The sequence below is a fragment of the Parasulfitobacter algicola genome, assembly GCF_013315265.1.
GTDB classification, from domain to species: Bacteria; Pseudomonadota; Alphaproteobacteria; order Rhodobacterales; family Rhodobacteraceae; genus Parasulfitobacter; species Parasulfitobacter algicola.
In genome coordinates this window covers 114345-203462 of record NZ_JABUFE010000007.1, presented here as the reverse complement: position 1 = coordinate 203462, position 89118 = coordinate 114345, and the positions used below count along the sequence as shown (strand labels likewise).

The 89118-nt window shown below is 52.3% G+C and carries 80 protein-coding genes, 1 tRNA gene, 1 other RNA gene and 1 other annotated feature (1 of these 83 cut by a window edge); of the genes, 30 read left to right on the top strand and 52 right to left on the bottom strand.

What is annotated here, in order from left to right:
• Positions 1–203 precede the first annotated feature (203 nt).
• The 7 genes from HRQ87_RS13065 to HRQ87_RS13035 all read left to right on the top strand — a co-directional run bounded on the left by HRQ87_RS13065 (position 204) and on the right by HRQ87_RS13035 (position 6916).
• A complete protein-coding gene (locus HRQ87_RS13065; protein ID WP_174138877.1) occupies positions 204–1247 on the top strand; it encodes a DUF4123 domain-containing protein in 1044 nt (347 codons plus the stop codon).
• Positions 1248–3293: an AHH domain-containing protein gene (locus HRQ87_RS13060; RefSeq protein ID WP_174138876.1), complete on the top strand. Its 2046-nt coding sequence runs from the start codon at positions 1248–1250 to the stop codon at positions 3291–3293.
• On the top strand, positions 3290–3946 hold the full coding sequence (locus tag HRQ87_RS13055; RefSeq protein ID WP_174138875.1) for a hypothetical protein: 657 nt from the start codon (positions 3290–3292) through the stop codon (positions 3944–3946). The genes HRQ87_RS13060 and HRQ87_RS13055 overlap by 4 nt, the downstream gene beginning before the upstream one ends.
• Before the next feature lie 79 nt (positions 3947–4025).
• Positions 4026–4283 (top strand): hypothetical protein, encoded by a 258-nt coding sequence (locus HRQ87_RS13050; RefSeq protein WP_174138874.1) that lies wholly within the window; start codon positions 4026–4028, stop codon positions 4281–4283.
• Between the two features lie 9 nt (positions 4284–4292).
• Positions 4293–4673 (top strand): hypothetical protein, encoded by a 381-nt coding sequence (locus HRQ87_RS13045; protein WP_174138873.1) that lies wholly within the window; start codon positions 4293–4295, stop codon positions 4671–4673.
• A gap of 729 nt (positions 4674–5402) precedes the next feature.
• Positions 5403–6044 carry a PAQR family membrane homeostasis protein TrhA gene (gene trhA, locus HRQ87_RS13040; RefSeq protein ID WP_174138872.1) on the top strand — a complete coding sequence of 214 codons (642 nt, stop codon included), beginning with the start codon at positions 5403–5405 and terminating at the stop codon, positions 6042–6044.
• A gap of 284 nt (positions 6045–6328) precedes the next feature.
• On the top strand, positions 6329–6916 hold the full coding sequence (locus HRQ87_RS13035; RefSeq protein WP_174138871.1) for an HNH endonuclease: 588 nt from the start codon (positions 6329–6331) through the stop codon (positions 6914–6916).
• A 4-nt stretch (positions 6917–6920) separates the two neighbouring features.
• Here HRQ87_RS13035 and rsmA read toward each other — a convergent pair whose 3' ends face one another.
• Genes rsmA through lptF form a run of 6 tightly spaced genes read right to left on the bottom strand, consistent with a single transcriptional unit; the run spans position 6921 to position 14274 of the window.
• The gene (gene rsmA / locus HRQ87_RS13030; protein ID WP_174138870.1) at positions 6921–7757 is read right to left on the bottom strand and encodes a 16S rRNA (adenine(1518)-N(6)/adenine(1519)-N(6))-dimethyltransferase RsmA; all 837 of its coding nucleotides are present in this window, start codon (positions 7755–7757) and stop codon (positions 6921–6923) included.
• The gene (gene pdxA / locus HRQ87_RS13025; RefSeq protein WP_174138869.1) at positions 7745–8716 is read right to left on the bottom strand and encodes a 4-hydroxythreonine-4-phosphate dehydrogenase PdxA; all 972 of its coding nucleotides are present in this window, start codon (positions 8714–8716) and stop codon (positions 7745–7747) included. The genes rsmA and pdxA overlap by 13 nt, the downstream gene beginning before the upstream one ends.
• Positions 8713–9918: a peptidylprolyl isomerase gene (locus HRQ87_RS13020; RefSeq protein ID WP_174138868.1), complete on the bottom strand. Its 1206-nt coding sequence runs from the start codon at positions 9916–9918 to the stop codon at positions 8713–8715. The genes pdxA and HRQ87_RS13020 overlap by 4 nt, the downstream gene beginning before the upstream one ends.
• Positions 9919–9944: 26 nt before the next feature.
• Positions 9945–12062, bottom strand: a complete 2118-nt coding sequence (locus HRQ87_RS13015; RefSeq protein ID WP_174138867.1) for an LPS-assembly protein LptD — start codon at positions 12060–12062, stop codon at positions 9945–9947.
• Positions 12062–13159, bottom strand: a complete 1098-nt coding sequence (gene lptG, locus HRQ87_RS13010; RefSeq protein ID WP_174138866.1) for an LPS export ABC transporter permease LptG — start codon at positions 13157–13159, stop codon at positions 12062–12064. The genes HRQ87_RS13015 and lptG overlap by 1 nt, the downstream gene beginning before the upstream one ends.
• Complete coding sequence (gene lptF / locus HRQ87_RS13005; protein ID WP_246252231.1) at positions 13156–14274, bottom strand: LPS export ABC transporter permease LptF; 1119 nt, start codon at positions 14272–14274, stop codon at positions 13156–13158. The genes lptG and lptF overlap by 4 nt, the downstream gene beginning before the upstream one ends.
• Before the next feature lie 129 nt (positions 14275–14403).
• Between lptF and HRQ87_RS13000 the strand changes: the two genes are divergently transcribed.
• Both HRQ87_RS13000 and HRQ87_RS12995 read left to right on the top strand, forming a co-directional pair.
• Positions 14404–15873, top strand: coding sequence for a leucyl aminopeptidase (locus tag HRQ87_RS13000; RefSeq protein ID WP_174138865.1), 1470 nt, complete (start codon positions 14404–14406; stop codon positions 15871–15873).
• On the top strand, positions 15873–16334 hold the full coding sequence (locus HRQ87_RS12995; RefSeq protein WP_174138864.1) for a DNA polymerase III subunit chi: 462 nt from the start codon (positions 15873–15875) through the stop codon (positions 16332–16334). Before HRQ87_RS13000 ends, HRQ87_RS12995 begins: the two co-directional genes overlap by 1 nt.
• A gap of 41 nt (positions 16335–16375) precedes the next feature.
• Here the strand turns inward: HRQ87_RS12995 and eda are convergent, their stop codons facing one another.
• Together eda and edd are read right to left on the bottom strand one after the other, a co-directional pair.
• A complete protein-coding gene (eda, locus tag HRQ87_RS12990; RefSeq protein ID WP_174138863.1) occupies positions 16376–17011 on the bottom strand; it encodes a bifunctional 4-hydroxy-2-oxoglutarate aldolase/2-dehydro-3-deoxy-phosphogluconate aldolase in 636 nt (211 codons plus the stop codon).
• Between the two features lie 12 nt (positions 17012–17023).
• Complete coding sequence (gene edd / locus HRQ87_RS12985; protein ID WP_174138862.1) at positions 17024–18829, bottom strand: phosphogluconate dehydratase; 1806 nt, start codon at positions 18827–18829, stop codon at positions 17024–17026.
• Positions 18830–19039: 210 nt separating this feature from the next.
• Here edd and HRQ87_RS12980 point away from each other — a divergent pair, with 210 nt between their 5' ends.
• Together HRQ87_RS12980 and HRQ87_RS12975 are read left to right on the top strand one after the other, a co-directional pair.
• Complete coding sequence (locus HRQ87_RS12980) at positions 19040–20242, top strand: RSP_2647 family RNA methyltransferase (protein ID WP_174138861.1); 1203 nt, start codon at positions 19040–19042, stop codon at positions 20240–20242.
• Positions 20239–20784, top strand: coding sequence for an RSP_2648 family PIN domain-containing protein (locus HRQ87_RS12975; protein ID WP_174138860.1), 546 nt, complete (start codon positions 20239–20241; stop codon positions 20782–20784). Before HRQ87_RS12980 ends, HRQ87_RS12975 begins: the two co-directional genes overlap by 4 nt.
• 2 nt (positions 20785–20786) lie before the next feature.
• Here the strand turns inward: HRQ87_RS12975 and HRQ87_RS12970 are convergent, their stop codons facing one another.
• The 10 genes from HRQ87_RS12970 to HRQ87_RS12925 form a co-directional block, all read right to left on the bottom strand.
• On the bottom strand, positions 20787–21488 hold the full coding sequence (locus tag HRQ87_RS12970; RefSeq protein ID WP_174138859.1) for a M48 family metalloprotease: 702 nt from the start codon (positions 21486–21488) through the stop codon (positions 20787–20789).
• A 62-nt stretch (positions 21489–21550) separates the two neighbouring features.
• Positions 21551–21901, bottom strand: a transfer-messenger RNA (tmRNA) gene (gene ssrA / locus HRQ87_RS12965).
• A complete protein-coding gene (locus HRQ87_RS12960) occupies positions 21868–22737 on the bottom strand; it encodes a DUF817 family protein (protein ID WP_174138858.1) in 870 nt (289 codons plus the stop codon). The genes ssrA and HRQ87_RS12960 overlap by 34 nt, the downstream gene beginning before the upstream one ends.
• 22 nt (positions 22738–22759) lie before the next feature.
• Positions 22760–23368, bottom strand: coding sequence for an SH3 domain-containing protein (locus tag HRQ87_RS12955; protein ID WP_174138857.1), 609 nt, complete (start codon positions 23366–23368; stop codon positions 22760–22762).
• 63 nt (positions 23369–23431) lie between these two features.
• Positions 23432–23779 (bottom strand): DUF4345 family protein, encoded by a 348-nt coding sequence (locus HRQ87_RS12950; RefSeq protein WP_174138856.1) that lies wholly within the window; start codon positions 23777–23779, stop codon positions 23432–23434.
• A 140-nt stretch (positions 23780–23919) separates the two neighbouring features.
• Positions 23920–24948 carry an extracellular solute-binding protein gene (locus HRQ87_RS12945; RefSeq protein ID WP_174138855.1) on the bottom strand — a complete coding sequence of 343 codons (1029 nt, stop codon included), beginning with the start codon at positions 24946–24948 and terminating at the stop codon, positions 23920–23922.
• A gap of 184 nt (positions 24949–25132) precedes the next feature.
• Positions 25133–26323, bottom strand: a complete 1191-nt coding sequence (locus tag HRQ87_RS12940) for a CaiB/BaiF CoA transferase family protein (protein ID WP_174138854.1) — start codon at positions 26321–26323, stop codon at positions 25133–25135.
• Entirely contained in the window at positions 26323–27828 is a 1506-nt protein-coding gene (locus tag HRQ87_RS12935) for a tripartite tricarboxylate transporter permease (RefSeq protein ID WP_174138853.1), read from the bottom strand. The genes HRQ87_RS12940 and HRQ87_RS12935 overlap by 1 nt, the downstream gene beginning before the upstream one ends.
• 2 nt (positions 27829–27830) lie before the next feature.
• Positions 27831–28268, bottom strand: a complete 438-nt coding sequence (locus HRQ87_RS12930) for a tripartite tricarboxylate transporter TctB family protein (RefSeq protein ID WP_343035274.1) — start codon at positions 28266–28268, stop codon at positions 27831–27833.
• A gap of 41 nt (positions 28269–28309) precedes the next feature.
• Complete coding sequence (locus tag HRQ87_RS12925; RefSeq protein ID WP_174138851.1) at positions 28310–29272, bottom strand: tripartite tricarboxylate transporter substrate binding protein; 963 nt, start codon at positions 29270–29272, stop codon at positions 28310–28312.
• Positions 29273–29395: 123 nt separating this feature from the next.
• Between HRQ87_RS12925 and HRQ87_RS12920 the strand changes: the two genes are divergently transcribed.
• The 4 genes from HRQ87_RS12920 (at position 29396) to HRQ87_RS12905 (ending at position 36313) form a co-directional block, all read left to right on the top strand.
• Positions 29396–30310 (top strand): LysR family transcriptional regulator, encoded by a 915-nt coding sequence (locus HRQ87_RS12920; protein WP_174138850.1) that lies wholly within the window; start codon positions 29396–29398, stop codon positions 30308–30310.
• 316 nt (positions 30311–30626) lie between these two features.
• Positions 30627–31855 (top strand): IS3 family transposase gene (locus tag HRQ87_RS12915; RefSeq protein ID WP_425501579.1). Its coding sequence is split into 2 segments (ribosomal slippage): positions 30627–30921 and positions 30921–31855, totalling 1230 coding nucleotides; the frame shifts between segments, so codons are not numbered across the junction.
• Positions 30914–31030: a sequence feature (AL1L pseudoknot), on the top strand. It overlaps the preceding gene by 117 nt.
• Positions 31856–32027: 172 nt before the next feature.
• Positions 32028–34163, top strand: a complete 2136-nt coding sequence (locus HRQ87_RS12910; RefSeq protein ID WP_174138848.1) for a hypothetical protein — start codon at positions 32028–32030, stop codon at positions 34161–34163.
• A gap of 5 nt (positions 34164–34168) precedes the next feature.
• Positions 34169–36313: a sulfatase-like hydrolase/transferase gene (locus tag HRQ87_RS12905; RefSeq protein ID WP_174138847.1), complete on the top strand. Its 2145-nt coding sequence runs from the start codon at positions 34169–34171 to the stop codon at positions 36311–36313.
• 114 nt (positions 36314–36427) lie between these two features.
• Here HRQ87_RS12905 and HRQ87_RS12900 read toward each other — a convergent pair whose 3' ends face one another.
• The 11 genes from HRQ87_RS12900 to leuD all read right to left on the bottom strand — a co-directional run bounded on the left by HRQ87_RS12900 (position 36428) and on the right by leuD (position 49155).
• The gene (locus tag HRQ87_RS12900; RefSeq protein WP_174135947.1) at positions 36428–36739 is read right to left on the bottom strand and encodes a hypothetical protein; all 312 of its coding nucleotides are present in this window, start codon (positions 36737–36739) and stop codon (positions 36428–36430) included.
• Positions 36740–37117: 378 nt separating this feature from the next.
• Complete coding sequence (locus HRQ87_RS12895; RefSeq protein WP_174138846.1) at positions 37118–39640, bottom strand: DEAD/DEAH box helicase family protein; 2523 nt, start codon at positions 39638–39640, stop codon at positions 37118–37120.
• A 5-nt stretch (positions 39641–39645) separates the two neighbouring features.
• Positions 39646–40134: a hypothetical protein gene (locus tag HRQ87_RS12890; protein WP_174138845.1), complete on the bottom strand. Its 489-nt coding sequence runs from the start codon at positions 40132–40134 to the stop codon at positions 39646–39648.
• Between the two features lie 73 nt (positions 40135–40207).
• Positions 40208–40660 (bottom strand): universal stress protein, encoded by a 453-nt coding sequence (locus tag HRQ87_RS12885; RefSeq protein WP_174138844.1) that lies wholly within the window; start codon positions 40658–40660, stop codon positions 40208–40210.
• 3 nt (positions 40661–40663) lie between these two features.
• Positions 40664–42460, bottom strand: a complete 1797-nt coding sequence (locus HRQ87_RS12880) for a glycine betaine ABC transporter substrate-binding protein (RefSeq protein WP_174138843.1) — start codon at positions 42458–42460, stop codon at positions 40664–40666.
• A gap of 5 nt (positions 42461–42465) precedes the next feature.
• Positions 42466–44007 (bottom strand): BCCT family transporter, encoded by a 1542-nt coding sequence (locus tag HRQ87_RS12875; RefSeq protein ID WP_174138842.1) that lies wholly within the window; start codon positions 44005–44007, stop codon positions 42466–42468.
• A 176-nt stretch (positions 44008–44183) separates the two neighbouring features.
• Entirely contained in the window at positions 44184–45185 is a 1002-nt protein-coding gene (locus tag HRQ87_RS12870) for a DMT family transporter (RefSeq protein ID WP_246252228.1), read from the bottom strand.
• A 64-nt stretch (positions 45186–45249) separates the two neighbouring features.
• Positions 45250–46356 (bottom strand): 3-isopropylmalate dehydrogenase, encoded by a 1107-nt coding sequence (gene leuB / locus HRQ87_RS12865; protein ID WP_174138841.1) that lies wholly within the window; start codon positions 46354–46356, stop codon positions 45250–45252.
• 71 nt (positions 46357–46427) lie between these two features.
• The gene (locus HRQ87_RS12860) at positions 46428–47393 is read right to left on the bottom strand and encodes an endonuclease/exonuclease/phosphatase family protein (RefSeq protein ID WP_174138677.1); all 966 of its coding nucleotides are present in this window, start codon (positions 47391–47393) and stop codon (positions 46428–46430) included.
• 89 nt (positions 47394–47482) lie between these two features.
• A complete protein-coding gene (locus HRQ87_RS12855) occupies positions 47483–48319 on the bottom strand; it encodes a hypothetical protein (protein WP_343035273.1) in 837 nt (278 codons plus the stop codon).
• A 230-nt stretch (positions 48320–48549) separates the two neighbouring features.
• On the bottom strand, positions 48550–49155 hold the full coding sequence (gene leuD, locus HRQ87_RS12850) for a 3-isopropylmalate dehydratase small subunit (protein WP_174138840.1): 606 nt from the start codon (positions 49153–49155) through the stop codon (positions 48550–48552).
• Positions 49156–49750: 595 nt separating this feature from the next.
• Here leuD and HRQ87_RS12845 point away from each other — a divergent pair.
• Complete coding sequence (locus HRQ87_RS12845) at positions 49751–50632, top strand: pPIWI-associating nuclease domain-containing protein (protein WP_174138839.1); 882 nt, start codon at positions 49751–49753, stop codon at positions 50630–50632.
• Between the two features lie 271 nt (positions 50633–50903).
• Here HRQ87_RS12845 and gltA read toward each other — a convergent pair whose 3' ends face one another.
• Together gltA and gltX are read right to left on the bottom strand one after the other, a co-directional pair.
• Positions 50904–52199: a citrate synthase gene (gene gltA, locus HRQ87_RS12840; RefSeq protein ID WP_174138838.1), complete on the bottom strand. Its 1296-nt coding sequence runs from the start codon at positions 52197–52199 to the stop codon at positions 50904–50906.
• Positions 52200–52291: 92 nt separating this feature from the next.
• Positions 52292–53686 carry a glutamate--tRNA ligase gene (gene gltX, locus HRQ87_RS12835; RefSeq protein WP_174138837.1) on the bottom strand — a complete coding sequence of 465 codons (1395 nt, stop codon included), beginning with the start codon at positions 53684–53686 and terminating at the stop codon, positions 52292–52294.
• Between the two features lie 72 nt (positions 53687–53758).
• Here gltX and HRQ87_RS12830 point away from each other — a divergent pair, with 72 nt between their 5' ends.
• Positions 53759–55813 carry a ComEC/Rec2 family competence protein gene (locus HRQ87_RS12830; RefSeq protein ID WP_343035271.1) on the top strand — a complete coding sequence of 685 codons (2055 nt, stop codon included), beginning with the start codon at positions 53759–53761 and terminating at the stop codon, positions 55811–55813.
• 9 nt (positions 55814–55822) lie between these two features.
• Here HRQ87_RS12830 and lexA read toward each other — a convergent pair whose 3' ends face one another.
• The 6 genes from lexA to HRQ87_RS12800 form a co-directional block, all read right to left on the bottom strand.
• Positions 55823–56518 carry a transcriptional repressor LexA gene (gene lexA / locus HRQ87_RS12825; protein ID WP_174138836.1) on the bottom strand — a complete coding sequence of 232 codons (696 nt, stop codon included), beginning with the start codon at positions 56516–56518 and terminating at the stop codon, positions 55823–55825.
• Between the two features lie 63 nt (positions 56519–56581).
• Entirely contained in the window at positions 56582–57757 is a 1176-nt protein-coding gene (locus tag HRQ87_RS12820) for a molybdopterin molybdotransferase MoeA (protein ID WP_174138835.1), read from the bottom strand.
• Positions 57754–58227, bottom strand: a complete 474-nt coding sequence (moaC, locus tag HRQ87_RS12815; protein ID WP_174138834.1) for a cyclic pyranopterin monophosphate synthase MoaC — start codon at positions 58225–58227, stop codon at positions 57754–57756. The genes HRQ87_RS12820 and moaC overlap by 4 nt, the downstream gene beginning before the upstream one ends.
• Positions 58224–59042, bottom strand: coding sequence for an indole-3-glycerol phosphate synthase TrpC (gene trpC, locus HRQ87_RS12810; RefSeq protein ID WP_174138833.1), 819 nt, complete (start codon positions 59040–59042; stop codon positions 58224–58226). The genes moaC and trpC overlap by 4 nt, the downstream gene beginning before the upstream one ends.
• Positions 59039–60058 carry an anthranilate phosphoribosyltransferase gene (gene trpD / locus HRQ87_RS12805; protein ID WP_174138832.1) on the bottom strand — a complete coding sequence of 340 codons (1020 nt, stop codon included), beginning with the start codon at positions 60056–60058 and terminating at the stop codon, positions 59039–59041. The genes trpC and trpD overlap by 4 nt, the downstream gene beginning before the upstream one ends.
• Positions 60055–60636 (bottom strand): anthranilate synthase component II, encoded by a 582-nt coding sequence (locus tag HRQ87_RS12800; RefSeq protein WP_174138831.1) that lies wholly within the window; start codon positions 60634–60636, stop codon positions 60055–60057. Before HRQ87_RS12800 ends, trpD begins: the two co-directional genes overlap by 4 nt.
• Before the next feature lie 135 nt (positions 60637–60771).
• Here HRQ87_RS12800 and HRQ87_RS20595 point away from each other — a divergent pair, with 135 nt between their 5' ends.
• Complete coding sequence (locus tag HRQ87_RS20595) at positions 60772–62391, top strand: divergent polysaccharide deacetylase family protein (RefSeq protein ID WP_174138830.1); 1620 nt, start codon at positions 60772–60774, stop codon at positions 62389–62391.
• 76 nt (positions 62392–62467) lie between these two features.
• Here the strand turns inward: HRQ87_RS20595 and trpE are convergent, their stop codons facing one another.
• The 6 genes from trpE to fabI are packed head-to-tail and all read right to left on the bottom strand — an operon-like array spanning position 62468 to position 68987.
• Positions 62468–63979, bottom strand: coding sequence for an anthranilate synthase component I (gene trpE, locus HRQ87_RS12790; RefSeq protein WP_174138829.1), 1512 nt, complete (start codon positions 63977–63979; stop codon positions 62468–62470).
• 9 nt (positions 63980–63988) lie between these two features.
• Positions 63989–65836 carry a peptidylprolyl isomerase gene (locus tag HRQ87_RS12785; protein WP_174138828.1) on the bottom strand — a complete coding sequence of 616 codons (1848 nt, stop codon included), beginning with the start codon at positions 65834–65836 and terminating at the stop codon, positions 63989–63991.
• Between the two features lie 27 nt (positions 65837–65863).
• Positions 65864–67048: an aminotransferase gene (locus tag HRQ87_RS12780; protein WP_174138827.1), complete on the bottom strand. Its 1185-nt coding sequence runs from the start codon at positions 67046–67048 to the stop codon at positions 65864–65866.
• A 3-nt stretch (positions 67049–67051) separates the two neighbouring features.
• Positions 67052–67555 carry a xanthine phosphoribosyltransferase gene (gene gpt, locus HRQ87_RS12775; protein ID WP_174138826.1) on the bottom strand — a complete coding sequence of 168 codons (504 nt, stop codon included), beginning with the start codon at positions 67553–67555 and terminating at the stop codon, positions 67052–67054.
• A 14-nt stretch (positions 67556–67569) separates the two neighbouring features.
• On the bottom strand, positions 67570–68184 hold the full coding sequence (locus HRQ87_RS12770; RefSeq protein ID WP_174138825.1) for a LysE family translocator: 615 nt from the start codon (positions 68182–68184) through the stop codon (positions 67570–67572).
• The gene (fabI, locus tag HRQ87_RS12765) at positions 68181–68987 is read right to left on the bottom strand and encodes an enoyl-ACP reductase FabI (RefSeq protein ID WP_174138824.1); all 807 of its coding nucleotides are present in this window, start codon (positions 68985–68987) and stop codon (positions 68181–68183) included. Before fabI ends, HRQ87_RS12770 begins: the two co-directional genes overlap by 4 nt.
• 147 nt (positions 68988–69134) lie before the next feature.
• On the opposite strand from fabI, the gene pdxH reads away from it, so the two are divergent.
• The 4 genes from pdxH to HRQ87_RS12745 all read left to right on the top strand — a co-directional run bounded on the left by pdxH (position 69135) and on the right by HRQ87_RS12745 (position 70969).
• Positions 69135–69737: a pyridoxamine 5'-phosphate oxidase gene (gene pdxH / locus HRQ87_RS12760; protein WP_174138823.1), complete on the top strand. Its 603-nt coding sequence runs from the start codon at positions 69135–69137 to the stop codon at positions 69735–69737.
• Positions 69738–69857: 120 nt separating this feature from the next.
• Positions 69858–70394, top strand: a complete 537-nt coding sequence (locus HRQ87_RS12755) for a cold-shock protein (protein WP_174138822.1) — start codon at positions 69858–69860, stop codon at positions 70392–70394.
• Positions 70391–70849, top strand: a complete 459-nt coding sequence (locus HRQ87_RS12750; protein WP_343035268.1) for a DUF192 domain-containing protein — start codon at positions 70391–70393, stop codon at positions 70847–70849. Before HRQ87_RS12755 ends, HRQ87_RS12750 begins: the two co-directional genes overlap by 4 nt.
• Before the next feature lie 43 nt (positions 70850–70892).
• A tRNA-Pro gene (locus HRQ87_RS12745) sits at positions 70893–70969 on the top strand.
• Positions 70970–71080: 111 nt separating this feature from the next.
• Here the strand turns inward: HRQ87_RS12745 and HRQ87_RS12740 are convergent.
• Both HRQ87_RS12740 and HRQ87_RS12735 read right to left on the bottom strand, forming a co-directional pair.
• The gene (locus tag HRQ87_RS12740) at positions 71081–71425 is read right to left on the bottom strand and encodes a 5-carboxymethyl-2-hydroxymuconate Delta-isomerase (RefSeq protein WP_174138821.1); all 345 of its coding nucleotides are present in this window, start codon (positions 71423–71425) and stop codon (positions 71081–71083) included.
• 123 nt (positions 71426–71548) lie between these two features.
• The gene (locus HRQ87_RS12735; RefSeq protein ID WP_174138820.1) at positions 71549–72001 is read right to left on the bottom strand and encodes a hypothetical protein; all 453 of its coding nucleotides are present in this window, start codon (positions 71999–72001) and stop codon (positions 71549–71551) included.
• Between the two features lie 534 nt (positions 72002–72535).
• On the opposite strand from HRQ87_RS12735, the gene HRQ87_RS12730 reads away from it, so the two are divergent.
• The gene (locus tag HRQ87_RS12730) at positions 72536–76225 is read left to right on the top strand and encodes a vitamin B12-dependent ribonucleotide reductase (protein WP_174138819.1); all 3690 of its coding nucleotides are present in this window, start codon (positions 72536–72538) and stop codon (positions 76223–76225) included.
• Positions 76216–76782, top strand: coding sequence for an ImmA/IrrE family metallo-endopeptidase (locus tag HRQ87_RS12725; RefSeq protein WP_174138818.1), 567 nt, complete (start codon positions 76216–76218; stop codon positions 76780–76782). The genes HRQ87_RS12730 and HRQ87_RS12725 overlap by 10 nt, the downstream gene beginning before the upstream one ends.
• Before the next feature lie 285 nt (positions 76783–77067).
• On the opposite strand, the gene HRQ87_RS12720 is transcribed toward HRQ87_RS12725, so the two are convergent.
• Positions 77068–77577, bottom strand: a complete 510-nt coding sequence (locus tag HRQ87_RS12720) for an RNA polymerase sigma factor (protein WP_174138817.1) — start codon at positions 77575–77577, stop codon at positions 77068–77070.
• Between the two features lie 260 nt (positions 77578–77837).
• Between HRQ87_RS12720 and HRQ87_RS12715 the strand changes: the two genes are divergently transcribed.
• The gene (locus HRQ87_RS12715; RefSeq protein ID WP_174138816.1) at positions 77838–78080 is read left to right on the top strand and encodes an EF-hand domain-containing protein; all 243 of its coding nucleotides are present in this window, start codon (positions 77838–77840) and stop codon (positions 78078–78080) included.
• Positions 78081–78204: 124 nt separating this feature from the next.
• On the opposite strand, the gene ilvN is transcribed toward HRQ87_RS12715, so the two are convergent.
• The gene (gene ilvN, locus HRQ87_RS12710) at positions 78205–78768 is read right to left on the bottom strand and encodes an acetolactate synthase small subunit (RefSeq protein WP_174138815.1); all 564 of its coding nucleotides are present in this window, start codon (positions 78766–78768) and stop codon (positions 78205–78207) included.
• A 220-nt stretch (positions 78769–78988) separates the two neighbouring features.
• Here ilvN and HRQ87_RS12705 point away from each other — a divergent pair, with 220 nt between their 5' ends.
• Entirely contained in the window at positions 78989–79606 is a 618-nt protein-coding gene (locus tag HRQ87_RS12705; RefSeq protein WP_174138814.1) for a YceI family protein, read from the top strand.
• 72 nt (positions 79607–79678) lie between these two features.
• Here HRQ87_RS12705 and HRQ87_RS12700 read toward each other — a convergent pair whose 3' ends face one another.
• Positions 79679–80104: a hypothetical protein gene (locus HRQ87_RS12700; protein ID WP_174138813.1), complete on the bottom strand. Its 426-nt coding sequence runs from the start codon at positions 80102–80104 to the stop codon at positions 79679–79681.
• On the bottom strand, positions 80104–81855 hold the full coding sequence (locus tag HRQ87_RS12695; RefSeq protein WP_174138812.1) for an acetolactate synthase 3 large subunit: 1752 nt from the start codon (positions 81853–81855) through the stop codon (positions 80104–80106). Before HRQ87_RS12695 ends, HRQ87_RS12700 begins: the two co-directional genes overlap by 1 nt.
• A gap of 563 nt (positions 81856–82418) precedes the next feature.
• Between HRQ87_RS12695 and HRQ87_RS12690 the strand changes: the two genes are divergently transcribed.
• Positions 82419–83960 carry a sensor histidine kinase gene (locus HRQ87_RS12690; RefSeq protein WP_174138811.1) on the top strand — a complete coding sequence of 514 codons (1542 nt, stop codon included), beginning with the start codon at positions 82419–82421 and terminating at the stop codon, positions 83958–83960.
• 76 nt (positions 83961–84036) lie between these two features.
• Positions 84037–84741 (top strand): response regulator transcription factor, encoded by a 705-nt coding sequence (locus HRQ87_RS12685; RefSeq protein ID WP_174138810.1) that lies wholly within the window; start codon positions 84037–84039, stop codon positions 84739–84741.
• Between the two features lie 90 nt (positions 84742–84831).
• Here HRQ87_RS12685 and pyrG read toward each other — a convergent pair whose 3' ends face one another.
• Positions 84832–86475, bottom strand: coding sequence for a CTP synthase (gene pyrG / locus HRQ87_RS12680; RefSeq protein WP_174138809.1), 1644 nt, complete (start codon positions 86473–86475; stop codon positions 84832–84834).
• 183 nt (positions 86476–86658) lie between these two features.
• Entirely contained in the window at positions 86659–87021 is a 363-nt protein-coding gene (secG, locus tag HRQ87_RS12675; protein ID WP_174138808.1) for a preprotein translocase subunit SecG, read from the bottom strand.
• Positions 87022–87163: 142 nt separating this feature from the next.
• Between secG and HRQ87_RS12670 the strand changes: the two genes are divergently transcribed.
• Entirely contained in the window at positions 87164–88456 is a 1293-nt protein-coding gene (locus tag HRQ87_RS12670; RefSeq protein WP_174138807.1) for an adenylosuccinate synthase, read from the top strand.
• Positions 88456–88695, top strand: coding sequence for a DUF2842 domain-containing protein (locus HRQ87_RS12665; RefSeq protein WP_174138806.1), 240 nt, complete (start codon positions 88456–88458; stop codon positions 88693–88695). The genes HRQ87_RS12670 and HRQ87_RS12665 overlap by 1 nt, the downstream gene beginning before the upstream one ends.
• Before the next feature lie 15 nt (positions 88696–88710).
• On the opposite strand, the gene HRQ87_RS20590 is transcribed toward HRQ87_RS12665, so the two are convergent.
• Positions 88711–89118, bottom strand: partial view of a helix-turn-helix domain-containing protein gene (locus HRQ87_RS20590; RefSeq protein ID WP_174138805.1) — the final stretch only. 591 nt of this gene lie beyond the right edge of the window; only the last 408 of its 999 coding nucleotides appear in the window; its start codon lies beyond the right edge, outside the window; the stop codon is at positions 88711–88713.

The following is an 89118-nucleotide window of genomic DNA, read 5'->3' as shown; positions in this document are numbered from 1 at the left end:
ACAGCGGCGCGGTCACATTGCGCGATCTGGCCCGGCAGCTGAATGTCTCAGAACAGACCCTGCATCGCGCGATCCATCGGTATAAGGCGTAAGCGGGGTTTTGTCGCGTGCTGCATCTTGCAGTTGCATTTTATCTGCGGCTCTGCCACGTATCCACTATTGATGTGCCGAATTTGGTTTTAAGACAACACGGATTTTGAACAGTGCGCACAGGAACATATGACGACCCATGGGCGAAAGGGGAAAGTACGCAAGCGCGCTCTGGGGCGGATGCTCACAAGAGTTATCTGACAGTCGCGCACTTTAACGATATCCAACCGCTTGATGACCAGTTCGGCGTTGACCCTAAGAAAACCGTGCCGGATGCGCTGTATGAGCCGCTGTTTGGGCAGATCAAGGGCGAAGACCCGCGCCAGACCTATGCCATTCTGGATGCCTCGAAGATGATGGGCATGGCCGAGGTGCTGGGCAACTCTGGCCTGCAGCATAAGTGCCTGTTCAAGGGGCAGGCCTATGACGATCTGCGCGATGTCGCCCCCTGGATCGTCAGGCTGGCAGAGGACAACAGCTTTACCCGCCATTTGTTCACCCATGACCCTGATGATGATGTGCCCTGGTATCTGTGGGCCAAACGCCCCGGCCTCTATATCCGCTCGACCGCCAGCCTGGATCAGCTGTGGCAGCATTTCCGCAAGTTCACCCGGTTGCAGAACGAAGCGGGCAAGTGGTTCTATTTCCGCTTTTGGGAACCGGGTCCGATGGTGGACTATTTCACTGATATGGCAGCGGATAAAGGCCGGGTTGCACGCTGGTTCAACGCCTATGGTCACCCTGTTGAGGTTATCACCCCGTCTACCCATATCCGTCCGGTTCCGGAGTTGACGCCTAACAGCACCCCCTTGCGCCTTGGCACCATCGAACAACGCGCCTTCCAACGCCGCGCACAGTGGGAGGTAACAGACCAGATGGCGTTGGATTTACGGCGCCAATACCCGCAAGAAACCGCACAGATAACAGAGGCAGAACTGGCGGCCCGCACCGCGCGCATTGTCGCGCGTCTGCAAGGCTATGGGCTGCGTAACGGCGCGCATCTCTATATGATGGCTGTCTGGGATATCATGTACGGAGACGCCTATGAGACAAAAGAACCAAGCGGGCAGTTGCAGGCTATTTTAACCAAAACCACATCTGAAGATATTAAATTTGAAACATACAAGCGCACTCTATTAAGCGCCGAGGTTGCATAAATGAACACCAAAACCCCCGCCGAAACCCTGGCCATCAGCGAAAACTTCGCCGCAGAACGCTATCAGGGCAATATCGATGAAGCCCACATCAAACAATGCGGCCGTGACGTGATGTTGAATGGCTATTACGACGATATGCTGCAAACGCCCATGGCAGGGGCAAAGTTTCAATTCCGCGTCAATGGCGAGTTGATCAAAGAGGCACGCCTGAAAACAACACGTGATACCGGAGGTACGCCGGGTTTGCCCCTGAACGATCAACAGCTTGGTGAAGTCGGCACTTTTGTGGTCAAGGACGCACCAGAAGGGCAAATGGAATTTGAAATCGTGCCCGAAGCCACACAAGCGGACGTGGACAAATCTGTCAAAGACCTGCGCGAGCAGATCAACAAAACAGTGCAAAAAGTTGCAGATGACTATGCTCGTGATTGGCAGGTATGGAACAATGCCAGCCCCCTTGAACGCTGGCAATTGATGGGAACAACAGCCCAATCCGCCTATAGCGCGGGGCGCAGCAAATGGATCGATTCAGAAAAGGACTTCTTTGCCTCGCTCTATGATGCGGCAGGCGATGCATATGTTCACCTAAGTAATATGACGTGGGAAGAATTTGCTGAAAGCGCTATGAATGTCGCAGACGGCATACCGACGCCTCAAAAAGTCGCAAAAGACGCCGCACTCTATGTTTATAGCGGTGAAGCCGTTGAGGATGCGACCGCCCTTTACGAGGGCGGCAAGCTGATCATTGAAAATGCCCCGGCCATTGCGACGTTCATGAAAGACTTTGTGGAAGGCAACGATGACGGCGTCGAACGATTTATCATCGATACCTTACCCAAGCTGACCGATGATGCAGAGGGCACGAAATGGTCAGAATATATCCAAAACAGTTATGATGATATGCAGCTTTTGCTGGAAGTGGTCAGATCACCAGAGGTACGCGGCATGATCATCGCGGCGGTGCCCCTGTTGGCATCCGCCATCCCGCCACAGATCTGGCTGCAAAACGGCGTCGGCACCATCACATTCCTAAGCTATGAACTGGTTGTTGGCTTGCTGTTGGGGATGATGCTTGCGGCTGGTACAGTGGCGTCTGGCGGCGCGGGCGCGGCCCCCTCTGTGGGCGTGATAACGCTGCGGGCGGCGAAGCTGGCACGCTATGGCAAGCAAGCCAAGCAGTTCATTGAACGCATGTATCAACGCCTTGAGGGCATCTGGAACAAGATCATCGCCTTTGCCCTGAAAAAACGCGCGCAGGGGCGTGCAATGTCTGGAATTGTTCTCACTGCGGCTCGCACTGCAGCCAAGCGCGCTGCAGTGGTCAGCGCCCGCAAGCGTAGTAAAAACGGTCGCCGCTGCACCGTCTGCGGTGAGAAACTGAAACGTCCGCATCCCAAGCGATCACCCAGTTTGAAGGGTGTTGTCGACCGAAAAACCGGGGATACCGGCCCCATCCGCGCCAGAGCTGCCGCTGATCCAAGCCACCCCATGAGCCAGGGCATTATAATGCAGGCACACCACGTGGTCTCTGTGCAGGGTGTGAAAGAAGCCAAGATGAGTGCCAAACTGAAACGATTGGGCTATAACATCCATGTGCTTGAAAATCTGTCTCTGATCCCATCAACCATGCAAGGAGCCTGTCATTTGGGATGTCAGGTGCATAAGAGCGGGCATAAATTTGGTGATTACGATTATCATGAAGAGGTAGCAAAAAGATTAGAACCTCTTCGACAGCAAATTAGAAAAAGCAAATTCTGCGATAACAAAACGCCTCAGGAAATACAGGCAAAGGTTGATACAGAAAGTAGATATATAATCAAGTATATATCAGTTTTCAGAAGATTTTTACTGTCACGATATTATGCTTCCTTCCGTCCGGGTAACCCTGTCGGATGTGGCGGTGTGGATGCCGGCCCGAAACATAATCCGGCGGTGCCATGTCCCTCTGGGCGCAGTCATAAAAATAATCGAAACGGCCCAGGTCAGGCGCGCGAAGATATCAAAATAGCCGCCAGCAACAGTTATCAATTGGAGGTGGGACGATGAACTTTGGGCCCTATGATGATGAGTACTATTACGTTAAAAAAGACAGGCGCCTTTCACCGGATGATCCTGATCAAAAACCAGTTTATATTGGTGCTGTTCCGAAAGATGAATGGACGGATAATAATCGAACTGGATATACAAATAATCCAAATCAAATTATGAAATTTGAGCCTAATATTTTAGAGACACGGATTGAACAGGATCATCCCGGTCAGATCGGTGATCTGAATGATGCAATTAGTGGCTTCCTTGTCCTTCCTTGGGTGTACGACATGCTGCGTTTTTTCCCGATACGGGGAGTGCAGTGGATGCACGCAGTCTATTACGACATCTATGATCAAATCCACGAACCGATGCACTTCATGAAGTTCTACGAAATGATGGATTATTGGAGCCGAGAACGATCAACTCTTCTTTTTCCATATGACGAAGATAATCCCGACGAAAGAGCTGAAATTGATCAATTGTCCTTAGATGAAAACAAATTCAGTGTCATCCCAGAAGATGAAAGATTGGCGTTTATGCTAGGAGGTACTGGCTTTCCTGATATCTTATTTCACGCGCGTATTGCCGAACCCTTGATCGAAAAAGAAGCCAAAGGTGTTCGGTTTTTCAAGATCACCAAATATGAAGATGGGATGGAATATCAATAGGTTGAAGGATTACAACCGCAGGTCGGCCTTAGTCCTAGCTGGCTGCAGCCTTTGCAGTCCTTCAATTGGAGGTGGGGCGATGAATTTTGGACCTTATGATGATCAATATTATCACGTGTTTGCTGATTACCGAGCAGACGAAAATGGACGCCCTACATTCATAGGACCCGTCGAAAAGGACAATTGGTCGATCAGTGACGCTACTAACTATACTGAAAATCCGTCTCAGATTATGAAATTTGAAGCTGATTTTTTAGAACAACGTATTGCTGATAATCATCCCGGGCAAATAGGCGATATGCACAAACACATGAGTGGGTTTGTGGTTCTGCCTTGAGTCTATGACATGCTGCGTTTTTATCCAACTCGCGGCGTGCAATGGATGCACGCGGTGTATTACGACATTTATGACGAAATTCACGAACCGATGCACTTCATGAAGTTCTATGAGATGATGGATTATTGGAGCCAGGAACGGTCTGAGCTTGGTTTCGAATTTGATGAAGACGATCCAGATGACGATGCTGATATTGATCGTCTATCTTTAAATGAACATAAGTTTAACATTATCCCAGAAGACGAACGGTTAGCTTTTATGTTGGGTCGTGTTGTTTCCCCTAAAATCCTTTTTCACGCGCGTATTGCCGAACCTTTAATAGAAAAAGAAGCCAAAGGTGTGCGGTTCTTCAAGATTACAGAATATGAATTTGGCATGGAACTCCAATAATATTTTACAAATGCCTGATCAAAGTGATTACACAAAACATTCCCGCAGATCGGCCTTGGCCCTTATCGGTTACGCCACTCCTATTTAGGCGCTACGTGCTTATTCCAGTAAGTATCTATGTATGTAGTGACATCTTTAAGTATCCTCCAGCCCATTGTGATCATTTACTACAATCACTGATTGATTTCTTGGGATGCCATTAATTGTTACATGTCATTGAGCGTGAGAACCCTTATCAGGTGTATTGATGCATAGTCGATGTTCGTGAATTTATGTTCTGTCATATTGAACACTGAGTAAGGTAAAAGCTTTGGCCATGCTATTGGAAATGCCAACATTTGATACGTCCAGGCCAATGAAAAATAGCTTTTCAGCACATTACTTGCACAAGCCTCAACTTCGAATTACTCATCCAGCGCATTAATCGGGCCCGAGATTTCAACGATCATCGGGTGCATATTTTTTGGCGCACTGGCTTAGAGATTATGCCATTAACGCGCATTTTTGAGTGCCCTCACATCTTAAATTTTTATGTAATAACTAATATTTCTACGCTACAAAACCGCATCTGAATTACAATCAAAAGATGAGACCCGTAATCATTATTTTAGGTATCGATGGCATCGATCAACATCAGACTGAAGCAAGATCGATGTTAACGTCGCTCAATATTCGTGGACTTGATACATCTTGCATCTAACGCTGAATAAATATTTACAAGAGATAATCATGACCAAGATGAACTATCCCAGCCAAGTTTTAGTTCATCGTCATTTAGATATGGCGGTACATGCTGTTGGCTTGATTTTGATTGTGATTGCGGGAAGTGTATTGATCTTCAAGGCCATTGGCGAAGTTGAAAACAGTCTTGTGTTCGCAGTTGTGGTTTACGTGATTTGCGCGCTGACATCCAATTTAGCGTCTTGGGCATACCATTTTCTATCATCGCATGATCACCGTAAATTATTAAGACGCATTGATCATGCAGCTATTTATCCAAGTATTTCAGGTACATTCACGCCCTTTTTCGTTCAGGCTGGTACGACTTTGACAATGACTCTGCTCTGGGTTTGTTGGGGACTTACGGCATTGGCTGTTCAAAATAAAATCACCAACGGACAAGTTAAATCGCGCTGGTCTACGGCATCTTATCTTGCGTTAGGCGGAATTGGCTTGTTCGCTTTGATAGACTTAAAAGATGCCCCAACAGCAACCTTGTGGTGCGTCGCAGCAGGTGCATTCTGCTATGTTATCGGAATAACGTTCTACGTTCGGAAGTCCATGCCATTCAGATATGCTATCTGGCATAGCTGGGTTAATTTTGGCGGAATGTTGATGTTTGCCGCGATTTGGGTGGCATTGTTTCAATAAACCAAATATTTCTAGTGCCCCGGTATTGGTTTGCGCTTAAAAGAAACGATTTGTCTTGAAATGTGATGTCGCAATGTAGCTTTTTCCATAGGATATAAATCACGCGATATGGGTCAAAATTGTCGTTCTAGCGTTACGAATTAGTTTTATATCATATGCGACAAACACTGCATATTGCGGGGGTTGTCAGGGCGAAAACGCCATATATAGTTCAAACAGGTATCAGGACGGTTTTTTGTTCTGGTGTATACGGGCAAGCAAATGAAAAAATGGAGTCAGCCCCCATGGACGGAGATTTCAGGACAGAGTTTGTCCGGGAACCAAGCAAACTGAAACACCACCCTGCGCTGGTCCTGAATGCTGACTATCGCCCGCTTAGCTATTACCCTTTGTCGCTTTGGCCATGGCAAGAAGCTGTTAAGGCGGCATGGTTGGAACGTGTTGATATTGTTGCAGAATATGACGAAGTGGTGCGAAGTCCGTCGACGCAAATTCGAATACCATCAGTTGTAGTTCTGAAAGATTATGTGAAACCACAAAAGCGCGTCGCCTTCACGCGCTTTAATCTTTTCTTGCGCGACGAATTTTCCTGTCAGTATTGCAGTGCCTCGGGTGATCTGACGTTTGATCACGTTATACCACGCGCGCGTGGGGGAATCACAAGTTGGGAAAATGTTGTTGCGGCCTGTTCAAAGTGTAACTTGCGCAAGGGATCCAAAAGTCTGCGGCAATCCGGTTTAAGTCTGCGAAAACCGCCGCGACAGCCGGGTGCAGAAGAATTGCGCAATATGGGGCGTAAATTCCCACCCAATTATCTGCATGGCAGTTGGGTCGATTTTCTGTACTGGGACGCAGAGTTGCAGGCAGAATAGCAGACTAATTCAGCTGTCTGGCCAAGGTGCAGAACTGCTCAATCGTTAGTGTCTCGGCACGGTCTGTTGGTGTGATATCAGCCGCAACAAGGCGATCCTCTATATCAAGTGCCAAGCCTTTCAGGGAAGACCGCAGCATTTTTCGCCGCTGATTAAAAGCCATCGCAACAACCCGCGACAAAACTGCGGGATCGGCTGCATAACGGGGTTGGGGCAGGGCGGTTAGATGCACAACGGCCGAGCTAATTTTTGGTGGTGGCGTAAATGCTTCGGGTGGCAACGTCATCACGATGCGGGCGTCGGCGCGCCATTGCGCAAGGATCGCCAGTCGGCCATATGCTTTTGATCCCGGCTTTGCGACGATCCGGTCCGCGACTTCACGCTGAAACATGAGTGTCAGACTGTCCCAAAATGGGGGCCATGTAGGCGGCGTTAACCAGCGCACCAGCAGCTCAGTCCCGATATTATAGGGCAGATTGGCGGCTATACGAATTGGGGGCGTCAGATGATCCAGCGGATTGATGTCCAGCGCATCGCCATTGATCACATGCAGTCGGTCGGGATAGGTTGCAGCAATTTCAGCCAATGCAGGCAGGCAACGGCTATCTTTTTCAATGGCAAGCACACGACGCGCACCTTCAGCCAAAAGACCTCGGGTCAATCCGCCCGGGCCAGGACCAATTTCAAGCACATCACAATGGGTCAGATCACCTGCCTGACGTGCAATTTTTGCAGTCAAATTTAGATCAAGTAAGAAATTCTGACCAAGGGATTTTTTGGCAGATAATCCATGTGTTGTAATCACATCGCGCAGGGGTGGCAGGGTGTCTATTGTCGGCATCTGGACATATGATCTGCAAGTTTCAGCGCTTCAATCAAGCTGGTTGCATCGGCGATACCTTGGCCTGCGATATCAAAAGCTGTTCCATGATCGGGCGATGTGCGAATGAAGGGCAGGCCAAGTGTCACGTTCACACCGCCTGAAAAATCCAATGTTTTTATCGGGATAAGGGCTTGATCGTGATACATGGCAATTGCAACATCATAGGTATCGCGCGCGGCTGCATGAAACAGTGTATCTGCCGACAACGGCCCACGGATATCGAAACCTTCTGTCTTTAAGGTCGCGATAACAGGTGTAATCAACTGTATGTCTTCGTACCCCATCGTCCCGCCTTCGCCTGCATGCGGGTTCAGTCCTGCGACGGCAATGCGTGGCGCGTCGATCCCGAAATCTTGGCGTAGTGCAGCATGGGTGATCATCAAAGTATTACGCAAAAGATCCTGGGTCAGCGTGGTTGGAACCTGGGCCAACGGAATGTGGATTGTCGTAGGCACGACCTTCAACGCATTGCAGGCCAGCATCATCACAACACGTTCAACGCCAGCTAATGCGGCCAGATATTCGGTATGACCTGGATACGCAAAGTGTGCGCCATCTTTCAGTGCCTTTTTATGAATAGGCGCCGTACACAGTGCGGATGCAGCGCCCGATTGAACCAGTTCAACACCGCGCGCAATGACGTTTATAACATCCTGCGCATTTTCGGCAGACGGATGGCCAGCTTGCGCCTGAACCGGAAAAGAATGTGCTAGAACCGGCAAGGCCGATGCGCTTACGAACATTGCCTCGGCAGGATCAGAGATTTCGCGAACGGGTGTATCTGCGGGCAAGTGTGACGCATCACCAATATAGAAAAACGGAAGCTGCGCCCCAAGAGTACGCCATGCTTTTGCGGCGATCTCGGGTCCGATCCCCGAAGGTTCACCGCAACTCAGCGCAATCGGGGCCTGCGTCATGGGGTTACAATCACCGCATCTGCGCGAAGCTCGGCCAGAAATCCTTCGGATAGGGATGCAATGCGTTCGTTAACCAATGCGTTTCGGATGGCCTCGCGGTTGATTTCCTGACCTAATTCAGGCGTTCGACCACACAGCATCAACAACATCAGCGCGTCTCCACGAGTGAGCGTTGCTGATACTTCACCCGGATCCAGCTTTGCCAGTTCCATCCCAACGTCTTGCGGGATTTCTGATGGCGGCAGCACCTCGCGTTCCAGACGTTCTGGTGGCAAGTCTTTGGCGATACTAAAAAGATCATCACACGTATCGATCTGGGCACGAATACGGGCCGCTTCGGATCGAGCCGCATCGCTGTCACCACCAGCAATATAGAATGTCGCAAAATCAAGTGCGGCGATTTCAGGCTGCTCTGCGTCTGTTTCTTCAATTGCGCGCAACTGGAAAATCAAGATAGCATTGGGGCCAACAACGGGTGCGCTGATTTCACCGGGTTGCAATGACAAAACGACCTGGCGCAGCTGTGGTGGCAGGTTAGACAACGGTAACCAATCCAGACGCCCGCCACGGGTCCGCGTCGGTGATACGGAAAAATCGCGTGCGGCTGCGGAAAAGGCGGCTTCGGTTGTGATCCGTTCAATCTGCTGGACACGTCTTTGGGTTTGATTTGCAAATTGGGGCGTATTGGGCAGCACGATTTCGGTCAGCAAGACCCGCAATCCCCCCCGGTTTGAGGCAAGCGCGATCCGGCGATCAATTTCATCTTCGCCCACTTGTGCACGCGGCCCAAAGCGCAGTCGTGCATAATTTCGCCATCCCAGACCAACTTCGACAAAATCGCGGAAGGTTTCGCGATCAACGCCAGCCTGTCCAAGCGCACGGGTAAATTGTTGTAGATCCATATTGGCCCGGCTTGAAAATTCTTCCATGCCGGTTTCAATTTCTTCGTCAGTCAAGGTGATCCCGGCCGCAGCCAGTGCATCTTGCTTTAACCGGTCTTCGATCAAAATGTTCCGCGCCAATTCTTCGTTGGCCCCGGGGGTACGCAGAACGGTCATAAAACGCAGTCGCTGGCTTAATTCGTATTGTGTAATTACGCGATCATTGACACGAACGGCCGGCGAAAAAGGGTTTTGTGCAAAGGATGGCAGTGCAAAAACAAAAGCCACAATAACAATAAGAGTGGATGTAATAGGGCGCATGAAAACGGGTTTCCTTGCTTTCTTTTTTATCTACAGCTTCGCGCTTTTGAGCGCTTTGATGATCCGCCTGTGCTGAAGCCTGTCAGGGCAACAGTCAAGTCAAAATCAGTTGTCGGGCGCACACTATCTGATGATGTGAACCTGCGCGAGAGGGAAAGACCAACAGCAACACATTCATTTTCATAAGTCAGGCCAAGGGCTGCGCGTGCGGCACGATCGGCAACAAAATCATAGCGCCAATCGGTTGTTCCGGACCAGTTTCTGTTTATCAGAAATCCTGCGTCCACGTTCCATTCTGATATGGAATCTGGTCGATCTTCGGCGATTTCTTCGTCCAACCAGATATAGCTTGTGCCAACATTTAATTGTTCACTGATCCAGTCAAGCCTGGTTTCATTTTTGCCAAGACCCAAGTCATCATCCAGTATGGTACGGTTTGTGAACGTCAGGTTGTCACCTATGGCAAACTGCGCCACAGCCAGCCAGTCAGATGCGCTGCCAGACAAGCCCGAGGCGTCTGTAAATTGCCCTAAATCTTCGGTGCGATAACTGCGCGCCAAGGTCAGGGCTATCGACCAGTTGGCTGGGTCATAGCGCGTATAGGTACCCCCAAATGTTGTCCGCATCCCGCGTTCATAGGCGTCTGTACCGGGAAAGCGGCTAAGGGAATACAGATTGCCTTCGTCCAATTCGGCACGTGTGCTGTCTTCGTTCGGGACATCTTCTGTGTCATCGTCTGTCCAGACGATCTGTGCAACCGGTTCAACGACATGGCGCACGCCATTATGTGTGGTTTGCGCCAATGGCCAACGTAACTCAGCGGCCAGATATGGGGTCAGACGTGTGACCATCTCGTCCTCGAAATTGGCCTGATCGTCACCGATGATATAATAATCCGCAAACATTGCCACGTCCGTTCGGCCCACGACACCCGGACCGAATGTCCAACTACGGTTCCAATGCGCCCGTGCAGATGCGCTGGTGACATCACGACCAACAACGTCCTCATCGGAATAGCGATAATGGCTGTGAACTTCTGTGGTCAGATCAAGAATGCCACCAAAAGATGATGGCGTTAATCTGCGGGTATAGCTGATGTCCGACAAAAGCGGTGGCAAGGTAGAATTGCCTTCGTCTTCGCGCAAAGATTGGAACTGAGTGATCCCGGCGTAAAAATTTTCATCCCGCACCGTGCGTGTCAGGGCAAGTTCGCTATCCAGTCGGTCGCGCGACGAAAAGCCGTAATCCAGAAGATATGCATCATCGCTGGTGGTTTCGATATCGAAAATCAGCTTGAAATCACGTGGCAGATCAAATTGCCCTTCGGCAAACAGATAGCCCCGGAATTCGCCAGGCCGCAAATCATCGTCGGTGACGGCCCCATTCATGATCAAATCGCCATTACGAAACGCCTGACGGTATCGGCCCTGCAATGTGCGGGTCGAAGGCGACAGATAGGGGGTCAGGGTAATATCCTTATGATCGCCGATCGGAATAAAGTAAGGCACTTTGATCCCAAAACCCAACTGGGTGGTTGATCTGTACTCTGGCGGAAGAAAACCGCGTGTACGCTCAACAGACGGATCAGGCAATCGTAGACGCGGCAGGTAAAACACAGGGACATCAAGCACAAGCACAGTGGCATCTTCGAAATAAATCTGCCGCTCTGTTTCATCATGAATAACGTTGCGCGCCCGGATTTGCCACAATGGCGCGTCATCCTGACCACAAACCTGACACGAGGTCGCAACAACTTTGTACATTTGCGTATAGCGCCCATCAACACGGGTGATTTGATTTGCAGCCAGTTGAAGTTTTTCTTCAAACACAATACGCGCGCCGGTTAAAATGCCATTGCGAAAGCCCTGATCCAATTCGGCGCTATCGGCCATGATGATCGTGCGGTTTCCATCAATCAATGTGATGGGCCCCTCAATCGTGAGTGTTTCAGTCGTTTGATCATAGATCACGCGCTCGGCCTTCAATCGTTGGCCATCCTGGAATACCTCAACGTTTCCTTCAGCAATTAGACGGGTTTCACCTTGTAAAAGGACACGATCAGCAACAAGTGTTGCGGCCTCTTGGGCGATGGCAGGGAACAGGGTTGTACATAACAAAATGCACACAACAAAAAACTGACGCATCAACCATCCTCTAGGTGAAACAAAAGGCCCAGAGACAGGCAAATCGCGGATATCGGAGGTGCCCAGGCCGCCAGTAAAATCGGGATTTGTCCACTTTCACCCATAATCTGCGCAAAATTCCGAATAATATACAGACCAAACCCCATCATAACGGCCATCAGAACCATCAAGCCGGTCCGACCAAAACGCGTGTGCCGCATCGTAAATCCTGCGCCGACCAATACCATCGCGACCAACAAAAGCGGCATTGCAAGTTCCATTTGAAACCACATGCGGTGCTGGTTTGCCGCAAACCCGGCGCGTTCAAGCGCTGCAATGAAGGAAGGCAATTCCCAGATCGGAATAGCACTTGGTGTGCCAAAACTGTCTTGTATGCTGTCGCGCGTCAGTTCGGTTTCAACATCCAATGTCTCATAAAGGGATGATGTTCCTTCGGGGTTTTCGCCACTGTCCAAGCGCCAATCTTTGACGCTTAACAGCAACCACGCCCCGGATTGCAATTGCGCCTCGGCGGCCTCAATCCTGCGGGTGGGGGTGCCGTCAGATGTAAAGGTGATAAAAGTGACATCCTGCAGGATCGTCCCATCCAAGTTGGCGCGGCTGGCGCGGATCACCGTTTGCCCCTGCGCGCTGCCCTGACGCAACCACAGGCCTTCGGATGACACAGACAAAACGCTTTCTTCACCACTGCTATATCGTTGCGATTTCAATTCGTATTGTTTCTGGGTCGCAGCCACAATCGGGTTGAAAGCCGCCAGCGCCACACCGCCAAGAAGCAATGCGACAATCACGGGTGAAATAAGCGACCGCATGGCAGACCGGCCAGAGGCACGCGTGACAACCATTTCACTGCTACGCGCGAGCGATAAAAACAGCATCAACGTGGCCAAGATCACAATAAGCGGCAATATCCGGTAAAGCCCCGTGGGCACATTCAATAATGTCAGCTGAACGATTTCCGGCAATCCAACCTCGTCCGTGTCAAACCTGCGCAACTGTTCCACCAGGTCCAAAAGGGCAAGCATCGCAAAAAAGACGCCCAATACGATCAGAAAAGACATTATGAATTTTCGGGCGAAATATAGGTGCAACTTCATGCGGTTGCTCTTTTCTTGAAAAGCGTTGGTCTGCTGCTGATAAACAGCATCAACCAGGCGGCTGCAAACCCGAAAGCGGCGGGCACATAAATTATCGGCCAAAGCTGCGCGTTTTTACTGACCGTTTCGGTCACGGCGCTTTCGATCAGTTTGATCACGATCAGCAAAAAGACCGCAAGCAGGATCTGCTTACCCAAACCGAACCGACTGAAACCGCCCAAAAGCAGGGTGGTAAACCCCAGTAAAGCCGCGACAATACAAAAGAGGGCTTGCGCAATACGGCCGTGACCTTCTTTTGCGAAAGCCCCGGCACTTTTTCGCGTTACCGTCAAATTTTCCTCTGATGGAAATAGCAGCGCCATCGTTGATAATTCATCGACAGACAACCGTTTGCGTCCCCCTGATGTAATCAGTGCGCCGATATCATAGGCGAAATCACGAAAACTGGTGGTAAACAGGCGCTGGTCTTCCTGTTGCAATGTTTGTGCTAGGCCGTCGAACATCACCAGCTTTGGGCCCGTATCCCCGCGGACCAAAAGCGCGCTTTTTGCTGTATAGGTTATGGTTTCATCGTCACGTGTGGCGTCAGACAGAAACACCCCCTTCAATTCACCAGCGGGTGAAATTTCGCGGATATAGAATGTAATTCCGCTTGATGGGTGCAGAAATGTTCCTTCGGTTAACAAACGTGCCGTGATATTTTCAGATATCTCGCCTGTGCGTTCTTCCAATCGGGTAATACTGGCAGGGACCAGAAAATGTGTCAGAATCGACATCATCAATCCGACAAAACAGCCAAAGATCAAAACAGGGCGGGTCAGTCGAAAATTTGAAAAGCCCGTGGCCTGTACAATGACCAATTCGCTTTCTGAACTCAATCGGTTGGTGGCATAGACTGATGCGACAAAAGCTGCCACAGGCAGCACAATTCGGATCACATTGGGCAGTGACAACGCTGTGAATTCCAGGAAAACGCTGGCCGACTGACCATCCGCGATTAATCTGTCAAACAAAATGACCGCCCGATTGACCCAGTAAATCATCACAAGAATCAATGCGAAAAAGCCAAATAGAACCATCAATTGGGACAGCATGTATCTGTCAAATCGTGCCAATTTTCTGTCCTTGGATCATTATCAATAGGCAGACATTAGACGAATGGCACAGCGGGGAAAACTGCAATCTGGTCAAGGCGGGTCTCAAAGGCTAGGTATTGCGCAAAGATTTTATGAAAGAGAGCCCAGATGACACAGCCCATCCAGATTGATTTCACCGAAACCAACATTGATCGCATTGCAGAAATGACTGGCCGTGTGGTCGTTTTTGTGGGTGCAGATGGTAAGTTGGGTCAAAATGCAAGACGGGTAAACCGGTTGACCAAAGGCGCCTTGGGGCGGTTTGTGGCCAGTGATCAATTTGCAGATATGAAGGCGGGTCATGGCAAGGATCTGGCTTTTCCCGTTGGCCTGAAAGCTGACGCGTTGCAAATCATCCGTCTGGAACGACGCCCAACGTTGGAAGATGCGCGCAAAGCAGGGGCGACGATTGGCAAGTCCCACGGAAAATCCCCGTTATTCATTCTGGCGGGCAATTGGCAAAAAGTTGAACAGATTGCCTTTGGTGCCGCACTTCGGGCCTATGAATTTGATGACCATAAGACCGGTGATGAAAAAACATTTGGCAAGGTTGAGGTAATGGCAAACAAAGCGGATGATGTCGCCGCCGCAGCAAAACCACTTATGTTCGTGGCGGAAGGTGTGTTTTTTACCCGCGATCTGACCATGGAACCGGCAAATGTCCTGACGACGACAGAGTTCGGCGATCGTCTTGCCGCCATGAAAGATATCGGCGTGAAGGTTGAAGTGCTGGAAGAACCTGAGTTGGAAAAACTGGGCATGCGCACGTTGCTTAGTGTAGGGCATGGCAGTGACAGCCCATCCAAGGTCGTAGTCATGAAGTGGAATGGCGGCGGGGATGAGGCACCGCTTGCGTTGGTTGGCAAAGGGGTTGTCTTTGATACCGGTGGCATCAGCTTGAAGCCCGGTGCTGGCATGGAAGACATGACCATGGATATGGGGGGCGCCGGTGTTGTGGCGGGCGTCATGCGCGCGATTGCTTTGCGCAAAGCCAAGGCGAACGTGGTCGGATTGGTTGGCATTGTGGAAAACATGCCATCGGCCCGCGCGACGCGCCCAGGTGATGTTGTGAAATCCATGAAAGGTGACACGGTCGAAATCATCAACACCGATGCTGAAGGCCGTTTGGTTCTGGCGGACGTGCTTTGGTACGCGCAAGATCGGTTCAACCCTTCTGGTATCGTGGATCTTGCGACCTTGACGGGTGCGATTGTCGTGGGACTGGGTCATCACAATGCTGGCGTTTTCTCAAATGATGATGCTTTTTGCGACAGCTTCTTGAAAGCTGCCAAACTTGAAACCGAAGGCGCATGGCGCATGCCGCTTGGGGCCGATTATGACAAGCAGATCAAAAGCCATATTGCGGATATCAAAAACGTTGGCGGCCGCGATGCCGGGGCGGTTACGGCTGCGCAATTTCTGCAGCGGTTTATCAAAGATGACATGCCTTGGATCCATTTGGACATTGCAGGGGTGGCCAGCGTGAAATCCGAAACCGCCTATGCGCCCAAAGGGGCGACAGGCTGGGGTGTTATGGCGTTGAATCGCTTGATTGCCGATAAATACGAACAGGGCTGATGGGCGCTGTTTTCTTTTACCACCTGACGCGCCAACCGCTTGAAGTCACTTTGCCCATGCTTTTGGGCAAGGCGACCGGGGCAGGGTGGCGTGTTGTTATTCGCGGTCAGCAAACCGACCGCATCGAGATGTTAGACCGTGTTCTTTGGATCCGCGATGATGGATTTATGCCTCATGGCGTTGCAGGTGGTCCCTATGACTCGGATCAGCCAATTCTGTTGACGACTGCGGATGATATCCCCAACAGCGCGCGCTGTCTGATGGCGGTCGATGGGGCAGATGTGGCCGCAGATGAAGTCAATAAGATGGAACGGGTTTGTATTCTGTTTGATGGCAACAATGAAACCGATCTGGCCCGCGCGCGTGTTCAGTGGAAAACCCTGACCGATGCAGGCTGCGCGGCGCAATACTGGTCCGAGGAAAGCGGCCGGTGGGAAAAAAAAGCTGAAAGCGGTGCTTAGATTTTTATTTATCGGGATGTGTTAGCGCGGCTCAAGCCCCTTTAAAGTCGCGCTGCCAATCGCGCCAATTCTTCGATTGCGGCCCAGTCGTTGGTTGCAACTTTATCTTTCGGAGCAACCCAGCTTCCACCGACGCAGATTGTGTTTCCAAGTGCCAGATAACCGGGTGCGTTTTCTGGCGTCACGCCGCCAGTGGGGCAGAAACGAACCTGCGGAATTGGTGCGCCAATGGCTTTCAGGGCAGGGGCACCACCCGATGCTTCGGCCGGAAAGAACTTTTGTATGCGATAGCCGCGTTCCAAAAGTTTCATTGCTTCAGTCGCAGTGGCAGCACCGGGTAACAATGGCAGATCTTCGTCTTCGCAAGCCTGCAGCAGTGCATCCGTTGCACCGGGCGACACGCCAAAGGTGGCCCCTGCCGCTTTTGCTGATTTAATATCACCTGGTGTTAAAAGAGTACCAGCCCCCACCTTGTTACCGGGTACTTTGGCCATCTCTGCGATCACCTCTAACGCAACAGGCGTGCGCAAAGTCACTTCAAGTGCAGGCAGACCCCCTGCGATCAGGGCTTGGGCCAAAGGGCGGGCGTGGCTGATGTCATCAATCACCAAAACAGGCACGACGGGCGCCAGCCGGCAAATTTCTTCGGTTCGTTTACTTGCGTCTTGGGGGGTCATATCAATTTTGCCTTATACAACGACGCCAGCGCCGTGGGTTGCCAGCCCGACATTCTGGCGGAAAACCTCGAACAGCTCACGGCCGACGCCTGCGGTGTTATCAGATAGATCTGGTGTCGCAGGCGTGCGTGCCTCAACCCCTGAGGTCAAGACATCCAGCGTGCCAGCCACTGCATCAACACGAACCAGATCACCGTCTTGTAACTTGGCAAGCAAACCGCCTTTGGCCGCTTCGGGACTGACGTGGATTGCCGATGGCACTTTGCCTGACGCGCCAGACATGCGCCCATCCGTGACCAGCGCAACTTTCAAGCCCTTGCTCATCATGACAGACAATGTGGGTGTCAGGCCGTGCAGTTCCGGCATTCCGTTAGCGCTTGGTCCTTGAAACCGTACCACGACGACTGTGTTTTCCGTAAATTCACCCGCTTTGAATGCCGCTTTGACAGCGTCCTGACTTTCGAACACGCGCGCTTTGGCTTCTATTACATGTAATTCAGGTGCGACGGCGGATACTTTCATCATGCCGTGGCCCAGATTTCCGATCAGCTGTTTCAACCCACCGGTTTTCTGAAACGGGTCTGTTGCGGGGCGCAGAATTTTATCATTTTGTGTTTCACCGGATCCTTTTTGCCAAATGACGCGACCGTCCTGCACTTTGGGTTCTTGTGTGTAATCAGCAAGCCCGTCGCCTGCGACAGTTTTTGTGTCAGGGTGCAAAAGCCCGCTTTCCAACAAATCACCGATCATATAGCCCAGACCGCCCGCGGCATGGAAATGGTTCACATCGGCTAAACCATTTGGATAGACTTTTGCCATCAATGGCACCACATCGGACAGATCTGCAAAATCCTGAAGATCCAGTATAACACCAGCTGCACGTGCCATGGCTGGCAGGTGAATGACCAGATTGGTTGACCCGCCCGTCGCCATTAGTCCGACAATGCCGTTCACGAATGCCTTTTCATCCAGAATATCTGAAACGGGGCGGTAATCATTGCCAAGGGCTGTGATTTCAAGCGCGCGTTCGGCACCAGCAACAGTCAACGCATCGCGCAAGGGGGTATTGGGGTTCACGAATGACGCGCCGGGCAAATGCAGCCCCATGAACTCCATCAGCATCTGATTGGAATTGGCCGTGCCGTAAAATGTACAGGTCCCGGGGCCATGATAGGATGCCATTTCTGCCTTCATCAATTCGTCGCGACCGATTTCACCTGCGGCAAATTGTTGGCGTACCCTGGCTTTTTCATCATTTGGCAGGCCCGACACCATTGGCCCGGCAGGCAGGAAAAGACTGGGGATATAGCCGAAAGTGGCCGCTGCGATGACAAGTCCGGGGACAATTTTGTCGCACACACCCAGATAAACGGCAGCATCAAATGTGTTATGCGACAGACCAACACCAGCGGCAAGTGCGATCACATCACGGGAAAACAAGCTTAGTTCCATCCCTGTTTGGCCTTGGGTCACGCCGTCACACATGGCAGGCACACCGCCCGCGACCTGTGCTGTGGCGCGCACATTGCGAGCGGCCGTTTTGATCAATTCAGGAAACCGTTCAAACGGCTGATGGGCCGACAACATGTCGTTATAGGCCGTCACAATTCCAAGGTTTGGCGTTTGTTCCGATGCCAGTGCATCTTTATCATCACCCATCGCGGCATATGCATGGGCCTGATTGCCACACGTCAGATGCGCGCGGCGTGGCCCTTCGTCAGCCGCCCGCTTCATCTTGTCCAGATAATGACTGCGCGATTGTTGGCTGCGTTCTTTGATCCGGTCGGTCACGGCCTGGATGGTTGGGTTCAAAGACATTGGCTCTCCGTTTAGGATCGATGTAGCTGATAGCGCTAACTTAGGTTATTTTACAGTAGAGTTACAGTGGAAAATAGCGTGTACCCGTTTTCGGCACGCAGGTCTTTTACAATTCCAAATTCCACATATCGATTAGTCAGTTTGGCTTGGCAGACAAGGTTATCACAAAACGATCTTTTCGTACCGTGAAAAACACCCTAAGCACGGGGCATGACAGATCAAACACGCCCCATCGTCCGCCTTCGCCCAAAAGTTCAGGCCCGAAATATTCGCCATGGTTTTCCGTGGGTTTACGCAAATGAACTGGTCACCGACCGCCGGACCAAAGCATTGGAACCCGGCGTTCTGGCGCAATTGCAGGATGCGGACCGCGTCCCGCTTGGAACGGTGACCGTGAACCCGAAATCAACACTGATCGCGCGAATGCTGGACCCAGATCCAGATGCTGTGATTGATCAGACTTGGTTTGAAGCGCGGATCGCACGGGCGTTTGAACATCGCAACCGGATTTACGACGCGCCGTTCTATCGTCTGATCCACGCAGAAGCAGACGGTTTGCCCGGTGTCGTGATTGACCGTTTTGGCAATCTGGCTGTGATCCAGCCGAATGCGGCTTGGGCTGATCGGCTTCTGGACCCGTTGACCAAGGCTTTGATTGCGATAACCGGCGTTGAAACTGTGATCAAAAATGGCACGGGGCGAACCCGAAGTCTGGAAGGTCTGAGCGAAGATATCACAGTCCTGCAAGGTGACGCACCCACTGATCCCATTGCGGTGCCCATGAACGAAGCTGTTTATATGGCGGATGTTATGGGTGGTCAGAAAACCGGTTTGTTTTACGATCAACGACCAAATCATGCATTCGCGGCAACCTTGACCAAGGGCGCGCGGGTGCTGGATGTGTTCAGCCATGTGGGTGGGTTTTCACTGGCAGCGCTAGCGGCAGGTGCTAAAAGCGCGCTGGCCATTGACGGATCTGCCAATGCACTGGCCTTGGCCGAAAAAGGTGCTGCGGAAAGTGGGTATTCGACGATATTTTCGACCCGCAAGGGTGATGCGTTCGACGCTATGGCGGGGTTGGCGGCCGAGGATCAAAAGTTCGAACTTGTGATCTGTGATCCACCTGCCTTTGCACCGTCCAAGCAAGCACTTGATGCGGGCTTGCGCGCCTATGAACGGGTCGCAAGACAGGCCGCACAGCTGGTTGCGGCAAACGGGTATCTGGTTTTGTGTTCATGCTCGCACGCTGCTGATTTGACACAATTTCGCAAATCCTGCGTGCGCGGCATCGGGCGGGCAGGGCGCAGCGCGCAATTGATCCACACCGGCTTTGCTGGTCCGGATCATCCATTGATGCCGCAATTGGCCGAAAGCGGATACCTAAAGGCGCTGTTTTTTCGGTTGCTGGAATGAGGGCGCTGTTGGATGCCTGTGTATTGTATCCAACAGTCATGCGGGAAATTCTGCTTGGCGTCGCGGTGCAGAGCCTGTTTCAGCCCCGATGGTCAGATCGCATCTTAGAAGAATGGGCGCGGGCCGCTGCACGGATTGAACCTGCGCAAGAACAGATTGCACGGGGTGAAATTGCTCTGCTGCGGGCGAACTGGCCGGATGCGACAATTCCCACGGCACCCGGACTTGAGGCACGATTATGGTTGCCAGACGCAAATGATATTCATGTGCTGGCCTGTGCGATCAAAGGGTCTTGCGACACAATTATTACTATGAATGCAAAGGATTTTCCCAAAAATATCTTGGCCGAGGAAGGTTTAAATCGCCACGATCCCGATGGATTTTTGCGCGATCTTTGGCAAACACATCCCGACCAGGTGGCAAGCGTGGCAGAAAATGTGCGTCAGCAAGCTGAAACCTTGTCCAAACAGGATTGGCCTATGCGTAAGCTGTTGAAAAAGGCGCGCTTGCCAAGGTTGGCAAAAGCCCTTTTGACGGCATAGCTTTATGCTTTTGTAACAGTCGCAGACCAGCGCGCATCTAGTGCACGGATCGCCTTGATGCGTTCGTACGATTTGGGGTGGCTCATCAACCAGGCTGGCATTACACCGGCACCTGATTTTGTCAAAACCTCAAGCTTTTCAAACAGCGATATCTGTGGTTCGACGCCAAGACCGATCTTGGTCATCAGTGCCGCGGCATAGGCATCGGCTTCGTATTCGTCACTGCGCGACATACGGGCCGCGATCAGGCTGGTCAGAATATTTGCAATCCAGATGCCAAGACCGGGAATAAAACGGCTGAAAATCATGGCCAGCGTCATGCGCAAGGCATTTTGGCCCGAAAAATCGATCATGCGACGCCGGGAATGCCCAAGGGCCACGTGACCCAATTCATGCGCAATCACGCTGGCCAGTTCGGTATCCGTTACTTCGCCCTGTTGATATTTCTTGTAAAACCCGCGTGTTATGAAAATTCGACCATCGGGGGCGGCCAAACCATTCACTGGCTCGATCTCATAGATAAAGACTTTGACACGTGGCAAATCCAATGCATCTGCCATGCGATCGGTGATCTTTTTCAAGCGTCCATCAGCAAGTTCGGTGGATCGTTCATCCAGTTCACGTTTCGTGCGCGATACAGACAGTTTGTACATCAACACGCCGTACAAAACCGCAGCCAGAATGGGGATGAGAAGTTTTATCATAATGAAAGATATGGCATGCCTGACAGATTTTGCCAGCGGGTCATGGATGAAAATAAAGTGAAAGTGCAGGCTTCTGTTGCCAGGTGCCTGCGAACCCCGCCTTACGCTGCTAGGCGCAAGGGCTTAAATTTCAGTATTCCGCACAGCTTACGCTGCGAGGGCTACTGGAGCTTTGTTGTCATTTGCAACTAGCTTATTGTGTACCGATAACGGTGGTAACTCACCGAAACAAAGCTAACCCCTTTAGACGTTCGTCGATCCTATTTCGACCCCATGACCGCCAAATGAACGGGTATTGGTGGAGTCGCCGGGTACCGCCCCCGGGTCCGATCCGCTTATTACGAGCGCGTTTATGTCCATAGTCCCGAAGGACAATCAATTATATAGCGACAGTCTTCGGGGATTTAAAGGCTTTTGGTTGCCAGGGATCGCGTGAAATTGCTTCGCGGATGACCAGTGTGACCAAAAGGAAGCTGACATAAAGCAACAGATACCAAGACCCCAGTTTGGCAAAGCGCACCATTTCGAGCTGTGATTGCCCGGCATAAAGCCAAGTTCCTGTCATTGTGCCGATGTTTTCTGCGATCCACATAAAGAATGCTGTCAAAAAGGCCGCAAGGGGCAGCGGCATCCAACGCGGGGTTGATCCAATGTAAAACCAGATCCGCGTGCGCCAGAACAGGATCAGCGTGGCGGCAAAAAGGGCGTATCTAATATCGATTGTGAAATGATGCAGGAAGAAATTGGCATAAATGGCGATGGCCAGCAGAACTGTCGTCCAAAATGGTGGATAGGGCGCAAAGCGCATGTCGAAAATCCGGATCACGCGAGCCATAAAACTGCCCACTGCGGCGTACATAAAGCCAGAAAACAGCGGAACGCCCATCAGCTTTATATACCCCGGTTCCGGGTAAGCCCATGATCCTGCATGGATTTTAAAGATTTCCATGATTGTTCCAACAATATGGAACAGCAAAATCACTTTGGCTTCGCGCCAGGTTTCCAGTTTAAAGACAAGAAAACCGATCTGCAGTGTTATGGCGCAGGCAAATAGAAAATCATAGCGATAGATCGGCCAATCATCCTGCCAAATCAGCGATGTTACGATGATCAGAACCAACAATAGCCCGCCGAAAAGACAGGCCCATGCCTGTTTTAGAACGAACAGGATAAGTTCGGAAATATAGGGATGAAGACGCTGCCTGAACCAATCGCCAAGCCTGCGTTCAATAGAAAGGTTTTGTTTCACTTTGCCCTGTAATATTCTGATTTTATTTTATATTCTCAATCGAACAGCATCCGATACCAATATCGTCCCCAATGATGTGCAGACCATAAAGACTTTCGGACATGCCGTCCGAGCACCGACCAGGCAAAATGCGTATTATGCTTTTGCCGCTGTCATTTGACACATTGATGTTCATACCATAGAAATTTTGCAGATATTGCGCAGGAGACGTGCTGTTTATCTGAAATATGGCCTTTTTTTCATTAATTTGGTGGGTCAAGACCAATGTGCCGTCACTGGGGGTCAATGTCCAAAATGGCTCTGTTCCGAAACACTGCAGACCTGCTGGTAAATTGTTTTGATCCAGCGCAATCGGTTGGTTCTGCAGGTAAGCCAGTGATACCCAACCGGTTTGGCCTGCCATGTTGACCTGCGCCCATTTACCTTCGGGACTAAATCCCACGACCTCAATATCTTTGGCCGTGGCATCATAACGCCCCAGAATATCAGAACTGGCATCAGGTGCGGCCCGGACATTCAACTGATCATCAGATGCGACACCCTGTACCTTGAAAAGTGCCGGTAACATCATTTGCGGCTGATCTGCGAATAAGGGCAGGGTGAACAGCAAGGTAAATAGTAAAATGCGCATGACCGACCCTTTGGATGTAGTGCGCATAAGTCATACCGAAAGCGTGTGATGCTGACAATCGGGTTAGATATTGATCCCGATCAATACCGCGCCCACAGAAATTTCACAGGCAAAAAAGCCCCATTTCTTTGTTGTAGCACCATCCAGCACAATAGATGTCAGACGTCCGATTGACGCAAATCCCCACGCAAAACCAATCATTGCATAAGCGGCTGGTGTTGCCAGAAACAGCGCACCCACGCCAAGCCCCACGAACAATGCGCCCGATGCTGCGCGCACTTCGGACATTCCCATCGTGCTGTCGCCACGCTGCAAATCGACAACTGACATAGTATATTTGGGCGCAAGCCAGCCAAACATGCCTAACGCAATGCTGAACACTGCCAGTGATATGTTAATAACCTCGATCATTCCGCCCTCGCTTTCTAAGTTCTATACGTGCAAGGGGGGACATTGGTTCACGGTTTTTGCATTTGCCTGAATTTATATCATCAGATCAATCAAAAACCCTGCCCCGGTGTCCTCCCAAACATACCGGGGCAAGGTAGGCTCTAAAAGCCCGCCTTTATCCGTTCAAACATCTCGACCTGCTTATTGCGCAATTCTTCTGATGTTGGAAGCTGCGCCAGAACAGGTGCTGTGATCGGCCCCAAACCAACGGCGGTCAGATCATCGTCACTGAACGCGGCCATGGCTGCGGCGTTGGCATGACCATACCCTGCGTCCAACAAGGGTTGGGTTGAGGATGGATCCAGCATGGCGTTGATATAATCATAAGCTTTGTCTTCAACGCCTTCGCCATCTTTCAGATTGACATAGCCGCATAGCCAAAGGGACGATCCTTCGGCTGTTTCGCGTTCAAACCCTATTGGAAAGCCCTGGTCGACCATGGTTGGCAATGTTTCATTCCAGGCCCAGGCCAAGGCAACTTCACCAGTTGCCAAAAGTTGTGATAATTCGGCAGGATCGGTCCAATAGGTGCGCAGATTTTGATGGGCCTGCCGCAACCAGGCCGTCGCGGCCTCAAACTGTTCGTCGGTCGCTTGGGTCCAGTCGGACACGCCCGTGGCCAAATACCCAAGTGCATAGCTGTCAGCGGCAACGTCCGGTAATGTGACACGGCCCGCATAAGCGGGATCCAGGAATATATCCAACGATGGGACGCCTTCGATTTCATCCGTGTTATACGCGACGGCGGTTGATCCGTAATCGACGGGAATGAAATACACATCACCACCCGTGATGTCTTGTCCTGCCAAGTCTTTGTTAAGATTTGTGTATTCCGGAATGCGGCTGATATCCCATGGCTCTAGTATATCGCTTTGGGACCATTTAGTAACAGAGTCCCCGCAAATATGCGCCACATCGGCCCGAAAACCGGATCGCACTTTTTGAAAGGCTTCCTCTTCATCACCAAAAAACGCAAATCGCGGGCTGGCGCCATGTTTTTCGATATATGCACTGTGAAAATCGGCATTTTCAAAGCCAGAATAGTCGAAAACAAGTAAATCGGTATCTTCCGCAAAACCAGCCGTTGCCGTCAAAATGGCAGCTGTGCTTAGAAAGGCAGCAACTCTCATCTTATCCCTCCAATGAGATTGGTGACTGGGAAACCAGTCTGCACAAGACCTGAACTTATGGCCCGCAGAGAGAATTGAAAAGAGCAGATTGCGCCTGTGTTTCAATATGTATCGGGGCAGGGGCGTCAGGGTCTGGAAAACTCCATACTGAAAATCAAGTCTACCATGTCAAAAACGGCGTTGACTAACCTGCGATCACACCAGTCTTGCGCAGGCTATTGATCTGATCATCGCAATACCCAAGCGCCTGCAATACTGAATGCGTATCGTTGCCCAAACGTGGTACGGGTTTGGGATCGGGTGTATCTGGATTGCCCGTCATAACGAATGGCAAACCCACCCCACCCGAGGCGCCGCGCGATGCGAATTTTCGGGTTTTGGCAGGTGGCAGGTCCAAAGCTTCTGGTAATGTGCGCAATCGCGCGGCAGGAACACCAGCGGCCAATAATCTGTTTTCCCAGTCTTCTGCCGTACGTGTGGCCAGAACGCGGGTCAAAGCATTGCCCAGCATATCCTTGTTCTTATCTCGGGCAACGGGATCTGCAAAACGGGCATCGGTCAACCAATCGTCGCATCCTAATGCAACCGCCAGTTTGCGAAACTGTGTCTCTTCGTTGACACCAAGACTTAGATGGCCAGACAGACAGGCAAATGTACCCGAAGACGGAGAACGGCTGTTTGCAGCATTTCCACGCGGTTGCGGCGCTGTAGCGGTCATCTGATAATCAGTGATTGTCGAACTCATCAGACTGAATGCGGTTTCCAGCATTGAAACGTCGACAAATGCCCCACTTTCTGACGTCTGCCTGCTAAACAGGGCGGACATCACACCCAAAGCGCCGACCAGCCCTGTGGCGTAATCTACAATCGGGGCGCCGGTACGGATTGGTCCCGTGTCCTGTGTACCTGTCAGCGACATCAGACCGCTGATTGCCTGGATGTTCACATCGTAAGCTGGCGCATTTTCCATCGCGTTTCCGCGCCCGTATCCGGTCATCGCACAGTGGATCAGCTTGGGATTAATGACTTTTGTTTGCGCCTCTGTCAGACGAAGACGGTCCAGCGTAGAAGGGCGATGATTTTCAACAAGAACATCAGCAGATTGTAAAAGACGATGAAACACGTCGCGACCAGTTTCTGTTTCCAAATCAAGTGCGATGGATTTCTTACCGCCACCTTGGGTTTGATACGCCGTACTCATCCCTTTTGCCGAAAGGTTTTTATCGGTGCCACCACGGTGGCGCATGGCATCACCATTTAGGCTTTCGACCTTGATGATATCTGCCCCCAAAAGACCAAGATAATAAGCACAGGCAGGTCCGGCCAGAACATGGGTCCAGTCGATGACGCGAATACCGTTCAAAGGTGCTGACATTATGCATCCTCCAGGGCGACGGCACGCGCTTGCCGGTTCAGGCTGCGAATTCGTACAATCAATGCCGCCAGACCGATCAGCAAGAACATTAATGCGATGGGGCGGGTTATAAAAATCATCACGCCATTATCCGATAGCAAAAGGGCCTGACGGAAGGTTTCTTCTGCCCCACCTGCCAGAACAAAGGAAATAACGAAGGCTGCCGGGTTGAAATCCAATTTACGCATTAACCACCCCATAAAACCTGCGGCCACCATGACGTAAACATCGAACAAGTTTCCGCGTGATGTATAGGATGCAACGAATGACGTCAGGAAAATGACTGGATACAGCACCCTGGTGGGTATGCGTGTGATGAACCGCCCCACGAATGCGGCCCCGTAATAACCGATCAGACCATACATGACGATGCCAATCAGACCACAGGCAAAAAGCGCATATACTAAATCCCGTGAGGTGAGAAACAATGTGGGGCCGATCTGGATACCATGGATCAGGAACACCCCGATCAGGATCGCGCCGATCGTCGAACCGGGGATGCCCAGTGTCAAAAGTGGTGCCATAGATGGACCGCTGACTGCATTGTTAGCGGCTTCTGGGGCTGCAACGCCCTCTAATGCGCCTTTGCCCCAATCGTCTGGGTTTTTGGCGCGTCTTTTGCCTTCGCCATACGCGACAAAGGCCGCAATGGCTGACCCAAGGCCAGGTAACATTCCAATGAATGATCCGATAAAGGACGATCGTATGACATGCGGCAGGCACGTTTTGTATTCGGCCCAGGTCAAACGATTACGTGACGCATCGTCGCTATCTGGGATCATTTCGGTTTTTTTCCCTCGTTCTTCGATTTGAGTGAACACTTCACCCAGAACAAATATGCCAATCATCAAGGGTACAAGGCTGATGCCATTTGTCAGATCAAAACTGTTAAACGTAAACCGTTCTGTGGCACTGATTGGGTCAAGGCCAATCATGGCAACCAGCACGCCCAAGGCAGCCGAAGCCAATCCGCGCGTAACAGATTTGCCAATAACGGATCCAATAACAATAAAGGCGGCGAAATAGACGGCAAAAAGCTCTGGTGGGCCCAATTTCAGGGCGATGGTGGCAATCCATGCCACACCAACGATCAGCAATATCTCACCGGTGAAATCACCGATGACGGATGAAATCGTTGCAACCTTCATGGCTTTGCCTGCTTTGCCCTGACGGGCAAGTGGATATCCATCCAATTGTGTTGCGGCCGATGCAGCAGTACCTGGAGTATTAAACAAGATCGCGGCAATTGAACCGCCATATCGCCCGGATTTTCCAATCACATATAAAAACGCAAGAGCTGGCAAAGGCTCCATGTAAAATGTCAGCGGCAAAAGCATTGCGATAGCCGCAGATGCTGTCAGACCGGGAATTGCGCCCACAATCATGCCAACAATAGCTGCCAATAATACCCAACCCAGCAAAACAGGATCACTCAGAACACTGCCGAGTGCAGCAAAAATTTCCATCGTTAATAACCACCAAGAACATCAAGCAGGTCGAACCAGCGACCCAAAGGCGGAAAGACTCCAAGTAATTTGAAAAAGATCATATGATACACTGCCGGGCATAGAACAGCTGCTGCGGCCAGACCGGTTTTGCTGCGTACACCAAAAATCCAAAGGGCCAACGGTGCTGCCAAACCTGTACTGATTAGATACCCGAACTTCGCCATAACCCACACATAAGCCAGCGACAAAAGCAACAAAGCGGCAATCGCCGGCAGGTGTTCGCGGCTTAAAGAAGATGTCGGTTTGCCTTTGGTATTCCATAATTCGGTCAAGCCCAACGCAATCAACGAAAGCGACCCTGCAAGCGGAAAAATGCGTGCGCCCCATCGTCCATATTGATCCAAGGCGATGGTCATGCTGGTAAATGTGGCGCCGATCCCCAAAAGGATCAACGCCACAGCAACAGTCCACGAGGCGGGAGTAGAACTTGCAGACAACTCTAGCCCTGCTCTTTTAGCGCATCAATGACGGGTTGGGTGTCGATTTGCATCTGACGCAGGCGCGCTTCGGTTTCGGCACCGGTCAAAAAGGCTGGTACATTGCCACGTTCGAACATCAGATCCGCAAACTGCTGCGTTTCGGTAATTGCTTTCAAAGCAGCTTCCATGCCCGAGATGATTTCAGGGTCAGTTCCGTTTGGTGCAAAGAACACAATCGGTGATGACACAGCGACATAGTCGAACCCAAGTTCCGGCAAGGTCGGCACATCATCGCGAACCGGATCACGGGCAGGGGCGGCAAGTGCCAGAACCCGCAGTTCATTTTCAAAACCAGCAGCTTGTTGAATGCCGACAAAGGCAAAATCTACTTGTCCACCGATCACCGCAGCCCGTGTTGGTCCACCACCCTTAAAGGGCACATCCTGGGCCTGCAGATTATTACGGTTCAAAAAGCTTTGACCCGAGACGTGGTGAAAACCGCCGCGTCCATTATGGGCCCACCGCAGGCTGCCGGGATTTGCATTGGCGGCATCCACAAGATCCTGAACGGATTGAAACGGGCTGTTTGCAGGTACAATGACGGCCGGTGTCAGGTTTCCGATCTGGGCGATCACTTCAAAGCTGTCAAAGGGGTTCACATCTTTATCGCGCAACATTGACGTCAACAGAAATGATCCTGCAGATGTAACCATGACCGTATTGCCATCGGGCCTTGCGGCTGCGGCTTCGGTTGCACCAGTGATGCCGGATGATCCCGGCTTGTTCACGATCACTAATGGCACTGGTAAAATACCATCAGCTGATGCGGCCGCGGCACGGGCAAGGGCATCGGTTCCACCACCTGCGGAATAGGGCAAGATCGCATTGATGGGACGGCGTGGTGTCCATTCGGCAAATGCTGGTGCAGCAGCAGTCACCGCAACGGCAGACACACCTATTTTAATAAAGTTACGACGTTTCATCTGAAATCCTCCCAGAAACACGTGGTGCATCTTGGCGCACCTACAAAAGTATCAGTGGACCTTAATAGAGACTATAAAATAGAAAAAACGCAAATATCAGAATTATAGTTCGGATTTTTCGAAATGAATCTCAAAAGTCTAAAAGTCTTTGCATTGGTTATGGAGGAAGGCACGCTTGCCCGTGCGGCGGATCGCATCAATCTTAGCCAATCTGCAGCAAGCCGTCTGTTACAAATCCTTGAAGAGGAATTCAGTATCGTCCTGTTTCGCCGCGACAAGAAAAGACTTATCCCGACCCCGATAGGCGAGCGGTTTTATCCCGAAGCACTGCGTATTCTGGCGCAAGTTGATCAAATCCCTGATTTTTTCGCGCAGATGCGTAGTGATGCGCCCGAAGCATTACGCCTGATTTGTCATCCAAGAATTGTAAACGGGCTGGTTTTGCCTGCGATTGTTCGCTTTGCACAGGTTGAGCCGAACACGCCAGTCAAACTAGAGATTTACCCCCGGCGTGATCTAGGCCGCCGGATCATGAATGACCGCTATGATTTTGGGATTTCGACCCTGCCGCTGCCCGTCGATACGATTAGACCGAATGTACTTGGTACGACAGAACTGCGTGTGGCATTGCACAAAGACCATTCATTGGCGCAGCGCGATGTCTTGGGGCCAGTTGATATCAAAGATCTTCCTTACATTGCTTTGGATGACACAACCGTCATTCGACGTATCGTAGACCGCGCCATGGACCGTGCGAATGCGCAACTTAGCATCAAGCATGAAGTATCGGCAGGATCTGCTGCATACCGCTTGGTTCAAAGTAAGCTTGGATTCACATTTGCCGATCCCGTCGCACTTGATCCCGAGGTCGCCCCAGACATTGCGCTGGTGCCATGGCAGTACAAAATGGCAGTTCCATTCGGGTACTTTTTGCCCCCAAAACGGGATCGACACCCCGAAGCCGCTGCTTTTGCCAAAGTACTTCAGGATATATTTGATGCAAAAATTTCGGGCGCGAAAACTGCAGAAACAAACTGATGTTTGTTTATAAGATATAACAGAGATGCATTCCCAAAACCCAGGCTCGTTTCTGATTGTATCGTTTCTCTTTTTATGGCCCATGCCGCAGCAATGCGCCGCGATCCGGACCTCAAAAGTTTTTCCCCAGCATTACCGTCCACCGGCCGTCAATTCATACCCGCAATTACCGCTTCGTATCAGGCCGACCGCGTGAAGCTCTTTCAGCCGGGTGTTCAAGACACTGAGGGATGCTGATCCGCACCGGGCTTGAAGATCACGGAATGTTTGAACCGCCCCTTGTTTGCCGGAGACCCAGAAGTAAGGATACTGGGTTATGGGAAAAAAGAATTTTGGAAAAAGATATCCGGACGAACTGCGTGCGTGTACTGTGCGCATGGTCTTGGATCGCGAGAGCGAATACCGAAGCAGGTCAGCAGCGATTTCATCGGTTTCGCAGAAGGTTAGATACAGCCGGGACAGCCTGCGCATCTGGATTAGGCAGCATGAGACGGACAGCGGTCTGCGTGGCGGGATGATCACGGCAGAGCAGGATCGGATCAAAAAGCCTGAACGTGAGAACCGGCAGTTGCGTCAGGCGAATGAGATACTGAAAAAGGCATCTGCTTATTTTGCTCAGGCGGAGCTCGACCGCCCGTTTCGGAAATGATCGCATTCATTCAGGAACACCGAGGTCAACATGGGGTCGAGCCGATGTGCCGTGTTCTGCAGATCGCCCCTTCGACTTTCTATGAACATCAAGACATCGCGCGTGATCCCAGTCTGGCATCAGATCGTGCCAAACGTGACGATGAATTGCGTCCTGAAGTGTTGCGCGTTTGGCAAGAGAACAGTTCGGTGTATGGTGCACGTAAGCTTTGGCATGCGATGAAACAAGAACAATTTGATATCGCCCGCTGCACGGTTGAGCGGCTCATGCGCGATATTGGCATTGAAGGCGTTCGGCGCGGAAAGAAGGTCAAAACAACCTATGGACAGCCTGCTGAGGTTTGCCCGCTAGACAAAGTGAACAGGCAGTTCCGCGCTTTGATACCCAAGCAACTTTGGGTATCCGGTTTTACCTTCGTGTCGACTTGGCGCGGTTTTGTCTATGTTGCCTTCGTCGTCGATACCTTTGCCAACCGAATTGTTGGTTGGAAGGCATCAACGAGCCAAGAAACCCAGTTCCTGCTGGATGCTTTGGAACAAGCACTTCATGCGCGCAGGCCTGCCGAGAACCTAATCCATCATTCTGATCTGGGGGCTCAATACGTATCGGTCAAGTACACAGAGCGGTTGGTCGATGCAGGATTGGAACCGTCTGTCGGCAGTGTCGGTGACTCATATGACAACGCCCTTACCGAAACGATGATCGGCTTGTCCAAGACAGAAATCATCAACCGTTTAGGCCCGTGGAAGTCCAAAGATCAGGTTGAGTGGGAAACGCTGAAATGGGTCGATTGGTTCAACACGAAGCGGATTTTTGAGCCACTCAGATACATCACACCGCAAGAAGCAGAGAACGCATACTATGAGGGCTTGAAAACAGACGACATTGCAGCTTGAGGTACGAGCTTAACAGGCTCCGGTAAAACCGGGGCGGTTCAATGTTTGATGAGCAATGCGTTGTTAGCCACAAAGCAAGGGTATAGTAAGTTGAAGTCCGTGCTGAAAGTGTAACGTGCTTGATGTACTGTTCTGACTTGTATCTGCTGTATAAAAAATTGCAGAATTAAACATGATTGAAAAAGCAGCAGATAACGGCGATCCCGATATGCTTACAACATGGTATCGTGAGGTTTATCCGGCTGGTCCGAACGACGGATTTTACAAGAAACTTGGCGATCATACAGTATCATTCGTTGATCGCGGCCCCCATCAGCTTGTCATCACATTTGATAGTGTGACAGACGCCAAAAACAAAGCAATAAATAAAGAACCATGGTTGGCACATCTTTGTCGTGAACAGGGTTACAGCCATCTTGGCATCACCACGCAGCAGCAATCCTGGTATCGAAACGCCCCATTGATCAAAGTGCTGGAAGATTTACGTAATGACGATTTTTTCAAGCAATTTGAAAGGGTTGTTTTCGCAGGTGTATCTATGGGTGGTTTTGCCGCACTGGCGTTTTGCGGTCTTGCTAAAGGTGCCACCGTGATCGCGTTCAGCCCCCAAGTTTCCCTCTCCAAGGCTCTAATCCCGTGGGAGGATCGCTTTCCGGAAGGCGCCGCACTTGACTGGACTTTGCCCTATGGAGATGCGTCCGAACATCTTGCGGATGCCGCGCATGTCTTTGTGGTTTATGATCCGTTGAACGCAAAAGATACCCGACACGCGGATCTGCTGTCTGGTGCGAATGTCACGCCGATGCGCGCCTTTGGGCTTGGGCATAACCCAAGTGTGCTTCTGGATCGGATGAACCGGCTTGATCTGATCATGACACATGCCATCCAGGGTGATCTGACGCGACAGATATTCTATGAAAACACGCGCGGCAGAAAAGACCTGTATATTTACCGCAGAAATGTTGAAGCGGTTCTGATCGAACGTGACAAACCCCGGCTTTTGAAACTGTTTCGCACAAGGTTTCGCGACAGACGCCGTGCCTTGATGGAAAAAACATCCACGGTGGCGGTCGCCCCTGATCCAGCTTCCAACGACGAAAGACCGCCCCATGTTTGGCCATCGGCCCCGGGGAATGCATGGATGATTGATGTGTCCGGTGATGCCATCCGGTATCTTTCTGATCGTTATCACGGCCAGATTATAGGCTATGAGGAACGCGCGCAGGTCACGCTTGCCCAGACGCCGCCGCTTGCCATTGGAGTGATCGCCTTTGGGGGGGGCGTATCGATTGAACGCAAGCTATCTGAGCGGTTTGAATGGCATGTCGTGGATCAGAAGCTAAGCGCGGATGTTCCTGTTTTTGCAGCGGAAAGTCATGGTGTGATCGCGCAAATTTATAACAGGATCAAAGGCAAGGCGCTGACGACGACCATTGCTTTGTCCCACCCCCAACCAGGTATCACCGAACAGGATGCAAAAGTGGGGGGTGACGCATATACTCAAATTCTGGATCGCATCAAGGCCGCGACAACTGCGCTGGCACAATGGGACAAACAACTGTTTATCGACCGTATTCATCTGTGTTTGTTATCCGGCGCGCCACAGGTTCCAGAACAAGCGGCTGATTTTCACTATGCAGCAATTGCGCAGGAATTGCGCGGTGATGTGACCCTGATCACGGGGCAAAAATCGTTTCCCCTGATCGTTGTGTCACAAAGTGCGGGTACGCAAACCGATGGCACATCGCAGGTTATTCTAGCCGAAGGTCGCTTGGATATTGATCACCCAACGATTGGTATCGTGGTGGCTACGCCGAAATACCCCTTTGCGATGATGCCCGATACGCCTGCCACTCTGACATCCGAAGATCAGCTTTTGGTTGATGAAATCGAAGCCCATGCCTTGGCTGAAGTTCATGCGGGTCGGCCGTGGTATTGCCCATCTTTGCAAATCGCATCCTTGGCGAAACGAACAATTACAGCAGAATTTTCAACGTTAAGTGATCTGCAATTTGTGTCGGATACGGATCATGGATTTGCCCTGATGGGGTGCGACAACAATGCAAAGATCACGTCTGTCAAAGCGTCAGGGAAAACTGTTTCCATCGTCTGCAATAAAGAACCAAAGGGCGAAAACCTGGTGCTGACATACGCCTGGGGTGCGACATCGACGAAGATGGATGGCAAGCCTGCAAATACGGGTGGACTGCGCGACAATTGGTGTGCCGAAAGCCAGCTTTCAAACGGAAGATCGCTGTACCGCTTTGCCCTGTCAGGGCGGACCCGTATTATCAATCACGACGGATAGATCATATGGCGAAAAGAAAAAATATCCTGCTGATCGCGATCGACGACGGCTTTGCCTTTTGGCGCTATCGCACGGCGTTTGGGGCCACGCTTAAAACACCTAACCTTGATCGAATTTGCAGTATGTCTGCGGCGTTTACGTCAGCCTATTGCCAGGTGCCGATCTGCGGACCATCGCGGGCGAGTGTTATGTCTGGGTTGTCGCCCTATGAAACGGGCGTTTTTGACAATTATACCAATGTCTTTGACGTCATGCGCGCCGAACAATTTTGGTCATTTCGGCTTAAGCGCGAAGGATATTATTGTTCAACAGCGGGTAAGGTTCATCACGGCTATAAGCCGCTGGCCGATGATTTTCACAACGCCCTTTACTCACACCCCAGTCGACCGGTTCACTTTGGCCCCGCCAAAAATGCACCCGCCGTGGATTTTGGAGGTAAAAGCGGCGGCAAGGGGACGACTGACATCAAGAATGATCGTCAATATTACGATTTCAGATCATCGCAGGATGCCCTTCGGTTTCTGCAATCTTATGATCAGGATGCACCTTTTTACCGTGAAGTCGGATTTCACCATCCGCATCCCCCCTTTCGCACGCCCGTTCGCTTCAAAGAGATGTACGATCTGGATGATTTCATACATCCGGACGATTGGGCCCTTGGTTTTGATCTATCGGAATTCACTGGCCGTTACATGATCGAAAACATGGACCAGAACGATATCGAGGCATGGAAAAAGTCGATCCGCAATTATTTTTCCGCCTACAGTCATGTGGATCATCACATCGGGCGGGTCTGGAACGCGCTGCAAAAGTCAAAACATGCCAAAGATACGATTTTTGTGCTGTATTCCGATCATGGTTATCACATGGGCGACAAGGGGCGGTTTCGCAAATTTACTCTGTGGGAAGAAGCCGCGCGCGCGCCCTTGATCATCCATGATCCAGACAGCCCGGCCCGCATGGTCGAAGACCCCGTGGCCCTGACGGATGTTGGCCCGACCATTCTGGATTACGCCAATTGCAAGCCGATGCAGCACAGCGTCGGACAGTCCCTGCGACCTGTCATCGAAGGAAAAACACAAGAAAAACGGGCAATCCCGACATTCTGGTATGGCAGTGCGTCGGCCCGGTTCGGATCGCATCGCATTACGCTGTATCAGGACGGCAGCGCCGAGTTTTATGACCTTGATAATGATATGTGGCTGACCAAAAACCTGGCGCATAAACACCCTGAATTTGAATCCGCACGTAAAGCGTTACTGCAAACCTGCGCGGAATACGGTGTCATGATTGTGGAACAGGGCGTGCCTGCCAATCAGGCGTCCAGCTATGTTTCGGCGCTGAAAGGGGGGCAGGATTTCGATGACCTACCCACTAATGGCATCGTGTCCATTGGATCACTGACGCCCTATGGAGACAGCCCCGGCTATCGCAAGCAATTCGCAACACTGGACAACAACGGGACCCTGCATTTGGCCAAAGGTGTGGATGAATTGCATTTTGCATCCGATACCAACGGGGGCGTGTCGCATATGAAAGTTGTCGGCAATGACCGTGATAACCGGATCATTTTTGCAGGAAGCCACAATCGCTTTACGCTTGAGGTGCATTCCGGCCCCGGTAACAACTTCATCAGAACCAGCCACGATAGACTGATCGCCTATGGCGGGCCCGGCAATGACATGATTATCGGGGGGGTGTCGGACAACATCATTCACGGCGGGTCTGGAAATGACACGCTGTATGGTGGCCCTGGAAATGACGAACTGCACGGTGATGCGGGTAATGATGAACTTTACGGCGGCGATGGCAATGACACACTTTACAGCGGGTCGGGTAATAATCTGTTGGATGGTGGCCCTGGTGTGAACCTGATTGTGGTGGAGGGTGGCATAAACCGTATTATGGCGGAAGCTGGCGAAAACACTCTGTTGTTCAAGCGCACCGAACTGCCGCAAACCGTTCACGGCTTCACGCGCGGTGTAATTGATCTGTCGGACTGGGCGTGCCTTGGTCCTGTCAGCGTTGTGTCGCAAAAGGGTAATGTGATCTTAACCTGTGTCACGGAACGTGTCGTCTTCAAAGCGGCTGACGAACAAATCGTTCGGGAATGCATTAAGGGAAACCGGATCGTCGGCACCCAAGTGTGACATTGGGTTTAAGATGTCGTTTCTGAATTCCTCATAAAGTTATAGGCCCCATCGAAAAACGGGGCGCAGCATTTCAGCGGGCCCCGTTGTTTGTCACCGGTGACGGTTGTTGGATTATTCTGAACGATCGCTTTCCAGACGGTCTTTCAGCATTGCCAGTTCGCTCAGCGACAGGCCTTGTCCTTCGACACCCAGGGAACGGGCCAGCTGGTTGTCGGTGGCGACACTTTGTGTTGAGACGATGTCGTTGCTTGTGCGTTCAAAACCGATGCGCTCGTCGCTGTCGTTGGCAGCTTTGATGGCGGCCAGTTGGTTTGTGGTGAACACGCCGGGTTCAACTCCGGCCGAGCCTGCCAGCTGTGTATTCGCGAATGCGGGGGCGGCGATGGCGAGGGTCAGGGCGGCAATTGTTGCTTTAACGTACATGGTTTTGGTCCTTTATGTTTGCCCACTGGGGCGTTTTGGATATGGCCGTTTGGGCCGGTGGGTGGCGGTTGGACTGTTTCAAGTCCGCTCGTCGGATGAGATTGATTTAGGGACGATGTGTGGGGTTTGACATTGGCGAAACCGGCCATGGATTATGTGCGCAAATGCACATCACTGCGGCGTGAGCAGGTCTTGCCCTGCCTGCACGCGCGATCCTGTTTGTTTATTAGGGAAACGATCCCACCGCAGCACGGATGTTACAACACCCACCCAAACACCCGCCAAATCCTCACGAACGGTGTGAGGCGTGAAATATTTGGGGAAGGGTGAGTTCGCAGGAATACACCCCGCGAAATTCGGTTTGGCGGGGGCAGGGGGCTATTCCCAGATCGAACTTCGGCGAATTTTGCGGGCATCGGCCAGTGTTACGGTACGCGATTGCAAAAGTGACAGGCGCCCCTGGACGGTCCGTGTATAAACCAATCGTGCGGGCCCCACATAACGGTTCCACCCATCTTGAAATGCAGTGGCGGTATCTTTGCGTGCCGCCAGATCCTTGGGCACGGGATATGGGGCGATGCGTAACCTGCGCCCAAGATAGCTTTCGCGTATAATCAGATACCGCGGGTTATCGATTGGGGCGAAAATTTCTTCGAGCATTGCCAGAAAGCGGGTTTCTTCGGGCAGTGTTGCGCCGACCAACGTACAGTAAGCCAGCCCGTCAGACGTTTTGCCGGCTTCAACCTTTAACTGGTCGCGGGGTGTTCTGATACGGTCGGTCTGTATCATTGCATGCAAAAGGGCCAACCCGGTCTGCCGCAAGCTGCCCGCCATCGTGCCGTGGTCAATCACGCGTTTCACCCTGCGTAACGCAGGGATCATGACAATGGTTGATCCGGTTGCAAATGCGATGCCGGAAATCGGGTCCAGCAGATATGTCGCCCAAAATCCCATCGCGCCACTGGCGATACCAGCCCGCGGAATAAGCTGCGCGACGGCGTCCGTGCGCACCAGTCCGCGGGGGGCTTGCGCGGTTTCAATTCGATGCTGGACATGTGGATCGGGACTGCCTGTGATCAATGCTTTTTGCCATTGCTCTGCAATCTGGTCGCGCTTAACTGCCTGGGCCCCAGAGTTCGCATTAACGGCCTGTACATTCGTGTCGTGATAAAACCCTGAAACGATGCGCCCCTCGTTATTATCCAGATGCATGAATGTATCAAAGCGTCGGATCAGGGCGTCGATCTCTGGCCCTGTGGTGTTAGGGGCCGTGGTTGCAATATGCCAGATATTGGCAACCTTTTGTGGGTTGTCCGGATTGCATCGAATGGCCCGCCCGCGCACCTGATTTGACGACACAAAGGATTTTACATTCGTGGCCAGGATCAACGTATTGATCACAGGCAAATCCCATCCCTGACCCAAAAGCGACCGGGTTCCGATCAGCACACGCACATGACCATCACGCACAAGATCAGACACAAGACTGACCCGCCGATCCGACGCAACACCTGACAGGTCGACTCGATCATATCGGGCATCATGGGGCAGGGGGCGTGCTGCAATACCAGGGCCGCTTAGACTGCCGGATGGAACAATGATCATAGATCCGGTCAAGACGGCCATATCAGCCGGCTGATCCGGTTCAAGCCGCAGTCGTTCAAACACGGATCCCGCATCCAGGCGCCCTGATTTTGGCATGCTGCGGTATCTTTCGCGAAAAATATCAGCGCGGAAATAATCGGGGTCTTCAGTGGCAAGCTTGATCGCATTCGCACCGACGTTTTCGGTTAGTATGGCAAGGCGCAGATCATCGCCCATATGCTGGCGTTCAAGCCGGGTGATATCGCGGATGCTATAGAATTTCTCGGCTGCGTTTTGCAGGATACGTCGCTGATCTTCGTCGTTTGTGATGGGCAGTTTGACACGTTCGCGGTAAAGTGCGCCGTTCTTGCTAAGCAGGGTCACCAAGGGATCAGGCAGCGATTTCAAAAGGCCCTGACACAAAATGCGCAACCAGTCATAGGTTAACAGTGGAATGTGTTTTTGACCCACGCCCAAGACGCGACGGGCGTATTTTGGAACTTCAGTATGAGCATCGGCCAGATAGATCAGCATGGCAGAAAAAAGCTGAGGATCAGACAGTAGATCAGAGGTGTGGCGCCGCGTATCTGAAACCCACGGATGGTCCAGAATGATTTGCACCAAGGTGGGATCGGCGCGCAATCCATTGAACAGCAGTCGGTTGATATGATCGGTGTCAGTATATGTTTCAGGATGTTCAAGCTGCGTGATATGAACAAGGTCCTGATGTGGGGCCAGGTCGCCGGATTTTACCAGCTCAGGAATGCTGATTTCAGCATCAATTGGCCCGCATAAATCGTTATATCTGCGCCATTCGGTTGATATGACGTCATAGGGGGGCGTGGCGGTCAGCGATACGGTCTTGGTATTCAGCGTCTTGATGACGTGGTCCAATGCCTCCCACCAGGAATTGCGCAGATGGTGCGCTTCGTCCAGGATCACAACGCTGACACCGGCTTTGGCCAACACGTCGGGGTTACAGTCGGTAAAAAGCGCCTGATAAGTGGCCACGGTGACAAGACCGGGTGCCGCCAGATCGCCAGAGATCCAATCGGGGCGGGTTTGATCGGGTAGGAACAGATCAACCAGTCTGTCGACCCATTGATTGCGAATAGCGATCGAGGGGGCAAGGATCAGCGTGGGTTTGCCAATCTGGCGCATGACCTCAAGGCCCAGAACGGTTTTGCCAGCACCGGGGGCGGCGACGACATGTAGTTTGCGATCCTCAAGATGGGTTTGCAGATTGGCAATGACACGCGCCTGATATCCCCTCCAGGGATAGCAAAACTGCATTGTGTCAAAAGGGCTGTCTTTCATACCAATCAGAATGTCAAACGCGCAAGCTGCGTATCCAATGCAGCCATTGTGGCTTCCATGTCGGCAAAATCATTGTCGATACAGGCCTTTTCAACACGCCCGAACAGTTCGCGGTATTCCTGCATCTGTGCGCCCATGGCGTCCAGCCGATCCTGTTGTTCGGGGCGCACTTTGTCATTCAGTTTCACGAATTTTTCAACCAGATCCACAATCAAACGGGCGTGGTGATAGATAAAGCGCCGCGTCATTGCCAGATCGCGTTTGTCCTCCATCACTTCGGTTCGGACACGTTCAAGGCGTTCTGCCATATCCCAAAAGATATCAGCATAGGGCTGGTCAATCTGTTCGGCAGCCCCGCGCAAGCGTTCGCCATAGGTGGAAAGGATCAAACCAGCCTTGCCTTGCCATCCCAGTTTTTGTTTTGGGCGCAGCCAGATAAAAAAAAGAATACTTAAAGCGGCGATGACAATGCCGCCACCTGTTATCATATCCACGGCCATAAAACCCTTAAAACATCTGCAAAATTATCTGTGCATAATTACAGATAATCAATGCGGGCAAAAGGGGCTATTCACGGACAACTTGCACTGAACAGGTTGCGTGTCGCACGACCCGTGCCGTGGTCGAACCAATCATGTAATCGGCCATGGATTTGCGATGTGCAGCCATGACGATTTGCGACGCAGGCAGTTCTTCGGCTAGGTTCAGGATTTCATCATAAACCGTGCCATAGCGCGCGATGACCTCGAATGTCATGCCGGCGGGGGCATGTTCGCGCCCAATTTCTTCCAGTTTTGCGCGGGCTTGTTGCAAGATTTCTTCGACATTGAAATCCTCTGATCCGCCGGTTTCCCCGCGGATCGAATAACGCCAATCCAGACCGCCCATAATCTCTGGTATGACTGTCATGACTGTCAATTGGGCGTCTGTCGCTTTGGCCATGGCAAACGCATGGGGCAAGGCTTTTTTCCAAGACGACGGATAAGACAGATCAATCGGGATAAGAAGGTGTTCGGTCATGTGTTATCTCCGTTCCGGGCGTGCATAAAGCCAGATCAGCCAGCCAAACAGCAGAAACACGATCGCCGTCAGAACTGAGGTGAAAGGCGACGGGTTCACAGCTGCGGGTGGCGCAGGCAAGGCAGGGGTTAGTGCGGCGGCACCAGGAAGGGCGGGATCAAGCCCAATGTCAGATCGCAGCGCATTGCTGATCGCCAGAACCGTTGTGTTGGACAGGGCTGCGACATCTGTCGGGGCAGATGCACCGGGTCCCTGGGGTCCGACAGCGTCGGTATTTTCAACCACGGGTCCGGCCAAGACCATCTGCGAAGACAGGGTCTCAATGGCCGTGTTTTGCCCATCATAACTGCCTTCGGGAATGCGCGCCTGACGCAACTGGGGATACCGGACCAGGTTATCGCCCTGGTCCCACCCTGTGACAGACAGCAGCCTGCCGTTTTCCAGCAAATCCTGCACAATGGATGATCCGATGGGGGCCAACACCAGTGCGGCATCGCCGGTGGTCAGATCACTTTGTGGCGATAGGGTTATGCCTGAATTGCCTGCCGCCAAGATCATACCGGCACGGTGTGACGCCGATCCTTCGGGACCTGTCACAAGCGTTTCGATATCACTAAAGCGACGCGTATCGCCCAAACCGATCACATGCAGATAGGCTTGCCCAACGACGCCGACCCCCTCAAAGGGACGGGTTTCAGGTAAATTATTTGCACCCAGATCTGCAAATTCAACCGCTGTTACCAAGGCAATCGGCATGTCGCCTGATGCCAATGCGGCCAAAGGATCGGACTGTTCTTGCAGCAAAACCCGCCGCCCGGGATAAGCTTCGCGCACGGCGCGCAATGCCCGCCCGGTTTCGGTATCTGCCGCGACAAACGGGGAATGCGCGATGATGATAGGTTCGGCAATTTGCAAACCGTCGCTTTCGTCAATCAAACCCATCTCAGCCAAGGCGGCACGGGCCACTTCGCGCGGGGACAGGGCATCCTGATCAACCTGACTGTTAAGTCGCTGCATGGTTTCTGCATCCAGCTTGCCTGCCAGTTGGTCAAAAAGCCCCTGAAGCTGTGGAAATTTCACCAAAGCATCTGCACGGACCAATGGGGCGGCCTGATAGACAGGAAAGAAGTTCAGATCATCGTCAAGCAAAACAAGATCAAGATCCGCGATCTGACCGTCGGTGGTAAAAACCTCAATCACGTCCGTATCGCCTGCCAACAAAGTGTCATAAAGCTGTGGGCGCGCATCGGCGGAAACGACACTGACATTGCCAAAGCTCATGCCATAGCGTGCGGTCATGGGGCCAAATCCATCCAACGGACGGCTTTGGAAATTCTCTTCGATCCCTATGGTCAGATCACTTGCGATGCTGACCAGATCCGAGATGCTTTCAACACCCAGTTCCTGTGCACGGCCCGCGCGCATGGCCAGACCATAGTTGTTGTCAAATCCAAACCGTTTGCCCCAGACCAGACCAAGAGGTTGATACAATGATCTGACGCGTTCGGTCGCCGCATCCCCATCTGTCATCGCAGGCTGGCCAAGCATGACAAGTCCGGTGCCGTTATATTCGGCGTAAACATCAATATCGCCGCGCTTGAGACTTTCCAGATTGACCAAAGTTGATCCCAGATTGATGCGGCGGGTCACGGCAATTCCGGCATCTTCGGCCAGGATTGCCATCATTTCCGACAGGATTGAGCTTTCGCTGAAATCCTTGCCGCCAATTTTCAACGTACCGGCCGGATCGTCGCAAGACGCCAAACCAATCATGCACAGCAAAGCAAAAATATACCGCATTATCTTCACTCCGCTGCCGTTGTCACTTGGCCACGCGCCTCTTTCGGGCGTGTCTTGTCAGGAAGTTCTTTGCGAATTTCACGCAAGAAGCCCACGATCTGCAAAAGCAGGATGATCGAAAACGGTAATGCACCGGTAATCGCCATCGCCTTTGCCACCGGGATAGATCCGGTCAGCAACGTGCCTGCAGTCAAAATCGCGATCAGAACACCCCAGACCAGTTTATGCACAATCGGTGGGTTCAAATTACCTTCGGTTGTCATCATCGACAGAACAAACGTCCCTGAGTCTGCCGATGTTACAAGGAAGATAAAGATCAGAAAACAGGCTGTTGCCCCAAGAATTTCACCCAGTGGGAAATAATCAAGAAAGCTGAACAGCGCGGATGTCACATCGGCAAAGACCAGTTCTGACAGACCGCCACCACCAAAGAGTTCGATGTAAATCGCCGTGCCCCCAAAAGCGGAAAACCACAGTATCGAAAATATTGTGGGGATGAAAATCACGCCGATGCAAAATTCGCGGATCGTACGGCCACGTGAAATGCGTGCCACAAAGATGCCCACGAACGGGCCCCAAGCCAGCCACCAGATCAGATAGGTCAGTGTCCAGCCACTGGTCCAGCCCGCTAACCCTTCGTATGGAAACATCTTGAACGCCATAGCCGGCAATCGCGAAAAGTATTCCCCGATTGAATTGGTGAATGTTTCCAGAATAAAGCGCGATGGTCCAAAGATGATAACGAACAGCATAATCGCGATTGCGATGACCATATTCAGGTTCGACAGTATTTTGATGCCTTTATCGACGCCGGTTGTGGCCGACAGCATATAGCAGATGAAAAGCACGCCCATGATGATCAGGGATATTGTTGTTGTATCGCCGACACCAAACACGGCATTCAGACCGCCACGCACCTGAAGTGTGCCCATTGTCAGCGACCCGGCCAACCCAAAGACCACCGCCAGAACACCCAGAACATCGGCTAGCGTTGCGATTGGTTTGCCCATCGGTCCCTTGAACAGCGATCTGATCGGTGTCGAAATTTGCGACGGCTGCCCTCGTCGGAATGTGAAGTATGCAATCACCAGTGCACAAATCCCATAGATGGACCACGCATGCAGACCCCAGTGCAGATTTGTGATCACCAGAGCCTCGCGTGCGGCTTCTGGTGTGCCACCCTGCATACCGGGGGGGCCTTCAAAGTGGTAAATCGGTTCGGCCACACCCCAAAACAGCAGCCCTGCGCCCATTCCACCGGCAAACAACATCGCAATCCAGGATGCTGTTGAAAATTCGGGCCGTTCATCATCTTTGCCCAACCGGATATTCGCATAAGGGCCAAATGCCATGTATCCGCTTAGGATCAAAAAGCCCGTGGTGATCAACAGCCAATACCAACTGATGCCTGTCAGCATATAATTGGTGAAGCCCAAAAATGTGCCTGTCATGGCATCCGGATCAATCAGACCCCAGCCACCAATAGCTGCCACACAGGCCAGCGATATGAAAAAAACAGCATTGAATGCGGGACGTTTCGAAGTCATTTGGGGCCCTCTTCCTATTTAACTACGGATGGGGCGGCCAGGCGTATATTGATGATCACGCTCGTGCTTATTTTATGAACTGCCCCCGCAGGTTGTATCAACCTTAGTATGGCAAATCGCATTTGTCATCAAAACGTTAACTTTTGTTGCGGTGGCTATGGTTTCCGCACTTTTGTCTATGGATCAGACTTATTCTGCTTGGTTCGCAAGATCGTTCCTATCCGAAGGTTTGTACCAGTTTCAAAACGCGATCTTGTGCGCAAAACAGGGGTCGTATTCGACACTTTTGCCTGACCTTCGCGCAACACGATATAAAGACCACTTGCGATAATGATACCGGCGCCGATCAGTGTGGTGCGATCCACAGTTTCGTTGAAAAAGTAATAGCCAAACCCTGTGGCCCAGATGATCTGGGAATACTGCATCGGGGCTACAATTACAGCTTCGCCCCGTCGATATGCCGCGATCAGGCACAGCGTTGCGGCAAAGGCGAAGGCGGCGATCAGACCTGACAAAGCAAAATCTTCCAATGGCATTGGTACATAAACAAAAGGCAGAATGCAGGCCATAACCACGAAATTTGTCACCATCGGGTATAGCATCAAAACCACGCTGCGTTCATCGCGCCCGATCTTTCGCACGATGATTGACGCCAATGCACCACCGACAGCTGCTGCAAGGGCGGCAGCATGCCCCAAGGAAAACGGGGCCGCACCGGGACGCAAAACAACCACAACACCGATCAGGCCGACCAATACGGCAAGCCCCCGCCTTAGCCCGACTTTTTCGCCCAGTATCGGGATGGCTAGCATTGTAATGATCAAAGGGGCGGCAAATAATATGGCATAGGTTTCCGCAAGCGGCAGGGTCGAAAACGCATAAAATGCTGATGCACCGGTCACCACGACGGCAATGGTTCTGATGACAGTCCAAAGGGGGTATTTCGGGCGTAAATCACCACGGGTCTTGTCGTGCAAAAGCATGAAAAGCACCCAGGGAAAGCCAAGCAAAACACTGAAAAACACAATCTGAAAAGCTGAATAATTCGCGCCCAACAATTTGACGATCACGTCATGTGTGGCGAATATCGCGAACGCTGCGAGCGCGAAAAATGCGCCTTTCGTATTTGAAGGGGCAGTGTCGGTCATGCGGGCCACCATGTGTTCGTGCTGTGTCATTCAGTGCCGTCTTTGGGCCGAATGCAAGCCTGTTTTCAGTCTGTTGGCCCGAAACCGCCGTATATTACAGGCTGGTGTTCAAAGCGTCGATGATTGCATTTCCCATCTGTACAGTTGTAACAGCTTTGCCTTCGCCAGCTTGCATCAGATCGCCCGTGCGGACCCCATCGGACAAAACTTTTTCAACGGCATCTTCAACGCGTTTCGCATCATCCCCCATATCAAAGGAATACCGCAGCGCCATGGCAAAGCTTAAAATGCACGCAATCGGGTTGGCTTTTTCCTGACCCGCAATATCGGGGGCTGATCCATGCACAGGCTCGTAAAGCGCCTTGGGGCGGCCGTTTGCCATGGGCGCACCCAGACTGGCTGACGGCAACATACCAAGCGATCCCGTCAACATCGCCGCCGCATCGGACAGCAAATCGCCAAACAGGTTATCGGTTACAATCACGTCGAACTGTTTGGGCCAGCGGCACAGCTGCATTGCGCCCGTGTCTGCATACATATGGCTTAGTTCGACATCTGGGTAATCTTCGTCGTGCACTTTTTGCACGACCTCACGCCAAAGAATACCGGATTCCATGACATTTGCTTTTTCCATCGAACAAACTTTATTGCCGCGACGCCGCGCCAATTCAAACGCCGAACGAGCTACGCGGTCGATTTCGGATTCGGTATACCGCTGCGTGTTGATGCCGACGCGTTCGTTGCCCTCTTCGAAAATACCACGCGGTTCACCGAAATAGATGCCCGATGTCAGTTCGCGCACGATCATGATGTCTAGACCCGCCACGACCTCTTTTTTCAAGGACGAGAAATCCGCAAGCGCGTCAAAACATTGCGCCGGCCGCAGGTTTGCGTACAGGTCCATTTCCTTGCGCAGACGCAACAGGCCGCGTTCCGGTTTCACACTGAAATCAAGGTCATCATATTTCGGACCACCAACAGCGCCCAACAAAACTGCATCCACCTGCTGTGCGCGTTCCATTGTATCATCATGCAGCGGAACACCGTGTTTGTCATAGGCGATCCCACCGACAAGATCTTCGGTGACGTCAAATGTGATGCTGCGTTTGTCGCCAAACCAGTCGATAATCCGTATGACCTGACCCATGACTTCGGGACCGATACCGTCCCCGGCAAGAATAAGAAGCGATGGATTGCTCATTGAAAATCCCTTTCGTTGGCGTTTGCGGTTGCGTATCGCCTTGGCGCAAAAGGGTCAAGAAACGAAATGGATCAGCGGGTTAGATCAAGATCGACCCATACCAAACGATGTCTGCTGACCGTTTCCCAATCGGGTCCAAATCGGTCGTAAAGCGGTGTTCCTGGTGTTGGCCATAACACACCAGCGTCTTTTATTTGCCAGTGGGATGAGGGTAAAACATAATCTACACGCAAATTGCCTGGGCCGTCAAAAACAGCCGTATCAAGCGCTGGATCCTCTTTGTGATTTGCATCTGCATTTTGCTGTCCGCCCAGACTGGTGGGTTTTGGATCCTGAATGTTGGGATGGTTCAGCAAAGCCAACATCGCGTCCGGGCGTCCATCGCCATCGACCGGATCCAGATTGGATATTCCAGCAATAACAAAAGGATTTTCCAGTTTATCATTGATATAATTCACCCAAAATAGCGTTTCATCATGGTTGCGCAACCCGTTGCGATCCTCTGGTCCGTCAAAAACCGGGGGCGTTGCATGATAAGTCAAAAGGTTCATCGTCTGACCATCTGGCAAAAGGATCGGAACATCCCAATGGGCAGTGGTCGATAACCGCTGGATGGCTTGTACGTCGATACTGGGAAATGGGGCGTTGTTGACCATTGGCAGGGTGGCCCCAGACATGTCCTTCCATAGAATATCTGAAAAATCCAAGGCACCTTCGTGTAGAATTTCAAAACGGGACAGGATCAGAATGCTATCTTGCCCGCTGAAACGCCCATAGCCTTGTGCGTCGCGTGGCGTACCGGTTTTGCCGTCGCCATCCAAGTCAAGCCCAGTTGCCAGGCCTGAATTTGGGCGGCGTGTAAAGTGAAAGGGATATTCAATCCCGTTTTCTTGTAAAACCAAGCGCAACGCTACAGCCGTCGCCCCGCCAAAATCATAATCAATGCCCTGCAGCACAAGGATATCGGCGTTAGCCTGCGCAATGATCCGTGCAATAGTCAGGATGTCATCATCACGTCGTTCAATATCGCGAAGCAACAAGCCAGGGCCTTTGCGCGACAATTCTGTATGAAATGTCGCAAGCCTGAGACTGTCAGATTGGCAAATTACAGCAGATAAAATCCAAGTCAGACAAACAACAATCCATCTTCGCCATCTTGCGAATAGCTGCGTTTGCGCTTTTTCTGAATCATCTTGGCGACGCGGCCCATGGCAAGGCCACGCATAAACAGACTGGCAGGAAGAAAGGCCCATGCTGTTACCATCCAAATCATCGTCTGATCGTTATCCAGCGAAATCGCAGTAAACAGTTGTGCTGCAGCCCCGATCGCTATTGGAATAACAAATGGCAACACGAACCCTAAGAACACGTTAACAAGTGCATCCCGGTTCAGACGTTTTACAACATCGCCCCCGGCTGTCGGATCGAACGTCGGTAAATTAACCCACACATTGAACACACTGCGCGTTGGCCAGGCCCGAAGCGCCAGAAACAGCATAAAATAAACCAAGGACATGACTGACAGCATATAACTGACCCCTGCGGTCATGCGCAAAAGCTCAATTTTTTCAGCAGAGCTGTCGTCAGGAAGGGTCGAAATAATAAGGCGGACAGGCGAGAACGGGAAATCCATCACCTTGCCAATATAATGACCAATGTCCGTCAAAAGAATAGTCAGAGCGGTCGGCTGGTATATGCCACGACAAATCAGGGTAAGCATTAAGATTGTTACGAATAGTGATATAAAACGGATGCGGTTAAAGGGCGGTGCGTCGCGAAATTCGATCAGACTTGGATAGCTGGATGCATATTCAAAAATAACCAATCCCGCTGCAAACAATGCAATTAACACTACAATAAATGCCGTATCAGCTGTTAAGCCGGGCAGTAAGATCGAAGGGAAAACGATCAAAATCATAACAAAAACAGCACGTAACAGTGCACTTGCTAACCGAATGAACACCGAATACCCCCCATTTGCTGCACCTCTATTACCTCGGTGCATCTCATATAAACCCAAGATTAACCCGTCAGAACTTAAAACACTGATGGGGTAAAAACTTGTTACGAACCACTTCTTTAATTTCACTTAATAAATGCGGCGGTTTCGTGTTTTTTTTTGTACAGGAATGGTGTTTCTTAATAACGAAAAAAGGGCCATATATCGACCTATTTTACCGTATTATTGAATAATCAAACCCATGGGCGGGCTTGTTGGGCTTGGGTTTCGAATGTTTGGATGGCGGGTGCTTTTTCGAGTGTCAGGGCGATATCGTCGAGGCCGTTCAGAAGGCAATGCTTTTTGAATGGATCGACGTCAAAGCTGAAAACCTCTCCGTCTGAGGTGGTGACGGTTTGAGCATCAAGATCAATCGTCATACGGGCGTTGGCGCCTTTTTCAGCATCTTTCATAAGGATATCAACAGCTTGCTGAGGAAGCGCGATAGGAAGAATGCCGTTTTTAAAGCAGTTATTATAGAAAATATCAGCAAAAGATGGGGCAATAACGCAGCGAATTCCAAAATCCTTGATCGCCCAAGGCGCATGTTCGCGGGACGAGCCGCAACCGAAATTATCGCCTGCGACCAGAATTTCTGCGTTACGATATGCAGGCTGATTCAGAACGAAGTCTTTGATTTCATTGCCGTTATCATCAAACCGCATTTCATCGAACAGATTTACGCCCAGACCAGAACGCTTGATGGTTTTCAAAAACTGCTTTGGAATGATCATGTCGGTATCGACGTTGATCAACGGCAAAGGGGCCGCAATTCCGGTGAGTTTTTCGAATTTATCCATCAGTTTTTTCCTTTGCGTCCGGGGCCAATTCGCCCCGTTAAGCCGAGTTTTGTATATTTTGTACAGGGGTTTTGTACAAAGATTTTTGTACAAAACAATGCCAATCGACAGGGTGTTCATAGATTTTCAATATTTGACACCGATTTGGACGTGGTGGTCAGAGTTTGTTAAGGCAGGTCAACGACGGGGGGTAACTGCCTTGGTTTTGACATATGGATTGAGAAACTATGAATGATCCGGGGCCTAGTCTGAGTTTAAATTTGTATGTGAGTATTAAAATGGGTTGTTGAATCGAAAGAGCTGCATGTTATGCAGTGACGAACTTTCGATACCTTTGACCTTTCCATCCCAAATGCAGAAGGCATGGTAAGCGGCCATTGGTGCTGTGTGTGACCAAAGTCTGGTTTGAGCCCAGACCTACCAAGTCTCTGCGTTGTGGCAAATGTCGGTTTTCGGAGATTGCATCTAGGTTGCACATACAAGGGCCTGATGCGCGTTTAATGATATGGGCTGGACGCGCATAAACTTGAACCAACACACACTCTCCACTATATATATTGTTATCTATTCCGCAAAAGTATCTAGGATTTGTGCCATGGCTAAGAGAATATCAGTGTCACAGTTTCGTAGTAAGATTTCTCAGGCAAAGTCGAAAATTCGCCAAGCACAAAACAAACAAAAGCAAGCGATAAACAAATACAATCAGGCTGTGAGAACACACAACTCGAAGGTTCGCGCTCACAATGCACGTGTAAGAGCTAATCGAGAAAGATTGCGGCGAGAACTCCAGAAGCTTGCTCGAACATCGTCAAAACCGCAATATGTTACTCTAAGGACTTCCGTAACCACCGTCCAAAAATCGTATAACATACTTGAAGAGCGAGCGGCTGCGGACGTCTATGATGAGCGCTATGATCGGTTTTTAGATTTGTCAGAACGCGAAGCTGCAAATTCAGTTAGTGTCATCAATGCTCTCGAAGGAGAAACGCCAGAGAATGAATCTGACCAAGCGGTTTCATCGCAGATTGATCACATTCTTGAGAAAATTTCCCAAGATGTCCAAGATCGGTGGCATGGTGCCCTATATTCGCTTGATCCCAAAAACCCTGATGCGGCACGGCACTTTTGCACTAGTGCCCGTGAGCTACTGACCGAAATTCTTGAACGATTTGCAGTTGACGAAGACGTAAAGAACGCACTTTCAAACTGCGAACTAACACCTCAAGGAAAACCGACCCGCCGCGCAAAGATCAAATATTTTTTGCACCAGCAGGGAGTCGGAGACGACGCCGTGACCGACTTTATCGAAGACGACATGAAGAATGTCGTTCAACTGTTTCGTGTTTTCAATGACGGAACACATGGCTCATCTGGGCGGTTCGAACATGCGCAGTTGTTGGCAATTAGGTCTCGTGTTGAAGGAGCGGTTACATTCTTGTGGAGTGTGATTTCCGGGACAGCCTTTGCGACTTCATAGCAGCAGTTGATTGACCGCGTGAAGCCACTGTCTGATGCACAGTTCATGACTTATGCACCAGTTCAGAACGTCATGGAAACGCGCAACCTTTGTGGTGCAGATTTCTGGTGTGGGTCGTGGGCAAATTAGCTGCCGTCTGCATAAGCGGTCGTCTAAACTGACAATTTCAACAGCAGCTTCGTCCCGCCAAGCGGAATCTAGGTCACAAATGTTGGAAGGAAGCTATGTTCCAAAACCAAAACCGGCCGCACAGTGGCGGCCGGTCTGGGATTTAGCGGTTTTCTATGTCGGTGTAGTCGCGCAGCGTTTCGCCTTTGTACAACTGACGCGGGCGACCGATTTTCATGGAGGGGTCGGCGATCATTTCTTTCCATTGCGACACCCAGCCCACGGTGCGGCTGAGCGCGAAGATGGGCGTGAACATGGATGTGGGGAAGCCCATCGCCTCTAGGATAATGCCCGAATAGAAATCCACATTCGGGAACAGTTTCTTTTCAGCAAAGTACGGATCGGCCAGCGCTGCGGCTTCCAGTTCCTTGGCGACCTGCAAGACGGGGTTGTTTTCGATCCCCAGAAGGTCCAGCACCTCGTCTGCGGATTGTTTCATCACCTTGGCGCGCGGGTCGAAGTTTTTATAGACGCGGTGGCCAAAGCCCATCAGGCGGAAGGGGTCGTTCTTGTCCTTGGCGCGGGCAATAAATTCGGGGATGCGGTCGACTGTGCCGATCTCGCGCAGCATCTCAAGGCAGGCCTGGTTGGCGCCGCCGTGGGCAGGACCCCACAGACAGGCCACACCTGCTGCGATACAGGCAAACGGGTTCGCGCCGGATGAGGACGCCAGCCGCACGGTCGAGGTCGAGGCGTTCTGTTCGTGATCCGCGTGCAGGGTAAAGATGCGGTCCATCGCGCGGGCCAGGATCGGGTTGACCTCGTATTCCTCGGCCGGGACAGCAAAGCACATGCGCAGGAAGTTGGACGCGTAATCGCAATCGTTGCGGGGGTACACGAAGGGCTGGCCGATGGTGTATTTATAGGCCATCGCGGCAATCGTGGGCATCTTGGCGATCAGGCGGATCGAGGCGACCTCGCGCTGCCAAGGGTCGCTGATATCGGTGCTGTCATGGTAAAACGCGGACATGGCGCCGACGACACCGACCATGACAGCCATGGGGTGGGCATCGCGGCGGAACCCGCGGAAGAAGTTCATCATCTGCTCGTGCAGCATGGTGTGGCGGGTGACGCGGGTTTCAAAGTCTTCCAGCTGTTCGGCGGATGGCAGTTCGCCGTACAGCAGCAGATAGCAAACCTCGAGGTAATGCGATTTTTCGGCCAGCTGGTCGATGGGATAGCCGCGGTGCAACAGTTCGCCCTTGCCGCCATCGATATAGGTGATGGTGCTGTCGCAGGCGGCGGTGGATGTGAAGCCTGGATCATAGGTGAAGACATTGCCCTGGGCGTATAATTTGCGGATGTCTATAACGTCTGGCCCGGCGGTTGGTGAATACATCGGCAACTCGATCGTTTTGCCGTCGAACGACAGTGTGGCCGTTTTTTGTGTGTCAGACATGGTCTTCCCCTCTTTTCGTCAAAGTCAGCCACAGGGCTGAACCGTCCTGTTCGGCCGAAACATCCAAAGCGACAGTGCGCAAAGGTGTTGTTTCAGGCCGCTGCGTCGGTCAACCGTGCGATGGTTTCATCGCGGCCAATGACCAGCATCATGTCGAAAACGCTAGGCGTTACAGCACGTCCGGCAAGTGCGGCGCGTAATGGCCCCGCGAGTTTGCCCATCTTCATCCCATGACCTTCGGCCACCTGGGTGACGGCTGTTTCCAGCATATCGCGTGTCCAGCTAGCATTTTGCAGATGCGGCGTCAATTCTGCCAGCAAAGATCGCGTGACGTCATCCAGTGATTTGGCAGCCTTTTCATCCGGGACAAAAGGGCGCTTGCCAAGAACAAAGTGCGCCTTTTCAAGAAGTTCCGGGATGGTCTTCGCGCGCTCTTTCAGGCAATACATGGCCGTTGAAAGCCCATCTTTTTGTTTTGGGGTCAACGCGGCTTGGCCCGAGGCAGCCAGATATCCATCGATTTCATGCAGCAGTGCAGCATTTTCCATCACAGCAATATGCTGACCGCAGATATGTTCCAGCTTTTTGAAATCCAGACGGGCGGGCGATTTGCCGATGCCAGTGGTATCAAACCACTCTTTCGCCTGCGCATCGGTGAAAAACTCATCGTCGCCGTGGCTCCAACCCAAGCGGGCCAGATAGTTGCGCATGCCTGGCGCAGGATAGCCCATCGCCTGATATTCCCCGACCCCAAGCGCGCCATGGCGTTTCGACAGTTTTTTGCCATCAGGTCCATGGATCAGCGGAATATGGGCATAGGTGGGCAGGGGCCATCCCATTGCAGTATAGATCAGCGACTGACGCGCGGCATTGGACAGATGATCATCGCCGCGGATCACGTGGGTCACGCCCATATCGTAGTCGTCCACCACCACCGCCAGCATATAGACCGGTGTACCGTCTGACCGTAGTAGTACCATATCGTCCAGCTGATCGTTCTGCCAGCGCACCTCGCCCTGGACATCATCGTGGATCACCGTTTCGCCATCCTGCGGAGCTTTTAGACGGATCACAAAAGGCGCATTGGGGTGATCTGCGGGGTCAATATCGCGCCAAGGGCTGCGAAACAGGGTCGATTTGCCGTTTTCACGGGCGGAATCACGAAAGGCTGCAATTTCGTCCTGGGTCGAAAAGCATTTATAGGCATGGCCCGCATCCAACATTTGCTGCGCGACATTGGCATGCCGGTGGGCACGATCAAATTGGCTGATCGCATCACCGTCATAATCCAGACCCAGCCAGTCCATTCCGTCCAATATGGCTTGCGTTGCTTGGGGCGTGGATCGTTCGCGGTCGGTGTCTTCGATCCGCAACAGAAATTTGCCGCCGCGACCCCGTGCATAAAGCCAGTTGAACAAGGCCGTTCGTGCCCCGCCGATATGTAGAAATCCAGTGGGGGACGGGGCGAAACGGGTGACAACTGTCATGATCTTAACCTTCGGGTAAGGGTGCGTGCCTATTCAGGGCCTGTGTCTATTCAGCCTGCGGGGTAAGGACAAGTGCCATACGTGCCGATCATGGGGATGCTTGCTGCGCAGCGCGGACATCTGTTTCCATGGGTGCCGGTCTTTATGGGCATTGGTATTGCATGGTACTTCATGCTGCCGGCTGAACCGACACGGTTCCATATCGGGCTGTCTGGTGCGTTTGTGATCGCGCCGCTGGTCTTGCGGCTTGTCCGGTTGGTACGGATCAGCTTTGTGATGATCCCTTTTGCGCTGATCGCGTTTGGTCTTTTGCTGGGTGCGTTACGGGCTAATATGGTGGCTGAACCTGTCTTGGGCTGGCGTTATTACGGCGCGGTCGAAGGGCGGATCATCGCGATTGACCGGTCGCAATCGGATGTGCCCCGACTGACGTTGGACCAAGTGATATTGGACAATGTGTCGCCGGAACGCACACCGACACGCGTCCGGGTGTCGCTGCATGGTGAACAGAAATATTTGACGCCAAAACCGGGCATGACTGTTATTCTGACTGCGCATCTGTCGCCACCGCAGGGGGCTGTTGAACCGGGGGGCTTTGATTTTCAACGCATGGCGTGGTTTCGGCGACTGGGGGCGGTGGGCTATACCCGGACACCTGCACTGGTGCTTGAACCTGCACGTGATCGCAGTTTCAGCCTGATGATCGCGCGGCTGCGTCAGTCGATTTCCCAAGGGGTTCAGGCGCGCATGCCCGGGGATGCAGGTGCCTTTGCGGCGGCCATTCTGACTGGGGACAGGTCGGGCATCGGACAAGACGCGCTTGAGGATTTGCGCGCATCGAACCTGGCGCATTTGCTGGCAATTTCGGGGCTGCATATGGGGTTGCTGACGGCTTTTGTCTTTGGTGCAGTGCGCTTTGGCATTGCGTTGATCCCGGCAATTGCCTTGCGTGTGCAGGCCAAGAAAGTGGCCGCGGTCGTGGCATTGGCGGCGGCGGCGTTTTATCTGATGCTGTCGGGCGGATCGGTGGCGACTGAACGCGCGTTTATCATGGTTGCGGTGATGCTTATCGCAATCCTGTGCAACCGCCGGGCGCTGACATTACGCGCGGTGGCATTGGCTGCGGTCATCGTGCTAGTTCTGCGCCCCGAGGCGTTGATGGGCCCGGGCTTTCAGATGTCTTTCGCGGCAACGACGGCGCTGGTCGCAGTCTTTGGTGCAATTCGAGGTCGCGACAGGGCGTTGCCAAAATTTTTGCGTCCGATATTCGGGCTGATCATGTCATCTGCGGTGGCGGGGGCAGCAACGGCGCCTTTTGCGGCAGCGCATTTTAACCAGATTGCGCATTACGGCCTGCTGGCCAACGTGCTGACCGTACCTTTGATGGGGGCTGTAATCATCCCCTGCGCAGTGATTGGGGGCCTGTTGTGGCCGTTGGGATTAGACTGGATTGCGTTTTATATCATGGGCTTGGGGATCGAATGGATCATCTTCGTGGCCGATTGGATTGCAGGGCTGGACGGATCACTTAGCCATGTACCAGCCCCGGGTTTGGTCGTTTTGCCGTTGGTTACATTGGGTGGGCTTTTTGTAATCCTGTGGCGGGATCGAACGCGATGGGTCGGTGTGGTGCCGATACTTGGTACGATGGTTCTTTGGGCGCAGGTTGAACGCCCCGTTGTACTGATTTCGGAAAGTGGGGGGCTGGTCGGTGTCATGACACCGCAGGGGCGCGCACTTAGCAAACCACGTGGCGAAGGGTTCATCGCGCTTAGCTGGCTGGAAAATGATGGCGATACAGCGCTGCAGGAGGATGCTGCCGCACGCCGGACGCCGGGAATGATCCGGGTCGGGGGGCAATCGTTGCTGCATGCGACGGGAAAATCAGCGCGCCAACAAGCATCTGATTGCGACGGGGCGGCGTGGCTTATTGTGAACGTGGACATTGAAGAAATGCCCGATTGCACTGTCCTGACCCCTGACATTTTGCGTCAAACGGGGGCCGTGGCCATCAGTCATGATTTGAAGATTACCACCGCACGTGAAGCCGCGGGGCTGCGGTTGTGGAACCAACAGCAGTTTGATCAAGACATGCCGGAATTGATGCTAACCCGGAAACCGGATTAGCCTTGGGCCTTAATACGTACGGATCAAACCGACCAGACGGCCCTGAACCTTGACCTGATCTTCGCGGAAAACACGCGTTTCATAGGCCGGGTTTGCCGCCTCAAGCGCGATGGCGTTGCCGTTGCGGCGATAGCGTTTCAGCGTGGCTTCGTGATCTTCGACCAATGCCACGACGATATCACCATTATCGGCGGTTGTCGTTTCGCGGATAACCACGACATCGCCATCGTTGATCCCAGCTTCGATCATCGAATCCCCTTTGACTTCAAGGGCATAGTGATCGCCTTTTCCACTAAGCATCTGACCTGGAACTGCCACTTTGTGCGATTCTTGATTGATTGCTTCGATCGGGACACCGGCGGCGATACGGCCCATGACCGGCAGTTCGACCGCATCAACGGCCACCATCATCGCATTTGCAGGCGGATTTACGTCGGGTTTATCGCCATCAATCACAACAGGGCTGAACCCGCTGGCCTTGGCGCTGACGCTGTCAGGCAGCTTGACGATTTCAATCGCACGGGCCCGATGGGCAAGGCGACGGATAAAGCCGCGTTCTTCCAAAGCAGTGATCAAACGGTGGATGCCGGACTTGGATCGCAGGTCTAAAGCTTCCTTCATTTCATCAAATGACGGTGGAACACCATCGCGCTGAACCCGTTTGTGAATGAATTCAAGCAGTTCCAGTTGTTTTTTGGTTAACATTTTGGACCCCGTGATAAGGTATGTTTAACCAATGTTCTATTCATGTTCTTGTTTTGTGTCAAGTCATTCCAATAAGATAACATCCACAAGATCCCCCATTTGTCGGGCGGGGTCATGGATAGGGCGACAGATCAAGGCGTCGGCTTCGGATAGAACGCGCAGGCGTGAACTGTCCTGACTGTCAAAGGCTGTCACACCCGTATCCATGATACATGCGCGCATGTAATGTTCGCGGGGCCCATTGGCGGGTAGATCGTCAGCCAGGGGCATCTTTTGTCGTGCAGCGGGCTGTGCGGGCAGCCCAAGCATCTTGCGCAAAAGAGGCAGCAAAAACAGATGGCCGCACACGATTGAGGATACAGGATTGCCGGGAAGTCCGATCATTGCCGCATCGCGCAGACGGCCAGCCATCAGCGGTTTGCCCGGTCGCATTGCGATTTTATAGAATGCGCGATCCAACCCAAGATCCTGTGCGACCTTGCCCACCAGATCATGATCGCCCACCGATGCACCGCCAATGGTGACGATAACATCGGCACCTTGGGCCAGATCAAACGCTGTTTTTAACGAGCTTTCTGTATCACGGGCGATGGGCAACAGGCGGGCGGTGGCGCCAGTCGCCTCGATCATTGCCTTAAGACCAAAGGTGTTTGATGCGATAATTTGATCATCGCGCGGGACCTCGCACGGCATGACAAGTTCGTCGCCCGTGGCGATCAGGGCGACCACCGGCTTACGGGTCACAGGCACTTGTCCGATGTTCATCGACGCCAGCAGGGCAACATCCGCAGGGCGCAAACGGCGGGGTGATTGCAGTATATCCCCTGCTTTAAAGTCGACGCCTAGATCTCTGATATGAAATGATTTGTCGACATTTTGATCAATGGTAATATGACCTTCAGCACGAGTAACATCCTCTTGAATAATCACGCGATCCGCGCCTTTGGGAATTGGGGCGCCGGTGAATATACGCACGGTTTCACCCGCGTTGATCTGACCGGAAAAGGCGTGACCTGCAGCGGCTTCGCCGATGACCTGCAGCGTGGCACCTTCGGCTATGTCGGCGTTTTGTACCGCATATCCATCCATGGCCGAGGATGCGAACGGCGGCTGGCTGCGCTGTGCCTTTACGGGTTGGGCCAACACGCGACCCGCGGCAGAGGCCAGCGGCACATGTTCCACATCAAGGGGGTCGGCCAGTTCGAAAACTTTGGCAAGCGCTTCGTCGACGGTGATCATTTTGCTTCGAAACGGCCGGATTTTCCGCCGTCTTTCAGTGTCACACGGATGCCACCGATTTCCATCGTTTTATCGACAGCTTTCACCATGTCATAGACGGTCAGGGCAGCAGTTGAAACAGCGGTCAAGGCTTCCATCTCGATGCCCGTTTGGCCGGTGGTTTTCAGTGTTGCAGCGATGCGCACACCTGGTAGATCAGGATCACATGACATATCCACTGCGACCTTGCTGATAGGCAAGGGGTGACACAGCGGGATCAGGTCGGCGGTTTTCTTGGCACCCATGATCCCGGCCAGTCGCGCGATACCGATCACATCACCCTTTTTTGCATCACCTTTCATAATAATATCAAGGGTTTGTGGTGCCATCTTGATGTAACCTGTCGCCGTTGCAATCCGCGATGTGACCGCTTTGTCAGACACATCCACCATATGCGCGGCACCGGATTTATCGAAATGTGTCAGGCTCATAATCCGCCCCCGACAGGGGTCAGCGGGTTGCCTATTAGTGCACGTGTGGCTGCGGTCACATCATCGTGGCGCATCAGGCTTTCGCCGATCAGAAAAGCCCGTGCGCCATACATCGCCAGATCGGCCAGTTCTTCGGGTGTATTCAAGCCGCTTTCGCTGATGATGGTTTTGTCGGCGTGCACAAGGCGCGACAGTGTCTTGGTGACATTGATATCAGTGACAAAGCTGTGCAGGTCGCGATTGTTAATACCAATTAGACGCGATTTCAGACCCATGGCGCGGTCCAGTTCGATTTCATTGTGGACCTCGATCAGAACGTCCATTTTATAATCGATTGCGGTATCTTCCAGTTCTTTCGCCAAGGTATCATCGATGGATGCCATGATGATCAAAATGCAATCGGCATGCAGCGCGCGGGCCTCAATGACCTGATAGGGGTCATACATGAAATCCTTGCGCAGGGCAGGCAGTTCGGTGGCACTGCGGGCGTCTGTCAAAAAGGTGTCAGCGCCTTGGAATGATGGCGTGTCGGTCAGAACCGACAGACAGGTCGCGCCGCCATCTTCATAGGCTTTGGCCAGCGCAACAGGATCGAAATCATCGCGAATAACGCCCTTAGATGGCGATGCTTTCTTGATCTCGGCGATTAGTCCATACCCGGTTTTCATGGCCTGTTCCAACGCATCTGCAAAGCCGCGCACGGGCGGGGCATTGGCGGCGGCGGTCTGAAGATCGGCCAGGGGCGTTTGCTGTTTTCGGGCGGCGACCTCGTCCAGTTTATAGGCTTTAATTTTTTCAAGGATGGTCGCTGTCATGAGGTCTCCGATGTGAGGGCGGCGAGGTTGACGACTTTGGCGCTGGCCGCACCACTGTCGATGCTTTCGGCGGCCAGTTTGACGCCGTCTTTCAGATCAGACACCTTGTCTGCGATCAGCAAAGCGGCCGCGGCGTTCAACAGCACAGCATCGCGATAGGCTGATGGCGCCCCTTCCAATAGCGCATTGAAAGCACGGCCATTTTCCTGGGGTGTGCCGCCAAGAATATCATCAAACGGATGTACCGGCAGGCCTGCGTCTTCGGGGGTGATTTCCATATCGGTAAATGCGCCATCTTTCAGTGCGACGACCCAGCTTGTGCCAGTGATTGTCAGCTCGTCCGTTCCGTCAGATCCGTGGACCAGCCACGCCGCGTCTGATCCCAGCTTATCCAGCGTTTCGGCCATCGGGCGGATCAGATCGCGGGAAAACGCGCCGGTCAGCTGACGCTTGACGCCTGCGGGGTTGGTCAGCGGGCCAAGAATGTTGAAAATGGTCCGTGTGCCCAATTCGGCGCGCGTGGGCATCACGTGCTTGATCGCGGGGTGGTGCATTGGGGCCATCATGAAGCCGATGCCGATTTCAGTCAGTGCGCGTTCTACAACATCGGCGCCGACCATGACATTGATGCCCATCTGCCCCAGGGCATCGGCGGCCCCGGATTTTGAACTAAGGTTGCGATTGCCGTGCTTGGCCACCGGTACGCCTGCGCCTGCCACGACAAAGGCGGTTGCGGTCGATATATTCAGCGTGCCTTTGCCGTCACCGCCTGTGCCCACGATATCCATTGCGCCGTCTGGCGCTTTGACTGCGTTGCATTTGGCACGCATGACGGCGGCTGCGGCGGCGTATTCATCAACCGTTTCGCCGCGTGTGCGCAAGGCCATCAGAAAGCCGCCGATCTGGCTTGGTGTGGCTTGACCGTCGAACAGCACCGTAAAGGCGCGTTCAGCCTGATCCTGACTAAGCGGGCCGTTTGCGGCGGCTTCGATTAAGGGTTTCATGGTATCGCTCATGCGGGCACCGGGATTGTATTCAGGAAATTTTGCAACATTTTATGCCCGTGTTCGGATGCGATGGATTCAGGGTGAAATTGCACGCCGTGCATTGGCAGGCTGCGATGTTGCATCCCCATAATAGTGCCGTCGTCAAGTTCGGCGGTGACTTCAAGACAATCGGGCAGGCTGTCACGTTCGACGATCAGGGAATGATAGCGCGTGGCCAGAAACGGGGTGGGCAGATCTGCGAACACGCCTTGGCCAGTGTGATGCATGGTGCCCATCTTGCCGTGGACAATTTCATCGTTGCGCACGACCTTGCCGCCAAAGGCTTGACCAATGGTTTGATGGCCCAGACAAACTCCCATCAGCGGGGTTCTGGTTTCGGCCGCCGCTTCGGTCAGGGCCAAACAAATTCCGGCTTGCGACGGGTCACAGGGACCTGGTGACAGCAAAATTGCGTGGGGTTTCAGTGCCATTGCCTGTTGCACATCCAGCGCATCATTACGATGCACGACCACATCTGCGCCCAATTCCCCAAGGTAATGCACTAGATTATAGGTGAAACTGTCGTAATTATCGATTAAAAGCAGCATTTCTTTGCCTTTGGGACTCTTGCGAAAATATGGACTACCGTCATAGGCTTAGGTTGGGTTATAAATGTTCAGGGTTACTGCGCGACGTCAAGGGCATGACGGGCAGTACGAGCGTTAAAAAGGATAGATAATATCGTGGCACGTGGTTTTTTATCAGGAGCGTTTTTAGGTGTGGTCGTCTTGGGGACGGGTGCCGCTATCATGGCGGCCGTCAGCGGACCGCCCGAAGACAGGCAAATTGGTGACATGGCGAAAACGGCGGCTGAGCCGTTGCCGGTCGAGACGGAAGTGATCGATCAACCGATGATCATTATCACAGAGACACCTCAGCCGGTTATCCCGACCCAACCCGAAGAGACCGCCGAAGTTGAAGTACCCGAGCCTGTGGCAGAGCCCGAGGTTGTCGAGGACACGCCACCAACACCCGAGGTTGCGGAAGTTGTGCCACAGCCCGTTGCTGAGCCGGATCCGGTTCCGGCCCCGATTGAGCCCGAAGTTGAAGTGGCCGAAGTTCAGCCCGAAGCCCAGCCCGAAGTCGAAACCCAGGCACCACAGGCCCCGGTTGAACCTGAGGTCGAAGAACCGCAGCTGTCTTTTATTTTGATCCCGAATGACCCCGTTTCGCCGTCGGGCGGGCCATCGGGTGAACCGTCGTTGAACCAGACCAGTCCACAGCAAACGCCAGAGCCTGAGACAGAGGTCACCGTTGATAACACACCCGCAGCGCCGCCTTTGGAAGAACCAGAGGTCGCAGCTGAGCAGCCCCCACAAGAGCCTGCAGAGGTTGCGCAACCCGTTGACGTTGCCGAGGCACCCGTTGATCCGATCACTCCGGAACCAGAAGTGGCAGAGCCCGAGGTGGTTGAGGCCACACCAGAGGTCGCGCCAGAGCCTGTCGAAGAACAGATTGCATCGGCCGAGACATCGACCGGGAATGCCGGAACACGCCCACGTCGCTTGCAGATCGGTCAAAGTTCTTTGCAAGGTCAGGGCGCGATCAATCGTGGCAGCAATAGCACGCGTTTGCCAACAATCGGACAACCATCCCAGGCCGCACAGGGGACGGGCACCGTGAATGCGGTATCGACTGGCAATGCCTTAGATGATTTTGCCGTGCCATTCGAGAACCCGCAAAACAGGCCGTTGTTTTCCGTGATGCTGATGGATGATGGATCGACAAATGTGTCCTCAAATATGATAAGCGGTTTTTCCTATCCGGTTACGGTTGCGGTGGATGCAACACGCGGTAATGCCAGTGACCGTGCTTCGGCGTACCGCCGTGCCGGGTTTGAAGTGGCCATGATGACCAATCTGCCAAGCGATGCGACGCCCGCTGACATTGAAGTGACGTTTGAAAGCTATCGCGCGGCGGTGCCACAGGCAGTCGCCGTTTTTGAACAAGGCAACAACGACTTTCAAAACCAGACACGTCTTGTCACGCAACTGGTTCAGATCTTGGATGCGACAGGTCAGGGGCTTGTCACGGTCTCATCGGGGTTGAACAGTGCACAACGTGTTGCTGACCGCGAAGGATTGCCTGCTGTTTCGGTCTTCCGCGAGATTTCGGATACCAACAGCATGGCGATCCGTCGAACGCTGGATTCAGCCGTGTTCCGCGCCGGGCGTGATGGTAATGTGCTGCTGGTCGCCCAAATGTCACCCGCAGTGATATCGGCGCTGTCGGAATGGTCGCAAACACCGCGTGCCGAAACTGTAGCGATTGCACCCTTGTCGTCTGTTTTGAAAGCGCAATAACTCTACGCCGCTCATCAAACCCTAGTCGGGTTTTCTTTGCGAAGAAGGCCCGGACAGGGACTGATGAGCGGCGGAACTAATTCCCCGAACCGTGGGTGAATTTCAGGGCATCTTGTGCAGCTTTGCGAATGGCTTGGGATTTATCCATGGTTTCCTGCCATTCCGCTTCGGGGTCGCTATCATAGACGACACCGCCGCCTGCCTGAATATACAGTTTGCTGTCTTTCAGCACAGCCGTGCGCAGTGCGATGCACATATCCATATCGCCGTTGGCCGCGAAATAGCCACATCCACCACCGTAAACACCACGCTTTTCAGGCTCAAGCTCATCGATGATCTGCATGGCCCGTACCTTTGGGGCGCCTGATACCGTACCTGCCGGCAATCCCGCCAGCAAAGCTGACAGCGCGTCCTGATCATCGGCCAGTTCGCCGACCACGTTCGACACGATATGCATGACATGGCTATAGCGTTCGACAATGAATTTTTCGGTCGGTCGAACAGTACCGATCTTAGACACACGGGCTGTATCGTTGCGGCCCAGATCCAGCAGCATCAGATGTTCGGCCAGCTCTTTCTGGTCGGCCAGTAAATCTGCCTCAAGCGCATTGTCTTCATCGGGGGTTTTGCCACGCCTTCGGGTGCCTGCAATCGGGCGGATTGTAACTTCGTTTCCGAACACACGCACCAGAATTTCCGGGCTGGCGCCGATCACTTGAAAGCCACCGAAATTGAAGAAAAACATGAAAGGCGACGGGTTGGTGCGCCGCAAGGACCGGTAAAGCGCAAAGGGCGGTGCGTTAAAATCCTGGGTCCACCGTTGTGCGGGCACGACCTGAAAAATATCACCAGCCTTGATATAGTCTTTGGCTTTTTCAATCGCCGCCTTATAGCCGTCTTTGGTGAAATTTGACACCGGTTCTGCGGCGGCTTCCCCATCGCCCATCTCGCGCGATGCACTAGGCAGGGCCCGTTCCAGATCGCGCAGCGCGTCTGATACACGTTCCGCCGCTTGGGCATAGGCCGCCCGGGCAGACAAGCCCGATGACACCCATGCGGGCGAAACCAGGATCACCTCTCCCTTGACGCCATCCAGCACCGCGATGACCGACGGGCGCATCATGACAGCGTCGGGCAGCCCCATTACATCGGGGTTCACATCGGGCAGGTGTTCGACCAGTCGGATCATGTCATAGCCTAGATATCCAAAAAGCCCCGCAGCAGCGGCGGGCAGGTCACCGGGCATGTCCACGCGGCTTTCTTCAATCAGATCGCGCAGGGTCTGCAGCGGATCGCCGTCCTGATTCTGAAATGCATCCGCATCATAACGCGCCTGCCGGTTGATGCGGCTTTGGGTGCCGTGACATTGCCAGATGATATCGGGCTTCATTCCGATGATCGAATAACGCCCGCGCACTTCGCCGCCGGTGACGCTTTCCAGAATGAAGCTGTCCTTGGCGGCGCCTGCCAGTTTCATCATCAATGATACAGGTGTGTCCAGATCCGCGGCCAATCTGCTGTAGACCAGCTGATTTTTCCCCGCATTATACGCGGTTTCGAACACGGAAAATGCGGGGGTTAATGTCACCTGACGGACCTATTGAAAGTTTGCGTGGATCGTGTTGACCGCAGCCTGATTGATCGTTGGGGACGCATCTTGCTGAACGCGAATGATATAGGCCAGTAACAGATCTTCGGCCAGACTTTGTTCGGCCGCATTGATGATTGCCCCGCGAATGCCTGCGATTTCTGGGTTGTCATGATCGGGCGGCAAAATATCATCCAGACGCACGACGGCCACGGTTTCAGCACCTGTGACGCTGCGCACATCGCCTTGGGCCATGTCCTGAAAAACCTCTGTAATCAAAGTCACAGGTGCCTCGGGCAAAGACTGTTCGCGGGTAATGTCCTGTTCCACACGTTCGGTCAGGCCAAGCGCTGCGATGTCTTCGCCGTTTTGCATCTGTTCAACGACATTGGCCGCCAGTGCTTCAAGCTGTGACATGGTTTCTGCAGCCTGCCAGCTTTGAATGGCCGCAGCACGCACATCTTCCAGCGGTTGAACGCGGGGCGCGATGACCTCGTCCAGCCGCATTGCAAAGATACCACCGTCTTCCAGTTGCTGAAATTCGGGGAAATCGCTGTCTGTAAGCCCGGCAGCGGCGATGCGGAATGAGATATAATTCGCGATGTCACCCGTGACGCCAGGATACCAGTCGATCGTACCAACCTGCAGGTCGCTGTCTTCTGCCAATGTTTCAAGGGTCGCACCACTGGCCAGACGATCCTCAAGCGGGTTGATCTGATCTTCGATAATGCCTCGGGCGTCATCGACGGCCAGTTCGCTTTCAAGCTGTTCGCGCACCTCTTCAAAGGTGGTTTCCTGTGCTGACAGAATAGCATTCATCCGGTAAAGCGCAGGTCCCAGTGGCGACGGCAAGGGGCCAACAACGCCGCCTGGATTTTCGATGCCAAACACGGCGTCTCCGGCTTCGCCCAGACTTTCTTGCGACTGATCGCCAAGATCGATGGCGGCTAGTGTCAGTTCACGTTCAGCCACCAGATCGGGAAATGTGATTTCGCCCGCGTCCAGACGTGCCTTGGCGGCATCGGCTTCTGCCTGTGTACCAAACACCAGACGTTCAACCAGACGACGTTCGGGGATCACATAATCGTCTATGTTGTCATTATAGATTTTGCGCAAATCATCTTCGTTGATGTCGATCTGATCGCGCAGCATGTCGGGTGTTAGCCATGCATAGGTGATGCGTTTGGTTTCGGGCAAAGTGAAAGGGGCCGGGTTTTCGTCATAATAGGTCTGCAATTGATCCGCAGATGGCACACCAACCGCCGTTTCCAGGTCCGCCGCAGTCAGGGAAACCCACGTGAAATTGCGCCGTTCGGCCAGAAAGTTATAAAAGGTATCAACATAGGTATCTGCAGGTTTCGCGCCGCTGGCTATGGCCACGCGGATCAGATCACGGGTGGCATTTTCACGAACTTCCAATTCAAATTCAGATTCGCGCTGACCGTTTTGGCGTAGTGATTGGCGATAAGCCTCGCGGTCGAAATCACCATTTTGATCATTGAACTCACGTAATCCCAGGATTTGTTGACGTACCAGATCGTCGCCCACGGAAATACCAAGATTGCTGGCTTCATTGTCCAATGCGCGGATGGCGATCAGGCGTTGCTGAACACGCAGGGGAATGCCTTGATCTTGCGCTTCGGGAAAGGGAATGGGGCGGCCATTCTGACGTGCAAAGGCGCGGATTTCATTGTTCAACTCGCGGGCATAAGTGTCGCCATAGACCTTTTTGTTGCCGACGGTCGCGATTGTACCAAATGACGTACCGAACCCGCCGACGGAAAATCCGGCCAGGCCGACGAACAGCAACAGCACGATGATCCAGATGAAAAACTTAGAGGTTTTACTTTTGAACATGATGTCCCCTTTTGCACTTTTTGTGTCTTATGACAGTGGCGCAGGCGGGGCAAGGTCTGCCAGACGTTCAAAAAGCATCTTGATCTGATCGCGGTCGATATTCGCAAAAGCAATGCGCAGTTGGCGTTTGCCATCCAGATTGCCATCTGGTTGAAACATGGTACCAGGCAACAGCAGAATAGATGCGTCGCGGACCAGATGTCGGGCCAGTTGATCGGACGGCATATCAAATGGATGGCGCACATAGGCGAAATAGGCGCCACAACCCAAAAGCTGCCAGCCATGCTGGTCTAACATCGGGAAATGGTCTGTGATAGCTGCGCGACGGTTCAAGATTTCAGCGCGTTCACCGGCCAGCCATTGCGACAGATTTTGCATCCCCCAAAGGGCAGCCTTTTGACCCAGTTGGTTGGGGCAGATGGTGACAGTGTCCAGGAATTTTTCAGCCTCGGCCAACAGGTTCGTAGATGTCACCATGGCGCCCACGCGGTGCCCGGTCAGACGATAGGCTTTGGAAAAGCTGTAAAGCTGGATCAGTGTTTGGGGCCAGTCGGGATCCGTGAACAAATCATGGGACGGGCCGATATGGCTGTGAAAGTCGCGATAGGTTTCATCGATGATTAACTTCAGACCGCGCGATTGCGCCAGATTGTAAAAGGCGCGGATCAGATCGGTTGGGTATTCGACCCCGCCGGGATTATTGGGCGTGACCAGCGCGATGGCGCGGGTCCGATCCGTAATCAGCTGTGCGGCCTGTTCCGGGTCGGGCAAAAGATCAGGGCCGGTGGGCAAGGGCAGGGCCTGAACGCCCGCCATATCCAGCCACATTTTATGGTTAAAGTACCACGGCGTCGGCAACATCACGGCATCACCGGCTTGCGCGATGGCGGCAATCGTTGCGGCAAAAGCCTGATTGCAGCCCGATGTTATGGCAACCTGATCGTCTGAAACAGCGCCACCATAGCTGCGGGTCCAATGCTGCGCGACCTGCGCGCGCAATTCAGGCAGGCCCAGAACGGGTCCGTAAAGATGGGTGTCCGGATCCGCAATCATATCGGCCATCGCGGCCAGCATGGGGGCAGGGGGCGGATCGACAGGCGCGGCTTGACTGACGTTCAATAGGGGGCGGTCGGCGGGAAAAGTGACGCCATCCAACCACTGGCGCGCCGCCATGACCGGGGGCGCGAATGTCATCTGCGTGCTGGACACCATCGTTTAATCTGTACCGCGATAAGGTTCGACGTATTGCAGCGCCATATCCCAGGGAAAGAAAATCCAGGTGTCTTGGCTGACCTCGGTGATAAAGGTATCGACCATCGGACGGCCCTGGGGTTTTGCGTAAACCGTCGCGAAATGGGCGTTTGGATACAGTGATCTGACAAGTTCCAGTGTCTTGCCGCTGTCGACCAGATCGTCAACGACCAGAATACCGGTGCCATCGCCCATCAGGTCTGTGTCGGGGGCTTTCAGGATTTTCGCCTCGGATCGATCCTGATGGCTGTAACTGCGCACGCTGATCGTATCGACGGTGCGAATGTCCAATTCACGGCTGACGATCATCGCAGGGGCCATGCCGCCACGAGTGATCGCGACCACTGCGCGCCATGCGCCATCATCGGGGCCATGCCCATCAAGCCGCCAGGCCAAGGCGCGGCTGTCGCGGTGAAGCTGATCCCAACTGACGTGGAACCCTTTTTCGTGTGGCAGAAGATCCGACATGACTGGCCCTTTCGTTAACCAAGTGCGATTTTCAGGCCGAAAAGCGCGATAAGTCCGCCAAAGGCGCGATCCACCCAGGCTTTGAACTTTGTATAGGCATTTCTGGCGGTATGAGTCGAAAATGTCTTCGCAACAATCACATACCATAACGTTTCGTTGATGAAGATAATCGCCAAGATCAGTGAAAGCGATGCCAGTGAACTGCCTTCGGGCACCAAACCGATGAATACAGCCCCAAAGAAAACGGCTGGCTTTGGATTGGCCAGCTGCGTGACAAGGCCAAGCCGGACGGCCGATAGCATTGTGCGCGGCGGGGCATCGTTTTCGATAACGTCGATCGGATCATTGGCATGCCGCCACATCATGAAGGCGATAAAACACAGAAAAATACCGCCGATGATTTTCAGCGCCATCAGAAGTTGCGGCATGACTTTGAACAAGACAGCCAAACCCAAAAGCGCGGCGAGCGCCCAGATCAACGCACCAAGACCAAAGCCAACGGCCAAGGCTGCTGCGACACGAAACCCTTCGGCGGCGGCAGTTTTGACCGACACCACAAAGGATGGCCCTGGGCTGATGGCTGCCGCCAGATGGATTAGTGCGATTGATCCAAGAATAGCCCAAGTCATTCTTTTTGCATATCCGGTGCGTCAACGGCCTTCATACCGACCACATGATAGCCTGCATCCACATGCAGAATTTCGCCTGTCGTGCCCGATCCAAGATCGGACAGCAGATACAAGGCCGATTTACCGACATCATCGATGCTAACCGTGCGGCGCAGCGGTGCGTTATATTCGTTCCATTTCATAATATAGCGAAAATCACCGATGCCGCTGGCGGCAAGCGTCTTGATCGGACCGGCGCTGATGGCGTTAACACGAATGCCATCTTTGCCCAGATCTTCGGCCAGGTATCGTACGCTGGCTTCAAGGGCGGCCTTGGCCACACCCATGACATTATAGTGCGGCATGACCTTTTCAGCGCCGTAATATGTCAGTGTCAGACAACTGCCACCTTCGTTCATCATCTTTTCCGCGCGCTGCACGACGGCTGTGAACGAATAGACCGAGATATCCATCGACATCTGGAAATTGCCACGAGTTGTGTCAACATATCGCCCACGCAGTTCGTTTTTGTCAGAAAATCCGATGGCGTGGACGATGAAATCCAATGTGCCCCACTTTTCCTTAAGCGTGTCGAACAGTGCATCCATCGATGCTTCATCGCCCACATCGCAGGGGATGACCAAATCGGACCCAACCTGTGCCGCCAGCGGATCAACCCGCTTTTTCAAAGCATCGCCTTGATACGAGAAAGCCAGTTCCGCTCCCGCCTCGGCACATGCCTTTGCAATCCCCCACGCAATTGACTTGTCATTGGCCAGCCCCATTATAAGGCCGCGTTTTCCTGCCATTAGTTTTGTTGACATCTTTACCATCCCTGCCCATCTGCATATTGATTACGTGGTTTAGGCCATTGCTAAGGATGCGGCAAGATGGCCTGAACAGGTCTTCTGCTTGCAAATTTTGTGTATGTCGACTAGCGGCTTACCTTGCGTGACCCGGAGAAGGTGTGAATGGAGAAAACTGGAATATTCACTGGTAACAGTCCTTTTGACATTGTTCGTACCTGGATGGCAGAAGCAGAAAAGACAGAACCAAACGACCCCAATGCGATCGCACTTTCCACTGTGGATGCGGATGGATTGCCCAATGTGCGCATGGTTTTACTTAAAGATATAGAAGATGACGGATTCGTTTTTTACACCAATTATGAAAGCCAAAAAGCCGCTGAAATTGATCAATCTGGAAAGGCGGCTTTTGTGATGCACTGGAAATCATTGCGTCGTCAGGTGCGTGTGCGCGGTCTTGTTGAAAAAGAAAATGGACCGCAGGCTGATGACTATTTTGCATCACGTTCGCTTAAAAGTAGATTGGGCGCATGGGCGTCAAAACAGTCCCGCCCACTTTCATCCCGCGCCACTTTGATCGCGGAAGTTGCAAAAATAACAGCTCAGCATGGCACGAATCCCAAGCGTCCGCCGTTTTGGGGGGGATTCCGAATAAAACCACTTGAAGTTGAATTTTGGGCTGATGGTGAATTTCGATTACACGACCGATTCCGATGGCGAAGGCCCAGCCTTGACCACGAATGGGAAACAGTAAGACTAAACCCATGATATTTTGAATTATCAGCGGGTCAATAAAAATCATACACTTGCAATTAAGGCCGAGCACATAGACATAGGTAGTACACATGTTAATGGGTCGTCGCTCGGACAGCCCTCGGACTTATAATAATGACAAACGAAGATACAGATACTCACGAAACCGTGACCGGCCACGTTAAATGGTTTGATCCAACAAAAGGCTTTGGATTTGTTGTCTCTGATGATGGCGGACCTGATATTTTGTTGCACGCAAATGTATTGCGTAATTTTGGACAAAGTTCAGTCGCTGATTCGGCCAACATCACAGTAACTGTGCAAAAGACGACACGGGGCATTCAGGCTGTTGAGGTGATTGATATCGCCCCCCCTGAGGGAAATTTTGCATCAACACTGACCGATTTGATGGGCATCGATACTGAAACCATCGAGTTGTCACCATTGGAACCCGCGCGGGTCAAATGGTTCGACAAGGGAAAAGGCTTTGGTTTTGCCAATGTTTTCGGCCGCGATGAAGATGTGTTCATTCATATCGAAATTCTGCGCAGTTCCGGATTTGCGGATTTGCAACCGGGCGAGGCGGTCTGCCTGCGCGTGATGGACGGGCAACGCGGTCGGATGGCAACTTTTGTTGCATCCTGGGAAGCGTCGTTGAAAGACGATCAGTGAACCGCGCGTTTGCGCTTTTTTTCATTTTTCTGCCTTTTGGTGCATTTGCTGACTGCAGTCCCGACTTTGTCGATATCAAAGGCGACTGGGGTCAGGCGCGGTTTCAGGTTGAAATCGCCGATGACGCGGCCGAGCGCGGGCAAGGTTTGATGCACCGCGAAACGATGCCGCGGTTTTCCGGCATGTTGTTTGTGTATCCAGACCCGCAAGAACTGGCGTTCTGGATGCAAAACACGCTGATCCCGCTGGATATGATTTTTATGGCCCCGGATGGCCAAGTTCTGAAAGTCCACGAAAATGCGATCCCGCATGATCGTACCCCCATCCCAAGTGGCCCCGGCGTCAGTCTGGTGCTTGAGATCAACGGCGGAATGGCCAAATCCCTTGGGATCGCTGCTGGATCTGTGATGCGGCATCCGATTTTAAATCAATCAAATGCACTTTGGCCCTGTTAGGGGCTTTTCATTTCGATCACTTGGGTTTAAGTGACTGCTTCGTCGGGGCGTAGCGCAGCCTGGTAGCGCACCTGTTTTGGGTACAGGGGGTCGCAAGTTCGAATCTTGCCGTCCCGACCACTTTCAAAGATGAACTCATTCTTATGGTAGTGTTGTTTTTAGGCTTATATACTTAACAACGGTCATGCTGAGTTTTCTTGATAATTATACTCTCACGAAGTTAACTACAGCTTATAAAACGCGCGAAGCATATGTCGCACGGGTCATTTCGACATCTTTCACGGTTATACTGCCGACATCGGGAAGCGCTTTGCTGAGTACGTCCAATATCGCCTTATTCAAATGAGTTCGGGTCGATTCACTGCGCCCTTGCATCAGTAAAAGCGTGGCGTGAACAAATGTCTGAGGTTCGCTTCCTATACGGAAAAACTCAATCGGGGTTGCTCGTATTTTGATTACAGAGGGATCTTCAAACGCGTCTTGGTCGCAAAGGGTCGCAAATAATTGATTGCAAACAGATTGAATATCGTTGGTTTGTTCAAGGCCCTTGGAAAATTCAACTGAAACATGTGGCATGTCATTCCTGTCTTTTGATATCGGCCGCGACTGACGTTAGTCCGGCGTTGAAAATTAATCTATCTTTGTCGCCTGAGCTTTGACATAGGCAACCGCAACGCAACAAGGTCCGCAAAGCTGGTTTTAGCCCGGAACGGACCGACCGCCAGACATACGGATCAGGCGTTCCATTGCGCGATTGGCGCGGGGGTCGCGGGTGCGGATCAGGATGGCTTTGCCGTCTTCGCGGGGCACGCGGGTGTGAAAATCCAGTGTCGTGATAAAGCCGCCAGGTGATTCTTTGGTGTTCAGCGACATCACATAAAGCGGCAGATCATCCAGTGTTCCCTGATGCGCTGCGATCAGATTCGCGGCGATTTGGGGCGGGGGATGGGCCTCGCAAATCAGCTGCGATTTGGACGATGATCGGATCATATCAGCATTATCGCGACAGCTGGCTTCGGCGGCTGCATAAAGGTCGGATGGGAATTCTGTGAAATAAATCTGACGTTTACTGGCCGGTCTTTCAGTATCAGAAGGGGTGTCGCAGGCCGTCAAAAGAAAAAACGCCGCGATTGGCAGCCATAATATGCGCATTAACGATGATCCTATTTATTTTTACGACAGTTTAATCCCATTTCATGCAACCAAAAGGGCAATGACATTAAAACTTTATCGATCATCAGAAGGTTGATGTCATAAAAACACACATCGATTTACGTGCGATGTTCCGTGTAACTCATTTGCTTTGCAACAAAATTATGACGACCCCTTCAAGGGTTCGTTTCACCGCAAGTGACGTTAGGTGATTTTGTAGTGAATCAGTCGTGGCGCTGGACAAGTTAAGTCAACCGAAAAAAATTGCCGAAGCGTAAATTTTACCGTTGACCCGATAGGGGTATATACGCCAGTTTGTGCAAGCCGACGGGGTACGCCACAACATATAGTGGCCAGGTCGCACGAGGGACAACTTTCGCAAAGACGGGTCATGCCACTTGGCCCATCTGATTGTTTGCAAGAGATTTCGATCTTTTGCCGGGTTGTTTCGCGATTCTGACCTCTGTCGGCACGATACCAAGCCTGCGATCAAACGTGGGGTGGGGGACGAGTGCAAATAAATAGGGCAATAAGATGAAAATTGATCGCACGTTTACGAAATCCGGAAAAGACGCATACGCAGAGCTCGAGTTTACCTCGACCGTGTCTGAAATCCGAAATCCCGACGGCACAGTGGTATTCCGTCAGGAGGATCTTGAGGTCCCAACCAGTTGGAGCCAAGTGGCATCCGACGTTATTGCCCAGAAATATTTTCGCAAAGCCGGTGTTCCGGCCCGTTTGAAGAAAGTTAAGGAAAAGGATGTCCCTGAATTTCTGTGGCGGTCTGTTGCGGATGAAAAAGCTTTGGCCGAACTGCCAAAGGACGAACGCATCATTGGTGAAACATCCGCCAAGCAGGTGTTTGATCGTCTGGCCGGTGCCTGGACCTATTGGGGTTGGAAGGGTGGCTATTTCACAGCTGAAAAAGATGCGCGCGCCTATTTCGACGAAATGCGCTATATGCTGGCCACGCAACGCGCCGCACCCAACAGCCCGCAGTGGTTTAACACCGGTCTGCACTGGGCTTACGGCATTGATGGCCCGGCCCAAGGGCACCATTATGTTGACTATAAGACCGGAAAACTGACCAAATCCACGTCGTCTTATGAACACCCGCAGCCACACGCCTGTTTTATCCAATCCGTTGCCGACGATCTGGTTAACGAAGGCGGCATCATGGATCTGTGGGTCCGCGAAGCACGGCTGTTCAAATATGGCTCAGGCACCGGCACGAACTTTTCCAGTCTGCGCGGCGAAGGCGAGGCTTTGTCGGGCGGTGGCAAATCATCCGGCCTGATGGGTTTTCTGAAAATCGGCGACCGGGCTGCGGGGGCGATCAAATCGGGTGGCACCACACGGCGTGCGGCCAAAATGGTGATCTGCGATGCCGATCACCCCGACATCGAAGAATTCATCAACTGGAAAGTGATCGAAGAACAGAAAGTGGCGTCCATCGTCGCGGGTTCCAAGATGCACGAAGAAAAGCTGAACAGCCTGTTTGAGGCGATCCGCACATGGGACGGCGCCGAAGCCGACGCCTATGATCCCAAGGTGAATGATGCCCTGAAAGCCGCTGTGAAATCTGCTAAAAAGGTTTCAATTCCCGAAACTTACATCAAGCGCGTTTTGGATTATGCCCGTCAAGGATATGCCAGCATCGAATTTCCGACCTATAACACCGATTGGGACAGCGAAGCCTATTCCAGCGTGTCGGGCCAGAATTCAAACAATTCGATCCGTGTCACAGATGCTTTCCTGAAAGCTGTCAAGAATGACGATGATTGGGCATTACTAAACCGCCGTGATGGGTCTGTCGCCAAGACGATTAAAGCACGTGATTTGTGGGAACAGGTGGGCCATGCAGCTTGGGCCTGTGCTGATCCGGGCATTCAGTACCATGATACAGTCAATGCATGGCACACATGCCCCGAAGATGGCGCAATCCGCGGTTCAAACCCTTGTTCGGAATATATGTTCCTGGACGATACGGCCTGCAACCTGGCCTCGATGAACTTGCTGACCTTCTATAAGGACGGCGAATTTCAGGTCGAAGATTACATGCATGCCACACGCCTGTGGACGCTGACGCTGGAAGTCAGCGTGATGATGGCGCAATTCCCGTCCAAGGAAATCGCACAGCGATCTTATGACTTTCGCACACTTGGTCTAGGATATGCGAACATCGGTGGTTTGCTGATGAACATGGGCTATGGCTATGACAGTGACGAAGGTCGCGCACTGTGCGGTGCTTTGACGGCGATTATGACCGGTATCAGCTATGCCACATCCGCTGAAATTGCAGGTGAATTGGGGCCGTTCCCCGGATATAAGAAAAACGCAGATCACATGTTGCGTGTTATCCGCAACCACCGTACGGCTGCTTATGGCAAAACCGACGGATATGAAAACCTTGCGGTAAAGCCCGTTGCCCTAGATCACGATAATTGCCCGGATAAGCGATTGGTAACACTTGCGAAATCCAGCTGGGACAAGGCGCTGAAACTGGGCGAAAAGCACGGCTATCGCAATGCGCAATCAACTGTCATCGCACCCACTGGCACTATCGGTCTGGTGATGGATTGCGACACAACAGGGATTGAACCTGACTTTGCACTGGTGAAATTCAAAAAGCTGGCCGGTGGCGGATATTTCAAGATCATTAACCAGTCTGTTCCTGCTGCACTGGAAAAGCTGGGCTATGGCAGTGCGCATATCGAAGAAATCGTTAGCCACGCTGTCGGTCATGCCAGCCTTGGGAATGCGCCAGGCATTAACCACACGTCGCTTGTGGGGCACGGCTTTGGCCAGAACGAATTGGACAAGATCGAAGCCGCACTTCCAAGCGCGTTTGATATCCGGTTTGTGTTCAATCAGTGGACGTTGGGTGAAGAATTCTGCACCAATGTGCTGGGTATTCCGACCGAAAAGCTGAATGATCCAACGTTTGATCTGTTGCGCCACCTTGGGTTCAGCAAAGCCGATATTGAAGCTGCGAATGATCATGTTTGCGGAACCATGACGCTGGAAGGCGCACCGCACCTGAAAGAAGAGCATTATAATATTTTCGATTGCGCCAACGCTTGCGGCAAAAAAGGTAAGCGTTTTCTAAGTGTTGACAGCCATATCTATATGATGGCCGCTGCGCAGTCGTTCATCTCGGGCGCGATTTCCAAGACGATCAACATGCAAAACGATGCAACGATTGAGGATTGCCAGAAAGCCTATGAGCTAAGCTGGAGCCTGGGTGTCAAAGCCAATGCGCTGTACCGTGACGGATCAAAACTGTCGCAACCACTGGCCGCAGCCCTTGTCGAAGACGATGATGAAGCAGAAGAGGTTCTGGCATCAGGCACAATGCACGAAAAGGCCGCCGTTCTGGCCGAAAAGATCATCGAAAAGGTGATCGTCAAAGAAATCGTACGCAGCAATCGTGAAAAGCTGCCTCAGCGTCGCAAGGGCTATACACAAAAGGCGATTGTGGGCGGTCACAAAGTTTATCTGCGGACGGGCGAATACAAAGACGGTGCCTTGGGCGAGATTTTCATCGACATGCACAAAGAAGGCGCCGGTTTCCGCGCGATGATGAACAACTTCGCCATCGCAGTATCGGTTGGCCTGCAATACGGTGTCCCGCTTGAGGAATTTGTCGAGGCGTTTACCTTTACCAAATTTGAACCGGCTGGCATGGTTCAGGGCAATGACAGCATCAAGAATGCGACATCAATCCTTGATTACATCTTCCGCGAACTGGCGGTGTCTTATCTGGATCGCACCGATCTGGCGCATGTCAAACCCGATGGTCAAACCTTTGACGATCTGGGTCGCGGTGAAGAAGAAGGCAAACGCAACTTTACGGATCTAAGTGAAACTGCGGCCTCTAAGTCATTGGAAGTGCTGAAGCAAATCAGTTCAACTGGATACTTGCGCAAACGTGTTCCGCAAGAACTGGTCGTGCTGCAAGGCGGTCAGGCCGGCGCCGTGGCGCTGGACCCGTCGATTGACCCAGAAGCTGTCTTGCAAACGCTGGTACCCGCAACATCGACCACGATCAGCCAGACAACGACGGCCGTGGCCACCGGCACGATCCAGATGGATGCCCGCGCCAAAGCCAAGATGCAAGGTTACGAAGGCGACCCTTGTGGTGATTGCGGAAACTACACACTGGTGCGCAACGGCACCTGCATGAAGTGCAATACCTGCGGCGGGACAAGTGGATGCAGCTGAGGGAAGAGTTCAAATTCGATATTCGCCAAGTGATGCGTCTGCTTCCGGCAGATGGGAAAATTAAACATCTTTTTAGGCAGTTTACTTTGTCACCAAGAACTGAAGGGCGAGCAAGATCAGTAAAGAATTTTGCAGAGGCACTAGGTTTTTCTGTGGAGCGACAAGCTTTACCCTTCGGCGTAAATGGAATGCTAAAACAAGATCCATTTTCAGATAATAGCTATTGCATAGTCGTGAATGAGAAGTTGTCAATTGAAGCTCAACGCTTCGCAGTCCTTCATGAAATGGGTCATTACTTCCGTCACGAGAAACACGATGACCCACTTGCCTATGCGAAATACTTCGATCTTTCCGAGGCTGCATTTTACGTAGATAAAAGTGAAGAGCGAGAGGCTAACGAGTTTGCAGAAGCATTGCTTTTTGGAAATGGTCAGCTCGTAGCCGCTCATACCATCTGTTTAGGAGATATCTCCAAGTTAGCTAAGTACTTTGGAGTTACCCAAGCTGTAGTGAAGGTGGCATTAGTGAAGCTCAAAACAGGATATGGTAAAAAATGATGCGCTTGATTTAGTAAATTGATCACAGGGCGGGTGCGCTCGCCCTTGGACGACGTTCAGGCCGCAGGCAGAAATATAACCGAGCGGTAACAACGATGAGCTTGAACGGCGAAACTGGGGGGCTTTATGCCCCCCATTTTTATGTCCAAACAGATTATCTGAATGAACTATGTAACAGTACCCACAAACACTTGGGCAAAGCATGTACCTTCATTGTTCCCCAAATACGCGTGCCAAAGGTAACCAAGTATCCGCACGATATTGGATACAGCGTACGTTATAAGATCAATGTGTTGCGTCTTCCTTTAACAGCACTGTGACGGCCGAGCTTTGGGGTAAGTCCAATGCCTTGCGCAGATCAGCCCGCGCCCGTGACAGGCGCGACATGACTGTACCTATGGGTAGATTCAACCGCTCTGCCAACTCTCCATAGGGGGCCTCGGACCGGATCAACTCTTGCAACAACTTTGCGCGATCCGCTGGTAATGTCTCAATCACGGACAGAACATCTTGCACCGCCAGACGCGCATCTGTGTCGGCAGGCAGGCCGGGCAGGGTGTCTTCGTTCAGATATTCGGTCTTCTGAACCTTGCGGCGACATCTGTGGCGTAACGCGGCGTATGCATAGGACCGCAACTGTTCAATGTCGGCGCCATCTTGCAAGCGCGACCAAACCGCAAGCAGTGCATCTTGGGCACAGTCTTCAGCTATTTCTTTTGTAGGGGTTAATTTTCGCGCCATTCGTAGTATTTCTGGTTCCAGTTCTGATAGCTCTGCTGTGGTACTCTTAAGCATGATACTCTCCTGCAATAGGTATCATCACAGTGGCTATGATGCAGATTGATACAAGCCTGGGGTTTTTTGCCCATCGGGCTTTTACCCTGTTTTTGGGCAAATACTTGCACATTTCGAACATTGCTTGCGCGGTGAATCGCGCGAATTGCTATATTTTGCAGGCTTTCCGAAAACATGGGAATAAACAGCACGCCAGATGCTCTTCTATTGTGAAGGCGCAAGAATGGCCTTCGCTCGATAACCTTTAAGGAGCGACTAAAATGAAAACTTTGACACTTTCCGTAGCCGTAGCAGCCCTGGCAACTTTTCAGGCTTTTGCGCAAGACGCCGCAATCGACGCCGATGGTGATGGTGTCTATAACATGACAGAGCTTCAGACAGCCTTCCCTGAACTGACTGACGAGCTGTTCACAGCCATCGACGTAAATGCTGATGGTGCAGTTGACATGGAAGAAATGCAGGCGGCTCAAGACGCAGCACTTCTGCCTGCGACTGACGGCTAAACTCCCGAGCAGGGCGTCAGGTTTTTTCGGTATCCGAGCTACCTGAATGGCCCTGACGCCCCAGACCCACCCCCAAGTGGGTCAGCCCCTGCGCGTCCGGTGTCCCGGCGTGTGGGGGTTTAATTTATTCCGATCCGCGCGCCAAAGCCGCCACGCCCGTACGGGCCACTTCCAATAGGCCAAGTGGGCGCATTAGATCAGCAAAAGCGTCGATTTTTTCCGGCGCACCGGTGATTTCAAAAACAAATGAATTCAAAGTGCTATCAACCACATTGGCGCGAAATATTTCAGCCAGACGCAGCGCTTCGATACGTTTGTCGCCATCACCGGACACTTTGAACAATGCCAGTTCGCGTTCAACCGATGGTCCTTCGACGGTTAGATCATGCACTTCGTGAACCGGAACAATCCGGCCAAGCTGCGCCTTGATTTGTTCAATTACTTGCGGCGTCCCGGTCGTCACGATCGTGATCCGCGACAGATGCCCTTCGTGATCGACTTCGGCGACGGTCAGGCTTTCAATGTTATAGCCCCGCCCGGAAAAAAGCCCGATCACACGCGCCAGAACGCCTGGTTCGTTTTCGACCAAAGCAGCCAAAGTATGCCGTTCGATTGTATCCGAGTAATTGGGCCTCAGGTTATAGGCGGAATGGCTGGTGGCGCCTTTTTTGATTTTCAAAGCTGACATCGTGTTTCCAATATTGTGCTGGCTTTTGTTGTTAGCCGGATTTTACCGGAAATGCGAGAATTTTCAGCAGTTTATTCGCAAAATACAACCAAAATGGCGAAGCGGCGCGTATACGAAATTGTGAACTTGTAGCAGATCAAATGCAACCTAAGTGGCGATCAGGTTGTTCGTCGCTGAAATACCCACGATGTGACGAACTTTGTCATGGAGGAGTTCCAAAATGCATAGATTAATCACGGCGTGTCTTACCAGTTTTGCCTTGTCTTCAGCGGCTTTCGCCACAGAATTGGTCATCCCGTCAGGTACGTATGATCTGGATTCAAACCACGCTAGCGTGCATTGGAAGGTCAGCCACTTTGGACTGTCAAATTATACAGGCCGCTTTAATAAAATTTCCGGCACATTGGAATTGGATGCAGAAAATCCAACGGCAAGCTCAGTGTCTATCATGATTGACCCAACGTCGATCTCAACAGGTTTTCCCAACCCGGAAGAGGTGAATTTTGACGCCAAACTCAGCACCGCGCCTGAATGGTTCAACACCGGCGAACATCCCGAAATTATGTTCACGTCAACCGAACTGACGATGAATGACGACGGAACTGGAACGATGACCGGCGATCTGACCCTGATGGGTGAAACACGGCCTGTGACGCTGGATGTGACGATGAACGCGCAACTGCCAGAACATCCGATGCGCGAAGGCGTGGCGGCCGTTGGGTTTTCCGCCACAGGCATGATTGACCGGACCGAGTTCGGCTTCGCCACCGGCACCCCCGCCATCGGGTCCGAGGTCGAACTGCTGATTGAGGTTGAGTTTCTGCAGCAATCCTCTTGATCAGCCCAAACAAGAAGTCCCGGACTTGATCCGGGACTTCTCTATCTCATCTGAATTTCGCGTATCTTAAGTTTATTCATATTCGACTTCGATACTTTGGATTTCAGGAGTGCTTTCCAAAATTTTCTTCAAAGCTTTCGTAAGTTTTTCTTCTGAATTACCCGTAGAAATTTTTTTGAAGAGACTTTTAAAAAATGGCTTCGTTGCAACAGCAAATACGCGATGTTCGGCTATACCATCATCTTCAATTGCAGAATTATTAGAACAACAGACCGAAATAATAAAATCTTCATCATGATCTATTTCGATCCAATGTCCCCAATCTTCAATAATATCATCTGAAATTGGGTACCCATGCTCTGGAAGTCTTGAACATAGAAACGTCGCGAGTTCCTTTGCGAATATACCATCATTAATATGGTCGTCGTGTTCAGGATCAAGCTCTCCCGGTGTAGGGGAAAACTTGTTTGTTTTAAAAAGTAGGTGGGTCCTAGTCATCACACCAAGACTGACCCCTTAGCGTCGATCACGCCTTGGGTGTCGGCCTCGCCCAATAACATTTCGTTATGCGCTTTGCCCGACGGGATCATGGGAAAGCAGTTTTCGTGCTTTTCCACCAGACAATCGAAAATCACCGGGCCGTCATAGGCCAGCATTTCCTTGATCGCTTCGTCCAGATCATCGGCGTTATCGCAGCGTATGCCTTTGGCCCCGAACGCCTCGGCCAGTTTCACAAAATCGGGCAGGGCTTCGGACCAGGAATGCGAATAGCGTTCGCCGTGCAGCAGTTCCTGCCACTGACGTACCATGCCAAGCCGTTCATTATTCAGGATAAATTGCTTGACGGGCAGGCGGTACTGCACGGCTGTGCCCATTTCCTGCATATTCATCAGCCAGCTGGCTTCGCCCGCGACATTGATAACCAGCGCGTCCGGGTGCGCAACCTGCACCCCGATTGAGGCCGGCGTGCCATAGCCCATTGTTCCAAGCCCGCCCGAGGTCATCCAGCGGTTCGGGTCCTCAAAGCCCAGGTACTGCGCGGCCCACATCTGATGCTGACCGACCTCGGTGCAGATATAGCGATCCTTGTCTTTGGTCAGCGCCTCAAGGCGGGTTAGCGCATGCTGCGGTTTGATGATCTTGCCTTTTTGCTGGAATTTCAAACAATTTACAGCGCGCCATTGGTTGATCTGACCCCACCATTTTTGAACGGCCTCTTTGTTTGTCTTGCGTCCCTTGGCTTTCCAGACCTTAAGCAGATCTTCCAATACATGGGCCACATCGCCTAGCAATGGAATATCAACGCGGATCACTTTATTGATCGACGATGCGTCGATATCTATGTGTGCTTTCATGGACTTAGGTGAAAACGCATCAATGCGTCCGGTGATCCGATCATCAAACCGCGCGCCGATATTAATCATCAGATCGCAGTCATGCATGGCCATGTTCGCCTCGTACAAACCGTGCATACCCAGCATACCCAACCAATTTTTACCCGATGCCGGATAGCATCCCAAACCCATCAGGGTCGAGGTAATCGGAAAATCCGTTGCATCGACAAGTTCACGCAGCAATTGCGTGGCGGCAGGGCCGGAATTGATCACGCCACCGCCAGTATAGAAAACAGGGCGCTTGGCGGTCATCATGGCATCGGCTAGCTTTTCGATCTCGGCCATATCGCCCTTTAGCCGTGGCTGATAATGGCTGGCGGCAGGTTTAGGCGAGGTATAGACACCATTGGCAAATTGCACGTCTTTCGGGATATCGACCAGCACGGGACCGGGGCGACCAGATGTGGCCACATGAAATGCCTCGTGAATGACTTGGGGCAGGCGGTCCGTTTCCTTAACCAGCCAGTTGTGTTTCGTGCAAGGTCTTGTAATCCCAACGGTATCTGCCTCTTGAAACGCATCAGAGCCGATCATGAACGTGGGCACCTGACCGGTCAGAACGACGATCGGAATACTGTCCATCAAGGCATCTGTCAGGCCTGTCACAGCATTGGTTGCGCCGGGGCCGGATGTCACCAGAACAACGCCGGGTTTGCCTGTGGATCTGGCGTACCCTTCGGCGGCATGGGTGGCGCCCTGTTCGTGGCGGACCAGAATGTGACGAATGTCATTTTGCTGGAAAATCGCGTCATAAATCGGAAGGACAGCGCCGCCGGGATATCCGAACACTGTGTCCACACCCTGATCCTTCAGGGCTTGAACTACCATTTCCGCTCCGGTCATTTGACGTGTCATCACTGTTCTCCGTTTGTGACGTATTACTGTAACATATTGCTTTCAGACAAAAAAAAGCCCCCGAAGATTTCGGGGGCACATGGGTCAAGATCAAGGTTTCCGTTACCGGCCCATGCGCCATTTTCCCACGAGTACGACAATATTTGTCATGTCTTCAAGCTCTCCTTAGTCATGAGGACATTATGTTCGACAGAAAACGGCGTCAACAGCTTTTTGGATAAAATGTCGTATCAGGCGGATTTTGGGCAATTATCTTACGTTAACTTCGTATTTAAAGTTGGGTTTTGTATATTTTGTACAGGGGTTTTGTACTTAAATTTTTGTACAAAATGCTGCAAAGTGCGGTCAAACCTTGTGAAATTGCCTATTCATTAACTGTTCATCTTTCTGACAGGGACTGATCATCTTTGTGAAAGGAAGCATATCGGCATTCGAACTAGATGAAAGTTATAGAATGTAAGATCAATGTTCCGTATTGGCCTTTCAGATGTACCAAGTGTGATTTTTTATTGTCACGACATGATAAGTCTTGGAACTTTGATGTCGTAAGAAAAGGGGCAAACATGCATGTCTTAACCAAGCTGCGAATATTGGTATCGCTGATGGTTCTGACCTTGTTGTGCAGTGTCACTTTGGCAGTGTGGTCGATCAATCAGGCCAATCGGCATATTCAAAGAATAGATCTGGCCCATACTGTGTATCAAAATTATCTTTCACTTTACGCCCATACCTATGAATTGTTCAAGCAATATGGCGATGACCTGCTGATTGGCACAGATACCAACTTGATTGATCATCAGGTTACGGAAATTCGTACCGATATTGCCGATATCCGTCAGGCCATCGGTGCCGAAATTGACCTGGTCGGCAGTGAAGAAATTGAAGAGCTGCAAGCGTTGAACACGATCGAGGTCAGGCTGAACCGATTGATTTTTGTACTGTCTGAGATGTCTGAATCAGATGCGCCGCAAAGCTGGATGCAATTGTCCCAAGTTCTGGACGCCGAGATTGATATGAATTTTCAAGAGCTGATTGACGCAGCCCTTGAGGAAGAGTCCAAAGAGCTGATTGAAACCCGCGCCGAGGTCGCGCAGCAGCTTTTTTTCTATCGTAGTCTGGCCGGTATTTTTGCGCTGATTGCCATAGTGATTACCATCGCAACTGTTGTGCTGTTGTCCAATGCGCTGTCGCGTCCGCTGGCGCGCTTGATGTCAGGTGCCCGCAAAATTGGAGAAGGGGATTATACCCATCGTATTGAAAGCACAGGACAGGATGAGATTGCCGAAGTTGCTCATGGTATCAATACCTTGGCAGAACGTGTGCAACGCACAACCAGTGATCTGTCCAACCAGAATGTCCAACTTGAAAAGGCGGTCAAACAGCGTACGCTGCAGCTGGAACAGCTGCTGAAAGAAGCGCAGGAAGCCGATAGTTTGCGCCGCAGTATGCTAAGTGATGTTAGTCACGAATTACGCACGCCGTTGACCATTATCCAAGGCGAGGCTGACGTGGCCCTGCGCGGGGCTGAAAAAACCAAAGATGAATACCGTGATGCACTGACGCGGGCCAGAAATGCGGCCGTTCATACGACCCGGATTGTGGACGATCTTTTGTTCATTGCCCGGACCCAGGCCGGTCAACCGAAGTTGAAAAGGGAACAGGTTAATCTGTTGGATCTTGTCGCCGATACGCTGTCGACCTTTGGCCCAAATGTGACATTTGAAACAGTATTGCAAAAAGCTGAAACCAGCTTGGATCCGGTACGGTTGCGTCAGTGTCTTTTGGTGTTGCTGCAAAACGCAACGAATTATGGTGGTGATCAGGTCATATGCCGCTTGGATGACAGCCCGGATGGATATTGCATCACCATTGAAGATGATGGGCCGGGCATGACAGAGATCGAGAAAAAACAGGCGTTTGAGAGATATTTCAGGGGATCGAATGCTAGCAAAGCCTATGTGGGCGGGATGGGTTTGGGCTTGCCTTTGGCCAAATCCATCATTGAAGCCCACGGTGGCCAGATCCGTTTGTCAGACCGCGAAGGCGGCGGTCTGGTGGCCAGTATGATACTGCCTGCGCGCCCGCATCTGGTTGCGGTATCATGAGTTTTCGGATGACAGACGATGTCTTTTGGCAGACTATTCACAAATCTGGCGGGACCACTTGTGTGAAGGATTTATTATGAATGTGCTTTTGGTCGAGGACGAGGCGGCCGTGGGTGATTTCATTCGCCGCGGTCTTGGTGCCGAAGCGTGGTCCGTGCAGCATGTGTTGGATGCTGAAGCAGCACTGGATACGCTGAAAGCCGATACATTCGACGTGCTGATCTTTGATGTCATGTTGCCTGGCATGTCAGGTGTTGATTTGTGCAGGACGCTGCGCGCGCGCAAAATCAAGACACCGATCTTGATGCTGACGGCGATGGATGCGGTTGATGATTGCGTGATCGGGTTGCGGGCCGGGGCTGATGATTATCTGACAAAACCATTTGATTTCAACGAACTGGTCGCCCGGATTGAGGCATTGGCCCGACGTCAGGATAATCAGTCTGGCGCGATGGTGACGGATGACAAGATCCGGCATGGGCTGATCGTTTTTGACAAGGCGTCGCATGTTGTGACCGTGGAAGACCAAGAGGTAGACCTGACAGTCAAGGAACGCGAACTGCTGGTGTTTTTCATGTCGAACGTGAACAAGTTGGTATCGCGAGAACGGATTTTGAACACGGTCTGGGGCAGTCAGGAAGATCCCTATACCAATATCGTGGATGTCTATGTCGCCCGTTTACGCAAAAAGATCGCAGGCGAAAGCAAGCGGATCAAGACCGTGCGTGGGATCGGATACCGGTTCAGCGACGCTGATATGCCGGAAACGGCGGTATCTTGATGCTGTATTAAGGTTTAATTGCTTGGTAACGAAGGGTCCCGGATCACGTCCGGGACTGCATTGCATAGCTTCGTATAGATTTGAGGCGGGTTAGACCAACCGTGAGTTTTCGACGGCTGCACGGATGAAATCAGCGAACAGCGGGTGCGGATCAAAGGGTTTCGATTTCAGTTCAGGGTGGAACTGGACGCCGATGAACCAGGGGTGGTCTTTAACCTCTACGATTTCAGGCAGGCGGCCGTCGGGGGACATGCCGGAAAAGATCAGCCCCTGCTTTTCCAGATCATCGCGGTATTCGATATCGACTTCATAGCGGTGGCGGTGGCGTTCTTCGATGGCAGTGCTGTCATAGACCTGTGCCACTTTCGACCCTTTGGTCAGCGTCGCGTCATACGCACCAAGGCGCATGGTGCCACCTTTGTCATCGGTGGCTTTTCGTTCGACCTTGTGGTTGCCCTGCACCCATTCTTTGAGGTGGTAAACCACGGGCGTAAAACGCTTTTTCCCGGCTTCGTGATCAAATTCCTCGGACCCTGCGTTTTCCATTCCGGCCAGATTGCGCGCGGCTTCGATCACGGCCATCTGCATGCCCAGACAGATGCCAAGATAGGGGATCTTGCGGGTGCGGGCGAATTCGGCGGCTTTGATTTTGCCCTCGGTCCCGCGTTCGCCAAATCCACCGGGCACAAGGATCGCGTGATAACCTTCAAGATAGGGGGCGGCGTCTTCGCGATCAAAAAGTTCGGCATCGACCCATTCAATTTTAACCTTAACGCGGTTGGCCATACCGCCGTGGGTCAGGGCCTCGGCAATGGATTTATAAGCGTCCTCAAGCTGGGTATACTTGCCGACAATGGCGATTTTCACTTCACCCTCGGCGTTGTAAATGCGGTCGGCGACGTCTTCCCAACGGGTCAGATCAGGTTTTGGTGCGGGGCTAATGCCGAATGCGTCCAACACAGCCTGATCCAGCCCTTCGCGATGATAGGCCAGAGGCGCTTCATAAATGGATTTCAGATCCTGTGCGGCGATTACACTGTCAGGGCGGACGTTGCAAAACAGCGCCAGTTTTTCGCGTTCCTTCACTGGGATCGGACCTTCGGACCGGCAGACCAGAACGTCAGGCGCGATACCAATCGATCGCAGTTCCTTGACGCTGTGCTGTGTCGGTTTGGTCTTCAATTCGCCACTGGCACGGATATAGGGCAACAGGGTGAGGTGCATGAAGATGCACTGACCGCGGGGTTTGTCCTGGCTGAACTGGCGGATCGCCTCAAAGAACGGCAGGCCTTCGATATCGCCCACAGTGCCGCCGATTTCGCACAGCATAAAGTCGACCTCATCCTCGCCGATTTTGATGAAATCCTTTATCTCATTTGTGACGTGGGGGATCACCTGGATCGTTTTACCCAGGTAATCACCACGCCGTTCCTTTTCCAGCACATTGGAATAGATGCGACCTGACGAGACAGAATCAGTTTTGCGCGCGGCCACACCGGTAAAGCGTTCATAGTGCCCCAGATCCAGATCGGTTTCGGCGCCATCATCAGTTACGAACACTTCGCCATGTTCAAAAGGCGACATCGTGCCGGGATCGACGTTCAGATAGGGGTCCAGCTTGCGCAACCGCACCGTAAAGCCACGGGCCTGTAACAACGCGCCCAATGCGGCCGAGGCCAGCCCCTTGCCAAGAGACGAAACAACACCACCCGTAATAAAAATAAATCGCGCCATATTCTGGCTGTCTCCCGTGATTTTCTTGCGATGGTTGTATCGCAAGCTGTGCCAAACACCTTGTGAGATGCGGCAAATATGCGCTGCATCACGGGATTTAAGCTATAGAAGATTCGGGGCCACATGACAACAGGACCGCAACATGATGGGGGCAGAAAATAGATTGCCCCCTAAATTTAGCGCCTAGTCCAGACGTGGCACGATCGGTGCGTTGTCATTTTCAGACGGTGGCAAGATCGGACCATCCAACGGAATGGATGGCACTGCAGCAGGTGTATCGCTGGCCGGTGGTGGAACGTCAAAGAGCGACGAACCAGATGAATTGTTTGAAGAAATGATCGTCATGGCAAGGGATGCGACCATAAAGGAAATGCCCAGAAACCATGTCAGTTTGCCAAGCGCTGTCGCTGCTGAACGGCCGCTCATGACGCCACCACCGCCACCGCCGCCCATACCAAGGCCGCCACCTTCGGATCGCTGCAGTAACACCACAACAATCAGCGCAAGCGCGAGGATAAGAAGAATAATCAGAACTACGTTTTCCATGGGACGCCTATATAGTCGAGTTCAGGGGTATTTAGGCCCCAATGCGCCGGGTCGCAAGCGCGGATTAATGCGAATTAGCGGTTTCACCCACCGTCATGCCACTATATATGGGCGCGGGTTCTGAAATAAAGGATGTCTGAACATGGCAAATGTGGTCGTCGTTGGCGCGCAATGGGGTGACGAAGGTAAAGGCAAGATCGTTGATTGGCTTAGCGAACGTGCCGATGTCATCGCGCGGTTTCAGGGCGGGCACAATGCCGGGCATACCCTGGTGATTGATGGCGAGGTTTATAAACTAAGCCTGTTGCCGTCCGGTATTCTGCGCGAAGGCAAGTTGGGGGTGATCGGTAACGGCGTTGTGTTGGACCCTTGGGCGCTGATCGATGAGATTGCCAAGATCGAAGCACAAGGTGTCAAGATTGGCACCCATAATCTGATGATTGCTGAAAATACGCCGCTGATTCTGCCCGTGCATGGCGAATTGGATCGTGCGCGCGAAAACCAAAGTTCTGTAGCCAAGATCGGTACGACGGGCCGCGGGATTGGCCCGGCTTACGAAGATAAAGTGGGCCGACGGGTGATCCGTGTGGCTGATTTGGCCGACGAGGCGACGCTGGACACACGTATCGGGCGGTTGCTGGTGCATCACAATGCGCTGCGCAAGGGGCTGGGATTGCCCGAGGTCGACGGCGCCGTGCTGAAAGCCGCGCTTTTAGAGATTGCGCCGAAGATTTTGCCTTATGCTGCGCCTGTGTGGAAAGTGCTGAATGAAAAACGTCGCGCCGGAAAGCGGATTTTGTTCGAAGGCGCGCAAGGATCACTGCTGGATGTGGATTTCGGGACTTATCCTTATGTAACATCATCGACCACGCTGTCGGGCATGGCCGCCACGGGCACTGGTATGGGGCCGGGGGCTGTGGATTTTGTGCTGGGCATCGTCAAGGCCTATACAACGCGCGTGGGCGAAGGGCCGTTTGCCTGCGAGTTGTTTGATGAGGTGGGCGAACATCTGGCGACGGTGGGCCGCGAAAAGGGCACTGTCACCGGGCGGTCGCGACGGTGCGGCTGGTTTGATGCCGTTCTGGTGCGACAGACCTGTGTGCTGTCGGGCGTGAACGGCATTGCGCTGACCAAGATGGATGTGCTGGACGGCTTGGAAGAACTGAAGATCTGCGTGGGCTATGATCTGGACGGCAAAACATTGGATTATCTGCCCACCGCTGCCGATCAGCAGGCGCGGGTGACCCCGATCTATGAGACGATTGAGGGCTGGTCGGAATCCACTGCAGGTGCGCGCAGTTGGGCCGAATTGCCCGCGCAAGCCATCAAATACGTCCGCCGCATCGAAGAGTTGATCCAGTGCCCGGTCGCACTAGTTTCCACATCACCCGAACGCGATGACACTATTCTTGTAACGGACCCGTTTGCTGACTGATGGCCATGTCTTACAAAGCCCGAAAGCGCCTGGCGCTTGTGATCCTGATATTTGGTCTTCCGGCCTATATCGTGACGTGCGTGACGATCATGAACTGGCTGTATCCCGGCCTTGAGCGTCCGCCGATTTTGCTTGAGATTTTTATCTATGTGTCTTTGGGCGTGGTCTGGGCGTTTCCGCTGAAGTTTGTGTTCAAGGGCATCGGTCAAGCTGACCCTGATGCGATGCCCAAGGATTGATTGCACGCGGATAGGCTAGCCCTGTCCGCGGGGATGGCCGCCATTTGCGATCTGTCTGATCTTTGGGGCATCCAGCATAATCACATGGTCGGCAAGGGGCACCTGCAAAAGCTGTTGTGTTTCCAGCTTGTTGAAAACGCGACTGATTGTTTCGGGCTTTATGCCAAGATAATGCGCGATGTTGCGGCGGCTGATGGGCAGCACCACGGTGTCACTTTTGTTGATCTGTATGGACTGTGGCCATCGTTTGAATTCAAACAGGACAGATGCAACCAGCTCGGTTGGCGTTTTACACGCAAGATCAGTGATGTGATCGCGGGCGCGTTCGGCCAGAATACGCATAACTTGGCTATAGACCCGGTTGATATCCGGGGTCGTGGTCAGGCACTGGCGAAATGTTTCGGATGTGACCAGCATGACGTC

What these genes read in the sequence shown, in the direction of transcription:
- HRQ87_RS13060 (WP_174138876.1), top strand. Translation starts at nt 1,248, where the DNA reads ATGAACACCAAAACCCCCGCCGAAACCCTGGCCATCAGCGAAAACTTC.
- HRQ87_RS13055 (WP_174138875.1), top strand. Translation starts at nt 3,290, where the DNA reads ATGAACTTTGGGCCCTATGATGATGAGTACTATTACGTTAAAAAAGAC.
- HRQ87_RS13050 (WP_174138874.1), top strand. Translation starts at nt 4,026, where the DNA reads ATGAATTTTGGACCTTATGATGATCAATATTATCACGTGTTTGCTGAT.
- HRQ87_RS13045 (WP_174138873.1), top strand. Translation starts at nt 4,293, where the DNA reads ATGCTGCGTTTTTATCCAACTCGCGGCGTGCAATGGATGCACGCGGTG.
- trhA (WP_174138872.1), top strand. Translation starts at nt 5,403, where the DNA reads ATGACCAAGATGAACTATCCCAGCCAAGTTTTAGTTCATCGTCATTTA.
- HRQ87_RS13035 (WP_174138871.1), top strand. Translation starts at nt 6,329, where the DNA reads ATGGACGGAGATTTCAGGACAGAGTTTGTCCGGGAACCAAGCAAACTG.
- rsmA (WP_174138870.1), bottom strand. Translation starts at nt 7,757, where the DNA reads ATGCCGACAATAGACACCCTGCCACCCCTGCGCGATGTGATTACAACA.
- pdxA (WP_174138869.1), bottom strand. Translation starts at nt 8,716, where the DNA reads ATGACGCAGGCCCCGATTGCGCTGAGTTGCGGTGAACCTTCGGGGATC.
- HRQ87_RS13020 (WP_174138868.1), bottom strand. Translation starts at nt 9,918, where the DNA reads ATGCGCCCTATTACATCCACTCTTATTGTTATTGTGGCTTTTGTTTTT.
- HRQ87_RS13015 (WP_174138867.1), bottom strand. Translation starts at nt 12,062, where the DNA reads ATGCGTCAGTTTTTTGTTGTGTGCATTTTGTTATGTACAACCCTGTTC.
- lptG (WP_174138866.1), bottom strand. Translation starts at nt 13,159, where the DNA reads ATGAAGTTGCACCTATATTTCGCCCGAAAATTCATAATGTCTTTTCTG.
- HRQ87_RS13000 (WP_174138865.1), top strand. Translation starts at nt 14,404, where the DNA reads ATGACACAGCCCATCCAGATTGATTTCACCGAAACCAACATTGATCGC.
- HRQ87_RS12995 (WP_174138864.1), top strand. Translation starts at nt 15,873, where the DNA reads ATGGGCGCTGTTTTCTTTTACCACCTGACGCGCCAACCGCTTGAAGTC.
- eda (WP_174138863.1), bottom strand. Translation starts at nt 17,011, where the DNA reads ATGACCCCCCAAGACGCAAGTAAACGAACCGAAGAAATTTGCCGGCTG.
- edd (WP_174138862.1), bottom strand. Translation starts at nt 18,829, where the DNA reads ATGTCTTTGAACCCAACCATCCAGGCCGTGACCGACCGGATCAAAGAA.
- HRQ87_RS12980 (WP_174138861.1), top strand. Translation starts at nt 19,040, where the DNA reads ATGACAGATCAAACACGCCCCATCGTCCGCCTTCGCCCAAAAGTTCAG.
- HRQ87_RS12975 (WP_174138860.1), top strand. Translation starts at nt 20,239, where the DNA reads ATGAGGGCGCTGTTGGATGCCTGTGTATTGTATCCAACAGTCATGCGG.
- HRQ87_RS12970 (WP_174138859.1), bottom strand. Translation starts at nt 21,488, where the DNA reads ATGATAAAACTTCTCATCCCCATTCTGGCTGCGGTTTTGTACGGCGTG.
- HRQ87_RS12955 (WP_174138857.1), bottom strand. Translation starts at nt 23,368, where the DNA reads ATGCGCATTTTACTATTTACCTTGCTGTTCACCCTGCCCTTATTCGCA.
- HRQ87_RS12950 (WP_174138856.1), bottom strand. Translation starts at nt 23,779, where the DNA reads ATGATCGAGGTTATTAACATATCACTGGCAGTGTTCAGCATTGCGTTA.
- HRQ87_RS12945 (WP_174138855.1), bottom strand. Translation starts at nt 24,948, where the DNA reads ATGAGAGTTGCTGCCTTTCTAAGCACAGCTGCCATTTTGACGGCAACG.
- HRQ87_RS12940 (WP_174138854.1), bottom strand. Translation starts at nt 26,323, where the DNA reads ATGTCAGCACCTTTGAACGGTATTCGCGTCATCGACTGGACCCATGTT.
- HRQ87_RS12935 (WP_174138853.1), bottom strand. Translation starts at nt 27,828, where the DNA reads ATGGAAATTTTTGCTGCACTCGGCAGTGTTCTGAGTGATCCTGTTTTG.
- HRQ87_RS12925 (WP_174138851.1), bottom strand. Translation starts at nt 29,272, where the DNA reads ATGAAACGTCGTAACTTTATTAAAATAGGTGTGTCTGCCGTTGCGGTG.
- HRQ87_RS12920 (WP_174138850.1), top strand. Translation starts at nt 29,396, where the DNA reads ATGAATCTCAAAAGTCTAAAAGTCTTTGCATTGGTTATGGAGGAAGGC.
- HRQ87_RS12910 (WP_174138848.1), top strand. Translation starts at nt 32,028, where the DNA reads ATGATTGAAAAAGCAGCAGATAACGGCGATCCCGATATGCTTACAACA.
- HRQ87_RS12905 (WP_174138847.1), top strand. Translation starts at nt 34,169, where the DNA reads ATGGCGAAAAGAAAAAATATCCTGCTGATCGCGATCGACGACGGCTTT.
- HRQ87_RS12900 (WP_174135947.1), bottom strand. Translation starts at nt 36,739, where the DNA reads ATGTACGTTAAAGCAACAATTGCCGCCCTGACCCTCGCCATCGCCGCC.
- HRQ87_RS12895 (WP_174138846.1), bottom strand. Translation starts at nt 39,640, where the DNA reads ATGAAAGACAGCCCTTTTGACACAATGCAGTTTTGCTATCCCTGGAGG.
- HRQ87_RS12885 (WP_174138844.1), bottom strand. Translation starts at nt 40,660, where the DNA reads ATGACCGAACACCTTCTTATCCCGATTGATCTGTCTTATCCGTCGTCT.
- HRQ87_RS12880 (WP_174138843.1), bottom strand. Translation starts at nt 42,460, where the DNA reads ATGCGGTATATTTTTGCTTTGCTGTGCATGATTGGTTTGGCGTCTTGC.
- HRQ87_RS12875 (WP_174138842.1), bottom strand. Translation starts at nt 44,007, where the DNA reads ATGACTTCGAAACGTCCCGCATTCAATGCTGTTTTTTTCATATCGCTG.
- HRQ87_RS12870 (WP_246252228.1), bottom strand. Translation starts at nt 45,185, where the DNA reads ATGACACAGCACGAACACATGGTGGCCCGCATGACCGACACTGCCCCT.
- leuB (WP_174138841.1), bottom strand. Translation starts at nt 46,356, where the DNA reads ATGAGCAATCCATCGCTTCTTATTCTTGCCGGGGACGGTATCGGTCCC.
- leuD (WP_174138840.1), bottom strand. Translation starts at nt 49,155, where the DNA reads ATGGATAAATTCGAAAAACTCACCGGAATTGCGGCCCCTTTGCCGTTG.
- HRQ87_RS12845 (WP_174138839.1), top strand. Translation starts at nt 49,751, where the DNA reads ATGGCTAAGAGAATATCAGTGTCACAGTTTCGTAGTAAGATTTCTCAG.
- gltA (WP_174138838.1), bottom strand. Translation starts at nt 52,199, where the DNA reads ATGTCTGACACACAAAAAACGGCCACACTGTCGTTCGACGGCAAAACG.
- gltX (WP_174138837.1), bottom strand. Translation starts at nt 53,686, where the DNA reads ATGACAGTTGTCACCCGTTTCGCCCCGTCCCCCACTGGATTTCTACAT.
- lexA (WP_174138836.1), bottom strand. Translation starts at nt 56,518, where the DNA reads ATGTTAACCAAAAAACAACTGGAACTGCTTGAATTCATTCACAAACGG.
- HRQ87_RS12820 (WP_174138835.1), bottom strand. Translation starts at nt 57,757, where the DNA reads ATGATCACCGTCGACGAAGCGCTTGCCAAAGTTTTCGAACTGGCCGAC.
- moaC (WP_174138834.1), bottom strand. Translation starts at nt 58,227, where the DNA reads ATGAGCCTGACACATTTCGATAAATCCGGTGCCGCGCATATGGTGGAT.
- trpC (WP_174138833.1), bottom strand. Translation starts at nt 59,042, where the DNA reads ATGACAGCGACCATCCTTGAAAAAATTAAAGCCTATAAACTGGACGAG.
- trpD (WP_174138832.1), bottom strand. Translation starts at nt 60,058, where the DNA reads ATGAGCGATACCATGAAACCCTTAATCGAAGCCGCCGCAAACGGCCCG.
- HRQ87_RS12800 (WP_174138831.1), bottom strand. Translation starts at nt 60,636, where the DNA reads ATGCTGCTTTTAATCGATAATTACGACAGTTTCACCTATAATCTAGTG.
- HRQ87_RS12785 (WP_174138828.1), bottom strand. Translation starts at nt 65,836, where the DNA reads ATGTTCAAAAGTAAAACCTCTAAGTTTTTCATCTGGATCATCGTGCTG.
- HRQ87_RS12780 (WP_174138827.1), bottom strand. Translation starts at nt 67,048, where the DNA reads ATGGTGTCCAGCACGCAGATGACATTCGCGCCCCCGGTCATGGCGGCG.
- gpt (WP_174138826.1), bottom strand. Translation starts at nt 67,555, where the DNA reads ATGTCGGATCTTCTGCCACACGAAAAAGGGTTCCACGTCAGTTGGGAT.
- HRQ87_RS12770 (WP_174138825.1), bottom strand. Translation starts at nt 68,184, where the DNA reads ATGACTTGGGCTATTCTTGGATCAATCGCACTAATCCATCTGGCGGCA.
- fabI (WP_174138824.1), bottom strand. Translation starts at nt 68,987, where the DNA reads ATGTCAACAAAACTAATGGCAGGAAAACGCGGCCTTATAATGGGGCTG.
- pdxH (WP_174138823.1), top strand. Translation starts at nt 69,135, where the DNA reads ATGGAGAAAACTGGAATATTCACTGGTAACAGTCCTTTTGACATTGTT.
- HRQ87_RS12755 (WP_174138822.1), top strand. Translation starts at nt 69,858, where the DNA reads ATGACAAACGAAGATACAGATACTCACGAAACCGTGACCGGCCACGTT.
- HRQ87_RS12740 (WP_174138821.1), bottom strand. Translation starts at nt 71,425, where the DNA reads ATGCCACATGTTTCAGTTGAATTTTCCAAGGGCCTTGAACAAACCAAC.
- HRQ87_RS12735 (WP_174138820.1), bottom strand. Translation starts at nt 72,001, where the DNA reads ATGCGCATATTATGGCTGCCAATCGCGGCGTTTTTTCTTTTGACGGCC.
- HRQ87_RS12730 (WP_174138819.1), top strand. Translation starts at nt 72,536, where the DNA reads ATGAAAATTGATCGCACGTTTACGAAATCCGGAAAAGACGCATACGCA.
- HRQ87_RS12725 (WP_174138818.1), top strand. Translation starts at nt 76,216, where the DNA reads ATGCAGCTGAGGGAAGAGTTCAAATTCGATATTCGCCAAGTGATGCGT.
- HRQ87_RS12720 (WP_174138817.1), bottom strand. Translation starts at nt 77,577, where the DNA reads ATGCTTAAGAGTACCACAGCAGAGCTATCAGAACTGGAACCAGAAATA.
- HRQ87_RS12715 (WP_174138816.1), top strand. Translation starts at nt 77,838, where the DNA reads ATGAAAACTTTGACACTTTCCGTAGCCGTAGCAGCCCTGGCAACTTTT.
- ilvN (WP_174138815.1), bottom strand. Translation starts at nt 78,768, where the DNA reads ATGTCAGCTTTGAAAATCAAAAAAGGCGCCACCAGCCATTCCGCCTAT.
- HRQ87_RS12705 (WP_174138814.1), top strand. Translation starts at nt 78,989, where the DNA reads ATGCATAGATTAATCACGGCGTGTCTTACCAGTTTTGCCTTGTCTTCA.
- HRQ87_RS12700 (WP_174138813.1), bottom strand. Translation starts at nt 80,104, where the DNA reads ATGACTAGGACCCACCTACTTTTTAAAACAAACAAGTTTTCCCCTACA.
- HRQ87_RS12695 (WP_174138812.1), bottom strand. Translation starts at nt 81,855, where the DNA reads ATGACACGTCAAATGACCGGAGCGGAAATGGTAGTTCAAGCCCTGAAG.
- HRQ87_RS12690 (WP_174138811.1), top strand. Translation starts at nt 82,419, where the DNA reads ATGCATGTCTTAACCAAGCTGCGAATATTGGTATCGCTGATGGTTCTG.
- HRQ87_RS12685 (WP_174138810.1), top strand. Translation starts at nt 84,037, where the DNA reads ATGAATGTGCTTTTGGTCGAGGACGAGGCGGCCGTGGGTGATTTCATT.
- pyrG (WP_174138809.1), bottom strand. Translation starts at nt 86,475, where the DNA reads ATGGCGCGATTTATTTTTATTACGGGTGGTGTTGTTTCGTCTCTTGGC.
- secG (WP_174138808.1), bottom strand. Translation starts at nt 87,021, where the DNA reads ATGGAAAACGTAGTTCTGATTATTCTTCTTATCCTCGCGCTTGCGCTG.
- HRQ87_RS12670 (WP_174138807.1), top strand. Translation starts at nt 87,164, where the DNA reads ATGGCAAATGTGGTCGTCGTTGGCGCGCAATGGGGTGACGAAGGTAAA.
- HRQ87_RS12665 (WP_174138806.1), top strand. Translation starts at nt 88,456, where the DNA reads ATGGCCATGTCTTACAAAGCCCGAAAGCGCCTGGCGCTTGTGATCCTG.